This window comes from Streptomyces scabiei 87.22 (assembly GCF_000091305.1).
GTDB lineage: Bacteria > Actinomycetota > Actinomycetes > Streptomycetales > Streptomycetaceae > Streptomyces > Streptomyces scabiei.
In genome coordinates this window covers 2,937,183-3,052,031 of the sequence record NC_013929.1, presented here as the reverse complement: position 1 = coordinate 3,052,031, position 114,849 = coordinate 2,937,183, and the positions used below count along the sequence as shown (strand labels likewise).

General features: G+C 71.2%; 104 protein-coding genes, 5 tRNA genes and 2 pseudogenes (2 of these 111 running past the window's edge). 77 read left to right on the top strand and 34 right to left on the bottom strand.

The window, feature by feature from the left end; all coding sequences use genetic code 11:
* From SCAB_RS12715 to SCAB_RS12705, 3 genes are all read left to right on the top strand, one after another.
* On the top strand, positions 1-2,267 hold the 3' portion of the coding sequence (locus SCAB_RS12715; RefSeq protein ID WP_013000466.1) for a polysaccharide lyase 8 family protein. The gene continues 109 nt to the left of window position 1, outside the view; 2,267 of the gene's 2,376 nt are visible here — the last part of the coding sequence; its start codon lies beyond the left edge, outside the window; it ends in the stop codon at positions 2,265-2,267.
* A gap of 165 nt (positions 2,268-2,432) precedes the next feature.
* The gene (locus SCAB_RS12710; RefSeq protein WP_013000465.1) at positions 2,433-4,016 is read left to right on the top strand and encodes an acyl-CoA carboxylase subunit beta; all 1,584 of its coding nucleotides are present in this window, start codon (positions 2,433-2,435) and stop codon (positions 4,014-4,016) included.
* Between the two features lie 57 nt (positions 4,017-4,073).
* On the top strand, positions 4,074-4,268 hold the full coding sequence (locus tag SCAB_RS12705; protein ID WP_013000464.1) for an acyl-CoA carboxylase epsilon subunit: 195 nt from the start codon (positions 4,074-4,076) through the stop codon (positions 4,266-4,268).
* Positions 4,269-4,517: 249 nt separating this feature from the next.
* Here SCAB_RS12705 and SCAB_RS12700 read toward each other — a convergent pair whose 3' ends face one another.
* The 8 genes from SCAB_RS12700 to SCAB_RS12665 form a co-directional block, all read right to left on the bottom strand.
* Entirely contained in the window at positions 4,518-5,099 is a 582-nt protein-coding gene (locus SCAB_RS12700) for a GTP-binding protein (protein WP_013000463.1), read from the bottom strand.
* Positions 5,080-5,649 (bottom strand): DUF742 domain-containing protein, encoded by a 570-nt coding sequence (locus SCAB_RS12695; RefSeq protein WP_013000462.1) that lies wholly within the window; start codon positions 5,647-5,649, stop codon positions 5,080-5,082. Before SCAB_RS12695 ends, SCAB_RS12700 begins: the two co-directional genes overlap by 20 nt.
* A 98-nt stretch (positions 5,650-5,747) precedes the next feature.
* Positions 5,748-6,161, bottom strand: a complete 414-nt coding sequence (locus SCAB_RS12690; protein ID WP_005479603.1) for a roadblock/LC7 domain-containing protein — start codon at positions 6,159-6,161, stop codon at positions 5,748-5,750.
* Positions 6,162-6,171: 10 nt separating this feature from the next.
* Positions 6,172-9,417 carry a sensor histidine kinase gene (locus tag SCAB_RS12685; RefSeq protein ID WP_173402869.1) on the bottom strand — a complete coding sequence of 1,082 codons (3,246 nt, stop codon included), beginning with the start codon at positions 9,415-9,417 and terminating at the stop codon, positions 6,172-6,174.
* Positions 9,418-9,815: 398 nt separating this feature from the next.
* Positions 9,816-10,391, bottom strand: a complete 576-nt coding sequence (locus SCAB_RS12680) for a GTP-binding protein (protein WP_013000460.1) — start codon at positions 10,389-10,391, stop codon at positions 9,816-9,818.
* On the bottom strand, positions 10,372-10,770 hold the full coding sequence (locus tag SCAB_RS12675; protein ID WP_013000459.1) for a DUF742 domain-containing protein: 399 nt from the start codon (positions 10,768-10,770) through the stop codon (positions 10,372-10,374). The genes SCAB_RS12680 and SCAB_RS12675 overlap by 20 nt, the downstream gene beginning before the upstream one ends.
* A gap of 111 nt (positions 10,771-10,881) precedes the next feature.
* Complete coding sequence (locus SCAB_RS12670; RefSeq protein ID WP_005479910.1) at positions 10,882-11,295, bottom strand: roadblock/LC7 domain-containing protein; 414 nt, start codon at positions 11,293-11,295, stop codon at positions 10,882-10,884.
* Positions 11,296-11,304: 9 nt separating this feature from the next.
* Positions 11,305-15,219 carry a sensor histidine kinase gene (locus SCAB_RS12665; RefSeq protein WP_013000458.1) on the bottom strand — a complete coding sequence of 1,305 codons (3,915 nt, stop codon included), beginning with the start codon at positions 15,217-15,219 and terminating at the stop codon, positions 11,305-11,307.
* A gap of 607 nt (positions 15,220-15,826) precedes the next feature.
* On the opposite strand from SCAB_RS12665, the gene SCAB_RS12660 reads away from it, so the two are divergent.
* The 9 genes from SCAB_RS12660 (at position 15,827) to SCAB_RS12620 (ending at position 19,948) form a co-directional block, all read left to right on the top strand.
* On the top strand, positions 15,827-16,006 hold the full coding sequence (locus SCAB_RS12660) for a hypothetical protein (RefSeq protein WP_005479907.1): 180 nt from the start codon (positions 15,827-15,829) through the stop codon (positions 16,004-16,006).
* A 245-nt stretch (positions 16,007-16,251) separates the two neighbouring features.
* Positions 16,252-17,028, top strand: coding sequence for a fumarylacetoacetate hydrolase family protein (locus SCAB_RS12655; RefSeq protein ID WP_013000457.1), 777 nt, complete (start codon positions 16,252-16,254; stop codon positions 17,026-17,028).
* Positions 17,021-18,496 (top strand): glutamate--tRNA ligase, encoded by a 1,476-nt coding sequence (gene gltX, locus SCAB_RS12650; protein ID WP_060878230.1) that lies wholly within the window; start codon positions 17,021-17,023, stop codon positions 18,494-18,496. Before SCAB_RS12655 ends, gltX begins: the two co-directional genes overlap by 8 nt.
* Before the next feature lie 96 nt (positions 18,497-18,592).
* Complete coding sequence (locus SCAB_RS12645) at positions 18,593-19,324, top strand: HAD family hydrolase (RefSeq protein WP_037724725.1); 732 nt, start codon at positions 18,593-18,595, stop codon at positions 19,322-19,324.
* 90 nt (positions 19,325-19,414) lie between these two features.
* A tRNA-Gln gene (locus tag SCAB_RS12640) sits at positions 19,415-19,486 on the top strand.
* Between the two features lie 42 nt (positions 19,487-19,528).
* A tRNA-Glu gene (locus tag SCAB_RS12635) sits at positions 19,529-19,601 on the top strand.
* A 62-nt stretch (positions 19,602-19,663) separates the two neighbouring features.
* A tRNA-Glu gene (locus SCAB_RS12630) sits at positions 19,664-19,736 on the top strand.
* A gap of 21 nt (positions 19,737-19,757) precedes the next feature.
* Positions 19,758-19,829: transfer RNA gene (locus SCAB_RS12625), tRNA-Gln, on the top strand.
* A 46-nt stretch (positions 19,830-19,875) separates the two neighbouring features.
* Positions 19,876-19,948 (top strand) — tRNA-Glu (locus SCAB_RS12620).
* Positions 19,949-20,000: 52 nt separating this feature from the next.
* Here SCAB_RS12620 and SCAB_RS12615 read toward each other — a convergent pair.
* Positions 20,001-20,645 (bottom strand): MerR family transcriptional regulator, encoded by a 645-nt coding sequence (locus SCAB_RS12615; protein WP_013000454.1) that lies wholly within the window; start codon positions 20,643-20,645, stop codon positions 20,001-20,003.
* An 81-nt stretch (positions 20,646-20,726) separates the two neighbouring features.
* Between SCAB_RS12615 and SCAB_RS12610 the strand changes: the two genes are divergently transcribed.
* The gene (locus SCAB_RS12610) at positions 20,727-21,236 is read left to right on the top strand and encodes a DUF4188 domain-containing protein (RefSeq protein WP_013000453.1); all 510 of its coding nucleotides are present in this window, start codon (positions 20,727-20,729) and stop codon (positions 21,234-21,236) included.
* Between the two features lie 83 nt (positions 21,237-21,319).
* Here SCAB_RS12610 and ndgR read toward each other — a convergent pair whose 3' ends face one another.
* Positions 21,320-22,036, bottom strand: coding sequence for an IclR family transcriptional regulator NdgR (gene ndgR, locus SCAB_RS12605; RefSeq protein WP_003993203.1), 717 nt, complete (start codon positions 22,034-22,036; stop codon positions 21,320-21,322).
* A gap of 198 nt (positions 22,037-22,234) precedes the next feature.
* On the opposite strand from ndgR, the gene leuC reads away from it, so the two are divergent.
* The 4 genes from leuC (at position 22,235) to SCAB_RS12585 (ending at position 25,563) form a co-directional block, all read left to right on the top strand.
* Positions 22,235-23,653: a 3-isopropylmalate dehydratase large subunit gene (gene leuC, locus SCAB_RS12600; protein ID WP_013000451.1), complete on the top strand. Its 1,419-nt coding sequence runs from the start codon at positions 22,235-22,237 to the stop codon at positions 23,651-23,653.
* Positions 23,654-23,659: 6 nt separating this feature from the next.
* A complete protein-coding gene (gene leuD / locus SCAB_RS12595; protein WP_013000450.1) occupies positions 23,660-24,253 on the top strand; it encodes a 3-isopropylmalate dehydratase small subunit in 594 nt (197 codons plus the stop codon).
* A 287-nt stretch (positions 24,254-24,540) separates the two neighbouring features.
* A complete protein-coding gene (locus SCAB_RS12590) occupies positions 24,541-24,771 on the top strand; it encodes an SCO5555 family protein (RefSeq protein WP_037724724.1) in 231 nt (76 codons plus the stop codon).
* A gap of 138 nt (positions 24,772-24,909) precedes the next feature.
* Positions 24,910-25,563, top strand: coding sequence for an HU family DNA-binding protein (locus SCAB_RS12585; RefSeq protein WP_013000448.1), 654 nt, complete (start codon positions 24,910-24,912; stop codon positions 25,561-25,563).
* 86 nt (positions 25,564-25,649) lie between these two features.
* On the opposite strand, the gene SCAB_RS12580 is transcribed toward SCAB_RS12585, so the two are convergent.
* Positions 25,650-25,853 carry a hypothetical protein gene (locus tag SCAB_RS12580; protein WP_013000447.1) on the bottom strand — a complete coding sequence of 68 codons (204 nt, stop codon included), beginning with the start codon at positions 25,851-25,853 and terminating at the stop codon, positions 25,650-25,652.
* 9 nt (positions 25,854-25,862) lie between these two features.
* Positions 25,863-26,513, bottom strand: coding sequence for a 2-phospho-L-lactate guanylyltransferase (gene cofC, locus SCAB_RS12575; RefSeq protein ID WP_013000446.1), 651 nt, complete (start codon positions 26,511-26,513; stop codon positions 25,863-25,865).
* Between the two features lie 165 nt (positions 26,514-26,678).
* Between cofC and SCAB_RS12570 the strand changes: the two genes are divergently transcribed.
* The 3 genes from SCAB_RS12570 to SCAB_RS12560 are packed head-to-tail and all read left to right on the top strand — an operon-like array spanning position 26,679 to position 29,715.
* Positions 26,679-27,491, top strand: a complete 813-nt coding sequence (locus SCAB_RS12570; protein ID WP_013000445.1) for a lysophospholipid acyltransferase family protein — start codon at positions 26,679-26,681, stop codon at positions 27,489-27,491.
* Entirely contained in the window at positions 27,488-28,498 is a 1,011-nt protein-coding gene (locus tag SCAB_RS12565) for an NAD(P)H-dependent glycerol-3-phosphate dehydrogenase (protein ID WP_013000444.1), read from the top strand. Before SCAB_RS12570 ends, SCAB_RS12565 begins: the two co-directional genes overlap by 4 nt.
* A 59-nt stretch (positions 28,499-28,557) precedes the next feature.
* A complete protein-coding gene (locus SCAB_RS12560) occupies positions 28,558-29,715 on the top strand; it encodes a D-alanine--D-alanine ligase family protein (RefSeq protein WP_013000443.1) in 1,158 nt (385 codons plus the stop codon).
* 90 nt (positions 29,716-29,805) lie between these two features.
* On the opposite strand, the gene SCAB_RS12555 is transcribed toward SCAB_RS12560, so the two are convergent.
* Both SCAB_RS12555 and SCAB_RS12550 read right to left on the bottom strand, forming a co-directional pair.
* Positions 29,806-30,327 carry a DUF3515 domain-containing protein gene (locus tag SCAB_RS12555; protein WP_013000442.1) on the bottom strand — a complete coding sequence of 174 codons (522 nt, stop codon included), beginning with the start codon at positions 30,325-30,327 and terminating at the stop codon, positions 29,806-29,808.
* A gap of 20 nt (positions 30,328-30,347) precedes the next feature.
* Entirely contained in the window at positions 30,348-30,581 is a 234-nt protein-coding gene (locus SCAB_RS12550; RefSeq protein WP_013000441.1) for an Lrp/AsnC family transcriptional regulator, read from the bottom strand.
* A 227-nt stretch (positions 30,582-30,808) separates the two neighbouring features.
* On the opposite strand from SCAB_RS12550, the gene SCAB_RS12545 reads away from it, so the two are divergent.
* Together SCAB_RS12545 and thiD are read left to right on the top strand one after the other, a co-directional pair.
* Positions 30,809-31,774: a thiamine-phosphate kinase gene (locus SCAB_RS12545; protein WP_013000440.1), complete on the top strand. Its 966-nt coding sequence runs from the start codon at positions 30,809-30,811 to the stop codon at positions 31,772-31,774.
* The gene (thiD, locus tag SCAB_RS12540; protein WP_013000439.1) at positions 31,771-32,592 is read left to right on the top strand and encodes a bifunctional hydroxymethylpyrimidine kinase/phosphomethylpyrimidine kinase; all 822 of its coding nucleotides are present in this window, start codon (positions 31,771-31,773) and stop codon (positions 32,590-32,592) included. Before SCAB_RS12545 ends, thiD begins: the two co-directional genes overlap by 4 nt.
* 164 nt (positions 32,593-32,756) lie before the next feature.
* Here the strand turns inward: thiD and rpmB are convergent, their stop codons facing one another.
* Positions 32,757-32,942: a 50S ribosomal protein L28 gene (rpmB, locus tag SCAB_RS12535; protein ID WP_013000438.1), complete on the bottom strand. Its 186-nt coding sequence runs from the start codon at positions 32,940-32,942 to the stop codon at positions 32,757-32,759.
* 299 nt (positions 32,943-33,241) lie between these two features.
* Between rpmB and SCAB_RS12530 the strand changes: the two genes are divergently transcribed.
* A complete protein-coding gene (locus tag SCAB_RS12530; protein WP_037724721.1) occupies positions 33,242-34,924 on the top strand; it encodes a DAK2 domain-containing protein in 1,683 nt (560 codons plus the stop codon).
* 57 nt (positions 34,925-34,981) lie between these two features.
* Here the strand turns inward: SCAB_RS12530 and SCAB_RS12525 are convergent, their stop codons facing one another.
* Together SCAB_RS12525 and SCAB_RS12520 are read right to left on the bottom strand one after the other, a co-directional pair.
* A complete protein-coding gene (locus SCAB_RS12525) occupies positions 34,982-37,918 on the bottom strand; it encodes a tetratricopeptide repeat protein (RefSeq protein WP_037724720.1) in 2,937 nt (978 codons plus the stop codon).
* A gap of 8 nt (positions 37,919-37,926) precedes the next feature.
* Entirely contained in the window at positions 37,927-39,771 is a 1,845-nt protein-coding gene (locus SCAB_RS12520) for an HSP90 family protein (RefSeq protein WP_013000435.1), read from the bottom strand.
* A 204-nt stretch (positions 39,772-39,975) separates the two neighbouring features.
* On the opposite strand from SCAB_RS12520, the gene recG reads away from it, so the two are divergent.
* The 8 genes from recG to mutM all read left to right on the top strand — a co-directional run bounded on the left by recG (position 39,976) and on the right by mutM (position 47,597).
* Positions 39,976-42,216, top strand: a complete 2,241-nt coding sequence (gene recG, locus SCAB_RS12515) for an ATP-dependent DNA helicase RecG (RefSeq protein WP_041669129.1) — start codon at positions 39,976-39,978, stop codon at positions 42,214-42,216.
* Between the two features lie 194 nt (positions 42,217-42,410).
* Positions 42,411-42,998, top strand: coding sequence for a 16S rRNA (guanine(966)-N(2))-methyltransferase RsmD (gene rsmD, locus SCAB_RS12510; protein ID WP_037724716.1), 588 nt, complete (start codon positions 42,411-42,413; stop codon positions 42,996-42,998).
* Between the two features lie 26 nt (positions 42,999-43,024).
* The gene (gene coaD, locus SCAB_RS12505; RefSeq protein WP_013000432.1) at positions 43,025-43,504 is read left to right on the top strand and encodes a pantetheine-phosphate adenylyltransferase; all 480 of its coding nucleotides are present in this window, start codon (positions 43,025-43,027) and stop codon (positions 43,502-43,504) included.
* Positions 43,505-43,581: 77 nt separating this feature from the next.
* Positions 43,582-44,667 carry a hypothetical protein gene (locus SCAB_RS12500; protein ID WP_013000431.1) on the top strand — a complete coding sequence of 362 codons (1,086 nt, stop codon included), beginning with the start codon at positions 43,582-43,584 and terminating at the stop codon, positions 44,665-44,667.
* A gap of 154 nt (positions 44,668-44,821) precedes the next feature.
* A complete protein-coding gene (locus tag SCAB_RS12495) occupies positions 44,822-45,466 on the top strand; it encodes a YceD family protein (RefSeq protein WP_037724713.1) in 645 nt (214 codons plus the stop codon).
* A gap of 2 nt (positions 45,467-45,468) precedes the next feature.
* Positions 45,469-45,642, top strand: coding sequence for a 50S ribosomal protein L32 (gene rpmF / locus SCAB_RS12490; protein ID WP_007493396.1), 174 nt, complete (start codon positions 45,469-45,471; stop codon positions 45,640-45,642).
* Positions 45,643-45,661: 19 nt separating this feature from the next.
* Positions 45,662-46,480, top strand: coding sequence for a ribonuclease III (gene rnc / locus SCAB_RS12485; protein ID WP_013000429.1), 819 nt, complete (start codon positions 45,662-45,664; stop codon positions 46,478-46,480).
* A gap of 256 nt (positions 46,481-46,736) precedes the next feature.
* Entirely contained in the window at positions 46,737-47,597 is an 861-nt protein-coding gene (mutM, locus tag SCAB_RS12480) for a bifunctional DNA-formamidopyrimidine glycosylase/DNA-(apurinic or apyrimidinic site) lyase (RefSeq protein WP_013000428.1), read from the top strand.
* Here mutM and SCAB_RS12475 read toward each other — a convergent pair.
* Positions 47,570-48,010 (bottom strand): winged helix-turn-helix transcriptional regulator, encoded by a 441-nt coding sequence (locus tag SCAB_RS12475; protein ID WP_013000427.1) that lies wholly within the window; start codon positions 48,008-48,010, stop codon positions 47,570-47,572. The two genes, mutM and SCAB_RS12475, sit on opposite strands and share 28 nt — an antisense overlap.
* A gap of 143 nt (positions 48,011-48,153) precedes the next feature.
* Positions 48,154-49,155, bottom strand: a complete 1,002-nt coding sequence (locus tag SCAB_RS12470; RefSeq protein WP_013000426.1) for a CAP domain-containing protein — start codon at positions 49,153-49,155, stop codon at positions 48,154-48,156.
* Between the two features lie 189 nt (positions 49,156-49,344).
* Here SCAB_RS12470 and SCAB_RS12465 point away from each other — a divergent pair, with 189 nt between their 5' ends.
* The 4 genes from SCAB_RS12465 (at position 49,345) to SCAB_RS12450 (ending at position 55,736) form a co-directional block, all read left to right on the top strand.
* A complete protein-coding gene (locus SCAB_RS12465; RefSeq protein WP_013000425.1) occupies positions 49,345-49,626 on the top strand; it encodes an acylphosphatase in 282 nt (93 codons plus the stop codon).
* Between the two features lie 401 nt (positions 49,627-50,027).
* Positions 50,028-50,228 (top strand): hypothetical protein, encoded by a 201-nt coding sequence (locus SCAB_RS12460; protein WP_005479841.1) that lies wholly within the window; start codon positions 50,028-50,030, stop codon positions 50,226-50,228.
* 253 nt (positions 50,229-50,481) lie between these two features.
* Positions 50,482-54,105, top strand: coding sequence for a chromosome segregation protein SMC (gene smc / locus SCAB_RS12455; protein ID WP_013000424.1), 3,624 nt, complete (start codon positions 50,482-50,484; stop codon positions 54,103-54,105).
* A 212-nt stretch (positions 54,106-54,317) separates the two neighbouring features.
* Positions 54,318-55,736: a sugar porter family MFS transporter gene (locus SCAB_RS12450; RefSeq protein ID WP_013000423.1), complete on the top strand. Its 1,419-nt coding sequence runs from the start codon at positions 54,318-54,320 to the stop codon at positions 55,734-55,736.
* 189 nt (positions 55,737-55,925) lie between these two features.
* On the opposite strand, the gene SCAB_RS12445 is transcribed toward SCAB_RS12450, so the two are convergent.
* Positions 55,926-56,147, bottom strand: a complete 222-nt coding sequence (locus SCAB_RS12445; RefSeq protein WP_013000422.1) for a hypothetical protein — start codon at positions 56,145-56,147, stop codon at positions 55,926-55,928.
* Positions 56,148-56,199: 52 nt separating this feature from the next.
* On the bottom strand, positions 56,200-57,171 hold the full coding sequence (locus SCAB_RS12440; RefSeq protein ID WP_013000421.1) for an LLM class flavin-dependent oxidoreductase: 972 nt from the start codon (positions 57,169-57,171) through the stop codon (positions 56,200-56,202).
* A gap of 136 nt (positions 57,172-57,307) precedes the next feature.
* Between SCAB_RS12440 and ftsY the strand changes: the two genes are divergently transcribed.
* Positions 57,308-58,507, top strand: coding sequence for a signal recognition particle-docking protein FtsY (gene ftsY / locus SCAB_RS12435; protein ID WP_013000420.1), 1,200 nt, complete (start codon positions 57,308-57,310; stop codon positions 58,505-58,507).
* Positions 58,508-58,612: 105 nt separating this feature from the next.
* Here the strand turns inward: ftsY and SCAB_RS12430 are convergent, their stop codons facing one another.
* Positions 58,613-59,269 carry a bifunctional DNA primase/polymerase gene (locus tag SCAB_RS12430; protein ID WP_013000419.1) on the bottom strand — a complete coding sequence of 219 codons (657 nt, stop codon included), beginning with the start codon at positions 59,267-59,269 and terminating at the stop codon, positions 58,613-58,615.
* A gap of 426 nt (positions 59,270-59,695) precedes the next feature.
* On the opposite strand from SCAB_RS12430, the gene nsdA reads away from it, so the two are divergent.
* The 5 genes from nsdA (at position 59,696) to ffh (ending at position 67,368) form a co-directional block, all read left to right on the top strand.
* A complete protein-coding gene (nsdA, locus tag SCAB_RS12425) occupies positions 59,696-61,171 on the top strand; it encodes a transcriptional repressor NsdA (protein WP_013000418.1) in 1,476 nt (491 codons plus the stop codon).
* A gap of 385 nt (positions 61,172-61,556) precedes the next feature.
* Positions 61,557-62,849: an ammonium transporter gene (locus tag SCAB_RS12420; RefSeq protein ID WP_013000417.1), complete on the top strand. Its 1,293-nt coding sequence runs from the start codon at positions 61,557-61,559 to the stop codon at positions 62,847-62,849.
* The gene (locus SCAB_RS12415; protein ID WP_003997576.1) at positions 62,846-63,184 is read left to right on the top strand and encodes a P-II family nitrogen regulator; all 339 of its coding nucleotides are present in this window, start codon (positions 62,846-62,848) and stop codon (positions 63,182-63,184) included. The genes SCAB_RS12420 and SCAB_RS12415 overlap by 4 nt, the downstream gene beginning before the upstream one ends.
* Positions 63,185-63,210: 26 nt before the next feature.
* Positions 63,211-65,661: a [protein-PII] uridylyltransferase gene (locus SCAB_RS12410; RefSeq protein WP_013000416.1), complete on the top strand. Its 2,451-nt coding sequence runs from the start codon at positions 63,211-63,213 to the stop codon at positions 65,659-65,661.
* Positions 65,662-65,817: 156 nt separating this feature from the next.
* Positions 65,818-67,368 (top strand): signal recognition particle protein, encoded by a 1,551-nt coding sequence (gene ffh / locus SCAB_RS12405; protein ID WP_013000415.1) that lies wholly within the window; start codon positions 65,818-65,820, stop codon positions 67,366-67,368.
* A 278-nt stretch (positions 67,369-67,646) separates the two neighbouring features.
* Here the strand turns inward: ffh and SCAB_RS12400 are convergent, their stop codons facing one another.
* A complete protein-coding gene (locus SCAB_RS12400) occupies positions 67,647-68,402 on the bottom strand; it encodes a methyltransferase type 11 (RefSeq protein WP_041669124.1) in 756 nt (251 codons plus the stop codon).
* 303 nt (positions 68,403-68,705) lie between these two features.
* Between SCAB_RS12400 and proS the strand changes: the two genes are divergently transcribed.
* The 18 genes and pseudogenes from proS (at position 68,706) to SCAB_RS12310 (ending at position 83,563) form a co-directional block, all read left to right on the top strand.
* Positions 68,706-70,121: a proline--tRNA ligase gene (proS, locus tag SCAB_RS12395; protein WP_013000413.1), complete on the top strand. Its 1,416-nt coding sequence runs from the start codon at positions 68,706-68,708 to the stop codon at positions 70,119-70,121.
* A gap of 260 nt (positions 70,122-70,381) precedes the next feature.
* Complete coding sequence (locus tag SCAB_RS12390) at positions 70,382-70,978, top strand: hypothetical protein (RefSeq protein WP_013000412.1); 597 nt, start codon at positions 70,382-70,384, stop codon at positions 70,976-70,978.
* A gap of 378 nt (positions 70,979-71,356) precedes the next feature.
* Positions 71,357-71,776 (top strand): 30S ribosomal protein S16, encoded by a 420-nt coding sequence (gene rpsP / locus SCAB_RS12385; RefSeq protein WP_013000411.1) that lies wholly within the window; start codon positions 71,357-71,359, stop codon positions 71,774-71,776.
* A gap of 2 nt (positions 71,777-71,778) precedes the next feature.
* Positions 71,779-72,018: an RNA-binding protein gene (locus SCAB_RS12380; protein ID WP_013000410.1), complete on the top strand. Its 240-nt coding sequence runs from the start codon at positions 71,779-71,781 to the stop codon at positions 72,016-72,018.
* 83 nt (positions 72,019-72,101) lie between these two features.
* Positions 72,102-72,689 (top strand): ribosome maturation factor RimM, encoded by a 588-nt coding sequence (gene rimM / locus SCAB_RS12375; RefSeq protein ID WP_013000409.1) that lies wholly within the window; start codon positions 72,102-72,104, stop codon positions 72,687-72,689.
* The gene (gene trmD / locus SCAB_RS12370; RefSeq protein ID WP_013000408.1) at positions 72,689-73,522 is read left to right on the top strand and encodes a tRNA (guanosine(37)-N1)-methyltransferase TrmD; all 834 of its coding nucleotides are present in this window, start codon (positions 72,689-72,691) and stop codon (positions 73,520-73,522) included. Before rimM ends, trmD begins: the two co-directional genes overlap by 1 nt.
* A 133-nt stretch (positions 73,523-73,655) precedes the next feature.
* Entirely contained in the window at positions 73,656-74,006 is a 351-nt protein-coding gene (rplS, locus tag SCAB_RS12365) for a 50S ribosomal protein L19 (protein WP_013000407.1), read from the top strand.
* 57 nt (positions 74,007-74,063) lie between these two features.
* Positions 74,064-74,792, top strand: coding sequence for a signal peptidase I (gene lepB / locus SCAB_RS12360; RefSeq protein ID WP_013000406.1), 729 nt, complete (start codon positions 74,064-74,066; stop codon positions 74,790-74,792).
* Positions 74,785-75,885: pseudogene (gene lepB / locus SCAB_RS12355) on the top strand (signal peptidase I); the annotation flags it as partial. The gene lepB (SCAB_RS12360) and the pseudogene lepB (SCAB_RS12355), both read left to right, overlap by 8 nt.
* The gene (gene lepB, locus SCAB_RS12350; RefSeq protein WP_374194893.1) at positions 75,773-76,771 is read left to right on the top strand and encodes a signal peptidase I; all 999 of its coding nucleotides are present in this window, start codon (positions 75,773-75,775) and stop codon (positions 76,769-76,771) included. The pseudogene lepB (SCAB_RS12355) and the gene lepB (SCAB_RS12350), both read left to right, overlap by 113 nt.
* Before the next feature lie 78 nt (positions 76,772-76,849).
* Positions 76,850-77,596, top strand: a complete 747-nt coding sequence (lepB, locus tag SCAB_RS12345) for a signal peptidase I (protein WP_013000403.1) — start codon at positions 76,850-76,852, stop codon at positions 77,594-77,596.
* Positions 77,586-78,101: an NUDIX hydrolase gene (locus tag SCAB_RS12340; protein ID WP_013000402.1), complete on the top strand. Its 516-nt coding sequence runs from the start codon at positions 77,586-77,588 to the stop codon at positions 78,099-78,101. Before lepB (SCAB_RS12345) ends, SCAB_RS12340 begins: the two co-directional genes overlap by 11 nt.
* A 56-nt stretch (positions 78,102-78,157) precedes the next feature.
* Complete coding sequence (locus tag SCAB_RS12335; protein WP_005311352.1) at positions 78,158-78,466, top strand: DUF2469 domain-containing protein; 309 nt, start codon at positions 78,158-78,160, stop codon at positions 78,464-78,466.
* 161 nt (positions 78,467-78,627) lie between these two features.
* Positions 78,628-78,993 carry a YraN family protein gene (locus tag SCAB_RS12330; protein ID WP_013000400.1) on the top strand — a complete coding sequence of 122 codons (366 nt, stop codon included), beginning with the start codon at positions 78,628-78,630 and terminating at the stop codon, positions 78,991-78,993.
* Entirely contained in the window at positions 78,993-80,615 is a 1,623-nt protein-coding gene (locus SCAB_RS12325; RefSeq protein ID WP_041669120.1) for a YifB family Mg chelatase-like AAA ATPase, read from the top strand. The genes SCAB_RS12330 and SCAB_RS12325 overlap by 1 nt, the downstream gene beginning before the upstream one ends.
* Before the next feature lie 34 nt (positions 80,616-80,649).
* Positions 80,650-81,807 carry a DNA-processing protein DprA gene (gene dprA / locus SCAB_RS12320; protein ID WP_041669117.1) on the top strand — a complete coding sequence of 386 codons (1,158 nt, stop codon included), beginning with the start codon at positions 80,650-80,652 and terminating at the stop codon, positions 81,805-81,807.
* 273 nt (positions 81,808-82,080) lie between these two features.
* Positions 82,081-82,917 (top strand): RNA polymerase sigma factor WhiG, encoded by an 837-nt coding sequence (whiG, locus tag SCAB_RS12315; protein ID WP_037724696.1) that lies wholly within the window; start codon positions 82,081-82,083, stop codon positions 82,915-82,917.
* 88 nt (positions 82,918-83,005) lie between these two features.
* Positions 83,006-83,563 carry a TetR/AcrR family transcriptional regulator gene (locus SCAB_RS12310; protein WP_041669114.1) on the top strand — a complete coding sequence of 186 codons (558 nt, stop codon included), beginning with the start codon at positions 83,006-83,008 and terminating at the stop codon, positions 83,561-83,563.
* 239 nt (positions 83,564-83,802) lie between these two features.
* Here the strand turns inward: SCAB_RS12310 and SCAB_RS12305 are convergent, their stop codons facing one another.
* Positions 83,803-84,477, bottom strand: coding sequence for a murein hydrolase activator EnvC family protein (locus tag SCAB_RS12305; RefSeq protein ID WP_013000395.1), 675 nt, complete (start codon positions 84,475-84,477; stop codon positions 83,803-83,805).
* A 273-nt stretch (positions 84,478-84,750) separates the two neighbouring features.
* Here SCAB_RS12305 and rpsB point away from each other — a divergent pair, with 273 nt between their 5' ends.
* The 11 genes from rpsB (at position 84,751) to SCAB_RS12250 (ending at position 95,877) form a co-directional block, all read left to right on the top strand.
* Positions 84,751-85,677, top strand: a complete 927-nt coding sequence (gene rpsB / locus SCAB_RS12300) for a 30S ribosomal protein S2 (RefSeq protein ID WP_013000394.1) — start codon at positions 84,751-84,753, stop codon at positions 85,675-85,677.
* Positions 85,678-85,836: 159 nt separating this feature from the next.
* Positions 85,837-86,673 (top strand): translation elongation factor Ts, encoded by an 837-nt coding sequence (tsf, locus tag SCAB_RS12295; RefSeq protein ID WP_013000393.1) that lies wholly within the window; start codon positions 85,837-85,839, stop codon positions 86,671-86,673.
* Positions 86,674-86,868: 195 nt separating this feature from the next.
* The gene (gene pyrH / locus SCAB_RS12290) at positions 86,869-87,630 is read left to right on the top strand and encodes a UMP kinase (RefSeq protein ID WP_013000392.1); all 762 of its coding nucleotides are present in this window, start codon (positions 86,869-86,871) and stop codon (positions 87,628-87,630) included.
* Between the two features lie 155 nt (positions 87,631-87,785).
* Complete coding sequence (gene frr, locus SCAB_RS12285) at positions 87,786-88,343, top strand: ribosome recycling factor (RefSeq protein WP_037696051.1); 558 nt, start codon at positions 87,786-87,788, stop codon at positions 88,341-88,343.
* Positions 88,343-89,470: a phosphatidate cytidylyltransferase gene (locus tag SCAB_RS12280; protein ID WP_086022858.1), complete on the top strand. Its 1,128-nt coding sequence runs from the start codon at positions 88,343-88,345 to the stop codon at positions 89,468-89,470. Before frr ends, SCAB_RS12280 begins: the two co-directional genes overlap by 1 nt.
* 196 nt (positions 89,471-89,666) lie before the next feature.
* Positions 89,667-90,110: a hypothetical protein gene (locus SCAB_RS12275; RefSeq protein ID WP_037724687.1), complete on the top strand. Its 444-nt coding sequence runs from the start codon at positions 89,667-89,669 to the stop codon at positions 90,108-90,110.
* A gap of 2 nt (positions 90,111-90,112) precedes the next feature.
* Entirely contained in the window at positions 90,113-90,553 is a 441-nt protein-coding gene (locus tag SCAB_RS12270) for a hypothetical protein (RefSeq protein WP_013000388.1), read from the top strand.
* Positions 90,554-90,680: 127 nt separating this feature from the next.
* Entirely contained in the window at positions 90,681-91,787 is a 1,107-nt protein-coding gene (gene rlmN, locus SCAB_RS12265) for a 23S rRNA (adenine(2503)-C(2))-methyltransferase RlmN (protein WP_013000387.1), read from the top strand.
* Between the two features lie 279 nt (positions 91,788-92,066).
* Entirely contained in the window at positions 92,067-93,149 is a 1,083-nt protein-coding gene (locus tag SCAB_RS12260) for a thiamine ABC transporter substrate-binding protein (protein ID WP_013000386.1), read from the top strand.
* Positions 93,125-94,843: an ABC transporter permease gene (locus SCAB_RS12255; RefSeq protein WP_374195340.1), complete on the top strand. Its 1,719-nt coding sequence runs from the start codon at positions 93,125-93,127 to the stop codon at positions 94,841-94,843. Before SCAB_RS12260 ends, SCAB_RS12255 begins: the two co-directional genes overlap by 25 nt.
* Complete coding sequence (locus SCAB_RS12250; protein WP_013000384.1) at positions 94,843-95,877, top strand: ABC transporter ATP-binding protein; 1,035 nt, start codon at positions 94,843-94,845, stop codon at positions 95,875-95,877. Before SCAB_RS12255 ends, SCAB_RS12250 begins: the two co-directional genes overlap by 1 nt.
* An 87-nt stretch (positions 95,878-95,964) precedes the next feature.
* Here the strand turns inward: SCAB_RS12250 and SCAB_RS12245 are convergent, their stop codons facing one another.
* The 7 genes and pseudogenes from SCAB_RS12245 to SCAB_RS12215 form a co-directional block, all read right to left on the bottom strand.
* The gene (locus tag SCAB_RS12245; protein ID WP_013000383.1) at positions 95,965-96,729 is read right to left on the bottom strand and encodes an LAETG motif-containing sortase-dependent surface protein; all 765 of its coding nucleotides are present in this window, start codon (positions 96,727-96,729) and stop codon (positions 95,965-95,967) included.
* Positions 96,730-96,926: 197 nt separating this feature from the next.
* Complete coding sequence (locus SCAB_RS12240; RefSeq protein WP_013000382.1) at positions 96,927-98,051, bottom strand: LOG family protein; 1,125 nt, start codon at positions 98,049-98,051, stop codon at positions 96,927-96,929.
* Positions 98,052-98,125: 74 nt separating this feature from the next.
* On the bottom strand, positions 98,126-98,533 hold the full coding sequence (locus tag SCAB_RS12235) for a VOC family protein (RefSeq protein WP_013000381.1): 408 nt from the start codon (positions 98,531-98,533) through the stop codon (positions 98,126-98,128).
* 98 nt (positions 98,534-98,631) lie between these two features.
* A complete protein-coding gene (locus SCAB_RS12230) occupies positions 98,632-99,918 on the bottom strand; it encodes a hypothetical protein (protein WP_013000380.1) in 1,287 nt (428 codons plus the stop codon).
* Positions 99,919-100,601: 683 nt separating this feature from the next.
* Positions 100,602-101,312: pseudogene (locus SCAB_RS12225) on the bottom strand (ABC transporter ATP-binding protein); the annotation flags it as partial.
* 227 nt (positions 101,313-101,539) lie between these two features.
* On the bottom strand, positions 101,540-102,904 hold the full coding sequence (locus tag SCAB_RS12220) for an aspartate aminotransferase family protein (protein WP_013000378.1): 1,365 nt from the start codon (positions 102,902-102,904) through the stop codon (positions 101,540-101,542).
* Positions 102,905-102,923: 19 nt separating this feature from the next.
* Positions 102,924-103,439 carry an Lrp/AsnC family transcriptional regulator gene (locus SCAB_RS12215; RefSeq protein ID WP_013000377.1) on the bottom strand — a complete coding sequence of 172 codons (516 nt, stop codon included), beginning with the start codon at positions 103,437-103,439 and terminating at the stop codon, positions 102,924-102,926.
* Between the two features lie 164 nt (positions 103,440-103,603).
* Here SCAB_RS12215 and SCAB_RS12210 point away from each other — a divergent pair, with 164 nt between their 5' ends.
* The 3 genes from SCAB_RS12210 (at position 103,604) to SCAB_RS12200 (ending at position 106,982) form a co-directional block, all read left to right on the top strand.
* Complete coding sequence (locus tag SCAB_RS12210; RefSeq protein ID WP_013000376.1) at positions 103,604-105,049, top strand: gamma-aminobutyraldehyde dehydrogenase; 1,446 nt, start codon at positions 103,604-103,606, stop codon at positions 105,047-105,049.
* 607 nt (positions 105,050-105,656) lie between these two features.
* Positions 105,657-106,316, top strand: a complete 660-nt coding sequence (locus SCAB_RS12205; RefSeq protein ID WP_037728251.1) for a YceI family protein — start codon at positions 105,657-105,659, stop codon at positions 106,314-106,316.
* Between the two features lie 87 nt (positions 106,317-106,403).
* Positions 106,404-106,982, top strand: coding sequence for a hypothetical protein (locus tag SCAB_RS12200; protein WP_046774242.1), 579 nt, complete (start codon positions 106,404-106,406; stop codon positions 106,980-106,982).
* Positions 106,983-107,066: 84 nt separating this feature from the next.
* On the opposite strand, the gene SCAB_RS12195 is transcribed toward SCAB_RS12200, so the two are convergent.
* Together SCAB_RS12195 and SCAB_RS12190 are read right to left on the bottom strand one after the other, a co-directional pair.
* Positions 107,067-107,804, bottom strand: a complete 738-nt coding sequence (locus SCAB_RS12195) for a glycerophosphodiester phosphodiesterase (RefSeq protein ID WP_013000373.1) — start codon at positions 107,802-107,804, stop codon at positions 107,067-107,069.
* Positions 107,805-107,829: 25 nt separating this feature from the next.
* A complete protein-coding gene (locus SCAB_RS12190; protein ID WP_013000372.1) occupies positions 107,830-108,924 on the bottom strand; it encodes an adenosine deaminase in 1,095 nt (364 codons plus the stop codon).
* Between the two features lie 486 nt (positions 108,925-109,410).
* Here SCAB_RS12190 and SCAB_RS12185 point away from each other — a divergent pair, with 486 nt between their 5' ends.
* On the top strand, positions 109,411-110,118 hold the full coding sequence (locus tag SCAB_RS12185) for a DUF4190 domain-containing protein (RefSeq protein WP_231884984.1): 708 nt from the start codon (positions 109,411-109,413) through the stop codon (positions 110,116-110,118).
* Positions 110,119-110,238: 120 nt separating this feature from the next.
* Here SCAB_RS12185 and SCAB_RS12180 read toward each other — a convergent pair whose 3' ends face one another.
* Positions 110,239-110,835, bottom strand: a complete 597-nt coding sequence (locus SCAB_RS12180) for an NADAR family protein (RefSeq protein ID WP_013000370.1) — start codon at positions 110,833-110,835, stop codon at positions 110,239-110,241.
* 182 nt (positions 110,836-111,017) lie between these two features.
* Here SCAB_RS12180 and SCAB_RS12175 point away from each other — a divergent pair, with 182 nt between their 5' ends.
* The 3 genes in view from SCAB_RS12175 to SCAB_RS12165 are tightly spaced (at most 57 nt apart) and all read left to right on the top strand, a layout consistent with a single transcriptional unit that may run on beyond the window.
* Positions 111,018-112,553 (top strand): gamma-aminobutyraldehyde dehydrogenase, encoded by a 1,536-nt coding sequence (locus SCAB_RS12175; protein WP_013000369.1) that lies wholly within the window; start codon positions 111,018-111,020, stop codon positions 112,551-112,553.
* A gap of 57 nt (positions 112,554-112,610) precedes the next feature.
* Positions 112,611-113,858: an ABC transporter substrate-binding protein gene (locus tag SCAB_RS12170; RefSeq protein ID WP_013000368.1), complete on the top strand. Its 1,248-nt coding sequence runs from the start codon at positions 112,611-112,613 to the stop codon at positions 113,856-113,858.
* Positions 113,855-114,849, top strand: the 5' portion of a protein-coding gene (locus tag SCAB_RS12165; RefSeq protein ID WP_013000367.1) for an ABC transporter ATP-binding protein. 190 nt of this gene lie beyond the right edge of the window; 995 of the gene's 1,185 nt are visible here — the first part of the coding sequence; it begins with the start codon at positions 113,855-113,857; its stop codon lies beyond the right edge, outside the window. Before SCAB_RS12170 ends, SCAB_RS12165 begins: the two co-directional genes overlap by 4 nt.

Below are 114,849 nucleotides of genomic sequence, written 5' to 3'. Positions count from 1 at the left end.
CGTACGACACCCTCCGCCGGCGCTGGCTCGGGCTCGCACTCGGCGAGGGTTACGACCCCGCCGCCGAGCCCTACGCCACCCGACTGCGCGAGACCGGCGACCTCGCCCACGCCTTCCGCGCGGCCATGGAGCCGTCCGCGGACTCCCTCTGGCCCGGCCACCGTTTCGACCCGCCCGCGGGCATCACCCAGAGCTACAGCCGCCTGTGGACGATGGCCCAGGCGTACGCACAGCCGGGCACCGGCCGCACGGGCGACGCCGGCCTCCTCGCCGACATCCTGCGCGGCCTCGACCACCTCACCGCGACGGTGTACCACCCCGCCACCACCCGCTACGGCAACTGGTGGGAGTGGCAGATCGGCAGCCCCCGCCTCCTGATGGACATCGTGGCCGCCCTGTACGACGAACTGACTCCCGCCCGACGGGCCGCGGCCTGCGCGGCGATCGACCACTTCGTCCCCGACGCGCTGCTCCGCGACTACGCCGGCACCTCCACCGGGGCCAACCGTGTCGACCTCTGCCGCTCCGTGGCCCTGCGCGGCATCCTCGGCCGCGCCCCCGAGAAGATCGCCCTGGCCCGGGACGCCCTCTCGCCGGTCTTCCCGTACGTCACCCGTGGGGACGGGCTGTACGCCGACGGTTCGTTCGTGCAGCACACCTGGGTGGCCTACTCGGGGACGTACGGACAGGTGATGCTCGACGGACTGGGCAGGCTCTTCGCCCTGCTGGCCGGGTCCGCGTGGGAGGTGACCGACCCGAACCGCCAGATCGTCCTCGACAGCGTCGAACGGGCGTACGCGCCGCTGATCCATGACGGGCTGGTGATGGACAGCGTCAACGGCCGTGCCGTCAGCCGCGGTTACCTCAAGGCCGACGACCGTCACATCCTGCGGAGCGACCACTTCCACGGTCAGGGGATCATCGCCGCCCTCGCCCTGCTCGCGCTCGGCGCCACCGCCGCCGAGCGCGAACGGTGGCACGGGCTGATCAAGGGATGGATCGCCCGGGACACGGTCACACCGATCCTCACCGCGCGGCAGTTCGGTGTCGCGGACCTGGCCCGGCTGCACGCCGTCGCCGCGTCCCCGGTCGCCGCCGCGCCCGAACCCGTCGGTCACCGTCTCTTCCCCGCCATGGACCGGGCCGTCCACCGCCGTCCGGGCTTCGTGGTGAACATCGCCATGGCCTCCGACCGCATCGCCCACTACGAATGCGGCAACGGCGAGAACCCGCGCGGCTGGCACACGGGCGCGGGTGCCACCCTCTGGTGGGCCCCCGGGCGCGGCGACCAGTACACGGACTGGTTCTGGCCCACCGTCGACTGGTACCGCCTCCCCGGCACCACCGTCTCCACCAAGCGGCTGGCCGACCGGGAGGGCGGCGAATGGGGCGCTCCGAAACCCGCCGTGCGCTGGGTCGGCGGCACCACGGACGGCGAGTACGCGGCGATCGGCCAGCACCTCAAGGGGCTCGGCTCGACGCTGGAGGCCCGCAAGGCGTGGTTCTGCCTCGCGGACTCCGTGCTCTGCCTCGGGGCGGGCGTCACCTGCGCGGACGGGGTGCCGGTGGAGACGGTGGTCGACAACCGGAACCTGGGGGCGAGCGGCGGCACGGTGCACCCGCCGCTCGTACGCGGCCGGCTCTGGGCGCACCTGGAGGGCCACGGCGGCTGGGTCTTCTCGGACTTCCCGGCGGGCACCCGGGGCAGCCTGGTCCCCGCGCCCGCCCTGCGCACCCTCCGCGAGGACCGCACGGGCGCCTGGTCCGACATCAACACCGGCGGGACGACCGAGCGCCGCACCCGGCGCTGGCAGACCCTCTGGCTGGACCACGGCACCGATCCGGTGAACGCCGGCTACGCCTATCTGCTCATGCCCGGGGCGTCCCGCCACGCCGTCGAGGCCCGTGCAGCCGATCGGCGCTGGTTGTCGATCCCCGCCAACGACAGCGCCTGCCAGGCCGTCCACGTCCCCTCGCTCGGGCTGTTCGGCGCGGTCTTCTGGCAGCCCGGTACGGTGGGCCCGCTGACGGCCTCCGCCGGGGCCTGCGTGCTGGTACGCCGACGGGGGAGGGCCGCCACCCTCCGCGTGAGCGAACCGCCACGCACGGGCGAGCCGATGGAGATCATCTGGAACGGCCCGTTCCGCGAGGTGATCCGGGCCGACGCCTCCGTCGAGGTGCTGGAGTCGGCGCGCGGTCGGCTGCGGCTGCGGATCAGCCCCGGCACGGCGTGCGCCACCCACACCTGTGACCTGACTCTCCCCTGAGCCGCTCGCCGCGCCTTTGTGTGACCTCTACAAGCCCCACACCCCCTGAGCAGTCGGTTCGCCTGCATGCCGACGACGTTCTGTTCAGGGGTACCAGGAAAACACGCCGGAGACTGTACGGAGTCGACGGACCGCTTTGCTCGCTCGGCTTCGTATGGTCGCTACATGACCGTTTTGGATGAGGCACCGGGTGAGCCGACGGACGCACGCGGGCGAGTGGCCGAACTGCACGAGATCCGTGCCCAGGCTCTGGCCGGCCCGAGCGAGAAGGCGACCGAGGCGCAGCACGCCAAGGGCAAGCTGACCTCCCGGGAGCGCATCGAGCTGCTGCTGGACCCGGACTCCTTCAACGAGGTCGAGCAGCTGCGCCGGCACCGGGCCACCGGCTTCGGTCTGGAGGCCAAGAAGCCGTACACCGACGGTGTCGTCACCGGCTGGGGCACGGTGGAGGGCCGCACGGTCTTCGTCTACGCCCACGACTTCCGCATCTTCGGCGGCGCGCTGGGCGAGGCCCACGCCGCGAAGATCCACAAGATCATGGACATGGCCATCGCGGCCGGTGCCCCGCTGGTCTCGCTGAACGACGGCGCGGGCGCCCGTATCCAGGAGGGCGTCTCCGCGCTCGCCGGGTACGGCGGCATCTTCCAGCGCAACACCCGCGCGTCGGGCGTCATCCCGCAGATCTCGGTCATGCTGGGCCCCTGCGCGGGCGGCGCGGCCTACTCGCCCGCCCTCACGGACTTCGTCTTCATGGTCCGTGAGACGTCCCAGATGTTCATCACCGGCCCGGACGTCGTCAAGGCGGTCACCGGCGAGGAGATCACGCAGAACGGCCTCGGCGGCGCCGACGTGCACGCCGAGACGTCCGGCGTGGCCCACTTCGCCTACGACGACGAGGAGACGTGCATCGCCGAGGTGCGCTACCTCCTGTCGATGCTCCCCCAGAACAACCGCGAGAACCCGCCGCGTGTGGAGCCCTCCGACCCGGTCGACCGCCGCAGCGACGTCCTGCTCGACCTGGTCCCGGCCGACGGCAACCGGCCGTACGACATGACCAAGGTCATCGAGGAGATCGTCGACGACGGCGACTACCTGGAGGTCCACGAGCGCTGGGCCCGCAACATCATCTGCGCGCTGGGCCGGCTCGACGGCCAGGTCGTCGGCATCGTCGCCAACCAGCCGCAGTCCCTCGCGGGCGTCCTGGACATCGAGGCATCGGAAAAAGCTGCGCGCTTTGTCCAGATGTGTGATGCTTTTAACATCCCGATCATCACGCTGCTGGATGTCCCCGGGTTCCTCCCGGGCGTCGACCAGGAGCACGGCGGAATCATCCGCCACGGCGCCAAGCTGTTGTACGCGTACTGCAACGCGACCGTGCCCCGGATCTCCCTGATCCTGCGCAAGGCGTACGGAGGCGCCTACATCGTCATGGACAGCCAGTCCATCGGCGCCGACCTCACGTACGCGTGGCCGACCAACGAGATCGCCGTCATGGGCGCCGAAGGTGCCGCCAACGTCATCTTCCGGCGGCAGATCGCCGAGGCCGAGGACCCCGAGGCGATGCGGGTCCGGATGGTCAAGGAGTACAAGGCCGAGCTGATGCACCCGTACTACGCGGCCGAGCGTGGCCTCGTCGACGACGTGATCGACCCCGCGGACACCCGCGCGATCCTCATCCGTTCCCTCGCGATGCTCCACAGCAAGCACGCGGACCTGCCGTCCCGCAAGCACGGCAACCCGCCCCAGTAACCCGTCGGTTCCCTCCCGGTACCCCAGCGGAAACCTCATCCACGGAGACTGACTTCCATGAAGCTGCCTGATATTCGCGTCGAGAAGGGTCACGCCGAGCCCGAGGAAGTGGCCGCGATCACCGCGCTGCTCCTGGCCCGTGCCGCCGCCCAGCCCGCCGAGACCCTCCCGGCCCACCGAGGCCGCCTGCGCGCGGGGTGGCGCCGCCTGGAGCGCGAGCCGGGGTTCCGGGCGCCGCACAGCTGGCGCTGAGCCTTGTTCGTCGAAGGGGCCTCCTCCGAATGGAGGGGGCCCCTTCGCGTGTGGGTCGGGTGCGGGCCGGTGGGGCTTCTCGCGCAGTTCCCCGCGCCCCTAAAGGATCAGGCTCCCGCAGCCCTTGCTTTTCAGGGGCGCGGGGAACTGCGCGACCGGCCCCCACCGGGCCGCAGCCGGCATACGACGAAGGGGACCCCTTCCCGCTGGGAAGGGGTCCCCTTTCGTGTTCGGCTGAGCGCCGCGGGCCTACCGCAGGCGGGCCATCAGCGCGTGCTCGACCAGCGTGATCAGCGCCGACTTGGCATCCGACCGGTGCCGCGCGTCCGTCGTGATGATCGGCGTGTCCGGACCGATCTGCAGCGCCTCCCGGACCTCGTCCGGGTTGTACGGCTGCTGTCCGTCGAAGCCGTTGAGGGCGATGACGAAGGGGAGGCCGCTGTTCTCGAAGTAGTCGACGGCGGGGAAGCAGTCGGCGAGGCGGCGGGTGTCGACGAGGACGATGGCGCCGATGGCGCCGCGGACGAGGTCGTCCCACATGAACCAGAAGCGGTCCTGTCCGGGGGTGCCGAACAGGTACAGGATGAGGTCCTGGTCGAGGGTGATGCGGCCGAAGTCCATGGCGACCGTGGTGGTCGTCTTGTCTCCGGTGTGGGTGAGGTCGTCGATGCCCGCGGACGCGGACGTCATCACGGCCTCGGTACGCAGCGGGTTGATCTCCGAGACGGCCCCGACGAACGTGGTCTTGCCCACGCCGAAGCCACCCGCCACCACGATCTTCGCCGAGGTGGTGGAGCGGGAAGGACCGCCGCTAGAGCTTGCGAAGTCCACTGAGCACCCTTTCGAGCAGTGTCACGTCTGGCTGGCCGCCGGCGCTCTCGTCGCCGCCGGGCTGATGAATGGCGACCAGACCCGCCTCCGCCAAGTCGGCGACGAGGATTCTGGCCACGCCGAGAGGGATCGTCAGCAGGGCCGAGATCTCGGCCACCGACTTGATCTCCCGGCAGAGGTTGCAGATCCGCTGATGCTCGGGCAGCTGGCCCTGCATCTGGTGCGGCTGCGCGGTGGTGTGCACCAGCGCCTCGATGGCGAGCTGGTAGCGGGGCCTGGTGCGGCCGCCCGTCATGGCGTACGGACGCACCAGAGGGTTGGTCGCCGCCCCTGCGGGCGACGGCTCGGGGGTGCGGCGCTGCGGCTGCACGGGCTGGATACGCGGCGCCGGCGGCTGGTCGTACGGCGAAGGGCCGGGGCCCTGCGGTACGTACGGCTGCTGGCGGCTCGGTGCGGAGGGGAAGTTGTACCGGTTCTGGTCACCCTGGCCCGGCCCCTGGCCAGGGTAGGACCAGTTGCCCGACGATGAACCGCCTGGGGGTGTTGCCACGTTCTCTCCTCCTCCGACTGTGCTGGCATCCATGGCTCATTGGAAGCCGCGTCCCGAAACCTTACGGCCCCGGGACGCCAAAACGCACCGTCTGACTGTTAGTTGAGCAGGCTGCCCTGGAGCTCCGCACGCAGATCGGGCGTCAGGACCGTACCGGCACGGTCCACCAGAAGGGCCATCTCGTACCCGATGAGACCGATGTCGGCTTCCGGATGTGCGAGAACGGCGAGGGAGGAACCGTCGGAAACGGACATGATGAAGAGGAATCCCCGCTCCATCTCCACAACCGTCTGATTGACGCTGCCACCCTCGAAGATGCGGGAGGCACCCGCGGTCAGAGAGGTCAGACCCGACGCGACGGCCGCCAGCTGGTCGGCACGGTCACGGGGAAACCCTTCGGACATCGCCAGAAGGAGTCCGTCGGCGGAGACCACCACCGTGTGCGACACCCCGGGGGTGTTGTCCACGAAATTGGTGATCAACCAGTTCAGGTTCTGCGCCGCCTGGCTCATCGGGCTCACACTAACGCTCCTGGTTGTAGGTGCTGTCAGGACCACTGTGGTGATTCCTAGTGGCCTGGCCGTTCGTTTCACTGCTTGCGTTGCGCCCCCGCTGGACACCCCGGCGCAGGTTGCTCAGCCTGCCCCGGACGTCCTCGGGAGCGCGGGAGATCTGTGGACCTCCCTGCGGGGTCGTCTGGGCGGCGCCTTCGACCAGGTTGGCCTTGGGCACCCGCCGCGGCAGGCCGGAGGAGGTGACCCCGCCCGCCTTGGGCTTCTTCAGCTGGGAGGCCTGCTGCCAGCGCGCGTCGTTGTCCGAGCGCCAGTCGCCGTTCGGTCCCCCGGCCGTCGGCTGGTCCTGGGTCACTTCCTGCCGTCCGTTCACGGCGCCCGCGCTCGTGCCGCCCATGCCCGCGGTGGATCCGCGGCGGGGCAGGCCGGCGTCGGTCAGCGCGTGGCCGGCGGAAGGGGTGGGACCCGGACGGTCGAAGCCTACGCGTTCCGGCTCCTTCACGTCAGCGGCCTGCGAAGATTCCGGTTCCGGAGCGTACTCGGAGCGGTAGGAGCTCTGGTAGTCCGGCTGCTGCGGCTGCTGCGGCCAGTCGTCCTGATAGGGCTGCTCGTCGAAGCCGGCGTACGTCTCCGGGGCGCTCGCGGCGGCTGCCGTGTGCTCCTCCTGGACGGGCTCCGCATAGGCGGGCTCGGGGTAACCCCCGGTAGCGGTGAACGTGTCGTTCCCGCCCGGCAGGTGCCCGTTGCCGTTCACCATGCCGTTGGTGCCCTGGCCGAAGTATGCCTCGTCGTACGACGGCTGCTGCGGCTCCTCGTACGCCGTCTGCTGGTCGAACGACTGCTGCTGGTCCACGTAGGCCGTCGCGCCGTTGTCGTAGGACGGCTCGGGCGACTGGAAGTCGTCGCCGTAGCGCGGCGTCTGGCCCGGGGGCAGCTGCGGGTTCTGGTGCGCCTGGGACTCCAGGGCCGCACGGCGCTCCTCGCGCATCAGCGAGCGGCCCACGGGGTCCAGGTCGCGGATGTCGTCCGGCACCTCGTAGCGGCTGTCGTCGAAGCCCAGCTCGGCGGCGGTCCGCATCGGGGCCACGGCCGGCTGCTGGAAGGCGTGCTGCTGCTCCGGGATGATCTGGGAGACCGTGAACTGGTCGGCCGCCGGCTGCTGCTCGCCACCGCCACCGTGGGTGATGACGTCGGGGAGCATGACCAGCGAGGTCGTACCGGCCTGCTCGCCCGAGGGGCGGAGCTGGACACGGATGCCGTGCCGGTCGGACAGCCGGCCGACCACGAACAGACCCATGCGCTGCGAGATCGCGGCGTCCACGGTCGGCGGGTTGGCCAGCTTGTGGTTGATGTCCGCGAAGTCCTCGGCGGTGAGGCCGATGCCCTTGTCGTGGATCTCGATCATCACGCGGCCGTCGGGGAGACGGGTGGCGGTGACGCGGACCTTGGTCTGGGGCGAGGAGAACGTGGTGGCGTTCTCGAGGAGCTCGGCCAGCAGGTGCACGAGGTCGGTCACGGCACGGCCGTGGATCTCGGCCTCCGGGACGCCGGACAGCTCGATGCGCTCGTACTGCTCCACCTCGGAGGAGGCGGCGCGCAGCACGTCGATCAGCGGGACCGGCTGGTCCCAGCGGCGGCCGGGCTCCTCGCCGGCGAGGACCAGGAGGTTCTCGCCGTTGCGGCGCATACGGGTCGCCAGGTGGTCCAGCTTGAAGAGGTTCTCCAGCTGGTCCGGGTCGGCCTCGTTGTTCTCCAGGTCGGTGATCAGGGTCAGCTGGCCCTCGATCAGCGACTGGTTGCGGCGCGAGAGGTTGGTGAAGATCGCGTTGATGTTGCCCCGCAGCAGGGCCTGCTCGGCGGCGAGCCGGACGGCCTCACGGTGGACCTGGTCGAAGGCGCGGGCGACTTCGCCGATCTCGTCCGTGGTGTTGATGGGGATCGGCGCGACCCGGGTGTCGACGCGGCCGGGGTCGGTGCGCGAGAGCTGGTCGACCAGCATCGGCAGACGCTGCTCGGCGATGCCGAAGGCGGCGTTGCGCAGCTGGCGCATCGAGCGGCTCATCTGGCGGGCCATGATCCCGGCGATGATGAAGGCGGCGAGCAGGGCCACGATGACGATCGCGCCGTTGACGTAGGCGTCGCGCTGGGCGTCGGAGGCGATCTGGCCGGCCTCGGACACCGCGCGGTCGATCAGGTCGGTCTCGACCTCGCTGTAACCCTCGAACTTCAGCGTCGAGGCCGCCATCCAGTTCTGGTAGGTGACGCCCTGCTTCGCCAGGTCCTCGGTGGAGGCACCGCTGCCGATCGCCTGGACCATCTTCAGCATGGTGTCCGGCGGCGGGACGTAGTTCTTGTCCTTGGCCGCGGCCTCGGCGGCCTGCTTCTTGCCCTCGTCGGTCTTCTGCGCCATGACCGACTGCAGACGCGCGGCGTCAGCCTCGGTACCACCGGAGACGTACTCCTGTACGGCGATGTTCTCCAGGTAGGCGTACGAGGTGAACGCGGTGACCTGCTGGCGGAAGATCTTCGGGTCCTCGCTGCGCCTGACCAGCAGGTGGGTACCGATCGAACGCTGCAGCGAGGCGGCGCCCTTGGCGAGCGTGACCGCGTAGACCGTGCGGCCGTACGCGGTGATGTTGCCGGTACCGAGGCCGAGCTCGTTGGAGAACTCCGCCAGGAGGTGCTCGACGGTGACGTAGCCCTCTTCGGTCTGCACCGGGTCGGCTGCGCGGGTGAACGCCGTCTGCCGGATCTTGTCGATCTGCGGCTCGGCCTCGTCGACCAGGCGCAGCCGGCGCTCCAGACCCTGTCCGGAGGGCATTCCGACGACCTCCGCGTGGAAGGCGTCGGCCTTCTCGTCGGTGAAGGCGCGGGCGTCCTTGACGACCTCGCTGTCCCGGTCGCCGTCGAGCAGCGGCTGGGCGGAGATGTCGCGCTCGTTGAGCAGAGCCTCGCCGTACTCACCGGCGGCGGATACGATCTTGGCCACCTTCTCGGCGTCCCGCGCGTCCTGCCAGGTGTCGATCGAGCTCTTCACCTGGAAGCCGCCCATGACCAGGCCGACCAGCACGGGTATGAGGAGGATCGCGTTCAGGCGAGTGGGTACCCGCCAGTTACGGGGGGAGAGACGGCTTCCGCTGGATGCGGGAGCTGCCGTCGGCTCCGGTCCGGTCACTTGTGCGGGTGCCGCTCCGCGCGGCGGCGGGGTGAAGTTGCCCCGCGCCGACGGCTCGGGACCTTTCTTGCTTCGCCTCACTCGACCAACAACCTCTCGGCGCCGGCACCTACGTCGTGCCGCGGGTGACTCCACGCCCTAGTACGTCTTTGACTAATGGGCAGTTCAGGCATTCCAGCACGTCATGTTGAGGACTTCCAAACACTGGGAGGCAACGATTCCGCGTGATGTAAGTCCCAGATAAAACGGTCATAAAGAGCGAGCCCCGCCAAAAAGCGGAGACAAAGTGAGCGCAGCGGTACTGATCGACCGCGACGCGTGGTCGTACCACCCTATTTCTCTGTCGAAACGTTATGAACACCGAGGCCGACCGTGTCAAAGGACACAGCCGGCTCCGGTGTAACTACGACAACTGGCGTATGCGGTTATGGACTTGGGTCCTGTTTTGGGCCCAGCCGTGGTGCTTCGGCCGTGCGGAACTACCGCAGCCGTGCCATGAGCGCGTGCTCGACCAGGGTGATCAGCGCCGACTTCGCGTCCGCGCGGTGGCGGGCGTCCGTGGTGATGATCGGGGTGTCGGGTCCGATCTGGAGCGCCTCGCGGACCTCGTCGGGCGTGTAGGGCTGGTGCCCCTCGAAGCCGTTGAGGGCGATGACGAAGGGGAGGCCGCTGTTCTCGAAGTAGTCGACGGCGGGGAAGCAGTCGGCGAGGCGGCGGGTGTCGACGAGGACGATGGCGCCGATGGCGCCGCGGACGAGGTCGTCCCACATGAACCAGAAGCGGTCCTGTCCGGGGGTGCCGAACAGGTACAGGATGAGGTCCTGGTCGAGGGTGATGCGGCCGAAGTCCATGGCGACCGTGGTGGTCGTCTTGTCTCCGGTGTGGGTGAGGTCGTCGATGCCCGCGGACGCGGACGTCATCACGGCCTCGGTACGCAGCGGGTTGATCTCCGAGACGGCCCCGACGAACGTGGTCTTGCCCACGCCGAAGCCACCCGCCACCACGATCTTCGCCGAGGTGGTGGCCCGCCCCGATTCAGAGCTTCCGAAGTCCACTGAGAACCCTTTCCAGCAGAGTCACGTCCGGGGCGCCACCGGCGTTCTCGTCGCCACCGGGCTGGTGGATCGCGACGAGTCCGGCCTCGGCGAGGTCCGCCACAAGGATCCGCGCCACACCGAGCGGCATGGACAGCAGGGCCGACACCTCGGCCACCGACTTCACCTCGCGGCACAGGTGGCAGATCCGCTGGTGCTCGGGGAGCAGGCCCGACAGGTGCGCGGGGTCTGCCGTCGTGCTGATCAGCGCCTCGAGGGCGAGCTGGTAACGCGGCCGCGTCCGGCCACCGGTCATGGCGTACGGCCGAACCAGAGGCTGGTCGCCCTCGTCTCCGTACGGCTCTGCGTACGGATCGTGAGGAGCGGTGGGCGGGGTCATTGATCCTCCGAGCGGGACAGCAGGTCGGTCAGTCGTGCCGTCTGACGGGGGCCGGTGGGGGGACTGTGTCGGCCGGACGGTGATTTGGTGAGGTCTGTGGATCCGCAGGCGTCAGTGGAGCAGACTGCCTTGGAGTTCGGCGCGCAGATCGGGCGTGAGCACGGCGCCCGCGCGGTCGACCAGCAGTGCCATCTCGTAACCGACCAGGCCGATGTCGCACTCGGGGTGGGCGAGCACGGCCAGGGACGATCCGTCGGAGACGGACATCAGGAACAGGAAGCCGCGTTCCATCTCGACCACGGTCTGGGCCACGTCCCCGCCCTCGAAGATCCGGGACGCCCCGGCCGTGAGTGAGGTGAGACCGGAGGCGACGGCCGCGAGCTGATCGGCACGGTCGCGCGGAAAGCCTTCCGACATCGCCAGAAGAAGACCGTCGGCGGACACGACGACGGTGTGGGACACCCCGGGGGTGTTGTCCACGAAGTTGGTGATCAACCAGTTGAGGTTCTGTGCCGCTTGGCTCATCTGGCTCAACTAACGCTCCTGCTGGTGAGTGGGGCTCGGGAAGCTGCCGGTCTGGCCGTTGCCGGCCTGTCGACCCTGCGCGATGCCCCGACGGAGATTGGTCAGTCGGCCGCGTACGTCGTCAGGCGAACGCGAGACCTGCGGACCGGTTTGGTGCTGTTGCTGCTGAGCCGTGCCCGGCACGAGGTTCGCGCGCGGGACCCGGCGCGGCAGGCCGGAGGTGGTGACCCCGCCCGCCGAAGGCTGCCGGGCACGTTCGGCCTGGCGGACCAGGTCGTCGTTGGGCGTGCTGCGCCACGTGGTGGACGCGGGCGCGGCGGGTGCCGCCGGCCGCTGAGGAGCGGCCGGAGTCTGGGGAGCGGGCGCGGCGGCCTGCTGGGGCGCGGAACCGTTGCCCGGCCGGCCGTTCTGGCCGCCCTGACCGTGGAACCAGTTGGTCTCCAGCGTGTCGTAGAGCGGCGTACGGCCGTCCATCGGACCCGTCGCCGGGGGCAGGGCCTCCGGCTCCTGCGGGCGGGCGGGACGCTGCGGGGGCACCGGCGGACGCTGCGGCGGAACCGGCTGACGAGGAGCGTCGAAGCTCCCGTTCACCTGCGGCCGCTCGAACTGACCGGTGTCCTGGGAGTTCTGCCGGCCCGGAGTGTCGTACCGCCCGGGACCCTGGCCGTTCTGCCCGCCGGGCACGCCGTACTGTCCCGGGTCCTGCGGACCGGGGCGGCCGGGAGCACCGTACTGACCGGCGCCCTGCGGGTTCGGCCGGCCCGGCGCCGGGAACTGGCCCGTGCCGGAGGCGTCGTAGCCGGTCGCGGCGAACTGGCCGGTGGACGAGGGGTCCTGCGAGGCGCCGCGGGACGGACCGGTGGGTGCCGGCGGAGCACCGGTCCCGCCGTACACGTCGGAGCGGACGTAGGAGCCGGTGCCGTCCGGTGCGGGCGTGCCCGCACCGGGGCGACGGCTGTCGAAGTCGGCACCCGTGGAGTGCGGGAAGTCCGCGGGCGAGCCCGGGGTCTGGCCGGGGGCGACGCGCGGCATGGGCGCGGTGACGTCCGGCTGCTCCTCGTGGCCGCGCGGGGCGTCCAGCGAGGCACGCGGCACCGGGGGCTGCGCGTTGTCGTCGCTCCAGCTGGGCGTCCGCGACGAGGTGTTGCCACCGGGCAGCTCGGCGCGCGGACCACCGCGGCCGGGCAGTTGCGGACGGCGCCTGCCGGAACGTTCCTTGCCCTGCTTGGGCGGGACGGCACCGGGGCCGCCGTCGGCCCCGCCGGGCCGGGACGCACCCGCGTCACCGGGACCGCCGGCCGGGCGCAGGCCCGAGCCGGTCGGGAAGCCGCCCTGGCGCCCGGAGTCGTCGAAGCTCTCGAAGCCGTTCGGGCCACCGGTCCCGGCGGCCTGCAGGCCCTGCGGGGCACCGGGTGCCTGACCGCCGCCGAACGCACCGCCGTTGCCGAAACCGCCGGCTCCGGCGCCGGCCGGAGGCCGGCCGCCCTGCGGGGGCACCGGCGGACCGCCCTGCGGGCCACGCGGGCCGCCGGGGTTGCCGAGACCGCCCGGACCACTGGGGTTGCCGGGCAGCGCGGCCCGCGGACCCTGGCCCGCGCCCACCTGCCCGCGCTGCGGAGGACCGCCGAGCAGACCGCCGCCGGCGGAGGGGCCGCCGAGCGGGGCACCCGACGGGTTGCCGGCCTGGCGGCGCGCGGCGGCGGCACCGGCCGAGGCCTGTGCGGCGGCCGGACCACCGGTGGAGGGGCCGCCCTGACCGGGCTTGCCGGGGGTGGGCTTCTTGTTGCCCTGGGCCACGTCGACGGGGAGCATGACGAGCGCGGTCGTACCGCCCGAGTCGGACGGGCGCAGCTGGATACGGATGCCGTGGCGCTGCGACAGCCGGCCGACCACGAACAGACCCATGCGGCGGGAGACCGAGACGTCCACGGTGGGCGGCGAGGCGAGCCGCTCGTTGATCGCCGCGAGGTCCTCGGGGGAGAGGCCGATACCGGTGTCGTGGATCTCGATCAGCACCCGGCCGTCGGGCAGGGCGTGACCGGTGACCTTGACCTTGGTCTGCGGCGAGGAGAAGGAGGTGGCGTTCTCCAGCAGCTCGGCGAGGAGGTGCACGAGGTCGTTGACCACGCGGCCGGCGACCTCGGTCGTCGGCACGGAGGCCAGTTCGATGCGCTCGTACTGCTCCACCTCGGACGCGGCGGCGCGGAGCACGTCGACCAGCGGGACCGGACGGGTCCAGCGGCGGCCGGGCTCCTCACCCGCGAGGACGAGGAGGTTCTCACCGTTACGGCGCATGCGGGTGGCGAGGTGGTCGAGCTTGAACAGCGAGGACAGCTGGTCCGGGTCGGCCTCGCGCGACTCCAGTTCGGAGATGAGCGACAGCTGACGCTGGATGAGGCCCTGGGAGCGGCGCGAGAGGTTGGTGAACATCGCGTTGACGTTGCCCCGCAGAAGGGCCTGCTCGGCGGCGAGGCGGACGGCCTCGCGGTGCACGTCGTCGAAGGCCGCGGCCACCTGGCCGATCTCGTCCCGGGAGTGCACACCGACCGACTCGACGGAGGTGTCGACGTCCTGCGGGTCCGACTCCGACAGCTGCTTGACCAGCTCGGGCAGCCGGTCCTGGGCGACCTTGGTCGCGGTGTCCTGCAGCCGGCGCAGCGAGCGGATCATGGACCGGGCCACGACGAACGCGCCGACGAGGGAGACACCGAGGACGAGCAGGATCAGCGCACCGGAGATGATCGCCTCTTGCTCCGCGTCGGCGCGGAGGTTGCGGGCGGTCTGTTCCATCTCCTCGAGGAGCGAGCCCTCGATCTTCTTCATCCGCTCGATCTTGGCACCGGAGTCGTCGATCCAGTCCCTGTACGAGCGCTTGTCCTGTCCGCCCAGACCGCTGGCGCTGCCGAGGACCCGGTCCGCGTAGACGTCGGAGGCCTCGACGGTGGGGCTCGCGTCGTCGATCGGCTTGGTCACGTCCTCGGCGCCGCCGCCATAGATGTCGGAGAAGGTGCTGCGGTCCGACTCCTCGTTCGCCAGCGCCGCGTTCGCGTACAGCCGGTCGTTCTCGGAGAGCTTGCCGGCCTTGTCGTCGGAGTCGGGCAGGGCCGCGGCGATGACCGCGCGCTGCACGGAGGCGTACTCCTTGGCGGAGGAGAACGCCGCCAGGGCACGGGTCCGCTTGATCATGTCCGGGTTGCTGGTGGCCTCGGCCATGTCCGTGGACAGCTCCAGCAGCTGGTCGATCAGGCGGTGGTAGGCCTCGACCGTCTGCGTGGAGTTCTTGGGGTCCACGTAGGCGTTCTTGCGGATGCTGCTCAGGTTGTAGAGCTCGCGCACGACCCGGACGAGGCTGTCGCGCACACCGGGCATCTTCTCGGTGGTGGTCGCGGTCTCGGCGGCCTGGGTCGCGTCGGTGAACTGGGTCCGCGCCAGGTCCGTCTTCTCGCGGACGCCCTTGATCGTGTAGTCGCCGGCGTTCACGCCGTGCGCGAGGGGACCGGCCGACTCGTCGCGCTCGTTCTGGAGCGCGGTGGCGAGCTCGGTCGCCTGCTTGGTCATGTCGGTGAGCAGCCGCATGTTGTCGAGCTGCTGGATGTCGTCCACGTTGTCGCCGATGCGCAGGGCACCGAGCGAGGTCGCCGCCACCACGGGGAGCGCGAGCAGCGAGACCAGACGGGTCGAGATGCGCCAGTTGCGCAGGGCTACGCGGGAGCCGCTCGTGCCCCCGCCGGTGGTGCCGCCCTTGGGCTTCCCGGACTGCTGGGGAGCAGCTGAAGCGCCGGGGCGCCCGGAGCGCTCACCGCCGTCGCCGATCTCCGCCGGACCCGGGTTCTGGGCGTGCTGGGGGGAGGAACCGTTACCGGTTCCGTTGTGTGGCTCCGGCTCCGCCGAAGCGCTGCCATCCCTCTTGAAACGTCCCTGCACTAGCGTCGCAACCTCTGGACCAGGCGCCCCACCGTGTGAACGGCGGGACGGTGTCGGCGTCTTCGGGGGCGCCCTGAATACGTCCCCAATTGGGTGGTCGTGAGTGACCGGCGCTGGCTCCCCCTCCCACCGCCGCCAGGCGCTGTTTCCACTGCGCCTCTGCGCGCCGGCACGATCCTGCGGCGGTCCGTGGAATTCCAGCACAGTGCCGGATCTGCAACAAGGCCAACGGATAACGGTCTGTTCACTGTGACGGCATGTGAGGGCGACGTCACCGGGTGTGTAAGGTGTTTCCGTTTATTACGGACATACCTGTGCGATCCCCTGGCGTGAGCGGGGTGTCCCAGTCGCCATGATCAGGAGCGGAATGGGAGGTTCAGGTGCTTTATGTCTGTTTCGTGAAGGTGCATTGTTGGCCTGGATTGCCCGTTTTGCCCATGACTGAGTGAGCAAACTCACACGCCGATCATGCCTTCTTCACGACTTGACCCGGGAATCGGATGTTTAGCCTGACGCTTTACAGGGATGGCGAATCCGACAACCCGCGCTTGTGGGACGGCCCTTGCGGTCCGCCCGGCGCCCGCACACGACGAGGTCCAGGACAACAGTGAAGACGACGACGATGTTCCGCAACATAGCCAACCCCCGGCGCACGACGCTGGCCCACCTCGCCGACGCCGAGGACCTGCGCACGCCGGAGCAGGAGCACTCCGTCGACCTCCCCTCCCAGACCGCCAACCCCCGCCGGACGGTCCTGATGACGGTTCCGGTCCAGGCGGCGGAGTAGTTGCACGCTCAAGTACGCGCACGGGCCGCCCGGCATTCAACGTGGATCCGGTGAAGTTCCCCGAGATCCGGCGGACTCCCGCGTAGGTGTGCGAAGGGCGCCCGGCATCTGCCGGGCGCCCTTCGCACACCTACGCGGTTGTTCGGCGTGCCTGCGCGGTTCAAATACGCGAAGCGGCCGGCCCGCCCCGCGTTAGCCTGGACCGTCAGACTCCAGCCAGCTCAGTTAAGGGGCGCAAGCATCCCGTGCGCATCGCCAGGTTCTCCATCGACGGGAACGTAGCCTTCGGCGCGGTCGAGGGCGACAAGCCGGACGAGCTCGTCCTCGACATCATCAAGGGCATCCCGTTCGCGGACTTCCAGCTCTCCGGTACGAAGGTCCCGCTCAGCAAGGTCAGGCTGCTGCCGCCGGTGCTCCCCAACAAGGTCGTGGCCTTCGGCCGCAACTACGCCGAGCACGCCCGCGAGCTGGGCAACGAGGTCCCGGACGCCCCGTTCGCCTTCTTCAAGCCGGCCACCTCGGTGATCGGCTCCGGCGACGACATCCAGTACCCGTCCTTCTCCGAGGACCTCCACCACGAGGCCGAGCTGGCCGTGGTCATCGGCCGGCTGTGCCGCGAGGTCCCCCGCGAACGCGTCAAGGACGTGATCTTCGGCTACACCTGCGCCAACGACGTCACCGCCCGGGACGTCCAGAAGCGCGAGAAGCAGTGGGCCAGGGCCAAGGGCTTCGACACCTCCTGCCCGCTGGGCCCCTGGGTGGAGACCGACCTCGACCCGGCCGACCTGACCATCCAGCTCACCGTCAACGGCGGGCAGCGCCAGCTCGGCCGCACCAGCGAGATGATCCACTCCATCGAGGACCTGATCGTCAACATCACCGAGGCCATGACGCTGCTCCCCGGCGACGTGATCCTCACGGGCACCCCGGCAGGGGTCGGCCCCCTCAACGTCGGCGACGAGGTCGCCGTCACCATCGAAGGCATCGGCACTCTCACCAACAAGGTGATCAAGCGTGGCTAACGGCTCCGTCCGCGTACGTTTCTGTCCGTCCCCGACCGGCAACCCCCATGTGGGTCTGGTCCGCACGGCCCTGTTCAACTGGGCGTTCGCCCGCCACACCGGCGGCACGTTCGTCTTCCGCATCGAGGACACCGACGCGGCCCGCGACTCCGAGGAGTCCTACGAGCAGCTCCTGGACTCCCTGCGCTGGCTGGGCTTCACCTGGGACGAGGGCCCCGAGGTCGGCGGCCCGCACGCGCCGTACCGCCAGTCGCAGCGCATGGAGACGTACCTGGAGGTGGCCGAGCGGCTCAAGGAGGCCGGCCACGCCTACTCCTGCTACTGCACCGCCTCCGAGCTGGAGGAGCGCCGCGACGCCGCCCGCGCCGCCGGCCGGCCCTCCGGCTACGACGGCAAGTGCCGCGAGGTCACGCCGGAGCAGAAGGCGCGGTACGAGGCCGAGGGCCGCGAGCCGATCGTCCGCTTCCGGATGCCCGACGAGACGATCACCTTCACGGACCTGGTCCGCGGCGAGCTGACCTTCACCCCGGAGAACGTCCCGGACTACGGCATCGTCCGCGCGAACGGCGCTCCGCTCTACACCCTCGTCAACCCCGTCGACGACGCCCTGATGGAGATCACCCACGTCCTGCGCGGCGAGGACCTGCTCTCCTCCACGCCCCGCCAGGTCGCCCTGTACAAGGCACTGATCGAGCTGGGCATCGCCAAGGAGGTCCCGTCCTTCGGGCACCTGCCGTACGTGATGGGCGAGGGCAACAAGAAGCTCTCCAAGCGCGACCCGCAGGCGAGCCTCAACCTCTACCGGGAGCGCGGTTTCCTCCCCGAGGGCCTGCTCAACTACCTCTCCCTGCTCGGCTGGTCGCTCTCCGCCGACCAGGACATCTTCACGATCGAGGAGATGGTCGCCGCCTTCGACATCGCCGACGTGAACCCCAACCCGGCCCGCTTCGACCTGAAGAAGGCCGAGGCGATCAACGCCGACCACATCCGGCTGCTGGACGTGGCGGACTTCACCGCGCGCTGCGCCCCCTGGCTGAAGGCCCCGTTCGCCCCCTGGGCGCCGGAGGACTTCGACGAGGCCAGGTGGGAGGCGATCGCCCCGCACGCGCAGACCCGCCTGAAGGTCCTGTCCGAGATCACGGAGAACGTCGACTTCCTCTTCCTGTCGGAGCCGGTGGAGGACGAGGCGAGCTGGGCGAAGGCCATGAAGGAGGGCTCCGACGACCTGCTGCGCACGGCCCGCGCGAAGCTGGACGCGGCCGACTGGGCCTCGGCCGAGTCCCTGAAGGAGGCCGTCCTGGCCGCCGGCGAGGCCCACGGTCTCAAGCTCGGCAAGGCGCAGGCCCCCGTCCGTGTCGCCGTCACCGGCCGCACGGTCGGTCTCCCGCTCTTCGAGTCCCTGGAGATCCTGGGCCGGGAGAAGACCCTGGCGCGGATCGACGCGGCCCTGGCGAAGCTGACCGCGTAACGGCGTGACGAAGGGGCGGCACCCGGACCCCGGGTGCCGCCCCTTCGTCGTTCCGTCCCGGGGACAGGACGGCCGGCCTGCGGCTACCGTCGGATCATGGAAATCAAGGCGGTGCTCTGGGACGTCGACGACACCCTTTTCGACTACACCGCGGCCGACCGGGCCGGCATGCGGGACCATCTCGCCGCCGAGGGCCTGACGCTCGGCCACGGCTCCGTCGAGGAGGCCCTGACCCGCTGGCGCGAACTGACCAGCCTGCACTGGCGGCGGTACGCGGCGGGCGAGGGCGACTGGGAGTCCACCCGCCGGGACCGGGTACGGGACTTCCACGGGCAGCCGCTCAGCGACGCCGAGGCCGACGCCTGGTTCGAGCGCTACATCGCCCACTACGAGCGGGCCTGGTCCCTCTTCCCGGACGTCGTGCCCGTCCTGGACGCGCTCGCCGCCAGCCACCGGCACGCGGTGCTGTCCAACTCCAGCCTCCCCGTCCAGGAGCGCAAGCTGCGCGCGCTCGGGGTGTGGGACCGCTTCGAGACGGTGCTCTGCGCCGAGCAGCTGGGCGTCCACAAACCGGCCGCCGAGGCGTTCCACGTGGCCTGCGAGGCCCTGGAGCTGCCTCCGCACGAGGTCGCCTACGTCGGCGACCACCCCGAGATCGACGGCAGGGGCGCGGCCGACGCCGGTCTGCTGTCGGTCTGGATCGACCGCGGCGGTCTGTACGCGACCGTCGACCCGCCCGTCGGGCCCCACCGGATCGCCACCCTCGCCGAACTCCCCGCGATCCTCGGCTCGGATACCCGTTTTGGAGCGCCGTCCACCTTCGGGTAATGTTCTTCCTGCGCCGCCGGGGAGCGGGCCGAAAGGCCGGAACCGACGGAGCGAACTAGAACAAGATCCCCACAGGGGCTCGCGTTCCAGTGGCCTATGGTGTAATTGGCAGCACGACTGATTCTGGTTCAGTTAGTCTTGGTTCGAGTCCAGGTAGGCCAGCTCGCAGAGCTCATCTGCGGACGCGGAGATCAGATCCGCAAAGCCCCCGTTGTGTAGCGGCCTAGCACGCTGCCCTCTCAAGGCAGTAGCGCCGGTTCGAATCCGGTCGGGGGTACAGATCCTTCCCGCGAAGGTGGTCAGGGTAGCTCCCGCCACTGTCGATGCAGGATCGCTAGGGCCCCCGTTGTGTAGCGGCCTAGCACGCCGCCCTCTCAAGGCGGTAGCGCCGGTTCGAATCCGGTCGGGGGTACGCAAAAGGTCTCAACCTTATTGGTCTATGGTGTAATTGGCAACACTACGGTTTCTGGTACCGTCATTCTTGGTTCGAGTCCAGGTAGACCAGCTCGGACCTGCGGCGTTGTAATGTGAACGCCTGCAGGATCGCTAGGGCCCCCGTTGTGTAGCGGCCTAGCACGCCGCCCTCTCAAGGCGGTAGCGCCGGTTCGAATCCGGTCGGGGGTACGTTCCATGAAGGCCCTCCACTCCGGTGGAGGGCCTTCGTCGTGTGCCCCGGCTACTCGAAGCCGTATCGCCGGGCCGACTCCTCCTCCTGGGCGAGGCGGTGCAGGAAACGCAGCACCGGCTCGAAGAGCACCGCCGACGACACCGCCACCTCCACCATCTCGGTGTCGGACGCGTAGCTCTCCATGTGATCCAGGTCCCTGACGGCCGCCTGATGCATCAACTCCGCGTACGGGGCCATCTGTTCGGCGCCGCAGGGAAGGCCGAGCCGCAGCAGCGTCGCCACCAGTGCCACCAGCGAACGGTGGGCGGGGGAGAGGGAGCCGGTCTCCCGCGCCGACTCCCAGCCCAGCGTCCGCAGCAGCCGGTCCACCTCGGCCCTCGCGGCGACGGTGACCGGGTCCTCCTCGTCCGGGCCGGGGGTCTGCGGCAGCGCCCACAGGGCCGCGCCGAGGCGGATCGTGCGGCCGAGCGACTCGTCGTCCACGTGCCGGAGCACCTCCCGGGCGTTGGCCACCGGCACCTTGCCCACCTGGATCAGGGCCCGCACCAGCCGCAGCCGGCGCACATGCTCCTCGTCGTACTCCGCCGTCGTCGCGTTGACCTGGCGGCCCGGCGGCAACAGCCCCTCACGCAGGTAGTACTTGATCGTCGCCGGGGACACCCCGCTGCGCTCGCTCAGCTCCGCCAGCCGCATCTCTCTTGCGCCTCTCCTTGGGAAGTGTCACTATCCAAGCACGAGAGTTCGGATAGTGCCGCTCACCAACCAGGGGGAGTCATGTTCGGAAAGCGGGTCGTGCCCGGCCGTACCACCGCGGCGGCCGAGGGCGAGGTGGTGGTCCTGCTGATCGGCACGCGGATCAACCACTTCTGGGCCGTGCACCACTGGATGCCCGTGCTGACCGCGATGCCGCGGATGCTGCGCGAGCTGCGGAAGGACCCCGAGCGGGGGCTGCTGAACGCCGTGCTGCTGACGGCCTCGCCGCGGACGTACTACGTCGTCCAGTACTGGGAGTCCAAGGAGAAGCTCTACGCCTACGCGCACGCGCCCGACGCGTTCCACCGGGTGGCGTGGGCGGCGCTGAACCGCAAGGAGCGCAAGGGGAAGGCCCGGCAGCACGTGGGCCTGTGGCACGAGACGTACGTGGTGTCGGCGGGCTCGTACGAGTCGATCTACGCCGACATGCCCGCGTTCGGCCTGGCGGCGGCCACGGGGGTGCTGCCGATCGAGGCGCGGGGGCGGTCCGCGAAGGAGCGGTTCGCCCACCGGCGGGGGGCCAGTGCCTAGGGGGCGGTTGCTGTCGCCCCATGCGAAAAGGCCTGCCGCGGCGTTGAGGCAGGCCTTTTCCCATGGTCGGACGGGCGGGTGGATCAGCCGGTGCGGCGCAGGGCCTCCGAGAGGCGGCCCGCGGCGTCGATCACCGCCTGGGCGTGCATACGGCCGGGGTGGCGGGTGAGGCGCTCGATGGGGCCGGAGACGGAGACGGCCGCCACCACGCGGTTCGACGGGCCCCGCACGGGCGCGGAGACCGAGGCGACGCCCGGCTCGCGCTCGCCGATGGACTGGGCCCAGCCCCGGCGCCGTACGCCAGAGAGGGCGGTGGCCGTGAAACGGGCGCCCTGCAGCCCGCGGTGCAGCCGCTCCGGCTCCTCCCAGGCCATCAGGATCTGCGCCGACGAACCGGCCTTCATCGTGAGGGTCGAGCCCACCGGGACCGTGTCCCGCAGGCCGGAGAGCCGCTCCGCGGCGGCGACACAGATACGCATGTCGCCCTGCCGGCGATAGAGCTGCGCGCTCTCGCCCGTGATGTCGCGCAGGTGCGTGAGCACCGGGCCCGCCGTCGCGAGGAGGCGGTCCTCGCCGGCGGCCGCGGCCAGCTCGGCCAGCCGGGGGCCGAGGATGAAACGGCCCTGCATGTCGCGTGCCACCATGCGGTGGTGTTCCAGAGCCACGGCCAGGCGGTGGGCCGTGGGCCGTGCGAGTCCCGTGGCGCCGACCAGACCCGCGAGGGTGGCCGGACCGGACTCCAGAGCGCTCAGGACCAGGGCCGCCTTGTCCAGAACGCCGACGCCGCTACTGTTGTCCATGCAACGATACTCGCGTCTCACTCTGTGAAACGCAAGTTCAATTTCGCGTGGACCTTGCCACTCTGGAAGCAGAACAACAACGGCTCGCGGACCGACGAGCCCGGCGGCCGGCGCGCGCCACGAGGGGATTCGCGCGCTCGCCACCTCCGATATCTCTAGTTGGGCCGACGCGCTGCCGCGCCGGCCGGAGGGAAAGCGATGGGTAGGACACTCGCGGAGAAGGTCTGGGACGACCACGTCGTCCGGCGCGCCGAGGGCGAGCCCGACCTCCTCTTCATCGACTTGCACCTGCTGCACGAGGTGACCAGCCCCCAGGCCTTCGACGGTCTCCGCAAGAGCGGGCGGAAGGTTCGCCGGCTCGACCTGACCATCGCGACCGAGGACCACAACACCCCCACCCTCGACATCGACAAGCCCATCGCGGACCCGGTCTCCCGCGTCCAGCTGGAGACGCTGCGCGCGAACGCCGCCGAGTTCGGTGTGCGTCTGCACCCGCTGGGCGACGTCGAGCAGGGTGTCGTGCATGTCGTCGGCCCGCAGCTGGGTCTGACCCAGCCCGGCATGACGGTCGTCTGCGGCGACTCCCACACCTCCACGCACGGTGCCTTCGGCGGTCTGGCGTTCGGCATCGGCACCTCCCAGGTGGAGCACGTGCTGGCCACGCAGACGCTGCCGCTGGTGCGCCCCAAGACCATGGCGATCACGGTCGAGGGCGAGCTGGCCGAGGGCGTCACCGCCAAGGACCTGATCCTGGCGATCATCGCCAAGATCGGTACGGGCGGCGGCCAGGGCTACGTCCTGGAGTACCGGGGCCCCGCCATCGAGAAGCTCTCGATGGAGGCCCGCATGACCATCTGCAACATGTCGATCGAGGCCGGCGCCCGCGCGGGCATGATCGCCCCCGACCAGACCACCTTCGACTACCTCAAGGGCCGTCCGCACGCCCCCGAGGGCGAGGACTGGGACGCGGCCGTCGCGTACTGGAAGACGCTGAGGACGGACGAGGACGCCGAGTTCGACGCCGAGGTGGTCATCGACGGCGCCTCCCTGTCGCCGTTCGTCACCTGGGGCACCAACCCCGGCCAGGGCGCGCCGCTTTCGGCGTCGGTCCCCGACCCGGCCTCGTACGAGGACGCATCGGAGCGCCTCGCCGCCGAAAAGGCCCTGGAGTACATGGGGTTGGAGGCCGGCCAGCCGCTGAAGTCCATCAACGTGGACACTGTCTTCGTAGGTTCGTGCACCAACGGCCGCATCGAGGACCTGCGCGCCGCCGCCGAGCTGGTCAAGGGCCGCAAAGTCGCCGACGGCGTACGGATGCTGGTCGTCCCCGGCTCCGCGCGGGTCGGTCTGCAGGCCGTCTCCGAGGGGCTGGACGTGGTCTTCAAGGAGGCCGGTGCCGAGTGGCGGCACGCGGGCTGCTCGATGTGTCTGGGCATGAACCCGGACCAGCTGGCCCCCGGTGAGCGCTCCGCGTCCACCTCCAACCGCAACTTCGAGGGCCGGCAGGGCAAGGGCGGCCGTACGCACCTGGTGTCGCCGCAGGTCGCGGCCGCCACCGCCGTACTGGGCCACCTGGCCTCGCCCGCCGACCTGACCGACGCCCCCGCTGGAGTCTGAACAGCCATGGAAGCATTCACCACCCACACCGGCCGGGCCGTCCCGCTGCGCCGCAGCAACGTCGACACCGACCAGATCATCCCCGCCCACTGGCTCAAGAAGGTCACCAGGGACGGTTTCGAGGACGGACTGTTCGAGGCGTGGCGCAAGGACGAGAACTTCGTCCTCAACCGCCCCGAGCGCGAGGGGGCGACCGTCCTGGTCGCCGGCCCCGACTTCGGCACCGGCTCCTCCCGTGAGCACGCCGTCTGGGCGCTGCAGAACTACGGCTTCAAGGCCGTGATCTCCTCCCGCTTCGCCGACATCTTCCGCGGCAACTCGCTCAAGAACGGCCTGCTCACGGTGGTTCTCGACCAGAAGACCGTGGAAGCGCTGCAGGAGCTGAGCGAGAACGACCCCGAGGCCGAGATCACGGTCGACCTGGAGGCCCGCGAGGTGCGCGCCGAAGGGATCACCGCCGCCTTCGAGCTGGACGAGAACTCCCGTTGGCGGCTGCTGAACGGGCTGGACGACATCTCCATCACCCTCCAGAACGAGGCCGACATCTCCGCCTACGAGGCCAAGCGGCCGTCGTACAAGCCGAGGACGCTGAAGGTCTGATCCACCGGCGCGGGCCGCCCCCGAGGGCGCCCGCGCACGGCTGATTCCAGCCACCGCGACACCCCCAGGTACCCCCAATCGGGCACGGTTGGGGGTACCTGCATGTGCGGGTTCGGAGACCTTCGAAGTCATGTGCAGAAAGGTTTCAACTCCCCTAGTTACAAAGGTGATTGCCGGGGTACGCGCACCATCGTGCGGCATCGGCCGGAGGTGCTCCGCGGGCCTCCGGGAGACGGCAGTTGCCCCCTGCGCAGGCGACAACTCGCCCCAGATGGCACAATCTGTGCATGGAACACGACGGCCAACTCGAGCTCTATACGGCGGTCGCGGGCCAACTCAAGGAAGCGCACGCAAGAGTGCGCGCACTGCAAGTCCCGGAGGGCGTACGCATGGCGCTGACCCGGAAGCTGCTGGTCATTACGGCCGTGGCCAAGCACGATCTCGCCGACGCGGCAAGGCGGCTGGAGGGCTTCACGACGGACCTCGACGAGGGGCGAATGCCCGCAGAGGAACGCTGAGAGAAGTCCGTGGCTGCCGAGTTCGTTGCGGCACAAGGGTGATAAGCCCGTTTCGTGTTTGATTTGCGGTATATATCTGCCTAACGTGCGAAAAGGCTTGAACACTTTCGTTCTGGCGATGTCTCCGAAGGGGAAGACGTGAACAAGGCGCAGCTCGTAGAAGCGATTGCGGACAAGGTCGGCGGGCGTCAGCAGGCCGCCGACGCGGTCGACGCCGTTCTGGACGCCATCGTCCGCGCGGTCGTCGCCGGCGACCGGGTCTCGGTCACCGGCTTCGGTTCGTTCGAGAAGGTGGACCGGCCGGCCCGTTACGCCCGCAACCCGCAGACGGGTGAGCGGGTTCGGGTCAAGAAGACCTCCGTGCCGCGGTTCCGCGCGGGCCAGGGCTTCAAGGACCTGGTCAGCGGCTCGAAGAAGCTGCCCCGCGGTGGCGAGGTCGCGGTCAAGAAGGCGCCCAAGGGCAGCCTGAGCGGCGGGGCCTCGGCGACGGTCAAGAAGGCGGCGGCGAAGAAGACCGCGGCCAAGAAGACGACCGCCCGCAAGACCACCACGGCCGCCGCCAAGAAGACGACGGCCGCCGCGAAGAAGACCACGGCGAAGAAGACGACCGCGAAGAAGACCACCGCGAAGTCGACCGCCGCGAAGAAGACCACGGCGTCGAAGACGACGGCCGCCAAGAAGACCGCCGCGAAGAAGGCGCCGGCGAAGAAGGCCACGGCCAAGAAGGCCCCGGCCAAGAAGTCGACGGCTCGCAAGACGACCGCCAAGAAGACCGCCGCACGCCAGGCATAGGGCGCCTGGTACTCACACGCGCCGGGCCGGGCTCCTGACCGATGGAGCCCGGCCCGCGGCGTGTTCCGGGGCGGACTCCGCGGGGCTCAGAACGTTTGCAGGGTGATCAGGGTGATGCGCAGGGCCTCGCCCTCGCCCTCCGTCTCGATCCTGACCCGCTGCCCCGGCCGCAGCAGCCGCAGCGCGCCCGCGTCGAAGGCCGGGGCGCCGAACGGGACCGGGGTGCCGTCGTCCAGGAGCACCTGGCCGGTGCGGGTGGCGGGGTCGTACGTGTACGCGGTGGCCTGCATGGCCGCAGCCTACTGGCCAGGGATCAGCAGCCGCGCGGCCGCCGCGGCCGTACGGGGGCCGACGCCGAGGCCGAGCGCGGCGCGCAGGTCGTCGCCGGTGTCGACGTCCTGGCGTACGGAGTCCACGGCGGTGAGGTCGAGTTCCACGGCGCCGGAGCGGCGGTGGCGGGTGCGGGACCCGGGGCCGAAGGCGGGGGAGAGGCCGTGGCCCGGAGCCGCGGCGAGCAGGGTGGTGCCGGTGCCGGCCGCGTCGGCGAGGAAGGCGCGGGGGAACGCGGCGGCCGCGCCCAGGACGCGGGTCAGTTCCCCGGGGCGCAGGGCTGGCAGATCGGCGTTCAGGGCCGCCACCGGACTTTGCGGGCGTACATCGCGCACGAGGGCCGCTCCGTGCCGCAGAGCGGCGTTCAGGCCGTCCCCGGGGCCGCCGCCGGGATCCTCCGGCACGGCGCGGGCGCCGAGGGCCGTCAGTTCGCGCGCGGCGAGGGGATCGTCCGTGACCACCACCACACCGCGCACCGCCGTGGCGGCCAGGGCCGCGGCCACGGTGTCCTGGGCGAAGGCGAGGGCCAGCCCGGGGCGCACCGCGTCGGCGGCGGTGTCCGAGAGCCTGCTCTTGGCCCGTGCCAGGGGCTTCACGGGCACGACCAGGGTCCACTGCACGGGCGTTCCGTCCCTCTCTTGTCGCCGCCATTGTCACCTGGGCGCAATGGACGGCCACAGGGCGGGGCGTACGGTGTTCTCGACAGACCGGCAGCCCGGGGCGACACTTGTGCGGCTCCGGGCCCCGGAAGCAGGCCCTGGGAAGTCCTAGAGGAAGGTGTCCGCGTGCCCCGCCGGAGAATCGGCTTCTGGTACCGCCTCGCCGCGGTGATCGCCAAACCACCCCTGGTGGTGCTGATCAAGCGGGACTGGCGTGGAATGGAGAACATTCCGGCCGAGGGCGGATTTATCACCGCCGTGAACCACAATTCGCATGTCGATCCCTTTGCGTACGCCCATTATCAGTACAACACCGGCCGGGTTCCGCGCTTTCTCGCGAAGAGCGGCCTCTTCGGCAAGGGATTCATCGGGGCCGTGATGCGTGGCACCGGTCAGATTCCCGTGTATCGCGAGAGCACCGACGCGCTGAGCGCCTTCCGGGCCGCCATCGACGCCGTGGAGCGCGGCGAGTGCGTCGCCTTCTACCCCGAGGGCACCCTCACCCGCGACCCGGACGGCTGGCCCATGACCGGCAAGACCGGCGCCGCGCGGGTCGCCCTGCAGACGCGGTGCCCGGTGATCCCGGTCGCGCAGTGGGGTGCCAACGAACTGCTGCCGCCGTACGCGAAGAAGCCGCACCTCCTGCCGCGCAAGACGCACCACGTGCTCGCGGGCCCGCCCGTCGACCTCACGCGCTTCTACGGCCGGGAGATGAGCCCGGACCTGCTGAAGGACGCCACCGCGGTCATCATGGCCGCCGTCACCCGCCACCTGGAGGAGATCCGCGGCGAGCGGGCGCCGAAGACCCCGTACGACCCCAAGGTGGAGCGGATCGAGCAGCGGCGCAGGAACGCCGCCGCGGTCGAGCACCGGCAGCCCGAGCAGCACAATGGGGCCTTGCGGGGACAGCAACGTCAGGAAGAGGGGCAGGGCAAGTGAGCAAGCCGGTCAAGGCGGCGGTGTTCGGCACCGGTTCGTGGGGTACGGCCTTCGGCATGGTGCTCGCCGACGCGGGGTGCGACACCGTCCTGTGGGGGCGGCGTCCGGAGCTCGCGGACGCGGTCAACTCCACCCGAACCAACCCGGACTATCTCCCCGGAGTGCGGCTCCCGGAGAACCTGCGGGCCACCACCGACGCCGCCGAGGCCGCCGCGGGCGCCGACTTCACCGTCCTCGCGGTCCCCTCCCAGACGCTGCGGGCCAACCTCGCCGACTGGACCGGGCTGCTGGCGCCCGACACCGTCCTCGTCTCGCTCATGAAAGGCGTCGAACTCGGTTCCGCCATGCGGATGAGCGAGGTGATCGAGGACGTCGCCAAGGTCGGACAGGACCGTGTCGCCGTCGTCACCGGACCCAACCTGGCGCGGGAGATCGCCTCCCGGATGCCGGCCGCCTCCGTGGTCGCCTGCACCGACGAGGGCGTCGCCCGGCGGCTCCAGGCCGCCTGCCACACCCCGTACTTCCGCCCCTACACCAACACCGACGTCGTCGGCTGCGAACTGGGCGGCGCGGTGAAGAACGTCATCGGTCTCGCCGTCGGCATCGCGGACGGCATGGGCCTCGGCGACAACGCCAAGGGTTCGCTCATCACCCGCGGCCTCGCGGAGACCACCCGGCTCGGCCTCGCGATGGGCGCCGACCCGCTCACCTTCGCCGGACTCGCGGGACTCGGCGACCTGGTGGCGACCTGTTCCTCGCCGCTCTCCCGCAACCACACCTTCGGCACCAACCTCGGCAGGGGCATGACCCTCCAGGAGACCATCGCGGTCACCAAGCAGACCGCCGAGGGCGTCAAGTCCTGTGAGTCGGTACTGGACTTGGGGCGCCGGCACGGCGTCGACATGCCCGTCACGGAGACGGTCGTCGACATCGTCCACGACGGCAAGCCGCCGGTCGTCGCCCTCAAGGAGATGATGTCGCGCAGCGCCAAGCCGGAGCGGCGCTGAGCGAAAGCGGCCGTATGGGCACTGACTGGCCCACTACCACCGGGTACTCTCGACGCGATATGAGCACCGAGAACCTCCCCCAGAGTCCTGAGCAGCCGTCCCGCAAGCCGCGCGTGGCCGTCGTCTTCGGCGGCCGCAGCTCGGAACACGGGATCTCCGTGGTCACGGCCGGCGCCGTCCTGCGGGCCATCGACCGGACCAAGTACGACGTCCTGCCGATCGGCATCACCCGGGAGGGCCGCTGGTTCCTCACCGCCGACGAGCCGGAACGCATGGCGATCACCGACCGCCGTACGCCGAGCGTCGAGGAACTCGCCGAGTCGCGGGAGGGCGGCGTGGTGCTCCCCGTCGACCCCGCCAACCGGGAAGTCGTCTACAGCGAGCCGGGGTCGGTGCCCAAGGCGCTCGGCGAGGTCGACGTGGTCTTCCCCGTCCTGCACGGCCCCTACGGCGAGGACGGCACCCTGCAGGGCATGCTGGAGCTCTCCGGGGTCCCCTACGTCGGCTCGGGCGTGCTCGCCTCGGCGGTCGGCCAGGACAAGGAGTACATGAAGCGGGTGTTCACCTCCTTCGGGCTGAAGGTCGGTCCGTACGTGGTGATCCGGCCGCGCGAGTGGCAGCTCGACGAGGCCGCCGCCCGCAAGAAGATCATCGACCTCGCCGGTGAGCACGGCTGGCCCCTCTTCGTGAAGCCAGCCCGCGCGGGGTCCTCCATCGGCATCACCAAGGTCGACGACCTCGCCGGTCTCGACGAGGCGATCGCCGAGGCCCAGCGGCACGACCCGAAGATCCTGGTCGAGGCGGCCCTGCGCGGCCGGGAGATCGAGTGCGGCGTCCTGGAGTTCGAGGACGGCCCCCGCGCGTCCGTGCCCGCCGAGATCCCGCCGCCCGAGACCCACGCGTACTACGACTTCGACGCCAAGTACATCGACTCCACGCCCGGCATCGTCCCGGCCCCGCTGACGCCCGAGGAGACCGCCGAGGTCCGGCGGCTCGCCGTCGACGCCTTCGACGCGGCCTCCTGCGAGGGTCTGGTCCGCGCGGACTTCTTCCTCACGGAGGACGGCGAGTTCGTCATCAACGAGATCAACACGCTGCCCGGCTTCACGCCGATCTCGATGTACCCGGCGATGTGGCAGGCGAGCGGCATCGAGTACCCGGAGCTGGTGGACCGCCTGATCCAGGCGGCGCTGCACCGCCCGACGGGTCTGAGGTAGACCCGACGGGTCCGAGGCAGAGGTGCACCCCGTGGGCGCGACCGGCCACGATCCGGCCCGCAGCCTCCCTACGGCCTCCTGAGGCATCCCTCAGGAGGCGACCCCCTCAGGAACCGCCTTCTTGATGGCGGGCGCCAGCCCCACCAGGATCGGCGAGGTGTCCTCCCCGGCCCGATCCGCGGTCACCGACACCTCCACATACGCCGCACGATTCGCCGTGGTGAAGCGGTACGACCCGTCGTCCCGCTTCTCCATCAGCCAGTCCACCCCGTCGACGGCCCCGGCCACCGCGTCGTCGTCCCGCCCCTCCGCCACCGCGGGATCGGCCATCTTGGGCGGCCGCGGCACACCACAGCGCAGTATGATCACCGCGTCGCCCCAGCCCGCCGTCAGCGCGGAGGCGGGCCGAGGATCCCGGCGACCGAGACCGTCCACCGTCCGCGGCAGCACCCCGTCCAGCTTCCGGCACAGCGTCGTGGCGGCGGCCCCCGGGCTGGGAACCGCCGCCGAGCCGCCGTCGTCTGCTGAGGAGCAGCCCGCGACGGCGATCAACGACACGGCGAGGACGGGCAGCCCGAGGCGAGCGGTCGGCCGGTGACGCAACGAATTCACCGGCCCAGGGTAGACGGGGGCTACAGGTGCACGACCGGGCAGGTCAGGGTGCGGGTGATCCCGTCCACTTGCTGGACTTTGGCGACCACCAGCCGACCGAGGTCGTCGACGGTGTCGGCCTGGGCGCGCACGATGACGTCATAGGGACCCGTCACGTCCTCGGCCTGGACGACGCCAGGGATCTTGCTGATCGTCTCGGCGACGGTCGACGCTTTGCCGACCTCCGTCTGGATCAGGATGTACGCCTGTACCACGGAACCTCCAGGGCGGCCACGAGGATCATGTGGATCATGTCGGGAAAAGGAACGCCACGGTATCGCGTCGTCAGGCGCCGGGGGGAGACCCCTGGAGGCCGCGCCGCACGCACCGGGGGACGGGGACGACGCGAGTTGACGGTCCATTCGACCGTACCGAGGACGACAACGGCCCGCGACCGGGCGGGAGCGACACTGGAAACGGCACGAGAAGGGGCGATACGACGATGAAGGGCACCGTGGGAGAGCTGGGGGAGTTCGGGCTCATCAGGGAGCTCACCTCCCGGCTCACCACCACCCCGGCGGTCCGGGTCGGCCCCGGCGACGACGCCGCCGTGGTGGCGGCGCCGGACCGCAGGGTCGTGGCGAGCACCGACCTGCTCCTGGAGGGGCGGCACTTCCGGCGCGACTGGTCCACGGCCTACGACGTGGGGCGCAAGGCCGCCGCGCAGAACCTGGCGGACATCGCCGCCATGGGCGCCGTGCCCACCGCCCTGCTGCTCGGTCTGGTCGCGCCCGCCGATCTCCCGGTGACCTGGGCCACCGAGCTGATGGACGGCCTGCGCGACGAGTGCCAGGTCGCCGGGGCGGCCGTGGTGGGCGGGGACGTCGTCCGCGGCGACACCATCATGATCTCCATCACCGCACTCGGTGACCTGCGCAACCACGAGCCCGTGACCAGGGGCGGAGCCCGGCCCGGCGACGTCGTCGCCGTCACCGGCTGGCTCGGCTGGTCCGCCGCCGGGCACACGGTGCTCTCCCGCGGCTTCCGCTCGCCGCGCGCCTTCGTGGAGGCCCATCGGCGCCCCGAACCGCCGTACCACGCGGGCCCGGCCGCCGCCTCCCTCGGCGCGACCGCGATGTGCGACGTCAGCGACGGGCTGATCGCGGACCTGGGGCACATCGCGGAGGCCAGCAAGTGCCGGATCGACATCCGCTCCGGCGCGATCGACATCCCGACCCAGATGCACGACATCGGTCAGGCCGTGGGCGTCGACCCCCTCCAGTGGGTGCTCACCGGCGGCGAGGACCACGCGATCGTGGCCACCTTCCCGCAGGACGTGAAGCTGCCCGCGCGCTGGAAGGTGATCGGCGAGGTCCTCAACCCCTCGGCGCTGCCCCAGGTGACCGTGGACGGGGCGCCCTGGACCAGCAAGGGCGGCTGGGACCACTTCGGGGACATCGAGTCATGACCGCCGCCCCGAGCCCCGCGCCCCCGAGGGTCCTCACCGTGGCGGGGTCCGACTCCGGCGGCGGGGCCGGGATCCAGGCCGACCTGAAGACCATGCTCGCGCTCGGCGTGCACGGGATGAGCGTCGTCACGGCCGTCACCGCGCAGAACTCCCGCGGCGTACAGGGCGCCTGGGAGCTTCCCGTCGAGGCCGTGCGCGCCCAGTACCGCAGTGTCGTCGACGACATCGGTGTCCAGGCCGTCAAGACCGGCATGCTCGCCTCCGCCGAACTCGTCGAGGCCGTCGCCGCGTTGCTGGCGGCCACGGACGCGCCGGTCGTCGTCGACCCGGTCGGCGTCTCCAAGCACGGCGACCCGCTCCTCGCCGCCTCCGCCCTGGACTCCGTACGGACACGGCTGCTGCCGGTGGCCACCGTCGCGACCCCGAACCTCGACGAGGTGACCCGGCTCACCGGCGTGCGGGTCCGGTCGGAGGCCGGGATGCGGGAGGCGGCCGAGGCCCTGCTGGCCCACGGGCCCCGGTGGGCGCTGATCAAGGGCGGCCATCTCCCGGGGGACGCCGTCGACCTGCTGACCGACGGCGCCGAGGAGCACTGGCTGCGGGCCCCCCGGTACGACAACCGGCACACGCACGGCACGGGCTGCACCCTCGCCTCCGCGATCGCCGCGCACCTCGCCCGCGGACGGACCGTGCCGGAGGCCGTGACGGCGGCCAAGGCGTATGTGACCGGGGCGATCTCCGGCGGCTTCGCCCTCGGCGGCGGGATCGGGCCCGTGGACCACGGCTGGGCCCTCACACGGGGTGCTCCGACCGCCTGACGTCCCGCGCGGGCGGGCCGTGGCGGCGTACCGGCTCGGCCGCCGTCCACGGATCCGCGTACGGGCACGGCAGAACCCCTGGCGCGTACGGGGACCGCAAAAAGCCGGCCCACCTCACGGTGGACCGGCTCTGAGCAGCGAACCAGCAGTGGCCGCGCGCTGCGTCAGCGCGAGACCTTGCCGGCCTTGATGCACGAGGTGCAAGCGTTCACGCGCTTCGGCGTCCCGCCGACCACGGTACGGACGCGCTGGATGTTCGGGTTCCAGCGACGGGACGTACGGCGGTGCGAGTGCGAGATGTTGTTGCCGAAGCTCGGCCCCTTGCCACAGACGTCGCAGTTGGCAGCCACGGGTCACTCCAAAGACTTCAGATGCACTTACGGTTGATCCCGGCATGCCGGGATCACGATCCCATCGACTGGGACCCGAGTGGCGTTGCCAGGGGGAGAGTCCGGTCTGGATCATGGATCCGAATCGGACAACCGGAGCAGCATACAACGACTGCGTCCGCACAACGAAACTACCATGGCTGGTCGGGGCCTCGTCCCGGCCCTCTTACCGGCGGTCACCACCGCGGGTCTACGCTGCGTGCGGCGTGCGGCGTCCCCCGGTCCCACGTCCAGCAGCCACGCAGCTCAAGGAGGCGCAGGTGCCGCAGGTGCCGCAGACATTCTTCGATGCTCTCGCGGTACGCACCTGGTGCGGACTCGCGCTGGCCGCGCTGGGACGCGCGCGCGAGGAGATCGACGCCATCAACGTGTACCCGGTGGCCGACGGCGACACCGGCACCAACCTCTACCTGACGATGGAGTCGGCGGCGGCGGCCGTGGAGGCCGTCTTCGCGGGCCACGAGACCGGCGCCGCGGCGGGCGCGGACCGGCCCACCCTCGCCGAGGCGGCGCGGGCCATGGCGCACGGGGCCCTGATCGGGGCCCGGGGCAACTCCGGGACGATCCTCGCCCAGCTCCTGCGGGGTATGGCCCAGGTGCTCTCCGACGACGGTGACGCGGTTCACACCGACGGCCGGGGCCTGCGGCTCGCGCTGCGGCACGCCGCCGACTCCGCCCGGGACGCGGTCGCCCACCCCGTCGAGGGCACCGTTCTCACGGTCGCCTCCGCGGCGGCCGACGCGGCCACCGCCGTCGAGGGCGACTGCGGCACGGTCGCCCGCGCCGCCTACGAGGGCGCCGGGACGGCCCTGGCGGGGACCCCGGGCCAGCTGGCGGCCCTGGCCCGCGCCGGGGTCGTGGACGCGGGCGGACGGGGCCTGGTCGCGGTGCTGGCGGCACTGGTGGAGACGTTCACGGGCGAGGCGCCGAGGGCGGTGGCCGGCACCGGGGGGCGGACGCCCTCGGCCCAGGCTGCGCAGACCGCGGAGGTGTGTGCGGACGACAAGCCCGGCGCGGGCGGCCCCGCGTTCGAGGTGATCTACCTCCTGGAGGCGCAGGACGCGGCCGTGGCCCGTCTGCGGAGCCGGCTGGACGCCCTCGGCGACTCGCTGGTGGTGGTCGGCGGCGACGGGCTGTGGAACGTGCACGTGCACGTCGACGACGCCGGAGCCGCCGTGGAGGCGGGTGTCGAGGCCGGGCGCCCGTACCGCATCCGGATCACGCACTTCGGGGCCGGGGACGCCCATGTGACCGGTGAGACCGGGCGGCCGCCGCGCGAGCGCGCCCAGCGGGCCGTCGTGGCCGTCGTCCCCGGTGAGGGGCTGGCCGGGCTGTACGCCGAGGCGGGCGCGACCACGGTCCTGGCCCGCCCCGGGGAGCCGCCCGCCAGCGGGGAGCTGGTGGAGGCCGTACGGCGTGCGCACGCGCGCGAGGTGGTGCTGCTGCCCAACGACGCGGACCTGCGGCACACGGCGGCGGCCGCCGCCGAGCAGGCCCGCACGGAGGGCGTCCGCGTCGCCCTCATCCCCACCCGCTCGGCGGTGCAGGGCATCGCCGCCCTCGCCGTCCACGAACCGGGCCGCCGCTTCGACGAGGACGTCGTCTCCATGACGTCCGCCGCCGGCGCCACCCGCTACGCCGAGGTCGTCATCGCCGAACGCCAGTCCTGGACCATGGCCGGCATCTGCCAGGCCGGCGACGTCCTCGGCCTCATCGACGGCGATGTCGCCGTCATCGGCTCCGACGTCACCCTGACCGCGGCCGCGGTGGTCGACCGGATGCTGGCCGCGGGCGGCGAGATGGTCACCCTGGTCCTGGGGGACGAGGCCCCCGCCGAGGTCGTCGAGCACGTGGAGACCCGGGTACGGGAGCACCTGGCGGTGGACACGGTGGTGTACCGGGGCGGCCGGCAGGGCGCCCTGCTGCTGATCGGCGTGGAGTAGCCCGGCGCCTTCGGGGGCGGCGGGGCCCGGAGTCCCGGGGCACCCCACCCGCCCCGCTCAGTCCAGCGCCTCCGCCGACGCGGCCAACCGCTCCGCCTCCGCCCGCCGCGCGTCCGCCGTCTCGTCCGCACGGTCACCGACCGCCGCCAGCACCCTCCGCGCCCGGACCCCGGCCGCCCCCGCCCGCCGCAGATCGACCTCCAGCCACCCCGCGGCCAGCTCGGCCGCGGTCCGCGCGTCGAGGAACTCCTCGCCCAGGGACGTGTACACCGCCACCGCCCGCTCGACGAACCCCAGCGCCTCCTCGAACACCGGCCCGCAGGAGACGGGTTCCGCGTCCTCGGCCACGGACCGGGCCAGCAGATCACCGAACTGCCCGTAGGTCTCACCCAGTTCCGCGACGATCCGCCGCCGGTTCTCCTCACCGCTCACGTCCGACAGGGCCGCCTCGCAGCCCGCCACCGCGTCGCCCATCAGCTCCCGCGCCCCGTCCGGGGCGGCGGAGCCCTCGGCCCCCTCGCGGGCCTCCCGCGCCGCGTACCAGGCACGCGCGCGCAGCGCCCGCACGTACCCGTGGACGTTCCCCAGCTCGCCCCAGAGGTCGACGGCACGGGCGTACGCCCGGTCGGCCTCGGCGGACAGTCCCGCGCGGGCGAGCGCCTCCGCGGTGAGATGGGCCAGCACGGCGTGGTCGTGCTGCTCGGGCCAGTGCCGGGCGATGTCGGCGGCCCGCAGCCACCGTTCGGCGGCCTCGCGGTGCTCACCCAGCTCGGTGTGGCAGTCGCCCAGCCACCACAGGGTCTGGGCGAGGGCCCCGTCCCCGTGCGTCTCGGCGGTGAGATCGGCGAGGGCGGACTCCAGCACCTCGGCCGCCTCCGCCCACCGCCCCAGCCGCAGCAGGAACCCGCCGAGCAGATGCCGGGCCCAGGCGCCGAGCGTCGGCCCCTCGCCCGCCTCGTCCGCCCAGTGCGCCGCCTCCAGGGCGTGCGCGAGGGCCGCCTCCACCCGGTCGTCGGCGCCGAGGAGTTCGGCCAGCTGCAGACGCAGCTGGGCGTGGCCCACCGGCTCCAGCTCCGGCCCGCCGTGCTCCAGCGCGGCCAGCGCCGCCCGCTCGGCCCTCGCCAGGTCCCCGAGGTGCTGGGCGACCCCGGCGAGCCGCGCCTCGTACTGCACCGCGAACCACGGCAGGCCGGCCGCCACGTACCGCTCGGCGGCCTCCGCGAACAGGTCGGCGGCGGCCGCCGCGTCCCCGCCCCGCGCGGCCAGCTCACCGAGCATCGCCCGCGCCTCCGCGGCCCGCGAGGCCAGCCGTACGTCCTCCCCGCGGCGCGGCTCGACGAAGGCCGCCAGCTCGCGCACGGCGGCCTCGGCGGCGGGGACCGCGTCGGCGTCCTCGGTCTCGTGCATCCGCTGCACGAGTATCCGGGCCCGCCCCACCAGCACGGACGCCGTCTGCCGCGGACCCGTACCGCCGTCCGCCCAGAGGGCGAGGATCCTCTCGTACGGCTCGGACACCAGGTCCAGTGCCGTGTCCGACCCGCCCGCCAGGGCGTGCACGTGCGCCCCGCGCGCGCGTGCCGCCAGCGCCTCGCCCGGGTCTCCGGCCTCCTCGTACAGCTCGGCCGCCCGCTCGAAGCGCGTGCGGCCCTCCGGTCCGAGGCCGATCGCCTCGTGGTCGACCAGGTCCGCGCGGTCCCGGGCGTCCAGTTCCGCGCCCTCGGCCTCGGCGGCCCGCGCCACGGCCGCCCAGGCCGCGACGGAACCGGGATGCAGGCCCGCGGAGAGCCGCCGCGCCTCCACGAGGAGAGCGGGCAGGCCCTCCGGCGCCGCGGAGTCCTCCGTCCGCTCCACGGCGGCAGGCGGCCGGGGCGCCGGCACCGCGACCGCGGGCCGGGCCGCGCGCACGCCCAGCGGCAGCCGGTCCAGCAGCGGTTCCTGGTCCATCCGCTCGCGGACGAGGCCGCCGACGTACGCCGTGCCGTTGCGCTCGTCGAAGCGGGCGGCCAGCGCCAGGGCCTCCTCGCGCGCGTGGGCGGCCAGTTCGCGGGCGGTCCAGGTGCGCCCGGCGGGGCCGGGAACCGTCCGGCCGGCGAACCCGCGTGCGGTGAGCCGGTCCATGAGCAGTGCCACCACGCTCAGGTAGTCCAGCTTGCTGCGCGGGTCGCCGGAGTCGGTGAAGTACGCCGGACGCTCCGCCAGCAGCTCCAGACCGCGTGCCTCGTTGCCGGTCAGGGCGCAGAACTCCACATGGTCCGCGTACGCGTCCCGCATGCTCTCCATCGCCCGCACCAGCCGGAAACCGCGCAGATGGTGGGCCCGGGCCTCCTCGGGACGCCCCAGCCGCAGCAGCGGCAGCAGGGAGGACGCCAGGACGGTGTGCGGCTCATGGGCGCACGTGTAGGCGCCCTCCAGGACCGGCGCCCACAGCTCCAGCGCCTCGGCGTCCTCGCGCCGCAGGGCCCGCCACCAGCCCTGGCCGTGCAGCTCGCACGCGTGACAGTCGGCCATCGCGTCCCGGTCGGCGGCCAGCCACGCGTCGTACGCCCGCCCGGCCCGTCCCAGGTCGCCCACGTGCGCGGCCACGCTGAACTCGGCGTCGCGCACGGCCCGTTCCGAGTGCCCGGCGAGCCGGTAGCGGTGCTCCATCTCGGCGAGCCACTTCTCGATGGAGGCGAGCGGGACGTGCGGCTGGTTCAGCATGCCGGCCGACACCCACTTGAACACCCAGTGCAGGGAGTGGATCTCGTACTCGTCGAAGTCCTCCGGGTGCTCGTCCCACATGCGCAGCAGGCGCGCGAAGGGGACGAACATCTTGTCCTTCTCGGAGCTGTAGTTGTAGACCTTCAGCTGGTGCCCGAGCGCCTCGATCACGGCGAGCGGCTCGTTCAGCCGCTCCGCCTCCGCGAGCAGCAGCTCCGCGCGCGCGTTGCGCGCGGGACCCTCCGGCTGCCCGTGGTTCTCCGCCATCGCCCGGCGCAGCTCGTCGAAGTCCATGACGTCTCTCACGGGCGGCCGTCCCCCTCGGCGTGCGTGGCCCACTCCAGCAGGCCGATGAAGGCGCGGTTCAGCAGCGCCGAGTCCGCGGCTCCGAGCGGCCGCTGCGCCCTCAACAGGGCCTGCCCGTACAGGGCCTCCGTGGCGGTGCCGATCAGCTCCCGGTCGGACAGCGCACCGATCCGCCGGACCAGCGGGTTGAGGTGGTTGAGCACCAGCTTCGCGCGCGGGGCACTGCTCCGCAGCGAGCCGAGGATGCCCGCCCACAGGTCGTCCGCCCGCTCCTCCGCCTCCGCGCGCGCCTGCTCGTGCCGGGCGGCGCGGTCGTCCAGGTGCAGCGCGGGCACCGACAGCGGATGGAAGGCCCGCAGCACCACATCGCAGCCCAGGGGGTCGAGCCCCGCCCGCGCCGCCGACAGGAAGTCCGCCAGCGCCAGTTCCTCGTCCGGGTCGAGCGTGTCCAGGTGCGCCGTCACCGTGTCGGCGTCCAGCTCGGCGACCACCGTCCCCGGCCGCACCGACGGCAGCGCCTCGACCAGCTCGCTGTCGTACGTGTAGCCGCCGTTGACGACCCCGACGCCCTGCGCGGACGCGATCGGCGCCACTTGGCGGTACTCCTCGACCGTCCGCGTGAAGTGCACCACCGGGTGCCGCCGGGCGAACTCCTCCAGGGACAGCCGCCCGTCGGTCGTCTCGAACGGGAGCCACGGCAGCATCGTGCGCAGCATCTCCCGGTCGTGCCGCGCCAGCGACTTCACACCCAGGTGGTGCACCGACAGGAAGGCCGTCAGCCGCTCCGGATCACCGGCGGCGAGCCCCGTGAGCCAGCCGCGTATCCGCTCGCCCAGCGCCTCCCGCACGGCCGCCAGGGTCTCGTCCTCGTACAGCGACTCCCGCGACGCCGTCGGCCGCAGACTGTCCGTGTCGAGCACGCACCGCACGAAGAACGCCCAGTCGGGCAGGAGCTGTTCGGCCCGCTCGGTGAGCAGCATGCCCTTCAGGTGCACCCGGTGACCGGCCCGCTGGGCCGGGCTGACGGCGGCCGGCAGCACGTACGCCACGCCCCGGATGCCGGCCAGCGGCACGTTCAGCTCGACGGAGTCCAGCGGGGTGAACCCGAACAGGTCGTGGCAGTGCCGGGCGAGGGCCACCCGCCGGCCGGCGGGGGAGGGATACGCGCGGTCCCAGGGGGCCGGCAGGTCGGTGACCGCCTCGTCGCCCACCCGGACGTCGTACGGCAGCAGCGACCCGAAGTCCCGCGCCAGAGTGAGCACGCGCGCGGGGGCGAGCCACTCGGCGGCTCCGGGCCGCGCGACCAGGTGCACGGTCGTGCCCGGCTCGGGCCGCGCCTCGTCCGGCAGCGTCCGTACGGTGTACGAGCCGTCGTCGGCGGCCGTCCACTCCACCGGCGGGGCGTCCGGCGTACGGGCGCTGCGGCTGACCACGCGGATGCGCTCGGCGACCACGAAGCAGGCCAGCAGCCCGATGCCGAACTGCCCCAGGAAGTCCGAGCGGACCTCCTGGATGCCGCCGTCGCCGCGTTTGGAGCTGCGCCCGATCGTGGCGAGCAGGTCGTGCACATCGGCCTCGGTGAGCCCGATGCCCGAGTCCTCCACGCGCAGCGCGCCGCCCTCGGCGAACAGTCGCACCCGGGCGGGCGCGTCGGGCTGCTCGGCGCGGCGGGCGGTGATCGCGTCCACGGCGTTCTGCAGCAGTTCGCGCAGGTAGACCTTGGGACTGGAATAGAGGTGGTGCGAGAGCAGATCCACCAGGCCACGCAGATCGACCTGGAACGTACGAGGAGACGGGGACGCCTCGGGAGTCTGGGGTGCCTGGGATGACTGTGAGGTCATTGAATCCAACGTCGCAGCGCCGGTGGAGGGGATTCTGGCGACGGCGGCGGGGTCGGGCGGTCCCGGGAGAAGGTGACCGCGGACGGGAGGCGGTACGGGCCCTGACACGGCTGGGTCCAAGAGAGCGTCATCCTAGGCGCGAACGACCCGCCTGACCAGCGGATTTCAAGGACGTCTACGGGATTGTCAGTGCCGTGGTGTGCAATGGATCCCGTGCCCGCGCTCGAAGAACCGCTCAAGAACTCGCTCGGCGCCGCCACCGCGAAGGTGATGGCCGAGCACCTCGGCCTGCACACCGTCGGGGACCTGCTGCACCACTACCCCCGCAGGTACGAGGAGCGCGGCCGGCTCACCCGTCTCGCCGACCTGCCCATGGACGAGCACGTCACGGTGGTCGCCCAGGTAGCCGACGCCCGCCTGCACACCTTCGCCTCCGCCAAGGCCCCCCGGGGCAAGGGCCAGCGCCTCGAAGTGACCATCACCGACGGCAGCGGCCGCCTCCAGCTCGTCTTCTTCGGTCACGGCGTCCACAAACCCCACAAGGACCTCCTCCCCGGCACCCGCGCGCTGTTCGCCGGCAAGGTCTCCGTCTTCAACCGCCGCCTGCAGCTCGCCCACCCGGCCTACGAGCTGCTGCGCGGGGAGGGCGACAGCGAGGACACCGAGACCGTCGGCACCTGGGCCGGCGCCCTCATCCCGATCTACCCGGCCACCGCCAAACTGGAGTCCTGGAAGATCGCCAAGGCCGTCCAGACGGTCCTGCCGAGCGCCCAGGAGGCCGTGGACCCGCTGCCCGATTCCCTGCGGGAGGGCCGGGGCCTGGTCTCACTGCCCGATGCCCTCGTGAAGATCCACCGCCCCCACACCAAGGCGGACCGGGACAGCGCTCGCGACCGCCTCAAGTGGGACGAGGCCTTCGTCCTCCAGGTCGCCCTCGCCCGCCGTCGCCACGCCGACTCCCAGCTCCCCGCCGTCGCCCGCCGTCCCGCCTCCGACGGCCTCCTCACCGCCTTCGACGCCCGCCTCCCCTTCACTCTCACCGACGGGCAGCGGAAGGTCTCCCGGGAGATCTTCGACGACCTGGCCACCGAGCACCCGATGCACCGGCTGCTCCAGGGCGAGGTCGGTTCCGGCAAGACGCTGGTGGCCCTGCGCGCCATGCTCGCCGTCGTCGACGCGGGCGGCCAGGCGGCCATGCTCGCGCCCACCGAGGTGCTCGCCCAGCAGCATCACCGGTCGGTGACCGAGATGATGGGCGAGCTGGCCGAGGGCGGCATGCTCGGCGGATCGGAGCACGCCACCAAGGTGGTGCTCCTCACCGGCTCGATGGGCGCCGCGGGCCGTCGGCAGGCCCTGCTGGACCTGGTCACCGGCGAGGCCGGGATCGTCATCGGCACCCATGCGCTGATCGAGGACAAGGTGCAGTTCCACGACCTGGGCCTGGTCGTCGTGGACGAGCAGCACCGCTTCGGCGTCGAGCAGCGCGACGCCCTGCGCGGCAAGGGTAAACAGCCGCCCCACCTGCTGGTCATGACGGCCACCCCCATCCCGCGTACGGTCGCGATGACCGTCTTCGGCGACCTGGACACCTCGGTCCTCGACCAGCTGCCCGCCGGCCGCTCGCCCATCGCCAGCCATGTCGTCCCCGCCGCCGACAAGCCGCACTTCCTCGCCCGCGCGTGGGAGCGCGTGCGCGAGGAGGTGGAGAACGGCCACCAGGCGTACGTCGTCTGCCCCCGCATCGGGGACGACGTCGACGAACCTGCCGACCCGAACAGGACCGGCGCGAAGAAGAGCGGCGGGAAGTCCCCCGAGGACGAGGCCGAGAAGCGCCCGCCCCTCGCCGTCCTCGATGTCGCGGACCAGCTCGCCAAGGGCCCCCTCCAGGGTCTGCGGGTCGAGGTCCTGCACGGCAGGATGCACCCCGACGACAAGGACGCGGTCATGCGCCGCTTCGCCGCCGGCGAGACGCATGTCCTGGTCGCCACCACGGTCATCGAGGTAGGGGTGAACGTCCCGAACGCCACCGCCATGGTGATCATGGACGCCGACCGCTTCGGCGTCTCCCAGCTCCACCAGCTGCGCGGCCGGGTGGGCCGGGGATCCGCCGCCGGACTCTGCCTTCTGGTCACCGAGATGCCCGAGGCGAGTCCGGCCCGCCAACGCCTCGGCGCCGTCGCCGCCACCCTCGACGGCTTCGAACTCTCCCGCATCGACCTCGAACAGCGCCGCGAGGGCGACGTCCTCGGCCAGGCCCAGTCCGGCGCCCGCACCAGCCTGCGCATGCTGACCGTCATCGACGACGAGGAGATCATCGCGGAGGCGAGGCAGGAGGCGGCCGCGGTGGTGGCGGCCGACCCGGACCTGGACCACCTCCCGGCGCTGCGGACAGCCCTGGACGCCCTGCTGGACGAGGAGCGGGAGCAGTACCTCGACAAGGGCTGAGCTGCGGCGCCCCCGAAGGGGAGCGGGGAACCGCGCGAGCGACCACGACGGACCCGCGGTCGCCCGCGTCGGTCGAGAGGCGCCCCACCGGGCGATCCCGCCGCCGTCCCGCAGCCGCCCACGGTGGAACGCGCCTCTCACCTCCGACTGCCAGACTGGACCCACAGTCGCCTCCTCCTCCCCAAGGACCCAAGATGACCCGCGTGATCGCCGGCGCAGCCGGCGGACGCCGCCTCGCCGTCCCGCCGGGCAACGGCACCCGCCCCACCTCCGACCGCGCCCGCGAGGGCCTCTTCTCCACCTGGGAGTCCCTCCTCGGCGGCCCCCTCGACGGCGAACGGGTCCTGGACCTGTACGCCGGCTCGGGCGCCGTCGGCCTGGAGGCCCTCTCCCGGGGCGCCGGCCACACCCTCCTCGTCGAGGCCGACGCGCGAGCGGCCCGCACGATCCGGGACAACGTCCGCTCGCTCGGCCTCCCCGGCGCGGAGGTGAGACCGGGCAAAGCCGAGCAGATCATCCAGGCCCCGGCGCCGGACGAGCCGTACGACCTCGTCTTCCTGGACCCTCCGTACGCCGTCCCGGACGACGATCTTCGGGAGATCCTGCTCACACTCCGCACGGAGGGCTGGCTAGCCGACGAAGCCCTCGTCACCGTGGAGCGCAGCACCAGAGGCGGCGCGTTCGCCTGGCCGACCGGTTTCGACGCCCTCAGGGCCCGTCGCTACGGCGAGGGAACGTTTTGGTACGGTCGCGCCGCCGCTACGTGCGAAGACGCACCATGACCGGACCGGAGAGCGAGGAATCCCAAGTGCGCCGTGCCGTCTGTCCGGGGTCGTTCGACCCCATCACCAACGGGCACCTCGACATCATTGGCCGCGCCTCCAAGTTGTACGACGAGGTCTATGTCGCGGTGATGATCAACAAGTCCAAGAAGGGCCTCTTCGAGGTCGAGGAGCGGATGGAACTGATCCGCGAGGTCACCGCCGAGTACGCGAACGTACGGGTGGAGGCCTTCCACGGCCTGCTCGTGGACTTCTGCAAGCAGCGCGACATCCCGGCCATCGTCAAGGGCCTGCGCGCCGTCAGCGACTTCGACTACGAGCTGCAGATGGCCCAGATGAACATCGGCCTGTCGGGCGTGGAGACCCTCTTCGTCCCCACCAACCCCACCTACAGCTTCCTGTCGTCCTCCCTGGTCAAGGAGGTCGCGACCTGGGGCGGCGACGTCTCCCACCTGGTCCCCCCGCTCGTCCTCGAAGCCCTCGGCGAACGCCTGAAGCGGGACTGAGCGGACGAACCTCCCCCGCTGGCCGTACAGTCGACCCGACCGTCTCCAACACAGTCGTAGAGAGTGGCGAGCACACGGTGGACGTGCAGAAGAAGCTCGACGAGATCGTCTCGGTGGTCTCCGGCGCCCGATCCATGCCCATGTCGGCCTCGTGCGTGGTCAACCGCGCCGAACTGCTCTCCCTGCTCGACGAACTGCGCGCGGCCCTGCCCGACTCCCTCGCCCAGGCGCGGGAGCTGATCGGCGACCGTGACCACATGGTCGAGCGGGCCCGCCAGGAGGCCGAGCGGATCGTGGCGAACGCGCACGCCGAGCGCGGCTCGCTGATCTCCGACACCGAGGTCGCCCGCCGCTCCCAGAACGAGGCCGACCGCATCCTGGGCGAGGCCCGCCAGGAGGCCGATGACGTCCGCGCCGAGGCCGACGACTACGTCGACTCCAAGCTCGCCAACTTCGAGGTCGTCCTCACCAAGACCCTCGGCTCCGTCGGCCGCGGCCGCGAGAAGCTGCTCGGCACGGGCCCCGGCCTCGACGAGCAGGGCTACGCGGACGAGGACGCCCCCGAACGCAGCCAGGACCCCGAGACCCTGCGCAAGGACGCCGACGCCTACGTGGACGCCAAGCTCGGCGCCTTCGAGGCGGTGCTCGCCAAGACCCTGGAGGCCGTGGGCCGGGGCCGGCAGAAACTCCACGGCCGGATCGCCACCGACGACCTCGGCGCCCTCGCCCTCGGCGACGACGGCACCTCCCCGCGGCCCACGAGCGACGCCGACTACCTGGCCGAGCTGGCCGCCCTCTCCGACACCCCGGCCCTGCAGTCCGCCCAGCAGTCCGCGCAGCTGCCGGAGCAGCAGCCCTACGGCGGCCCGCAGGACGCGTACCGGGCGACGGCCTACCAGCAGGATCCGTACGGCGGTTATCAGCAGCAGTACGCCCAGCCCCAGCAGGCCGCGGACCCCTACGGCTACCAGCAGGCCGACCCGTACGCGGCCGGTTACGCGCAGCAGCCCGCGTACGACCCGCACCAGGGGCACCAGGAGCAGCTGCCGCAGGACCAGCAGGGGTACGCGCCACAGCAGGCGAACGTGCTCGACGAGACCAGCCTCTTCGACACGACCATGATCACGGCGGAACAGTTGCGCCGGTACGAGCAGGGCCGCTGACCGCGGATTGGGCCGAGAGCGAAAGGTCCAGTATCCTGTCTCTTCGGTCGCGAGTGCGTTCATGCTGTCCGCAACTGACGCCCGCGATCGAACGCTGCCCGGAACACCAGGGGTGGCGCCCTCCTCCGAAGTTCCCCGAAGACCGAAAGCAGAAATGGCTCTGAACGCCCGCCTCGACCACCGCAACCCCCTCGTGTTCGACACGCACGAGCTGGGCCGGCGGCCCGGTGCGCAACAGCGCCTGACGCGTTCGGTCGACGCTCCCAGGGACCTCGGGATCAAGGGGGTCGTCGGAGTGCCGGAAGGCGCCCCGGTGGAGCTCGGACTCCGTCTGGAGTCGGTCATGGAAGGGGTGCTCGTCACAGGCACCGCCCGTGCCGACGCCAAGGGGGAGTGCGTAAGGTGTCTGGAGCCGGTCGAGCTGGAGCTCGAAGCGGACTTCCAGGAGATGTTCTCGTACCCCGACGCCGATGAGCGGGGCCGCGTGATCGCGGAACCCGACAGCGACGCCGAGGACGACGAGGACAGGCTCTACCTCGAGGACGGCCTGTTCGACCTCGAACCCGTGCTGCGCGACGCGGTGGTGCTCGCACTGCCGATGCAGCCGGTGTGCCAGGACGACTGCCCCGGCCTGTGCTCCGAGTGCGGAGCCCGGCTGGCGGACGACCCGGACCACCACCATGACGCCGTCGACATCCGTTGGGCGGCACTGCAGGGACTCGCCGGTTCACTCGAAGACGGCGAGAAGGACGAGATGAGCGGCGCCGAACCCGGTGTCGACGAGAAGCAGGAGAAGTAGCCGTGGCTGTTCCGAAGCGGAAGATGTCGCGCAGCAACACGCGCCACCGCCGGTCGCAGTGGAAGGCTGCGGTCCCCACCCTGGTTGCGTGCGAGCGCTGCCACGAGCCCAAGCTGCAGCACATCGCGTGCCCGTCTTGCGGCACCTACAACAAGCGCCAGGTCCTCGAGGTCTGAGCGGCTGGTGAGAGGCTCTATGTCTGACGCCAAGGCGGAGACCAACGCCAAGAAAAAGGCGGAGAACACAGCCTCGTCCCACACGCTTCTGGAAGGGCGGCTCGGCTACAAGCTCGAGTCCGCCCTTCTGGTGCGTGCGCTGACCCACCGTTCGTACGCGTACGAGAACGGCGGTCTGCCCACCAACGAGCGCCTGGAGTTCCTCGGGGACTCCGTGCTCGGTCTGGTGGTCACGGACACGCTGTACCGCACCCACCCCGACCTGCCCGAAGGCCAACTGGCCAAGCTGCGGGCCGCGGTGGTCAACTCTCGTGCGCTGGCGGAGGTGGGCCGCGGGCTCGATCTCGGCTCCTTCATCCGGCTCGGCCGCGGTGAAGAGGGCACGGGCGGCCGGGACAAGGCATCCATCCTCGCCGACACCCTCGAAGCGGTGATCGGCGCCGTCTATCTCGACCAGGGGCTCGACTCGGCGGCGGAGCTGGTGCATCGCCTGTTCGACCCGCTGATCGAGAAGTCTTCGAACCTCGGAGCCGGCCTGGACTGGAAGACCAGTCTCCAGGAGCTCACCGCGACCGAGGGGCTCGGTGTGCCCGAGTACCTGGTCACGGAGACCGGCCCCGACCACGAGAAGACCTTCACAGCTGCCGCCCGCGTCGGAGGCGTCTCGTACGGCACCGGCACCGGCCGCAGCAAGAAGGAAGCGGAGCAGCAGGCGGCCGAGTCCGCCTGGCGTGCGATCCGCTCCGCGGCGGACGAGCGGGCGAAGGCGGCGGCCGAGGCCGCGGCGCTCGTCCCCGACGACTCCGCCGAGACTCCTTCGGACGCCGCCCCGGCCTAGAACCGGGGTTACCGCCCCCGTGCCCCCGCGAGGGGGTGCGGGGGCGGTTTCGGTGCGCTGCCGGGTGCGGGCGAGCGGGGCTTCTCGCGCAGTTCCCCGCGACCCTGGAAACCCAGGCCGTGCGGGCCTGAAAGCAGTGGGCGCAGCCCCTGCTTCTCAGGGGCGCGGGGAACTGCGCGACCAGCCCCCACCGAACCCGCACCCGACCCCCGACCTCACCCACCCCCCACCCCCCGTTCAACCTCCGGAGGACCCCGTGCCAGAACTCCCCGAGGTCGAGGTGGTCCGCCGCGGCCTGGCGCGCTGGGTGGCGCACCGCACCGTCGCGGACGTCGAGGTGCTCCACCCCCGGGCGATCCGCCGGCACCTGGCCGGCCCCGAGGACTTCGCGCACCGGCTGAAGGGCCACCGCATCGGTGAGCCCGGCCGACGCGGCAAATACCTGTGGCTGCCCGTCGAGGACACCGGCATCGCCGTCCTCGCGCACCTCGGCATGAGTGGCCAACTGCTCGTGCAGCCCCACGAGGCGGCTGACGAGAAGCACCTCAGGATCCGCGTCCGCTTCGCCGACGACCTGCTCACCGAACTCCGCTTCGTCGACCAACGCACCTTCGGCGGACTGTCGTTGCACGACACCACCCCCGACGGCCTGCCGGACGTCATCGCGCACATCGCCCGCGACCCGCTCGACCCGCTGTTCGACGCGGAGGCGTTCCACCAGGCGCTGCGCAGGAAGAGGACGACCATCAAACGGGCCCTGCTCGACCAGTCGTTGATCAGCGGGGTTGGCAACATCTACGCCGACGAGGCGTTGTGGCGGTCCCGGCTGCACTACGAGCGCCCCACCGCGGGCTTCACCCGTCCCCGCACCACCGAACTCCTGGGCCACGTACGGGACGTCATGAACGCGGCGCTGGCGGTGGGCGGCACCAGTTTCGACAGCCTCTACGTCAACGTGAACGGTCAGTCCGGATACTTCGACCGGTCACTGGACGCGTACGGCCGGGAGGGACTGCCCTGCCGGCGCTGTGCCACGCCGATGCGGCGACGGCCGTGGATGAACCGGTCCAGCTACTTCTGCCCGACGTGTCAGCGGGCCCCGCGCGTCTCGTCGTAACGCGCCCTGGCCCTGAGCACGTCCTCCATACGGCCCTCCACGAACGTGATGAGGGACAGCAGCCGCTCGGAGACCTCACGGCCGAGCGGGGTGAGGGTGTAGTCGACGCGCGGCGGGTTGGTGGGCTGGGCCTCGCGGTGCACCAGACCGTCGCGCTCCAGGGCGTGCAGGGTCTGGGAGAGCATCTTCTCGCTGACGCCGTCGACCCGGCGCCGCAGCTCGTTGAAGCGGAGCGAGCTGTCGTGCAGGGCGCCCAGCGTGAGCCCGCCCCAGCGGCCCGTGACGTGCTCCAGGGTGCCCCGCGAGGGGCAGTTCCTGGCGAACACGTCGAAGGCCAGCTCGTCGAGGTTCGAGAAGTCCGCGCCCGCGGCGGCCTGCGCGGGCGTGACGGCGCTCTGCGCGGCTGATTCCATACGCCGAGCATACTCCGGCACAGCGCTCACCAGAAGAATGCACTAACTCACGGTTAGCGAATGCCGTCCCGGGTGACGCATCAGGCGTCCCCTACGTCTCAGACGTCCCACACATCCCGGATGCCTCAGGCGTTCCAGACGGCTCAGTAGCCGAAGTCCTGGGTCCACCACGGTCCGCCGTCGCCCAGGTGGACGCCGACGCCGAGGGTCTTGAAGTCGCAGTTCAGGATGTTCGCCCGGTGGCCGGGGCTGTTCATCCATGCCTCCATGACCGCCTCGGCGGTGGCCTGGCCGCGGGCGATGTTCTCGCCGCCCAGTCCGGTGATCCCGAGGGAGGCCGCACGGTCCCAGGGGTCGGCGCCGTCGGGGTCCGTGTGGTCGAAGAAGCTGCGCAGCGCCATGTCCTCGCTGAACGTCTCGGCCAGACGGGACAGGTCGCTGTCGGCCGCGACCGGGCTGCAGCCGGCCTTGGCCCGCTCCTCGTTGACGAGCAGGAGGACCGCCGCCTCGGCCTGGGTCTCGGTGGAGATCTCCCCGGGAGAGGTCTTGTCCTTGCCGTTGTTGCCCTTGTCCTTCTCCTTGCCCCGCTCCTTGGTGGGCTTGCCGGACGGCTTCTCGGTCTTCTGGGAGCCCGAGCCCTTGTCCGCCTCGTCGGACGGCGTCTCCTCGGAGGGGGTCGTCGAGGGTGCCGGGGCGTCGGAGGGAGAGGCCTCACGCTCGGCGTCGCGGCTGGTGGACTCGTCCTCGCGCTGCTCCGGCGCGGCGCCGTCCAGGCCGCCCTGCTGGGTCGCCGCACCCGTCGGCGAACCGGCGGGCACCACGGTCGCGTTGCCGGCGCCCTCGCTGACCGCGTACTTGTCGCCCCCCGGGAGCACCCCGGTGGCCACCGCGACGGTACCGAGGGCCACGGCGGCGGACACACCGAGCAGGCTGGACTTCACGGGGGTCACGGTCCGCTTCTTGCGGCGGCGCGAGCCTCCGGAGCGCGAGGCGGCCTGGGCGTCGGCCTCCAGGACCGCGGCGAACCCGTACAGGTTCTCCGGACCGTAGTGGGGCTCTTCGGAAGCGAAGCCCATGTCGGTGACCCCGGCGGCGCGGCCCCCCGTGGCGGCGCGGCCGGCGGCGGAGCGTCGGTGGCGTCCCATGTCTTGGCCTTCCTCGTCCTTGCTGTGTCCTGCGTCAACGTTGGGGATGTTGTCAACGTTGTGTTCGTCGCCTTCACGAATCCCACACGAAGGAGTGAGTTTCATATGAGATTCATTGGGTGGGGACGGTACAGCATGGCGCCGGGGGAGGGAGAGACCCGTGGGACATTGGCCCGTTAGCGTGCAGGCATGAGCGAGGATGTACGACTGGTCGCCTGGGTGCGTGGACGGGTGCAAGGGGTGGGTTTCCGCTGGTTCACGCGGGCTCGGGCGCTGGAGATCGGCGGCCTGAGTGGTTTTGCTCTCAATTTGGCGGACGGACGGGTCCAGGTCGTCGCGGAGGGGCCCCGCGAGGCGTGCGAGGGGCTTCTGGGATGGCTTCTGGGTGACGACACGCCCGGGCGCGTGGACGGCGTCACCGAGATCTGGGACACACCGCGCGGGGGCTACGACGGCTTCGCCATCCGCTGACCCTCTCGCGTGAGGCCGGTGAACCGCGGGCGAGATGCACGCCAACGGCATATGCCAGGAGCATGCACAAAACAGAAATGTGCAGGTGATTGCCAAGGCGACATTGTCATGGCAGTCTCCGAAGAGACGATGATCCCCTCGCTCCGCCGGCCAGGAGAGGTCCCCGAACCGCCGCAGCGTCGCCCGCTCAGGGCCGCGCGGCGCAGGGATGCCCGCCATTGCGGGGCGTGATCGTGTTGACCGTCAAACTTTTTGGTGAGACGCTAAAAGCAACCCCGCGCACCTTAGCTGTTTGGCATGAAGACGGCAGCAAAAACTCAACAGTGCCAAGCATCGCGGGTGCGATTCCCTCACGACCCACACCGCTTCGGTCGGTCACTCAGTGTGGAGGACCATCCATCATGGCAAAGGCGCTTCTCGGTTACGTCGGCGGCTCCGACCCGCGACTCCTCGCCGAGATGCGACGGCTCCAGCAGCGTGTCCAGGACCTGGAATCCGAGCTCGGACGCATCCAGGCGGAGAACGACGCGCTGACGGCTGCCGCTTCTCACGATTCGCTCATGGAGCTCGACGCACGCCAGGCGGAGCCTGCGCTCACCTGATCACTGCATCGCACCACGACAGACAGCAGTGGTTGGGCTGCCCGTATCAGCCGCTAAGTTGTCAGATCTGCAAGGGACGCCTTCTCTTCGAGGCGTCCCTTCTTTCTTTCCCCCGTCCCCCGAACGTCTCCCCGAACCCCCGAGAACCCCCGTACTTCCTCATACTCCTTAACGTCTGATGTGCCCTGCACGTTCATGTGTGAAACCGCGCGTTCATGGAGTGGGACAAGGGCGGAAGGTAGAGTCCGGCGGCGTGCACCTCAAGGCCCTGACCCTCCGCGGGTTCAAGTCGTTCGCGTCGGCGACCACGCTCCGGTTCGAGCCGGGCATCACGTGCGTCGTCGGACCGAACGGCTCGGGCAAGTCCAACGTCGTCGACGCGCTCAGCTGGGTCATGGGAGAACAGGGCGCGAAGTCCCTGCGCGGCGGCAAGATGGAGGACGTCATCTTCGCCGGCACCACCGGGCGCCCTCCGCTCGGCCGCGCCGAGGTGTCCCTGACCATCGACAACTCCGACGGGGCCCTCCCCATCGAGTACTCCGAGGTCACGATCACGCGGATCATGTTCCGCAACGGCGGCAGCGAGTACCAGATCAACGGTGACACCTGCCGCCTCCTCGACATCCAGGACCTGCTCTCCGACTCCGGCATCGGCCGGGAGATGCACGTCATCGTCGGCCAGGGCCGGCTGGACTCCGTCCTGCACGCCGACCCCATGGGCCGCCGCGCCTTCATCGAGGAGGCCGCCGGTGTCCTCAAGCACCGCAAGCGCAAGGAGAAGGCGCTGCGGAAACTGGACGCCATGCAGGCCAACCTGGCCCGCGTCCAGGACCTCACCGACGAACTCCGCCGCCAGCTCAAGCCCCTCGGCCGCCAGGCCGCCGTGGCCCGCCGGGCCGCCGTCATCCAGGCGGACCTGCGCGACGCGCGGCTACGGCTGCTGGCCGACGACCTCGTACGGCTCCGGGCGGCACTGCGCACCGAGGTCGCCGACGAGGCCGCGCTCAAACAGCGCAAGGAGGCCGCCGAGACCGAGCTGAAGAAGGCGCTCCAGCGGGAGGCGCACCTGGAGGGCGAGGTGCGCCGGCTGGCCCCGCGCCTCCAACGGGCCCAGGAGACCTGGTACGAGCTGTCGCAGCTCGCCGAACGGGTGCGCGGCACGGTCTCCCTGGCCGACGCCCGGGTCAAGAGCGCCACCTCCGTGCCGGTCGAGGAGCGACGCGGCCGCGACCCCGAGGACATGGAACGCGAGGCCGCCCGCGTCCGCGAACAGGAGGCCGAACTCGAAGCGGCCCTGGAGGCCGCCGAACGCGCCCTGGAGGACACGGTCGAGCACCGTGCCGAGCTGGAGCGTGAACTGACGGTCGAGGAACGCCGGCTGAAGGACGTCGCCCGGTCCATCGCCGACCGCCGCGAGAGCCTCGCCCGGCTGAACGGCCAGGTCAACGCGGCCCGTTCCCGCGCGGCCTCCGCCCAGGCCGAGATCGACCGGCTCGCCGCGGCCCGCGACGAGGCACAGGAGCGTGCCGTCACCGCCCAGGAGGAGTACGAGGCGCTCAAGGCCGAGGTCGACGGCCTCGACGCCGACGACTCCGAACTGGCCGGGCGGCACGAGGCCGCGAAGCGCGCCCTGGCCGAGTCCGAGTCCGCCCTCACCGCCGCCCGGGAGGCCACCACCGCCGCCGAACGACGCCGCGCCGCCACCCAGGCCCGCCACGAGGCCCTCGCGCTGGGCCTGCGCCGCAAGGACGGCACGGGCGCGCTGCTCGCCGCGAAGGACCGGTTGGCAGGGGTGCTGGGTCCGGCGGCCGAACTGCTCACGGTCGCCACCGGTCACGAGGTCGCCCTGGCGGCGGCCTTCGGCGCGGCGGCCGACGCGATCGCCGTGACCAGTCCGGCCTCGGCCGCCGAGGCGATCCGTCTGCTGCGCAAACAGGACGCGGGCCGTGCGGCCCTGCTGCTGGCGGGAGCACCCGACGACCCGGCCGAGACGCCCCGAAGGGAGGACGCGGGGGACGGCGTGACCGGCCACGACGGATCCGCGGACGGACGACGGCCCCTTCCGGCCTCCCCTCCCGCACGCTTCGCCGCCGACCTGGTCCGCACCCCCTCCGACCTCACCCCCGCCGTCCGCCGCCTCCTTCACCGCATCGTCGTCGTGGACACCCTCGACGACGCGGAAGCCCTCGTCTACGCGCGCCCGGACCTCACGGCGGTCACCGCCGAAGGCGACCTGCTCGGGGCCCACTTCGCCCACGGCGGCTCGGCCGGGGCGCCGAGCCTGCTGGAGGTGCAGGCCGCCGTCGACGAGGCGGCGGCCGAGCTGGAGGAACTGGCCGTGCGGTGCGAGGAGCTGGCCGAGGTCCAGCGCGGCGCGGTCGAGGCGCGGCGGGACCGGGCCGCGCTCGTGGAGGAGCTGGGCGAGCGCCGCCGGGCCGCCGAGCGGGAGAAGTCCGCGGTCGCCCAGCAGCTCGGACGGCTGGCCGGGCAGGCGAGGGGCGCCGCCGGGGAGGCCGAACGGTCGGCGGCCGCCGCCGCACGCGCCCAGGACGCGCTCGACAGGGCCGTGGAGGACGCGGAGGAGCTGGCCGAACGGCTCGCGGTGGCCGAGGAGATGCCCGTCGAGGAGGAGCCGGACACCTCCGTACGGGACCGGCTCGCGGCGGACGGGGCCAACGCCCGGCAGACGGAGATGGAGGCCCGGCTCCAGGTGCGGACGCACGAGGAGCGGGTCAAGGGGCTCGCGGGGCGCGCGGACTCGCTCGACCGGGCCGCGCGCGCCGAGCGCGAGGCGCGGGCGCGCGCCGAACAGCGCAGGGCGCGGCTGCGGCACGAGGCCGCCGTCGCCGAGGCCGTCGCGTCCGGTGCCCGCCAACTGCTGGGCCATGTCGAGGTCTCCCAGGCCCGGGCGGAGGAGGAACGCACCGCCGCCGACGCCGCCAAGGCGCGCCGGGAGCAGGAGCTCGCGCAGGCCCGTGCCGAGGGGCGCGATCTCAAGGCCGAGATGGACAAGCTGACGGACTCCGTCCACCGGGGCGAGGTGCTCGGCGCCGAGAAGCGGATGCGGATCGAGCAGCTGGAGACCAGGGCGCTGGAGGAGCTGGGCGTCGAACCGGAGGGGCTGATCGCGGAGTACGGGCCCGACCAGCTCGTACCGCCGTCGCCACCCGCCGAGGGGGAGGAGCTGCCGGAGGACCCGGAGCACCCCCGCAACCAGCCGAAGACGTTCCACCGGGCCGAGCAGGAGAAGCGGCTCAGGGCGGCCGAGCGCGCGTACCAGCAGCTGGGCAAGGTCAATCCGCTGGCGCTGGAGGAGTTCGCGGCGCTGGAGGAGCGGCACAAGTTCCTCAGCGAGCAGCTGGAGGACCTGAAGAAGACCCGGGCCGATCTGCTCCAGGTGGTGAAGGACGTCGACGAACGGGTCGAGCAGGTCTTCACCGAGGCGTTCTGGGACACCGCACGGGAGTTCGAGGGCGTCTTCTCGCGGCTCTTCCCCGGCGGGGAGGGGCGGCTGATCCTCACCGACCCGGACAACATGCTCACCACCGGGGTGGACGTCGAGGCCAGGCCGCCGGGCAAGAAGGTCAAGCGGCTGTCGCTGCTCTCCGGCGGTGAGCGGTCGCTGACCGCCGTCGCGATGCTCGTGTCGATCTTCAAGGCCCGCCCCAGCCCGTTCTACGTGATGGACGAGGTCGAAGCGGCACTCGACGACACCAATCTGCAGCGGCTGATCCGGCTCATGCAGGAGCTGCAGGAGGCGTCGCAGCTGATCGTGATCACCCACCAGAAGCGGACGATGGAGGTCGCCGACGCGCTCTACGGCGTGTCGATGCAGGGCGACGGCGTCTCGAAGGTCATCAGCCAGCGGCTGCGTTAGCCGTTCCGGTCGGAGGGTAGACGAGGGCGGTCGCGAGGTTCCCCACGCCTGCGGTGACACGGACCCCATCATCTTCAATACTTGAACTCAATCTCCCCACTCCTCGCCCAGGAGCACGATAGACGCTTACCCGATCCCCCTTTTGACTTAGAAACTTGAAGGCATAGTCTCTGGAACGTTGCCTTTACCTTCAAAGTGGAAGGTCCCCCCACGTGACCAGTACAGCGCAGGCGTCCCAGTCAGGAGCGCGCGAAGGCCAGCCCGACCATCTCTCACACGTGATCTTCATCGCGGCGGCGGCCGCGATGGGCGGTTTCCTCTTCGGCTACGACAGCGCCGTGATCAACGGCGCCGTCGAAGCCATCCGGCACCGCTACGACATCGGCTCCACGGCCCTGGCCCAGGTCATCGCCGTCGCGCTCATCGGCTGCGCCGTCGGCGCGGCCACGGCCGGCCGGATAGCCGACCGCATCGGCCGCATCCGGTGCATGCAGATAGCGGCCGCCCTGTTCACGGTCAGCGCCGTCGGCTCGGCGCTCCCCTTCGCGCTGTACGACCTCGCCTTCTGGCGGATCGTCGGCGGCTTCGCCATCGGCATGGCGTCCGTCATCGGCCCCGCCTACATCGCCGAGGTCGCCCCGCCCGCCTACCGGGGACGCCTCGGCTCGTTCCAGCAGGCCGCGATCGTCGTCGGCATCGCCATCTCCCAGCTGGTCAACTGGGGCATCCTGAACGCCGCCGACGGCGACCAGCGCGGTGAACTGCTCGGCCTGGAGGCCTGGCAGATCATGCTCGGTGTCATGGTCGTCCCGGCCGTCCTGTACGGCCTGCTCTCCTTCGCGATCCCCGAGTCCCCGCGCTTCCTGATCTCCGTCGGCAGGGACGAGCGCGCCCGCGAGGTGCTCGCCGAGGTCGAGGGCAAGGACGTCGACCTGGACGCCCGGGTCGCCGAGATCGAGACGGCCATGCGCCGCGAGCACAAGTCGACCTTCAAGGACCTGCTGGGCGGCAGCTTCCTCTTCCGGCCGATCGTCTGGATCGGCATCGGACTGTCGGTCTTCCAGCAGTTCGTCGGCATCAACGTCGCCTTCTACTACTCCGCGACCCTGTGGCAGTCCGTCGGCGTCGACCCGAGCGAGTCGTTCTTCTACTCCTTCACGACCTCGATCATCAACATCGTCGGCACCGTCGTCGCGATGATCTTCGTGGACCGGATCGGCCGCAAGCCGCTCGCGCTCATCGGCTCCGTCGGCATGGTCGTCGGCCTCGCGCTGGAGGCATGGGCCTTCTCCTTCGACCTCGTCGACGGCAGGCTCCCCGCCACCCAGGGCTGGGTCGCCCTGATCGCCGCCCATGTCTTCGTCCTCTTCTTCGCCCTCTCCTGGGGTGTCGTGGTCTGGGTCATGCTCGGCGAGATGTTCCCGAACCGGCTCCGCGCCGCCGCCCTGGGCGTGGCCGCCTCTGCGCAGTGGATCGCCAACTGGGCCATCACCGCCAGCTTCCCGTCCCTGGCCGACTGGAACCTCTCGGTGACCTACGTGATCTACACGGTCTTCGCCGCGCTCTCCATCCCCTTCGTCCTCAGGTTCGTGAAGGAGACGAAGGGCAAGTCGCTGGAGGAGATGGGCTGACGCCCCCTCCCACGAGCCCGGGGGAGGGGCCACCACCCCGCAGCCCCTCTTCCCGAACCGTCCGCCGCCCCGGCAGGGCAACCGCCCCGCCGGGGCGGCGGCGCGGTGTGCGGGCTCACCGGACGAGGACACCGCCGCCGATCTCCAGGGCCTTGCGGATGACCTCGTCCAGCCGGGAGCGCGGCAGCGTCACCTCGCGCCGGAACTCCGGTACGTCCTCGGCCTCGACGGAGAGGCCCCCCGCGCCGGCACGGGCAGGAAGCGCGCGCCGAGCGAGCGCACGAACTCCGATCCCCGCACCGTCGTACGCCACGACTCGAAGCCGCCGGAGCGGTAGCCGTCGTCGGGCACGTCGAGGATCCGCCGCCTGCCGTCGGGCTCCCGGACGAAGACCTCCACCAGCAGGCTCATGGGCTCAGTGGATCACCGCCCGGGCGGCCCCGGCGAGCGGATGTCGCCCGGCTCAGCCGCCCAGTGCCGGAAGAACCCGCTCCGCGAACAGCCGAAGACTTCGCCAGCCCTCCGCCACCGGCATCCCGCCCGCCAGGGGATGCAGGACGAGGTTGTCGAGTCCCAGGTCCACGCACTCGTCCGGCGTGACGATCCGGTACACGCCCTCCGCCCGCAGCTCCGTCACCGTCGTGGCCCCCGACCGCACCGCCGACCGGATGCCGGCCGACTGCCAGGAGGCGTAGGTGCGCGCCTCGTGCAGGAAGTGCGTGCCGTACTCGGCCCACGCCCGGTCCGGATCCTCCGCCACGTGCAGCAACGGGGTCTCGGCGGCGGGCATCATCGTCCACCCCTCGGTGCCGTACTCCACGAGCCGCTCCTTGTAGTACGCCTCCAGCTCCGGCAGGTGGGCGCTCGGGAAGAAGGGGAGCCCGAGCCGGGCCGCCCTGCGGGCCGCCGCCTTCGACGAGCCGCCGACCAGGAGCAGCGGATGCGGCTCGGTCCCCGGACGCGGGGTGACCCGGACCGTGCGCCCCCGGTACTCGAACGGCTCACCGGTCCACGCCCGGAGCAGGGTCTCCAGCACCTCGTCCTGGAGCTTTCCGCGGCTCTTCCAGTCGACGTCGAACTGCGTGTACTCCTCCGGCCGGTACCCGATGCCCGCGACCGTCACCAGCCGTCCGCCGCTCACCAGATCCAGTACGGCGATGTCCTCGGCCAGCCGCAGCGGGTCGTGCAGCGGGCCGATCATCGCCGAGACCGTGACCGCGATCCGCCGGGTTGCCCCGAACACGGCTCCCGCGAAGACGAAGGGTGACGGCAGCCAGTTGTTCACCACCCCGTGGTGCTCCTCCGTCTGCACGGTGGAGACGCCCTGCTCATCGGCGTACGCGGCCATCTCCACGGCCGCCCGGTAGCGGGCCCGCAGCGAGGCGGGTGTGGCGCCGGGCTCGACCAGATTGAAACGGACGACCGTGACGGGCATGGGAGACCCCCTTCGGGCGGCTGTGGAGGGGGACGTTAGCTGACGGTTCGTCAGGTATCCAGAGATGCGGAAGGGCCGCCTGTCCCCGTACGGCGACCGAACGCCGCGCGGGGTGGTCCCGCATACTGGTCCCGTTATGGAACTCATCCTTGCTGTAGTCATCGCCGTGGTCGTGCTCGGCGTGCTGGGCGGGCTCGTCGTAGGCGGCCGCAAGAGGAAATCGCTGCCCCCGGCGCCCCCCACGACACCCGACATCACCGCCCCTCCGGCCGAGCCGCACGTCGGCGACGAGGCCGAGACACCGCGCGACGAACCGCGCCGGACGATCGAGGAGGTGGACCTCCCGGACGGCTCGGCGTCGGCGCCCGTGGCCGTCGAGGAACCGCCCGCCGCCCCCGAGATCGAGATCCCCGCACCGACGGCGGGCCGGCTGGTACGGCTGCGCGCCCGGCTCTCCCGCTCGCAGAACGCGCTCGGCAAGGGGCTGCTCACGCTGCTCTCGCGCGAGCACCTCGACGACGACACCTGGGAGGAGATCGAGGACACCCTCCTCACGGCCGACGTGGGCGTCCAGCCCACCCAGGAGCTGGTCGAACGGCTGCGCGAGCGGGTGAGGGTGCTCGGCACCCGCACCCCGGCCGAGCTGCGCACCCTGCTGCGCGAGGAACTGCTGACGATCCTCGTCCCCGAGTTCGACCGGGCGGTCAACACCGACTCGCCCCTCGACACCCCGGGCATCGTGATGGTCGTCGGCGTCAACGGCACCGGCAAGACCACCACCACCGGCAAGCTCGCGCGCGTCCTCGTCGCCGACGGCAAGAACGTCGTCCTCGGCGCCGCCGACACCTTCCGCGCCGCCGCCGCCGACCAGCTGCAGACCTGGGGCGAGCGCGTCGGCGCCCGTACCGTGCGCGGCCCCGAGGGCGGCGACCCGGCGTCCATCGCCTTCGACGCCGTCAAGGAGGGCATCGAGGAGGGCGCCGACGTCGTCCTCATCGACACCGCCGGCCGGCTGCACACCAAGACCGGCCTCATGGACGAGCTGGGCAAGGTCAAGCGCGTCGTCGAGAAGCACGCTCCGCTGGACGAGATCCTGCTCGTCCTCGACGCCACCACCGGTCAGAACGGTCTCGTCCAGGCCCGCGTCTTCGCCGAGGTAGTCGACATCACCGGCATCGTCCTCACCAAGCTCGACGGCACCGCCAAGGGCGGCATCGTGATCGCGGTCCAGCGCGAGCTGGGCGTGCCCGTCAAGCTCATCGGTCTGGGAGAGGGCGCGGACGACCTGGCGCCGTTCGAGCCGGAGGCGTTCGTGGACGCGCTCATCGGCGAATGATCCCGTGGACCACTTACGGCATCGCCTAGGTGCGCGAAGAAGCGCCCGCCCCCGAGCCACGGCCGGGGACGGGCGCTTCGCCGTGTGGGCGGGGGCCGGTCGGGGTCAGGCCCGTGACCGGTGGGCCACGTACGCCAGGGTCCCCAGCAGCAGGCGCGCGGCCGGCGGCCTGGTCGCCGAGTCGAGGTCGGGGGAGCGGAGCCAGCTGACCGGGCCCAGTCCGCCGCGGTCGGAGGGCGGAGCGGTGACATGGCTGCCGGGGCCGAGGCCGCGCAGGTCCAGGGCGGACGGGTCGTCCCAGCCCATGCGGTAGAGCAGGGTGGGCAGCTCGGCGGCGGCACCCGGGGCGACGAGGAAGTGGGCGCGGCCCTCGGGCGTGGCGATCACGGGGCCGACCGGCAGGCCCATGCGTTCGAGCCGGACGAGCGCGTGCCGTCCGGCCGTCTCGGCGACCTCGATCACGTCGAAGGAGCGGCCCACCGGCAGCATCACGGCGGCGCCGGGGAACTCGGCCCAGGTCTCGGTGACCTCGTCGAGCGTCGCTCCGGCGCGCACGGGAGGCGCGAAGTCGAGGGGATGCGCGCCCGGCGCGGAGCAGGTGGTCCTGCCGCACGAGCACGCGCCGGAGGCCGTCCGCGCGCCGGGGACGACGTCCCACCCCCAGAGGCCGGTGAACTCGGCCACCGCCGTGCAGTCCGAGGAACGGCCGCGCCGACGTGTGCCGGATCGCATCTCCCGAATGCCGCCGATCGTGAAGCCCATGCCCCCTCCAACGGGTCCAGCGCGCCGGTGGTTACGCGACGGAGTCGGAAGGCGACGCTCTGCTTCCGGTTGGGTGGCGCACGTCGGCGCTCCCGGTGGCGCGTCCGACGACACGCGCCCCTGAATGCTTCGCTCCGCCCACTCCTGGCCGTCTGATGTCAAGTCAATCGCGTGCGGGCGACCGTAGGTTCATTCGAAGGGGTGGCGAATGGTGGCGTTTCTGGAATCGCCGTGGCCGGACGCGTGATCGTAGGATTACTTTGAGTGCACGGCGACCGAGGGCATCTGCGCTCGTGGGTATGCCGGAGGCAAGTCGTCTTTCCGTTCGATGGGTGACGGGGGTCGGACGTACGGCGTGGTAACCGGCATTCTGGTAGGGCTTGGCGCACACAGCGCGCAGGTGGTTTCAGGGATGGGGGCGTTCCAGTGGGCGGCAACGGCGGAAGCGGCACGAACGCTGAGAAGCGCCCGAACGAACTCCTGGGCTCGTGGTTCGTGCGCAGCGGCTGGTCCAAGGGCGAGCTGGCCCGGCAGGTGAACCGACGGGCGCGCCAGCTCGGCGCCAACCACATCTCCACCGACACCTCGCGCGTACGGCGCTGGCTCGACGGGGAGAACCCGCGCGAGCCGATCCCGCGGATCCTGTCCGAGCTGTTCTCCGAGCGGTTCGGCTGCGTGGTCGCCGTGGAGGACCTGGGACTGCGCGCGGCGCACCGGTCCCCTTCCGTCTCCGGGGTAGACCTGCCCTGGACGGGCCCGCAGACCGTGGCGCTGATCAGCGAGTTCTCGCGCAGCGACCTGATGCTGGCGCGGCGCGGCTTCCTCGGCAGCTCGCTCGCCCTCTCCGCGGGCCCGGCCCTCATCGAGCCGATGCAGCGCTGGCTCGTCCCCGCCCCCGCCGCCGCGCGCGCCGAACCGGAGCCGTCGCCCGCCGCGCGCCGCGCCGGCCGGCTCTCCCGGCCGGAGCTGGACCTCCTCGAATCCACCACCGTGATGTTCCGGCAGTGGGACGCCCAGTGCGGCGGCGGTCTGCGCCGCAAGGCGGTCGTCGGCCAGCTGCACGAGGTGACCGACCTCCTCCAGGAGCCCCAGCCCGAGGCCACCACCCGGCGGCTGTTCAAGGTCGCCGCCGAGCTGGCCGAGCTGGCCGGCTGGATGAGCTACGACATCGGCCTCCAGCCCACCGCGCAGAAGTACTTCGTCCTCGCCCTCCACGCGGCCAAGGAGGCGGGCGACAAGCCGCTCGGCTCGTACATCCTGTCCAGCATGAGCCGGCAGATGATCCACCTCGGCCGCCCCGACGACGCCCTCGAACTGATCCACCTCGCCCAGTACGGCAGCCGTGACTGCGCGAGCCCGCGGACCCAGTCGATGCTGTATGCGATGGAGGCCCGCGCCTACGCCAACATGGGCCAGCCCGGCAAGTGCAAGCGGGCCGTGCGGATGGCCGAGGACGTCTTCGCCGACGCCGAGGAGTGGGACGACCCGGATCCCGACTGGATCCGCTTCTTCAACGAGGCCGAGCTGCACGGCGAGAACTCCCACTCCTACCGCGACCTCGCCTATGTCGCCGGCCGCAGCCCCGCCTACGCCTCCCTCGCCGAGCCCGTGATGCGCCGGGCCGTCGAGCTGTTCTCCACGGACAGCGAGCACCAGCGTTCGTACGCGCTGAACCTCATCGGCATGGCCACGGTGCATCTGCTGCAGCGCGAGCCCGAGCAGGGCGCGGACATGGCCAAGCAGGCCATGGAGACGGCGAAGAAGGTGCGCTCCGAGCGCGTCAACACGCGTATCCGCAAGACCGTGGACACGGCCGTCCGTGATTTCGGCGGTCTCGCCGAGGTCGTCGACCTCACCGACCAGCTAGCCGTCCACCTCCCCGAGACCGCCGAGGCGGTCTGACCGGCCCCGTCCTCCGCGGGCCCGCGCGTACTCCGGCCGCGGCCGGCCATCCCTACTGCCCGACTCGGCTCCCCCATGCCAGGTCATCGGATGGCCTGCCGCGGCCGGTCCGTTTCGGGGCGGGTCCACCCGTAGTTCCATCGGATACGAAACCGTTATCCACCGAGGGGCCCGCAGGGGCTGGGCCCCAGACGGGATGCATCCTCCGGGATTCACGTTTCACCTGTCTGTAACGTGATGGGTGCCTTCGTCACCTCCGGGAAACATTTCCAAACTCCCGGCGAAACGGTGCTGCGTCAGTCTCCTCAGCACAGTCGGCCCTCCCCGATAGCTCCCCAGCTTCCGCATCCGCACGGGCCGTTCCGACCACGAGGAGATACCGGCATTGAACGGCACAGATACCGGATTCGTATTGATCAGTGCGGCGCTCGTCATGGTGATGACGCCGGGCCTGGCGCTCTTCTACGGCGGCATGGTCCGCGCCAAGAGCGTGCTGAACATGCTGATGATGTCCTTCATCTCGCTGGGCGTGGTCAGCATCCTGTGGGTGCTGTACGGCTACTCGCTCGCCTTCAGCGGTGACCAGGGCGGCTTCATCGGCAACCTGGACGCGATCGGCCTCAAGGGCATCGACGTCACCAGCACGGTCGACAGCTTCGTCACCGGCGCCGGCGACAAGCCGCACCAGATCGCGGCGTTCGCCTTCATCCTCTTCCAGATGCTGTTCGCCGTCATCACCCCGGCCCTGATGAGCGGCGCGCTCGCCGACCGCGTCAAGTTCAGCGCCTGGATGATCTTCGTGGCGCTCTGGGTCACCCTGGCGTACTTCCCGGTCGCGCACTGGGTCTGGGCGCCGGGCGGCTGGCTCTTCGAGCTGGGGGTCATCGACTTCGCCGGTGGTACCGCGGTCCACATCAACGCCGGTATCGGCGCGCTCGCCGCGGTCCTCGTCGTCGGCAAGCGGATCGGCTTCAAGAAGGACCCGATGCGGCCGCACAGCCTGCCGCTGGTCCTGATCGGCACCGCCCTGCTGTGGTTCGGCTGGTTCGGCTTCAACGCCGGCTCCTGGCTCGGTGTCGACGGCACCACCGCCCGCATGGCCATCAACACCCAGATCGCCACCGCCGCGGCCATCATCGGCTGGCTGATCTACGAGCGCATCCGCCACGGCGCGTTCACCACCCTCGGTGCCTGCTCCGGCGCCGTCGCCGGCCTCGTCGCGATCACCCCGTCCGGCGGTCACGTCAACGCCTTCGGCGCCATCCTGATCGGCATCGTCGCCGGCGCGGTCTGCTCCTGGGCCGTCAGCCTCAAGTACAAGCTCGGCTACGACGACTCCCTCGACGTCGTCGGCGTCCACCTGGTCGGCGGTGTCCTCGGCACCCTGATGGTCGGCTTCCTCGCCACCGACGGGATCGGCGGTCTCGACCAGTTCGGCAAGCAGGCCACCGGCGCCTTCTCGGTCATGGCCTACACCTTCGTGGTGACCTGGCTCATCGCCTTCGCCATCCAGAAGACGATCGGCTTCCGGGCGTCCGAGGAGGACGAGATCACCGGTGTCGACCAGGCCCTGCACGCCGAGACCGCGTACGACTTCTCCTCGGCCTCCGGTTCGCACATCTCCGCCAGCACCACGAGCAGCGTCGCTGCCCCTCAGAGCAAGAAGGTCGAGGCATGAAGCTGATCACCGCCGTCGTCAAGCCGCACCGGCTCGACGAGATCAAGGAAGCCCTGCAGGCCTTCGGGGTGCACGGCCTTACGGTGACCGAGGCCAGTGGGTACGGTCGGCAGCGGGGACACACCGAGGTGTACCGCGGCGCCGAGTACACGGTGGATCTGGTTCCCAAGATCCGTATCGAGGTGCTCGCCGAGGACGACGACGCCGAGCAGCTGATCGACGTCATCGTCAAGGCCGCCCGCACCGGCAAGATCGGTGACGGCAAGGTCTGGTCCCTCCCGGTCGAGACGGCCGTTCGGGTCCGGACCGGCGAGCGCGGCCCGGACGCGCTCTGACCGAAGAGAAGAACAGGAGTCGCTGGGTGACGAGTACGGACGTACGTACGGATGCAGAGGACTCGGGACCCAGCGGCTACGCGGCGGCCCGGCTGCGCCTCCTCCAGGAGGAGGCGCAGTCCGGGCCGCCGCGCCGTTCGGCGCTCGCCGAGCTGACCGACGACTGGCTCGCGGGCCTCTTCGGAGCGGGCGCCGCCGAGTCGCGCGGGGTCTCCCTCGTGGCCGTCGGCGGATACGGGCGCGGTGAGCTGTCGCCCCGCAGCGATCTCGATCTGCTGCTCCTGCACGACGGGACCGACGAACGGGCGGTGGCCGCGCTGGCCGACCGCATCTGGTATCCCGTCTGGGACCTGGGGCTGGCCCTCGACCACTCCGTGCGCACCCCCGCCGAGGCCCGCAGGACCGCCGGCGAGGACCTCAAGGTGCAGCTCGGGCTGCTGGACGCCCGCCACATCGCCGGTGACCTGGGCCTGACCGCCGGGCTGCGGACCACCGTCCTGGCCGACTGGCGCAACCAGGCCCCCAAACGCCTCCCGGAACTCCAGGAGCTGTGCGTCGAGCGGGCCGAGCGGCAGGGGGAGCTGCAGTACCTGCTGGAACCCGACCTCAAGGAGGCGCGCGGCGGGTTGCGCGACGCCACCGCCCTCCGCGCCGTCGCCGCCTCCTGGCTCGCCGACGCCCCGCGCGAGGGCCTCGCGGACGCCCGGCGCCGCCTCCTCGACGTGCGGGACGCGCTGCACCTCACCACCGGGCGCGCGACCGACCGGCTCGCGCTCCAGGAGCAGGACCAGGTCGCCGCCGAGCTGGGACTGCTGGACGCCGACACCCTGCTGCGCCAGGTGTACGAGGCCGCCCGTGTGATCTCGTACGCCAGTGATGTGACCTGGCGTGAAGTGGGGCGCGTGCTGCGGTCGCGCGCCGTGCGGCCCCGGCTGCGCGCCATGCTGGGCGGCGGCAAGCCCGCCCCCGAGCGGTCGCCGCTGGCCGAGGGCGTCGTCGAGCAGGACGGCGAGGTCGTCCTCGCCCGGGCCGCCAAGCCCGACCGGGACCCCGTACTGCCGCTGCGCGCGGCCGCCGCGGCCGCGCAGGCCGGACTGCCCCTCTCCCTGCACGCCGTACGACGCCTGGCGGCCGCCGCCAAGCCGCTGCCGACGCCCTGGCCCGCCGAGGCACGCGAACAACTCGTCACGCTGCTGGGCTCCGGGCGCTCGACCGTCGACGTCTGGGAGGCGCTGGAGGCCGAGGGCCTCATCACGCACCTGCTGCCCGACTGGGAGCGGGTGCGCTGCCGGCCGCAGCGCAACGCCGTGCACATCTGGACCGTCGACCGGCACCTCATCGAGACCGCGGTCCAGGCGTCCGAGATGACCCGCCGGGTCCACCGGCCCGACCTCCTGCTGGTCGCCGCGCTGCTGCACGACATCGGCAAGGGCTGGCCCGGCGACCACTCCGTCGCCGGCGAGATCATCGCCAAGGACGTGGCGGCCAGGATCGGTTTCGACCGGGAGGACGTGGCGGTGCTCGCCACCCTCGTCCGCCACCATCTGCTGCTCGTCGACACCGCCACCCGGCGCGACCTGGAGGATCCGGCCACCGTCCGGTCCGTGGCCGACGCCGTCGGATCGCCCGGCACGCTCGAACTGCTGCACGCGCTGACCGAGTCGGACGCGCTGGCCACCGGGCCCGCCGCCTGGTCGTCGTGGCGAGCCTCGCTCGTGTCCGAGCTGGTGCAGCGGGTCGACGCGTTGTTCGCCGGGGACGCCCCGCAGGAGCCGGAGCCCGGCGAGACCAGCGCCGAGCAGGAGCGGCTCGCCATCGAGGCGTTCCGCACCGGCGGGCCGGTGCTGTCGCTGCGCGCGCAGACGGAGGCCCCCGCCGGCGACAAGGACGAGAAGGCCGACCCCGAGCCGCTCGGTGTGGAGCTCCTCATCGCCGTCCCCGACCAGGCGGGCGTCCTGCCCGCGGTCGCCGGCGTGCTCGCCATGCACCGGCTGACCGTGCGCACGGCCGAACTCGGGACCTTCGGCCTGCCCGACGGTGTCGAGGGCTCGGTGCTGCTGCTGAACTGGCGGGTGGCCGCCGAGTACGGCTCCCTGCCCCAGGCCGCCCGGCTCCGCGCGGACCTCGTGCGCGCCCTGGACGGGTCGCTGGACATCGCCGGGCGGCTCGCCGAGCGGGACGCGGCCTACCCCCGGCGGCGGGGCGTGGTGGCACCGCCGCCGCGCGTCACGGTGGCCGCGGCGGCCTCCCGGCACGCCACGGTCATCGAGGTCCGCGCCCAGGACGCGCCGGGGCTGCTGCACCGGATCGGGCGCGCCCTGGAGGACGCGCACCTGCGGGTGCGCAGCGCGCACGTCAGCACGCTGGGCGCCAACGCCGTGGACGCCTTCTACGTGACCGGGACGGACGGGGCGCCGCTGCCGGGAGACGAGGCGGCTTCGGTGGCCCGCAAACTGGAGGAGACGCTGCGCGGCTGAGAGCGGCGGGTACGGGGCCCCCGCGGCCCCGTACCCGTGCCGGGCCGCCGCGCCCGACCGTCCACGACTGTCCACAGGGGTGGAGACCCGACCACACCCGGCCGGATACCCTGGAGGGCAGCCCACCCGCCCCCGACTCCGAGGACCGACGCCACCGTGTTCGATACCCTCTCCGACCGCCTCAGCGCGACTTTCAAAAACCTCCGCGGCAAGGGCAGGTTGTCCGAGGCGGACATCGACGCCACGGCCCGCGAAATCCGTATCGCGCTCCTCGAAGCGGACGTCGCCCTGCCCGTCGTCCGGGCGTTCATCAAGAACGTCAAGGAGAGGGCACTCGGTTCCGACGTCTCCAAGGCGCTCAACCCGGCCCAGCAGGTCCTCAAGATCGTCAACGAGGAACTGGTCGGGATCCTCGGCGGCGAGACCCGCCGTCTGCGGTTCGCCAAGAACCCGCCGACCGTGATCATGCTCGCGGGTCTGCAGGGTGCCGGTAAGACGACCCTCGCGGGCAAGCTGGGCCACTGGCTGAAGGAGCAGGGCCACTCGCCGCTGCTCGTCGCCTGCGACCTCCAGCGCCCGAACGCGGTGAACCAGCTCAGTGTCGTCGCCGAGCGCGCCGGTGTGGCGGTCTACGCCCCCGAGCCGGGCAACGGCGTGGGCGACCCGGTCAAGGTCGCCAAGGACTCCATCGAGTTCGCGAAGTCGAAGGTCCACGACATCGTGGTCGTCGACACCGCGGGCCGCCTGGGCATCGACCAGGAGATGATGCAGCAGGCCGCCGACATCCGCGACGCGGTCTCCCCGGACGAGATCCTCTTCGTCGTCGACGCGATGATCGGTCAGGACGCCGTCAACACGGCGGAGGCGTTCCGGGACGGCGTCGGCTTCGACGGCGTGGTCCTCTCCAAGCTCGACGGTGACGCCCGCGGTGGTGCCGCCCTGTCGATCGCCTCGGTCACCGGCAAGCCGATCATGTTCGCGTCGAACGGCGAGAAGCTCGACGAGTTCGACGCGTTCCACCCCGACCGGATGGCCTCCCGCATCCTCGACATGGGTGACCTGCTCACCCTGATCGAGCAGGCGGAGAAGACCTTCAGCCAGGAAGAGGCCGCCAAGATGGCCTCCAAGCTGGCGTCCAAGAAGGGGCAGGACTTCACGCTCGACGACTTCCTGGCCCAGATGGAGCAGGTCAGGAAGATGGGCAGCATCAGCAAGCTGCTCGGCATGCTGCCCGGCATGGGCCAGATCAAGGACCAGATCAACAACATCGACGAGCGGGACGTCGACCGCACGGCGGCGATCATCAAGTCGATGACCCCGGCCGAGCGCCAGGAGCCGACGATCATCAACGGCTCGCGTCGCGCCCGTATCGCCAAGGGTTCCGGCGTCGAGGTCAGCGCGGTGAAGAACCTCGTGGAGCGGTTCTTCGAGGCCCGCAAGATGATGTCCCGCATGGCCCAGGGCGGCGGCATGCCCGGGATGCCGGGCATGCCGGGCATGGGTGGCGGCCCCGGCCGGACCAAGAAGCAGCCCAGGCAGGCCAAGGGCAAGCAGCGCTCCGGCAACCCGATGAAGCGCAAGCAGCAGGAGCAGGAGGAGGCCGCCCGCCGGGCCGCCGCCGCGCAGGGCGGTGCCCTCGGGCTGCCGGGCCAGCAGGCTCCTCAGGACTTCGAGCTGCCGGACGAGTTCAAGAAGTTCATGGGCTGACCCACCGCATGGCGGACGCCGCGTGCCGGCCGGGGGGTGTGGCCGGGCGCGCGGCGCCGGATGCCGTGCGTGAACGGCGTGGTGTGGTGTCGCTCGCGGTGCTTCTCGGTGGCAACCCCCGTACGCGGATGTGTTGTTCCCCTGGACGATGCGTCAGGCTATGGGTGCGGTGCGGCACTTGGCCAAGGCCGATGCGCTACCGACCCGCTTTCTTCACACCCTTCACACCCATGCCGGTGGATGGCCCGAAGACCTTCCCAGGTCTTCCCCCCCCCGGCTCAGGGTGTCCGTGCGATCAGGTAGCGGAACACGTTCGGCATCCACACCGTGCCGTCCCGGCGGCGGTGCGGGTGCAGGGCCTCGGTGAGTTCCTTGTCCACCTGCACCTGGTCGGTCGCCCGGATCGCCGCGTCGAACAGTCCGGTCGACAGCAGCCCCCGGACCGCGTTGTCCACGTTGGCGTACCCGAAGGGGCAGGCCACGCGGCCGGAGCCGTCCGGCCGGAGCCCGGCGCTCTGGGCCACGTCCTCCAGGTCGTCCCTCAGCGACGGGCGCCAGCTGCCCGCTCCGCGCAGGGGATCGGCCAGCTTCGCGGCCACGCGGAGCACGGCGGACGTGGCGCAGCGCTCGGGCGGGCCCCAGCCGACGAGGACCACGGGGGCGCCGCGTTCCGCGAGCGGGGTCGCCGCGGCGAGCAGGTCGCCGAGGCCCTCGGAGTCCCCGTCCAGACAGCCGATCGGCTCGAAGGCGGTCACCAGGTTGTACAGCGGGTCGCCGGGGGCGCGCGCCTCCGCGGGAGCCCCTTCGACGATACGGGCGCGGGCGCGTGTGGGCGTGCCCCACGCCTCCGGCCGCAGCCGCTCCCGCGCGAGTGCCGTCCTCTCGCGCTCCCCGGGGTCCACGCCGGTGACCGTGGCGCCCCGCGAGGCCGCCATCAGCAGCGCGAGCCCCGAGCCGCAGCCGAGCCCGAGCAGTCGCGTGCCGGTGCCGACGTCGAGCCGCCGGTGGACGGCCTCGTACAGCGGTACCAGCATCCGTTCCTGGATCTCGGCCCAGTCACGCGCGCGTGCACACCGGTCCACGCGGGATAAGGCCCCCGCGCGAGGCAGTTGCTGCCGCACGAGCGTAGGTGTCATATCGAAAGCGCCCCAATCCGCCGTGAGTTGCCGTTGCCGGATTTCCTGGCCCCCGTGGCGGTGCGCGCCGGCACAGCCCCGTATGCCAGGTAACTCCGCGTCCGGCGCGTCGTCCAGGGGTCTCGGACATCGGTTTTGCGGACTGTCACGCCCGGAGAAAAGAATTCACATCGCCGCAATATGCCCCCGTACTATCGCGCCATGGCAAAGGCACCCGTACTCACCCCCCGGGCGGACGACTTCCCCCGCTGGTACCAGGACGTGATCAGCAAGGCCGAGCTGGCCGACAACGGCCCGGTGCGCGGCACCATGGTGATCCGACCGTACGGGTACGGGCTGTGGGAGCGGATGCAGCAGGAGATGGACGCCCGGATCAAGGAGACGGGCACGCAGAACGCGTACTTCCCCCTCCTGATCCCGCAGTCCTACCTGGCGCGCGAGGCCGAGCACGTCGAGGGCTTCGCGCCCGAGCTGGCCGTGGTGACGCACGGTGGCGGCAAGGATCTGGAGGAGCCCGCCGTCGTCCGCCCCACCTCCGAGATGATCATCAACGCCTCCTTCTCGAAGTGGGTGCAGAGCTACCGCGATCTGCCGCTGCTGATCAACCAGTGGGCGAACGTGGTCCGCTGGGAACTGCGCCCCCGGCTGTTCCTGCGCACCTCCGAGTTCCTGTGGCAGGAGGGCCACACGGCGCATGCCACCTACGACGAGGCGCGCGACTTCGCCGCGCACATCCACCGGCAGGTCTACGAGGACTTCATGGTGAACGTCCTCGCGATGGACGTCGTCCCCGGCCGCAAGACCGTGAAGGAGCGCTTCGCGGGCGCCCTCAACACGCTCACCCTCGAAGGCATGATGGGCGACGGCAAGGCCCTCCAGATGGCCACCAGCCACGAACTGGGGCAGAACTTCGCGAGGGCCTTCAACACCCGGTACCTGTCGAAGGACGGCAGCCAGGAACTCGTCTGGCAGACCTCCTGGGGCTCCACCACCCGCATGATCGGGGCCCTGGTGATGATGCACGGCGACGACCACGGGCTGAGGGTCCCGCCCCGGCTGGCCCAGACCCAGGTGGTCGTGCTCGCGATCAAGGATGACGAGGCGGTTCTGGCCAAGGTCCGCGAACTGGGCGACCGGCTGAAGGCCGCGGGCGTCCGGGTCCGGGTGGACGACCGCACGGACGTCCCGTTCGGCCGCCGGGCCGTCGACTGGGAACTCAAGGGCGTCCCGGTACGTGTCGAGGTCGGCCCCCGTGACCTGGAGAACGGCACCGCGATGCTGGTCCGGCGCATCTCCGGCGGCAAGGAACCCGTCGCGTTCGACGCGCTCGTGGCCCGGCTGCCCGCGCTGCTGGAGGAGGACCAGGCGCTCCTGCTGAGGCAGTCCCGCGAGCGCCGTGAGTCCCGGACGAGCGAGGTGTCGACGGCCGAGGAGGCGATCGAGGCCGCCGCGGCCGGCGGCTGGGCGCGTATCCCCTGGTCGACGCTGGGGGAGGAGGGCGAGGCCCGGCTCGGAGAGCACGCGGTGACCGTACGGTGTCTGGTCGGCGAGGACGGGTCGGTGCCCGACTCCTACGACGCACCCGGTAACGTCGCGGTCGTGGCGCGCGCTTACTAGAGCACCCCGTTCCGCCGGGAGCGCGACCGAAAGGTCCCTTGCGCATCCGAGGATCACAGTTGCCCCGGCGCGCGGACCTTGTCTACGCGCCGGGGCGTACGTGTTACTACGTACCGCCTTGTGGCGGGCTGCGAGGCTTCTCCGCAGATCAGCGCACCCGCCCTCGTCAGGACGCACTAGTGGCAACTGACGGGTACGTGCAAATTATTTGGGATGGCCCGGAATCGGAACACACGGGCACTCAGGCTCGTTCTCATTACGTGAGCACGACACAGACACCACCCGTTCTCGCCGCAGAGCTGGCACAGGCGTGGGCCGACATCCAACGGCACCACCCCGAACTGCCGGATCTTGCCGCTCCCGAGTCCCTGATCGGGGAGTCGTCGTCCGCCTGCGGGCACGAACTCTCCTTCGAGCGACTGCTCCATGAGGCAGTCCATGGCATCGCCGCCGCCCGCGGAGTCCGCGACACCTCCCGGGCCGGCCGGTACCACAACCGCAGATTCCTCGCGATCGCCGAGGAACTCGGCCTCGATCACCCGGAGGAACCTCACCCCAGCAGCGGTTTCTCGCTGGTCACGCTCAATCCCGAGGCCAAGCGTCGCTACCGGCCGACCATCGAGAGACTGCAGCGCGCTCTCAAGGCGCACACCGCGGCGACCTCCGCGGACACGGCCCGCAGCTTCCGGGGCCCGGCGGCCCGTCACGGCTCCTCCGGCGGCGGCGTCCGCGTCAAGGCCGTCTGCGACTGCGGCCGCAACGTCCGGGTCGTCCCGTCCGTCCTCGCCCAGGCTCCCATCGTCTGCGGCGGCTGCGGCAAGCCCTTCCGGATCCCGGAGGTCATGGGCGCCGCGTGAGACGAGGGCGAGCCGAGAAGACGGCGAGCCGGCACGGACGGCTGCTCGTGGCAGCCGTAACCGGTTCGTGGTCGACGGGTTCGTCCTCGCCGAGGGCAGTCGTGCCGCCGGGGCGACGGGGAACGGCGGGCGGAGGCGGCACTCGGTGAGCACCGGTGGGCGAAAGCCCCCGGCGCCGGGTGCCGCCTCGGCATGGGTTCACGCAGGCCGGGTCGGAGGCGAGCCACAGCGTGTGGCACAATGGCTAGCTGTACTCGACAGTCGCACAGGACCCCTCTCTCCTCCGGCTGACGCGTCCATCGGGCACTCGGGTACCGCAACCCCACGCGGCTCTCTCGCCGTGCCCAATTCACGTCAAATCCAGGAGAACCCACTCCCGTGGCAGTCAAGATCAAGCTGAAGCGTCTGGGCAAGATCCGTTCGCCTCACTACCGCATCGTCGTCGCCGACTCCCGCACCCGCCGTGACGGCCGTGCGATCGAGGAGATCGGCAAGTACCACCCGACGTACAACCCGTCGGTCATGGAGGTCGACGAGGACCGCGTCGCGTACTGGCTGAGCGTCGGCGCGCAGCCGACCGAGCCCGTGCTCGCCATCCTCAAGAAGACCGGCGACTGGCAGAAGTTCAAGGGCGAGCCCGCTCCGGCGCCGCTCCTCGTGGCTCAGCCGAAGTCCTCGCGCCCGTCGTTCGAGGCCCTGGGCGGCGACGACGAGGGCAAGGGTGAGGCGATCACCCAGAAGAAGAAGGCCGACAAGAAGGACGAGGCCGCGGCCGAGTCCGAGTCGACCGAGGCCTGAGCATGCTCGAGGAGGCTCTCGAGCACCTCGTCAAGGGCATCGTCGACTACCCCGACGACGTGCAGGTCGCTTCCCGCGACCTGCGCCGCGGGCGCGTACTCGAGGTCCGGGTCCATCCCGACGACCTCGGCAAGGTGATCGGCCGTAACGGCCGTACCGCCCGCGCCCTGCGTACCGTCGTGGGTGCCATCGGCGGCCGCGGTGTCCGTGTCGACCTGGTCGACGTGGATCACGTCCGCTGACGTCATTCGCAGCACCGGCTCGGGCCGGGGAAGGCCACTGGGCCGTCCCCGGCCCGTAGTCGTATGACAGGAGATCAAGCACAGTGCAGCTCGTAGTCGCACGGATCGGCCGCGCCCACGGCATCAAGGGCGAGGTCACCGTCGAGGTCCGCACCGACGAGCCGGAACTCCGGCTCGGCCCCGGCGCCGTCCTGCTCACGGACCCCGCCTCGACGGGCCCGCTCACCATCGAGACCGGCCGGGTCCACAGCGGCCGGCTGCTCCTGCGCTTCGAGGGCGTCCGCGACCGCAACGGTGCCGAGGCCCTCCGCAACACCCTGCTGATCGCGGAGGTGGACCCGGAGGAGCTGCCCGAGGAAGAGGACGAGTACTACGACCACCAGCTGATGGACCTGGACGTGGTCACCCGGGACGGGCTCGAGGTCGGCCGGATCACGGAGATCTCGCACCTGCCCTCCCAGGACCTCTTCATCGTCGAGCGGCCGGACGGCAGCGAGGTCATGATCCCCTTCGTGGAGAGCATCGTCACCGAGATCGACCTGACCGAACAGCGGGCGGTCATCGACCCGCCGCCGGGACTGATCGACGACCGTGCCGAGATCGCGTCGGCCCGGGACGCCGCCGAGGAGTCCACCACGGACTCCGCCGGACCGGCCGGGGACGAGGTCTGATGCGTCTCGACGTCGTCACGATCTTCCCCGGGTACCTCGAACCGCTGAACGTCTCCCTCGTCGGCAAGGCACGCGCGCGCGGACAGCTCGATGTGCACATCCACGACCTGCGGGAATGGACGTACGACCGGCACAACACGGTCGACGACACCCCCTACGGCGGCGGGCCCGGCATGGTCATGAAGACCGACCCCTGGGGCGAGGCGCTGGATGCGGTCCTCGCCGACGGCTACGAGGCCGGGGCCCGTCAGCCCGCGCTTGTCGTCCCCACCCCCAGCGGACGCCCGTTCGACCAGACGCTCGCCGTCGAACTCTCCGAGCGCCCCTGGCTGGTCTTCACGCCGGCGCGCTACGAGGGCATCGACCGGCGCGTGATCGACGAGTACGCGACCCGGATGCCCGTGTACGAGGTGTCCATCGGCGACTACGTGCTCGCCGGCGGCGAAGCGGCCGTGCTTGTCGTCACCGAGGCCGTGGCGCGGCTGCTGCCCGGCGTCCTCGGCAACGCCGAGTCCCACCGGGACGACTCCTTCGCGCCCGGCGCCATGGCCAACCTGCTGGAGGGGCCGGTCTACACCAAGCCCCCCGAGTGGCGCGGCCGCGACATCCCCGAGGTGCTGCTCAGCGGTCACCACGGCAAGATCGCGCGCTGGCGGCGCGACGAGGCACTGAAGCGCACGGCGGCCAACCGGCCCGACCTGATCGAGCGTTGTGACCCCAAGGCCTTCGACAAGAAGGACCGCGAGATGCTCTCCATCCTGGGCTGGGCGCCGGACCCGGCGGGGGAGCCGTACGGCCGATTTTGGCGGCGGCCCGACGACGTGGAACAATAGGCCCCTGTTGTGCGTCGTCCGGCGCGCGCCCCTGCCGCAGGGGGACACGACGCCCGCCCCGACACGGACAGCATCCTCACGAAAACCTAGCTCCCGCCTATGACCTGTGGCATGGGCGAAGAAAGCAGACGAAATGTCTCACCTGCTCGACTCCGTCGACTCCGCGTCGCTGCGCAGCGACATCCCGGCCTTCCGCCCGGGTGACACCGTCAACGTCCACGTGCGCGTCATCGAGGGCAACCGCTCCCGTGTGCAGCAGTTCAAGGGCGTGGTGATCCGTCGCCAGGGCGCCGGTGTCCGTGAGACCTTCACGGTCCGCAAGGTCTCGTTCTCCGTCGGCGTCGAGCGCACCTTCCCGGTGCACACCCCGATCGTCGAGAAGATCGAGCTCGTCACCCGCGGTGACGTGCGTCGCGCGAAGCTGTACTACCTGCGCGAGCTGCGCGGCAAGGCCGCGAAGATCAAGGAGAAGCGCGACAACTGATCGCGCGCACGAGTCACACAAGGTCGTCACAGCGGGGCCGGATACGATCTGGCCCCGATGGACACCGAAGCACGGCAGCACATGGAGCGCGACCGTTCCCCTCGCCCTTCCGGCGACGAGGTCTCCCAGGAGATCTCCGGCACAGGAGGGCGTGCGGAGCGGTCGCGTTTCGCGTGGGTGGACCGGGCCACCGCGTGGGTACCCGGTGGTGGATACACCCTGACCGTGCTGATCTGCCTGCTTTTTCTGGTGCTGTTCAGCAACTTCGTGATGCAGCCGTTCCAGATTCCCAGCAGCTCCATGGCCGACTCATTGAGGATCGGGGACCGCGTTCTCGTAAATAAGTTGGCGTACCGTTTCGGATCTGATCCGCAGCGCGGTGACGTCGTCGTGTTCGACGGCACCGGCTATTTCGGGAACGCCGACTACGTCAAGCGCGTTGTCGGCGTGGGGGGAGACCGGGTGGTCTGCTGCGACCAGGAGGGGAGGCTTGAGGTGAACGGCCGGTGGGTCGACGAGTCGTCGTTTCTGTACCCGGGCGACAGTCCGTCGAATGTGCCCTTCGACGTGGTCGTCCCCGAGGGCAGACTGTTCCTCCTCGGCGACCACCGCAGTGACTCCAGTGATTCCCGCGACCGGCTGGGGGCGCCCGGCGGCGGCATGGTCCCCCTCGACTCCGTGATCGGCAGGGCCGACTGGATCGCCTGGCCCGCGGGCCACTGGGCGCGTCTGCACCGTCCGGACGCCTACGCCCGGGTCCCGGCCGCCGGCGGTGCGCATGGGTAACCGCGGCAGGCCGCGCGGTGCCGCTCCCAGCACCCCCGCCGAGAACCTGCTGCCCACCGGCCTGCGGCGGTCCGGCGGGGCCGCCCGGCCGAGCCGGGTCGAGCGGCGCAGGCTCGCCCGCAAGATCAAGCGGCGCAGGCGCCGTTCCGCCGCCAAGGAGATCCCGCTCCTCGTCGGAGTCGCCGTCCTCATAGCCCTGGTCCTCAAGACTTTCCTCGTCCAGGCGTTCGTGATCCCGTCCGGGTCCATGGAGCAGACGATCCAGATCGGCGACCGCGTCCTGGTCGACAAGCTCACGCCCTGGTTCGGCTCCGAGCCCACCCGCGGAGACGTCGTCGTCTTCAAGGACCCCGGCGGCTGGCTGGAGGGCGAGCAGACGACGGCCGCCGGCGAGGACCCCGTCGTCATCAAACAGATAAAGGAGGGCCTGCAGTTCATCGGCCTCCTTCCGTCCGACGACGAGCAGGACCTGATCAAGCGGGTCGTCGCGGTCGGCGGCGACACCGTCAAGTGCTGCGACACCCAGGGGCGCGTCACCGTCAACGGCATGCCGCTGGACGAGACGGCGTACATCCACCCCGGCAACCAGCCCTCGACGCAGCAGTTCCAGGTCACCGTGCCCCAGGGCCGCCTGTGGGTGATGGGAGACCACCGGGAGAACTCCGCGGACTCGCGCGCCCATCAGAACGACAATTCGAAAACGGCCCAGTTCGGCGGTACGGTCCCCCAGGACGCCGTCGTGGGCCGTGCCGTGGTCATCGCCTGGCCGGTGGGCCACTGGGGCCAGTTGGAGGAGCCGGACACGTTCTCGGCCGTGCCGGGCGCATCGACCACCGCCCTCGGCGCTTCGCATAGGGTGGCGTCCGCGGATCGAAACGGATCGATCCCTCTCCCGACCCCTGCGGAACTCCCGCTCGTTATGGGAGTGGTGGGCCTGCACCGGCTGTGGCGCGGGCGGCGGTACGGAGTGAGGAGTGGATGTGGGGGATTTGGCGGTCGGCGCACGGTCCGGACACGGTGGTTCCGAAGATCGGCCGGAGCGATCCGACGAGGCGGCTTCCCCGGCCGCGGAGAACGTGGAGGGCACCGTGAATTCCGAGGGTTCCGCCGACTCCGGGAATGACTCCCCGGGCGCGGCGGACGGCGGCGAGGACGCCCGCACCTCGGCCGACGACGGGGACCAGCAGACGAGGCCCAGGAAGAAGCAGCGTTCCTTCTGGAAGGAACTGCCCATCCTGGTCGGCATCGCCCTGGTGCTCGCCCTGCTGATCAAGACCTTCCTGGTGCAGGCGTTCTCCATCCCGTCCGACTCGATGCAGAACACGCTGCAGGAGGGCGACCGGGTCCTGGTCGACAAGCTCACCCCGTGGTTCGGCTCCGAGCCCGAGCGGGGCGAGGTCGTCGTCTTCCACGACCCGGACGGCTGGCTGAAGGGCGAGCCCACCCTGGAGCCCAACGCCGTGCAGCGCGTCCTCGGCTGGATCGGCCTGATGCCGTCCGCCGAGGAGAAGGACCTCATCAAGCGGGTCATCGGCGTCGCCGGCGACACGATCGAGTGCAACGGCACGGGCCCGCTCAAGGTCAACGGCAAGGCGCTCAACGAGCCGTACGTGTACCCGGGCAACACCCCGTGCACCGTCGACGACACCGGCGGCCAGTTCAAGGTGAAGGTACCCGAGGGCAAAATCTGGGTCATGGGTGACCACCGGCAGAACTCGCTGGACTCCCGTTACCACCAGAACGACAGCAACAAGGGCATGGTCCCCGTGAGCCAGGTCGTGGGTCGCGCCATCGTGGTCGCCTGGCCGCCCACCCGCTGGTCCACGCTGCCGATCCCCGACACCTTCGACCAGAACCTGAGCGCCGCCGCTCCCGGCGCGCTCGGCCTCGCGGGCGCGGTGCCGCTGGTGCTGTGGCGCCGGCGCCGCCTGCTGGCCGCCGAAAGCCCGAGGGTTACCGGCAGGGGTACCGCCGGGTAGGGTGCCGTCCCAGATCGCCGATCTTCCACGGCCCGCGAGGGGCCCGGACGGTCGATTCTCCGACCTGGGAGCACTGGGATGAGCGGGACGGCACATCGTACGGACGAGGGCCACGGACGGCTCGGCAGCAAGCTGTCGGGACTGGCCGTGGCCCTCGGCTGTGTGCTCTTCATGGGCGGCTTCGTCTGGGGAGCGATCCTCTACGCGCCCTACACCGTGCCCACCGACTCCATGTCCCCCACCATCACCTCCGGGGACCGGATCCTCGCCGAGCGGGTCGACGGTGCCGAGATCAAGCGCGGTGACGTGGTCGTCTTCCGGCAGGAGACCTGGGGCAACACCCCCATGGTAAAGCGGGTCGTCGCGGTCGGCGGGGACACGGTCGCCTGCTGCACCGAGGGCAGGCTGACCGTCAACGGCAAGAAGATCGACGAGGGCTATCTGCCTCCGGGCGAGGACGCCGAGCTGACCGGCATCCCCGAGATCACCGTTCCCAAGGGCCGGCTGTTCCTCCTCGGCGACGAGCGCAGCGGCTCGCTGGACTCCACCGCCCACCTCACGGAGGCCGGCAACGGCACTGTGCCGCGCACTCATGTGGACGCGCGCGTGGACGCCGTCGTGTGGCCCATGGACGGCATGCTGGCCCGCCCCACGGGCTTCGAGAAGCTCGGCGCGCTCTCGTCTCCCGGCCCCCTGCGGCTGATCACCGCCGCGCTGGTGGTGGGCATGGTGCTGGTCCTGGGCGGCGGGGCCTACGGGCCCATCGCCAAGCGGCTCGGCGGCCGCCGCCGCGGGGCGCAGTCGGAGCCGGCCGTTGTCGGCTGAGGACACCTACGAGGGCGGGCTGCGCCGGGTGGCCCGGGTGATCCTGCTGGACCCCGCCGAGCGCATCCTGCTGCTGCACGGGCACGAGCCGGACGATCCGGCCGACGACTGGTGGTTCACGCCCGGCGGCGGCGTGGAGGGCACGGAGACCCGCGAGGAGGCCGCCCTGCGGGAACTCGTGGAGGAGACCGGGATCACGGACGTGGAGCTGGGACCCGTGCTCTGGCGGCGCCGGTGCTCCTTCCCCTTCGCCGGACGGCGCTGGGACCAGGACGAGTGGTACTACCTGGCCAGGACCACCGATACCCGCCCCGTGGTGCCCCTCGACGCGGGCCTCACGGAGCTGGAACGACGCAGTGTCGCGGGAGCGCGCTGGTGGACGTGCGGGGAACTGGCCCGGGCGCATGAGACGGTGTACCCGACCAGACTCGCCGAACTGCTTCGCACACTGCTCGACGAGGGTCCCCCGGCCAGACCCGTGGTCCTCGACACCGAAATCGTCTAGGGGCTCGCGGGACTGGCGCACAATGGTGGGATCGCACGGCTGAAGGGGAACATGCCATGAGCGCCGAGGACCTCGAGAAGTACGAGACCGAGATGGAGCTGAAGCTCTACCGGGAGTACCGCGATGTCGTCGGTCTGTTCAAATACGTGATCGAGACCGAGCGGCGTTTCTACCTGACCAACGACTACGAGATGCAGGTGCACTCGGTCCAGGGTGAGGTGTTCTTCGAGGTGTCGATGGCGGACGCCTGGGTGTGGGACATGTACCGGCCGGCCCGGTTCGTGAAGCAGGTGCGCGTGCTCACGTTCAAGGACGTGAACATCGAGGAGCTGAACAAGAGCGATCTGGAGCTGCCGGGCAGCTGAGTGCTCAGCTGACGGGTGCGCGCGGCGCGATGTGAAGGGCGACGGGGGCCGGGGGTGTCAATCGTGTGGGTGACGGAGTTATCCACAATCGGCCGCCTGTCCACCAAGATCAACTAGCGGGCTGAGCTGCCCTCACTGTTGGCGCCGGAGGTGGTGCCGACATGAACAGGGCACGAGGTGCACTCGGCAGGTACGGCGAGGAGCTGGCCGCGCGGCGGCTGGCCGAGGCCGGGATGACGGTCCTGGAGCGCAACTGGCGCTGCGGCAGGACCGGTGAGATCGACATCGTGGCCCGCGACGGGGACGCGCTGGTCGTCTGTGAGGTGAAGACCCGCAGGGCGGGCTCCTTCGAACATCCGATGGCGGCCGTCACGGCCACCAAGGCGCGGCGGCTGCGCGGCCTTGCCGAACGCTGGCTCCAGGAACACGGAGGGAGCCCACCGGGCGGCGTCCGCATCGACGTCGTCGGTGTCGTCCTCCCCGACCGCGGTGCCGCCGTCGTGGACCACGTGCGGGGGGTGGCCTGATGGGATTCGCCCGCACATGCTCCGTGGCCCTTGTGGGGGTCGAGGGCGTCGTCGTCGAGGTGCAGGCCGACCTGGAACCGGGCGTGGCAGCCTTCACCCTGGTGGGGCTGCCGGACAAGAGCCTCACGGAGAGCAGGGACCGGGTCAGGGCCGCGGTGGTCAACTCGGGTGCCGAGTGGCCGCAGAAGAAGCTGACGGTGGGACTCAGCCCCGCCTCGGTCCCGAAGGCCGGCAGCGGGTTCGACCTGGCCGTCGCCTGTGCGGTCCTCGGCGCCTCCGAGCGGATCGACCCGAAGGTGCTCTCCGACATCGTGATGATCGGAGAACTGGGACTCGACGGCCGGGTCCGGCCGGTCCGGGGCATCCTGCCCGCCGTGCTGGCCGCCGCCCAGGCCGGATACGAGCAGGTGGTGGTACCGGAGTGCGCCGCCCCGGAAGCCTCGCTCGTGCCCGGCGTCTCGGTCCTGGGCGTGCGCACCCTGCGGCAGCTGATCGCCGTGCTGGCGGACGAACCGGTGCCGGACGAGGAACCCGACGAGGGCCGGCCGGACCCCCTCCTGGCGGGCCTCCGGCTGCCCGGCGCGGGGGCCGCCACCGGGATGCACACGACGGGAGCGGCGCAGCAGGACCTGGGCCACGACCTCGCCGACGTCGTCGGCCAGCTCGCCGCGCGGACCGCCGTGGAGGTGGCCGCTGCGGGCGGGCACCATCTCTTCCTGGAGGGCCCGCCGGGCGCGGGCAAGACGATGCTCGCCGAGCGCCTGCCGGCGATCCTTCCCGCGCTGACCAGGGCGGAGTCGCTGGAGGTCACGGCCGTCCACTCGATCGCCGGTCTGCTGCCCGTGGGGAAGCCGCTGGTGGACGTGGCACCCTACTGCGCCCCGCACCACTCGGCCACGATGCAGGCCCTCATGGGCGGCGGTCAGGGCGTCGCCCGGCCGGGTGCGGTCTCCCTGGCGCACCGCGGGGTCCTCTTCCTCGACGAGACCCCCGAGTTTGGCAGCCAGGCCCTGGACGCCCTGCGCCAGCCCCTGGAGGCGGGGCACGTGGTGATCGCGCGCAGTGCCGGAGTGGTCCGCTTCCCGGCGAAGTTCCTGATGGTGCTGGCCGCCAACCCCTGTCCCTGCGGTCGCTTCTCGCGGACGGACGACCTGTGCGAGTGTCCGCCCGCCGCGGTCCGCCGCTACCAGGCACGGCTCTCCGGTCCGCTGCTGGACCGGGTCGACCTGCGGGTCGAGATCGACCGGGTCACCCGGTCCGAACTGTCCCGGCGCGGGGCCCGGGGCGAGTCGACGGCGACCGTGGCCGATCGCGTGCGCAGGGCCAGGGAACGGACGGCCGCACGTCTGCTCGGGACGCCCTGGGGCACGAACAGCGAGGTACCGGGGCGCGAACTGCGCAGCCGGTGGCACGCGATGCCGGGCGCCATGGACGAGGCCGAGCGCTGCCTGGAGCGGGGGGTGCTGACCGCTCGGGGCCTGGACCGTGTGCTCCGTGTCGCCTGGACCGTCGCCGACCTCGTCGGCCACGACCGCCCGGACGCGACGGACGTCAACCTGGCCCTGCAACTGCGCACCGGAGTCCCGCGCGGCGTGCCGATGACGATCGGAGCGCTGGCATGAGGGCCGTGCACCGGGTCTCGTGGACGGGGGAGTCATGAGCGCCGACGCGTCGGACGCCGAGCGGCGGGACCGGGCCTTCCTGGCCCGTGTCCTCGAACCCGGGGACGAACTCGGTGGGCGGTGGCTGCGGGAGTTCGGCGCGGGTGAGGTGGCCCGCAGGATCTCGTCCGGCCGACGACCGCTGCCGGACGCCTCGGAGAAGCGGTGGGCGGGACTGTGCGGCCGCGCCGGCCGCGCCGACCCCGAGGGGGACCTGGCCACCGCGCGGGAGTGCGGAGTCCGGTTCCTCGTGCCCGGGGACGCCGAGTGGCCCGGCCCGCTCGACGACCTCGGGGACGGGCGGCCCGTGGGGCTCTGGGTGCGGGGCAGGGCGCATGTGCGGATGTGGGCGCTGCGGTCGGTGGCCGTCGTCGGGGCGCGAGCCTGCACGGAGTACGGGGCCCATATGGCGGCCGCACTGGGGGCCGGGCTGGCCGAACGCGGATGGGTGGTGGTGTCCGGCGGCGCGTACGGCGTGGACGGTGCCGCGCACCGGGGCGCGCTCGGGGCCGGCGGGGCGACGGTCGCCGTGCTGGCCTGCGGGGTGGACCGGCCCTACCCCAGGGGGCATGCGCAGTTGATCAGCCGGATCGCGGAACAGGGGCTGGTGGTGGGGGAGTTGCCGCCGGGGGCGCATCCGACGCCGAGCCGCTTCATCCTGCGCAACCGCGTCATCGCAGCTCTCACCAGGGGGACCGTGGTGGTGGAGGCTGCCTACCGCAGCGGCGCCCTGGTCACGGCGCGGGCGGCGCAGCGGTTGGGCCGGTTCGCGATGGGGGTGCCGGGCCCCGCGACCTCGGCCCTGTCGGCAGGAGTGCACGAACTGCTGCGCAGCGACGCGGTGCTCGTGTCCGACGCCGCCGAAGTCGTCGAGCTGGTCGGTGACATGGGAGAGCTCGCGCCCGACCGGCGGGGGCCCGTGCTCCCCCGAGACCTGCTGGAACCCGGCGCGCGGCAGGTGCTCGCCGCGCTGCCGGGGCGGGGGCCCGCGGCCGCCGACGAGATCGCCCGGGAGGCGGGCACGGCCCTGGACGACGCGGTCGGGAGACTGTACGAACTGCGCGCACTCGGATACGTCGAACGACACGGCGACGGCTGGAAGTTGACACGCCAGGCGATGATCTCGGTGTCACCGGATCGGGGGCGGAGTTGACGGAGCGGGTTCGGCCGTCCGGGGGAACGCCGAAAGCCTTGCGATTCCCGGCAGTTGACGGACCGCTCCGGTCACACAGCGCGATCGCCCGGGCTCGGCACACCGTCCAGCAAAACGTATCTGCGCACCGGTGATCAGCCGCCCTTCGCGCACTGCGACTCCCCAGTCACGCTACGCTCACGAGGATTCCCCCTCAGGACGGGCAATCTCGACATCGGACCGACAGCTCACCCAGACATCCCCAGTTCACGGCAGAACGGCACAAGGCGACGAATGCCCCAGCACACCTCCGGGTCTGACCGGGCGGCGGTACCCGCCGCCGCTCGCGGCACCGTGCGCCCGCCCGCCCCCTCGACACTCGACGAGCTGTGGCGGACGTACAAGACGAGCGGCGACGAGCGGCTGCGCGAGCAGTTGATCCTGCACTATTCGCCGCTGGTGAAGTACGTCGCGGGACGGGTGAGCGTCGGGCTGCCGGCCAACGTCGAGCAGGCCGACTTCGTCTCCTCGGGGGTCTTCGGGCTCATCGACGCGATCGAGAAGTTCGACATCGACCGGGAGATCAAGTTCGAGACGTACGCGATCACCCGGATCCGGGGCGCCATGATCGACGAGCTGCGTGCGCTGGACTGGATCCCCCGGTCGGTACGGCAGAAGGCGCGCAACGTCGAGCGGGCCTACGCCACGCTGGAGTCCCGGCTCAGACGCACCCCGAGCGAGGGGGAGGTCGCCGCCGAGATGGGGATCGCGGTCGACGAACTGCACGCGGTGTTCAGCCAGTTGTCGCTGGCCAACGTGGTGGCGCTGGAGGAGCTGCTGCATGCCGGGGGCGAGGGCGGTGACCGGCTGAGCCTGATGGACACGCTGGAGGACACCGCCGCGGACGACCCGGTCGAGGTCGCCGAGGACCGCGAGCTGCGCCGCTTCCTGGCACGGGCCATCAACACGCTGCCTGAGCGGGAGAAGACCGTCGTCACGCTGTACTACTACGAGGGCCTCACCCTCGCCGAGATCGGCAACGTACTGGGGGTCACCGAGAGCCGGGTGAGCCAGATCCACACGAAGTCGGTGCTGCAGCTGAGGGCGAAGCTGGCGAGTTTCGGCCGTTGAGCCGCCGGGCCGGGCCGGGGGCAGGCCCTCCCGTGGGGGGCGGTCCGTCCGTAGAGTGGTCGATGTGCCAAGGATTCGAGCGGCCTCCGTGGCCGAGCACCGGTCGATGCAGCGAGCCGCCCTGCTGGACGCGGCACGCAGCCTGCTGTCCGAGGGCGGCACGGAGGCGCTGACGTTCCCTGCGCTCGCCGAGCGCACGGGACTGGCGCGGTCCTCCGTGTACGAGTACTTCCGGTCACGGGCCGCCGTGGTCGAGGAACTGTGTGCGGCCGACTTTCCCGTCTGGGCGGCGGAGGTCGAGGCGGCGATGGCCCGTGCCGAGCGGCCCGAGGGCAAGGTCGAGGCGTACGTCCGCAAGCAGTTGGAGCTGGTCGGGGACCGGCGGCACCGCGCGGTCGTGGCGATCTCGGCGAGCGAGCTGGACGCCGGGGCGCGGGAGAAGATCCGGGCCGCGCACGGCGGGCTCGTTGCGATGATCGTGGAGGCGCTCGCGGCGCTCGGGCAGCAGGAGCCCCGGCTGGCCGCGATGCTGTTGCAGGGGGTCGTGGACGCGGCTGTGCGGCGTATCGAACTGGGGGCCGCCGAGGACCCCTCCGCGATCACCGAGGCGGCCGTGGGGATGGCTCTGCGGGGTGTGCGGGGCTGAACCCCGCGATGCGGCGCGCTCTCCGGCGCCCCCTGTGCGCAGGCCTGGGCGGCCGTGACCGCCGGGCAGCCGGGCGGGGTGCATCGCTTCCCGCAGCCGAGGGCGCTTAATGGCCCGCCGCCCCGCCGCCCCGCCGCCCCGCCGCCCCGCCGCCCCGCCGCCCCGCCGCCCCGCCGCCCCGTCGCCCCGTCGCCACCGATCGCGGGCCGCAGGCCGCGGGTGCAGGCTGCAGGGCGGCCCTACCGGGGTACCGGCAGGAGGCGGGACGGGCCCCGGTGCAGCAGCCACGGGGGCATCAGCGACAAGGGGTCCAAGTAGGTCTCGGCTCTGCGCAGGCCCCAGTGGAGGCAGGCCGTCGGGCAGTGGGAGGGAGCCGGTTCCAGGGTTCCGAGGAGGGCGCCCGCGCTCACCTCGGCGCCCTTCCTCACCGAGGCCCGGACCGGTTCGTAGGTCGTGCGCAGGGGCGGGTCGCCGGTGCCCGTCAGTTCGACCGTGACGACGCCCCGGCCCGCCACCCGCCCCGCGAAGGCGACCCGGCCCGCCGCCACCGTCCGTACCGGGGAGCCCGCCGGGGCGGACAGATCGACGCCTCGGTGGCCCCGCGCGTAGGGGGTGGGCGGCGGTTCCCAGGCCCGGACCACCGGGGGACGCAGGCCCACCGGCCAGGCGCGGCCGATCACGGGCACGGGCTCCCCGGGGACCGGCGGCGCCGGGGCGGCACGTGGCGACAGGGCGGCACGCGGCGCCGTCGTCCAGGCCGTGGCCAGGAGGGCCGTCGTCAGGCAGAGCAGCAGGGCGGGCCACACCCGCGTGGGCCCGCGGACCGACCGCGCCCGGCTCGTCTCGCAGCTCGAACTGTCGTTCGTCCTGCCGCTCATCCTGCCGTTCGTCTCGTGCGTCATCTCGTCGGACATGGAGGAAGCGTCCCGTGCGACGGGCGATCATGGCCGGGATCTGTGGACCACCGGCCGGTTGTGGATATCGGCGTCACCCGGGGCCTCGCGGGTCCCGTACACTTCTGGTGGCGATCCGGGTCACCGGGTCGACTTCGCACGCCCCGGTACGAGGCCCGTCTGTGGTCCGTATCAGCGCCCCTCGGTCCTTCGTGGCAACGGCGCAACGCGGGCGTCAGGCGCGGGAGCCGTCCGGTTCCCGCGGCACAACCGAGCAAATCAAGGAGAACGGCCATGGCCGTCGTCACGATGCGGGAGCTGCTGGAGAGCGGCGTCCACTTCGGTCACCAGACCCGTCGCTGGAACCCGAAGATGAAGCGCTTCATCTTCACCGAGCGCAACGGCATCTACATCATCGACCTGCTCCAGTCGCTGTCGTACATCGACCGCGCCTACGAGTTCGTCAAGGAGACCGTCGCCCACGGCGGCACGGTCATGTTCGTCGGCACGAAGAAGCAGGCGCAGGAGGCGATCGCCGAGCAGGCGACCCGCGTCGGCATGCCCTACGTCAACCAGCGCTGGCTGGGCGGCATGCTCACCAACTTCTCGACCGTCTACAAGCGTCTGCAGCGCCTCAAGGAGCTCGAGCAGATCGACTTCGAGGACGTCGCCGCGTCGGGTCTCACCAAGAAGGAGCTTCTCGTGCTCTCGCGCGAGAAGGCCAAGCTGGAGAAGACCCTCGGTGGTATCCGCGAGATGCAGAAGGTGCCCAGCGCCGTCTGGATCGTGGACACCAAGAAGGAGCACATCGCGGTCGGCGAGGCCCGGAAGCTCAACATCCCGGTCGTCGCCATCCTCGACACCAACTGCGACCCCGACGAGGTCGACTACAAGATCCCCGGCAACGACGACGCGATCCGCTCCGTCACGCTGCTCACCCGTGTGATCGCCGACGCGGTCGCCGAGGGCCTCATCTCCCGCTCCCGTGTCGCCACCGAGGGCAAGGGCGACAAGGCCGCCGGCGAGCCGCTGGCCGCGTGGGAGCGCGACCTGCTCGAGGGCGAGAAGAAGGCCGACGAGGCTCCGACCGCCGAGGCTCCGGCTGCCGCCGAGGCCCCTGCCGAGGCTGAGGCTCCGGCCGAGACCGCCGCCGAGGCTCCCGCCGCCGAGGAGGCCCCGGCCGCCGCCGAGGCTCCGGCCGCGGACGCCGAGCAGGCCTGACCTTCACGGTCGTAGCGCTGCAGGGACGACGGCGGGTGGCGCCGAGCGCGCCACCCGCCGTTCACCCACAGCCCGTAGATCTTCGGCGGGCGCCCGCCCTACGAGCGGCGGCGGACGCCGACTTCGAGACTTCGAACTCCGAGAAGAGATTCACAGATCATGGCGAACTACACCGCCGCCGACGTCAAGAAGCTCCGTGAGCTCACCGGCGCCGGCATGATGGACTGCAAGAAGGCCCTGGACGAGGCCGAGGGCAGCGTCGACAAGGCCGTCGAGGCCCTGCGCATCAAGGGCCAGAAGGGCGTCGCCAAGCGCGAGGGCCGCTCCGCCGAGAACGGCGCCGTGGTCTCCCTCATCGCCGACGACAACACCTCCGGTGTCCTGGTCGAGCTGAAGTGCGAGACGGACTTCGTCGCCAAGGGCGAGAAGTTCCAGGCCGCCGCCTCCGCGATCGCCGAGCACGTCGCCAAGACCTCCCCGGCCGACCTGGAGACCCTGCTCGCCTCCGAGATCGAGGCCGGCAAGACCGTCCAGGCGTACGTCGACGAGGCCAACGCCAACCTCGGCGAGAAGATCGTCCTCGACCGCTTCGCGCAGTACGCCGACGGTTTCGTCTTCGCCTACATGCACCGCACCATGCCCGACCTGCCCCCGCAGATCGGTGTCCTGGTCGAGCTGGACAAGGCCGACGCCGCCGTCGCCAAGGGCGTCGCCCAGCACATCGCCGCCTTCGCGCCGAAGTACCTCTCCAAGGAGGACGTGCCGGCCGAGGTCGTCGAGTCCGAGCGCCGCGTCGCCGAGGAGACCACCCGCGCCGAGGGCAAGCCCGAGGCCGCCCTGCCGAAGATCGTCGAGGGTCGCCTCAACGGCTTCTTCAAGGACGCCACGCTGCTCGGCCAGCCGTACGCGCTGGACAACAAGAAGTCGGTCCAGAAGGTCCTGGACGAGGCCGGTGTCACCCTGAAGCGCTTCACGCGCATCAAGGTCGGCATCTGAGTCCGTTGCGCGACGGGCACCCGGCCCCGATAGGGTCGAGTGCAGTCGTTCGCGTACGCCGCCCCGTGCGCGCGTGACGCGATACGGACGACAGCAGATCTGACGAGGAGGCCATTGCCGAGCATGGGATGCGAACACCACCCCACCGGCAGTGGCCTTCTTCGTATGTGCGACACGTGAAGAGGCGAGATCTCCATGACCACCAAGCCCGAGAAGAGCGACGTACGCAAAGCGGACCGCGGACGGTTCATGCTGAAACTGTCCGGAGAGGCGTTCTCCGGGGGCGGTGGCCTCGGCGTCGACCCCGACGTGGTGCACGCGATCGCCCGTGAGATCGCGGCCGTCGTCCGTGACGGCGCGGAGATCGCGGTCGTCATCGGCGGCGGAAACTTCTTCCGCGGCGCCGAACTGCAGCAGCGCGGCATGGACCGGGCCCGCTCCGACTACATGGGCATGCTCGGCACGGTCATGAACTGCCTCGCCCTCCAGGACTTCCTGGAGAAGGAGGGCATCGACAGCCGCGTCCAGACCGCCATCACCATGGGCCAGGTCGCCGAGCCGTACATCCCGCTGCGCGCCGTGCGCCACCTGGAGAAGGGCCGTGTGGTGATCTTCGGCGCCGGTATGGGCATGCCCTACTTCTCCACCGACACCACCGCCGCCCAGCGCGCCCTGGAGATCGACGCCGAGGCGCTGCTGATGGGCAAGAACGGCGTGGACGGGGTCTACGACTCCGACCCCAAGACCAACCCGGACGCGGTCAAGTTCGACTCCCTCGGCTACGGCGAGGTCATCACCCGCGAACTGAAGGTCGCCGACGCCACCGCGATCACGCTCTGCCGCGACAACAAGCTCCCGATCCTCGTGTTCGAGCTTCTCAAGGAGGGCAATATCGCGCGGGCCGTCAAGGGTGAGAAGATCGGCACTCTCGTGGGTGATCAGGGAAGCCGGGCCTGACCGGGGCCTTCCCCTGCCCGGGGGACGGAGCCTGACCGGGGGATGGACAATGTCCTGCCGGTCGGGAACCGTGCAGGAACAAGACGCGACGCAGCCGGCCGCCGACCCGACCAAGTGCGGCTGCCGGGCCTACTCAAGACACGCAGGAGCAAGTGGTGATCGAAGAGACCCTCCTCGAGGCCGAGGAGAAGATGGAGAAGGCCGTCGTCGTCGCCAAGGACGACTTCGCCGCGATCCGCACCGGTCGTGCGCACCCGGCGATGTTCAACAAGATCGTGGCCGACTACTACGGTGCGCTGACGCCGATCAACCAGCTGGCCTCGTTCTCGGTGCCGGAGCCGCGCATGGCCGTGGTGACCCCGTTCGACAAGACCGCTCTGCGCAACATCGAGCAGGCGATCCGTGACTCGGACCTCGGCGTCAACCCGAGCAACGACGGCAACATCATCCGGGTGGTGTTCCCCGAGCTGACCGAGGAGCGCCGGCGCGACTACATCAAGGTCGCCAGGAGCAAGGCGGAGGACTCCAAGGTGTCCATCCGCGCGGTCCGCCGCAAGGCCAAGGACGCGATCGACAAGCTCGTCAAGGACGGCGAGGTCGGCGAGGACGAGGGCCGTCGTGCGGAGAAGGAGCTCGACGACACCACGGCGAAGTACGTCGCCCAGGTGGACGAGCTGCTCAAGCACAAGGAAGCGGAGCTCCTCGAGGTCTGATGAACGACTCTTCCTGGGGAGCGCCGCCACCAGCCGGGTACTGGGCGCCGACCGACCGGGGACCTGTCCAGGGGCATGCCCCGGCGGGTCCCCCGTACGATGCGGCCGAGAGCCGGCATCCGATGCAGACTCAGCCCATGCCCATCGTGCCCGACGTACCCGCGCAGGGCGGGAACCAGGACGACGACCGGGGGGCGGCTCGGCAGGTCGGCCCCCTGTTCCGTGACGAGACGCCGTCGGCGCACCCCTATGGGGAGGCGCCGCAGAAGCCGGAGCCCATGCCCGACGCCCCGCAGCCCGCCCCGCCGAAGAAGAGCGCGGGCCGAGACCTGGGCGCCGCCATAGGAGTCGGCGTCGGCCTCGGCGTGGTCATCGTCGCGTCGCTGTTCATCGTCAAGGCGGCCTTCGTCGGCGTGATAGCGGTCGCCGTCGTGGTGGGGCTGTGGGAGCTCACCTCACGCCTGCAGGAACGCAAGGGCATCAAGGCGCCCCTCGTCCCGCTCGCGGTCGGCGGGGCCGCCATGGTCGTCGCCGGGTACGTCCGCGGTCCCGAGGGCGCCTGGGTGGCCATGGCGCTCACCGCGCTGGCCGTCCTCGTCTGGCGGATGACGGAACCGCCGGAGAACTACCTCAAGGACGTCACGGCGGGGGTCTTCGCGGCCTTCTACGTGCCGTTCCTGGCCACGTTCGTCGCGCTGATGCTCACCGCCGACGACGGGGCGCAGCGGGTCATGGTGTTCCTGCTGCTGACCGTCGTCAGCGACACGGGCGCGTACGCCGTCGGCTGGCGCTTCGGCACGCACAAGCTGGCGCCGCGCATCAGCCCCGGCAAGACCCGCGAGGGGCTGCTCGGCGCGATCGCCTTCGCCATGGTGGCGGGCGCGCTGCTCATGGAGTTCGTCATCGACGGCGGAGCCTGGTGGCAGGGTCTGCTGCTCGGCCTCGCCGTCGCGGCCAGCGCCACGCTGGGCGACCTCGGCGAGTCCATGATCAAGCGGGACCTCGGCATCAAGGACATGGGCACGCTGCTGCCGGGCCACGGCGGCATCATGGACCGCCTGGACTCCCTCCTGCCGACGGCTCCGGTGGTCTGGCTGCTGCTGGTGCTGTTCGTGGGGTCCGGCTGACCCTGCCGTTCGCGATCTCGTACGTCGCCGATGTGAGTCGCCCGACGAGGCCCGCTGTCCGAGAGACAGCGGGCCTCGTCCGTGTCCGGACGCTTCTCGCCGCAGGTGACTGAAAATGCCCTCAAAGTTCTGGCCTGAGCATTGCAGGATGTGCGAGTCCCAAGATCAAGTGCAGCAACACAACGGGAGGGCACAGATGCGGACACGTATGCAGGCCAGGGCCGGAGCGTTCGCGGGAGCGCTGGCCGTGGTGGCCACCACGATGGTGGCCGGGGCGGGCCCGGCGGCCGCAGAGGACAGCTTCAGCTTCGGCTACGCCGACATCAGCGGTTCCAAGGACTACGTCATCACCGTCAACAACAACACGTGGCACGAGACCGCGGGGCACGGCATCTGGCGGGCCGACCCCAGCGGGGGCTCCACCGGTGACACCCTGATCGCCGACGACATCCTGCCGGACGGGTACGGCATCGAGGCCCACCTCAGCGACGGCCGCATCGCGACCACGCGCGGGCACAGCGCCAACTACTCCGACGAGACCTCCGGCAACCTCACCGAGAACACCACCTGGCAGATGTGGGTGTGCGTGGTGAAGGGCTCCTTCTCGAAGTGCTCCTCGAAGATCGGCGTCAAGGCCTGATCATGAGCACCTCTACGAAAGCGCGGCTCGGCGCGCTCGCCGCGTCGCTGGCCGTCGCGACCGCGACGGTGCTCGGCGGGGCGGGCACGGCGGCGGCCGCCGACAGCTTCAGCTTCGGCTACTCGACGAACTCCTCGGGTGACGCCGTCATCTCGGTCAGGAACAACAGCTGGGGTGAGTCGGCGGGGAACGCCACCTGGCAGAAGGACCCCCGCGGCGGTGAGCCGGGTGACGCCCTGGGCGCCTACGACGTCCTCGCGGACGGCTACGGCATCGAGGCCCACCTCAGCACCGGCCGCGTCGCGACCACACGCGGCCACGCCTCCCCCTACGCGGTGACCGTCACGGGCGACCTGCCCGAGGACACCGGGTACACGATGTGGGTGTGTGTGGTGAAGGGCGACTTCTCGAAGTGCTCGGAGAGGTACGCGGTCAGCTCCTGACCGCACCCTCGTGCCTGCGGCCCACCCCGGGCCGCAGGCACGCCTGCTGCCCGCAGCCGGGCGCCGCTCCGCGGACCGTACCCGGCGCGCCGGGTCACTCCTGTGGATCTGCGACACTGGGTGGGTTATGCCGAAGCCCGGAGAACTCACATTCGTCGCCCCCCGCGGAGCCAAGAAGCCGCCGCGGCATCTTGCCGATCTTTCGCCTGCCGAGCGGAAGGAGGCTGTCGCCGCGATCGGGGAGAAGCCGTTTCGCGCCAAGCAGCTCTCTCAGCACTACTTCGCGCGGTACGCGCACGACCCGGAGCAGTGGACCGACATCCCCGCGGGCGCGCGCGCGAAGCTGCGGGAGGCGCTGCTTCCCGAGCTGATGACGGTCGTGCGGCATCTGTCGACCGACCAGGACACCACGCGCAAGACGCTGTGGCGGCTGTTCGACGGGACGCTCGTCGAGTCGGTCCTGATGCGGTACCCGGACCGGGTGACGATGTGCATCAGCTCGCAGGCCGGGTGCGGGATGAACTGCCCGTTCTGCGCGACCGGACAGGCCGGGCTCGACCGGAATCTGTCCACCGCCGAGATCGTCCACCAGATCGTGGACGGGATGAGGGCGCTCAGGGACGGTGAGATCCCCGGCGGGCCCGCCCGGCTGTCCAACATCGTCTTCATGGGGATGGGCGAGCCGCTCGCCAACTACAACCGGGTCGTCGGCGCCATCCGCCGGCTCACCGATCCGGAGCCGGACGGGCTGGGGCTGTCGCAGCGCGGGATCACCGTGTCGACCGTGGGGCTGGTGCCCGCCATCCACCGGTTCGCCGACGAGGGGTTCAAGTGCCGGCTCGCCATCTCCCTGCACGCGCCGGACGACGAACTGCGCGACACCCTCGTCCCCGTGAACACGCGGTGGAAGGTGCGTGAGGTCCTCGACGCCGGGTGGGAGTACACGGCCAGGTCCGGACGCCGGCTGTCGATCGAGTACGCGCTGATCCGGGACATCAACGACCAGGCGTGGCGCGGTGACCGGCTGGGCCGGCTGCTCAAGGGCAAGCCGGTGCACGTGAACCTGATCCCGCTGAACCCCACTCCGGGGTCCAAGTGGACCGCCTCCCGGCCCGAGGACGAGAAGGCGTTCGTCGAGGCCATCGCCGGCCACGGGGTGCCGGTGACCGTCCGGGACACCCGGGGGCAGGAGATCGACGGTGCGTGCGGGCAGCTGGCGGCCACCGAGCGGTAGACCGGTGAGGGAGCCGGGGGCCAGGGCGGTTCGTGGCCACCGGCAGGAGTCGTGAACCGGCCACGGGGTAGTCTGACCACGTACACATCTTCATATTCCGACAGGGGAGCGCCACAGCGCTGAGAGTGCGGCAAGCGGGCCGCAGACCCTCTGAACCTCGCCCAGGTCATTCTGGGTAGGAAGTTCGGTCTTCACTCGAGCTGTTGCGCCCTGCCCGGGATCCGCCGTGGATCCCGGGCAGGGCCGCGTCTCTTCCTGGTCACTTCCAGGAGGACATCAGTGCACATCAGAACAGTTGTCGCCGCGGCCGTCGGCCTCGGGCTCGTCACGCTGTCCGCGTGCGGGTCGTCGTCCTCCGACGACGCCGGGTCGGGGGCCGGCTCCAAGACCGTCACGCTCGTCAGCCACGGCTCCTTCACCTACTCCAAGGACGTGCTGAAGGCGTTCGAGAAGGAGTCCGGCTACAAGGTCAAGGTCCTCAAGAGCGGGGACGCGGGCCAGGCCGTCAACCAGGCCATCCTGACCAAGGACAACCCGCAGGGCGACGTCTTCTTCGGCGTCGACAACACCCTGCTGTCCCGCGCGCTCGACAACGGCCTCTTCCAGCCGTACGAGGCCAAGGGGCTCGGCAAGGTCGGTGCCGAGTACCAGCTGGACAAGGCCGAGCACCGGGTCACGCCCATCGATACCGGTGACATCTGCGTCAACTACGACAAGGCGTACTTCAGCAAGAAGAAGATCGAGCCGCCGCAGACGTTCGACGACCTGATCAAGCCCCAGTACAAGAACCTCCTCGTCACCGAGAACGCCTCCACCTCCTCGCCGGGCCTCGGGTTCGTCCTCGGCACGGCCGCGAAGTACGGCGACGGGGGATGGGAGGGCTACTGGAAGAAGCTCAAGGCCAACGGCGTCAAGGTCGTGGACGGCTGGGAGCAGGCGTACTACCAGGAGTTCTCCGGGTCGACGGACGGCAGGAAGGCGGGGGGCGACCGGCCCCTCGTCGTGTCCTACGCCTCCTCGCCGCCCGCCGAGGTCATCTACGCCGAGCCGCGTCCCGAGACCGCGCCCACCGGGGTCGCCACCGGCACCTGCTTCCGGCAGACCGAGTTCGCGGGACTGCTGAGCAACGCGCGGAACGCCGAGGGCGGCAAGGCGCTCATCGACTTCCTGATCTCCAAGAGGTTCCAGGAGGACATGCCGCTCAACATGTTCGTGTACCCGGTCGTCGAGGGTGCCTCCGTGCCCGCGGAGTTCACCGAGTACGGACCGGCCGCGAAGGACCCGGAGACCATGGCGCCGGCGAAGATCGCCGAGAAGCGTGACGAGTGGGTCAAGTCATGGACCTCGCTCGTACTGAAGTAGGGAAGGAGCCTCCCGGGCCGGCGGCGGCCGAGCCCCGGCGGGAGGCGCGCAGGGGGAGCGCGAGGAGTGGGGGGAGCGCGGCGCGGCTCGGGCTGATGGCCCTGCCCGTCGCGTTCTTCGGGCTGTTCTTCGCCTACCCCGTCGCCGCGATCGTCGCCCGGGGGCTGAAGACCGGCGGCGGCTGGGACCTCGGGCGGATCGGGGAGGTGCTGGGGGACTCCGGGATCCGGCACGTGCTGTGGTTCACCACCTGGCAGGCGCTCGTCTCGACCGCGCTCACCCTGCTGATCGCGCTGCCCGGCGCGTATGTGTTCGCACGCTTCGACTTCCGGGGCAAGGACGTGCTGCGGGCGGTCGTGACCGTGCCGTTCGTGCTGCCGACCGTGGTCGTCGGCACGGCGTTCCTGGCCCTGGTCGGGCGGGGCGGGCTGCTCGACGAGCTGTGGGGCGTACGGCTGGACACCACGGTCTGGGCGATCCTGCTCGCGCACGTCTTCTTCAACTACGCGGTCGTCGTCAGGACCGTGGGCGGTCTGTGGTCGCAGCTGGACCCGCGGCAGGAGGAGGCCGCGCGGATGCTCGGAGCGTCCCCCCTGGCGGCCTGGCGCAGGGTGACGCTCCCGGCGCTCGGGCCCGCCGTGGCCGCCGCCGCGCTGATGGTCTTCCTCTTCACGTTCACCTCCTTCGGGGTCGTGCAGATCCTCGGCGGGCCGACCTTCTCGACGCTCGAAGTGGAGATCTACCGGCAGACCTCGGAGATCTTCGACCTGTCGGCGGCCGCCGTGCTGACCCTCGTGCAGTTCGTCGCCGTGGGGCTGATCCTCGCCGTGCACGCGTGGACCGTACGGCGGCGGGAGAGCGCGCTGCGGCTGGTCGACCCCTCGCTCACGGCCCGGCATCCGCGCGGAGCAGGGCAGTGGGCGCTGCTCGGCGGGGTGCTCGGCACCGTCGTCGTGCTGATCCTGCTGCCGCTGGGCGTGCTGGTGGCAAGGTCCCTCGACGCGCCCGGATTCGGCTACTACAAGGCCCTGACCAGGGACGACAGCGGGATCTTCCTGGTCGCTCCGATCGAGGCGATCGGCAACTCGCTCCAGTACGCGCTCGCCGCGACCGGAATCGCCCTGCTGGTCGGCGGCCTCGCCGCCGCCGCGCTCACCAGGCGGGCGGGCCGACTCGTCCGGGGCTTCGACGCGCTGCTCATGCTGCCGCTCGGGGTGTCCGCGGTGACCGTCGGCTTCGGATTCCTGATCGCGCTGGACGAGCCGCCGCTGGACCTGAGGTCGTCCTGGATCCTGGTGCCGCTGGCCCAGGCCCTGGTGGGCGTTCCGTTCGTCGTGCGGATCATGCTCCCCGTGCTGCGGGCGGTGGACGAACGGCTGCGGGAGGCGGCGGCCGTGCTCGGTGCCTCGCCGTGGCGGGTGTGGCGCGAGGTCGACCTGCCGATGGTGCGGCGGGCCCTGCTGATCGCGGCCGGGTTCGCCTTCGCCGTCTCGCTCGGGGAGTTCGGGGCGACCGTGTTCATCGCACGCGCCGACAATCCCACGCTCCCGGTCGCCGTGGCCCGGCTGCTCGGCCGCCCCGGTGACCTCAACTACGGCCAGGCGATGGCCCTTTCGACGATTCTGATGGTGGTGTGCGCGGTGGCCCTGCTGGTGCTGGAACGCCTGCGCACCGATCGCACGGGGGAGTTCTGATGCTGCTCGGGCTGGAGAAGACGACCGTACGGTTCGACGGGCGGCCCGTGCTCGACGCCGTCGATCTGGAGGTCGCCGAGCACGAGATCGTGTGCGTGCTCGGGCCCAGCGGCAGCGGCAAGTCGACGCTGCTGCGGGTGGTCGCCGGTCTCCAGCCGCTCGACGGCGGGCGGGTGCTGCTCGCCGGGAACGACCAGGCGGGCGTGCCCGCGCACAAGCGCGGTGTCGGTCTGATGTTCCAGGACCATCAGCTCTTCCCGCAACGGGACGTGGCCGGAAACGTCGCCTTCGGCCCCCGGATGCATGGTGCGGCCAAGGCCGAACGGGCGGAACGGGTAAGGGAGTTGCTGGAGCTGGTCGGACTGCCCGGAGCGGCCCGGCGGCCGGTCGGGGAGCTGTCCGGCGGCGAGCAGCAGCGCGTCGCGCTGGCCCGGGCCCTCGCCCCGCGCCCCCGGCTGCTGATGCTCGACGAGCCCCTCGGCCAGTTGGACCGGTCGTTGCGGGAACGGCTGGTCGTCGAACTGCGGGAGCTGTTTGCGGAGTTGGGGACGACCGTGCTGGCGGTCACCCATGACCAGGGTGAGGCGTTCGCGCTGGCCGACCGGGTCGTGGTGATGCGGGACGGGCGGATCGCCCAGTCCGGGACGCCGCTCGACGTGTGGCAGCGGCCGGTGGACGAGTTCGTGGCCCGTTTCCTCGGCTTCGACAACGTGGTGGAGGCCACCGTGACCGGGGCGGCCGCCGACACGGCATGGGGCAAGGTGCCGGTGCCGGAGGGATCGCCGCAGGGGGCGTGCGCGCTGCTCGTGAGGCCCGCGGGGGTGCGCCTGGTCGGCGCGGCCGACGGCTTGCCCTGCACGGTCGCCGCGCGCACCTTCCGGGGCACCCATGTCACCGTGCACCTCCAGCCCGAGGGCGCGCCGCGCCTGGAGGCGGCGTGCGCGCTGCGGGACGCGCCGGAGCCCGGGGCCCGGGTGGGCGTGGGCTTCGACGCGGCCGAGATCGTCGTGCTGGGGGCCGGCCCGACCGCGTAGCTGCGCGAGTTGAGGAGCCGCCCCGGACGAGCGTGTGGCCCGTGTCCCTCGCGGAGGGACACGGGCCACAGCCCCGACAAGCGGTGATCAGCGTGTGGAGGCCCCACGCCGCCGCATGCTGTAGTACACGGCCCCGGCGCCGAGGGCGACCAGGGCCGCCGCGGCACCGGCGATCGGGCCGGTGTTCGAGTCGGCCCCGGTCTCGGCGAGGTTGGCGCCGCCGCCGGTCTCGGTGAGGCTGGAGTCGCCCTCCGGGGAGGGGACGTTGTTGTCGTTCGAGCCGGCAGGGGTGATGCCCTCGGACGCGGACGGCGTGGGGGACGTCCTGGTCTCGGAGGGCTCGTCCTCGTCCCCGTTCCTGCCGTTGCCCTTGCCGTTGCCCTTGTTCTCGCCCTTGTCCTCCGCGGGCTTGCCCCGGTCCTTCGAGGCGGCCGGCGGGGTGTCCGCCCCGGCCCCGCAGGCCTTGGCGGGGGCGATCAGGTTCGGCTTGATGTCCGCGTCGACGTAGTTCTCCGCCGTGATGTGGATGCGGTACTCGGCCTTGGGCTCCCAGTTCTCCTCGAAGGTGATGGTGACACCGTCGGCGGTGGAGTCCTCGATCGTCCTGCTGCCCACCTGGCGCAGGTCGGCCCCGTTGTTCTCCAGATAGACGGTGACCTCGGCATCGACGCCCAGGGGGTCCACGTCGGTCACGCGGATGACGCCCTTGTCACCTTCGCACTCGGCGACGGCGGAGAAGTCCTTGATGCTGCAGGCCATGGCGTTGCCCGCGGCGCCGAACACCAGCGCGGCGGACGCGAAAGCAACACCGACATAGCGCGAAGTTCGCGCGGTACGGAGAGATATGGACACTTTTGCCCTTCACGGGAAGCACAGGGGAGTGGGGGTGACGGAGGGCCGCCGGAGGGGCGGCTTCCCCATGTGCCTCACAGGTTTATAAGCGCGCCGTAAGTACTGTCAATCCGAAGAACTGTTTGAGCGGCCGGCTTCGGCCGCGATGAAGCGCCGTACGTCCTCGCGCCACGCCCTCATGCCGTTCCCTCACACCGTCACGCGCCGAGACGCGCCAGCGCGTCCGGGGCCTCCTCGATCGTGTCCACCAACGCGATCCGGTCCTCCATCGAGCGCCCTCGGGCCAGTGACCGGAGCAACGGCCAGGCCGGCAGCCGCTCCGTCCAGTGGGCACGGTCGACGAGGACCATGGGGGTCGGTTCGCCGCGCGACTCGTAGTAGTTGGGGGTCGCGTTGTCGAAGACCTCCTGGACGGTTCCGGCTGCGCCGGGCAGGAAGACTATGCCGGCGGTGGAGCGGGCCAGGAGACCGTCCTCGCGGGTGGCGTTGGCGAAGTACTTGGCGATGTGCGACGCGAAGGGGTTCGGCGGCTCGTGGCCGTAGAACCAGGTGGGGATGCCGACGGAGGTGCCGCCCCTCGGCCAGTGGGCCCGTACCTCGAACGCGGCGCCCGCCCACGCGGTGACGGAGGGCGTGAACTTCGGTGCCTTCGCCAGGAGTCGCAGGGACTCGGCGAGCATCTCGTCGTCGTACGGGGCCGCGTAGGCGCCCAGGTTCGCGGCCTCCATCGCGCCCGGACCGCCGCCGGTGGCGACGGTGAGACCCGAGCGGGCCAGGGTGCGGCCGAGCCGGGCGGCGCCCTCGTACGCCTCCGTGCCGCGCGCCATCGCGTGGCCGCCCATCACACCCACCACCCGGGCGCCGGACAGGAGTTCGTCGAGGGCGTCCGAGACGGAGTCGTCGTGGACGGCGCGCAGCAGGGAGGCGTAGACGTCCCGGTCCGCCTTGGTGCGCTGGAACCAGGCGTACGCGAGCGCGTCGGGCGTGGCCTCGTAGCCGTCGTCCGCCAGGGACGCGAACAACTCGTCGGGGGAGTAGAGCAGGCCCCGGTACGGGTCGAACGGCAGGCCGGGGACGGGCGGGAAGACCAGGGCACCGTCGGTGCGGACCTTCGCCGCGGCCTCCTCGCGCATCGGGCAGCCTAGGAAGACGGCTCCGGCCGTGCCGGTGTGGAGCAGCTCGCGCGTACGGTCCGTCAGGTCGACGGCCTGGACGCGGAATCCGGAGAGGGTGCCACGTGCCGAGACGATCGCGTCGAACTCCTCGATCGTCTCGATCTCGTGGTCGTCGTGGTGGGCCGCGTGGGCGGGCATCGTCTGCACGCGCCCATGCTAGGCCGCCGCGCCGGGGCGGGCCGGGGCCTGTGGACAGTGTCCAGGACGGTGGCGAGGCGTGGTCAGCCCTGGACCGCGGCCGGGTCCATCCAGACGACCTCCCAGGTGTGGCCGTCGAGGTCGTCGAAGGCGCGGCCGTACATGAAGTCCATCTCCTGGACCTTCTCCGACGCGGTGCCGCCGGCGGCGACCGCCTTCTCGACCAGCTCGTCCACCTTCTCGCGGCTCTCGGCGCTCAGACAGAGCATCACCTCGCTGGTGCGGGTGGCGTCCGCGATCTCCTTCTTGGTGAAGGACGAGTAGAACGGCTTGGTGAGCAGCATCGCCACGATGGTGTCGCTGATCACGACCGAGGCCGCGTTCTCGTCGCTGAACTGGGGGTTGAGCGTGTACCCCAGCTCCGTGAAGAACTTCTTCGAGGCGTCGAGGTCGTTCACGGGGAGGTTGATGAAGATCATCTGCTGGTACATGGCTCGTTCTCTTCCGTCGGTGTCGGTCCGTTCGCAGGGGTAGACCGGGGACCCCCGCGGAATTCATCGGCGCGTGGGGACTTTTTTCGTACGAGTTTTCAGGCGGCCAGCGGGAGCGCGGCCAGCTGGGCGACCGTCCAGGTCAGGGGGCCGAACACGGTGAGCAGGGCCCCCGCGCGGAGCAGGGCCGCCTGCCGGGGCAGGGCGCTCGGCGCCCCCAGCCGGACCAGCGCGGCCGTGGTGTCCGCGCGCGCCCTGCGGGCCTCCACGGCGGCCGTCGCGAGGGTGAGCACGGCACAGCCGGCCACCACGAGCGCGCCCAGCGTGGTGAGCGGCCCGACCGCGGGGCGTACGCCGGAGGACAGCGTCACCATGGCGTACGCCCCGGATGCCACCGCGCACACCACTCCGAGCGGGCGCCCGATGCGGCGCGCCTCTTCCTGGAGCACGCGCCCGGACAGGAGGCGCAGTGCGCCGGGGCGGATCGACTGGAGGAGGCGCCCGGTGAGGTGGGTGAGCCCGGGCCCGGTGAGGACCAGCCCCACCGCGGTGAGCATCCAGCCCCCGAGCACACCGGCGGGGCTGTCCGCGAAGCCGCCGGGGAGGGAGAGTCCGGAGCCGTCGCCGGACCGCCCCGCGTACATCTCGACGGCGAGGCCGACGGCGAGCACGGTGATGCCCCAGGGGAGGCCGCCGGGGGCGGGGCGCGGGGCGGTCGGTTCGGCCGGTCGCCGGGGGGCCGTGGGCGCGTCCTCCGCGTCGCCGGGCTCCTCCTCGTACCGGGTTGCGCCCGCCGGGGAGGCGGCGCGCCGGCCGATGGCGAAGGTGTCGTACGCCATGAAACGCGTCCGGAGGCCGGTGGGGCGGGCGCCGGTGTACGCCGGGCGCAGGACGAGGGCGGTCGCGACGGAGGCGGCGGCCGGTACCAGGGCGAGGAGGGTGAGGGCCGCCGGGAGGGGCAGGGGGTGCCCGGCGGCGAGGACGTCGGCGGCGGCGCCGTCGAAGGGCATGCCGGTGAGGTCGCCGCGCAGGTGGAGGAAGAACAGCAGGGCGAGGAGCGAGCCGAGCACGGTGGACAGGGCCGTGGTGACCGCCGAGACGGCCATCAGCCGGCCCGGGCCGAGGCCGATCGCGGACAGCCCTGGGCGGGGCCGGGTGCCGGGGTCGGTGCGGGCCACCGTCACGGCGAAGTACACGGTCGCCGCGGCGGGTGCGAGGCACCAGGCCAGCCGCAGCACCGAACCGGCCTGGGCGTGCGGGTGGGTCATGGCGTGCCCGAGGGCGCAGAGCAGCAGGAATCCCGTGCCGCCGGCGGCCGCGGCGACCAGGAGCCGGCGGAGCTGGACGACGGGGTGGGCCCGGCGGGCTAGGCGGAGAGCGAGCACGCGGCCCGGCCTTCCCCGTCGGCCGCGGCCCGCTCCTTCGCGTCCGGGCCGCCTGGCGGGGCCCCTTCGGCCGAGGGCGCCGAGGGCCCGCCTGCCTGCTGGCCGACGGCTTCGCCCGTCTGTCGGGTGACGGCCTCGCTTCCCTGCCGGGCCGCCGTCTCGTCCGCTTGTCGTGCCCCGGCGTCGCCGGCCTGTCGGGTGGTGGCCTCGCCCGTCTGTCGGGTGACGGCCTCGCTTCCCTGCCGGGCCGCCGTCTCGTCCGCTTGTCGTGCCCCGGCGTCGCCGGCCTGTCGGGTGGTGGCCTCGCCCGTCTGTCGGGTGACGGCCTCGCTTCCCTGCCGGGCCGCCGTCTCGTCCGCTTGTCGTGCCCCGGCATCGTCGGCCCGTCGGGCGGTGGCTCCGCCCGCCTGTCGGGTCATGGCCTTGCCTCCTCGTCGGGCCGTCGTCTCGTCCGCCTGCGGGACCACAGCTTCACCTGCCTGTCCGGCCGCGGCCCCGCCTTCCTGCCGGGCCACGGCGCTACCTGCCTGCAGAGTTTCCGCCACCCCGACCTCCTGAGCATCGGCCTCACCCGCCACTTCGACGGCGGCCCGGTGGTCCCGTTCGACCGCCGGGGCCGGGGCCGGGGCCCGACCGGCGTCGGCATCGGGCCGGGGTGTCCGTCGGGCCGGTCGGCGGCGGCTGCCCTCGGCCTTCGGGGTCGGGGGCAGATGGACGGTGTTCACCCGGCGGCCGTCCAGCAGGGTCAGCGTGCGGTCCGCGAGGGCGGCCGTCCCGGGGTCGTGGGTGGCCAGGACGACCGTGATGTCGTGCGAGCGGGCGGCCGTGGTGAGGGTGCGCAGGACGTGACCGTGTTCGGCGCGGTGCAGCGCGGCGGTCGGCTCGTCGGCGAAGAGCACTGTGGGGCCGGAGACCAGGGCCCGGGCCACGACCACCCGCTGACGCTCGGACTGGAGGAGGGCGTGCGGCCGTTTGCGGGCCGCGTCGCGGATGTCGAGGCGCTCCAGCCACTCCAGGGCCGCGGCCTTGGCGGCCCGGCGGCCGGTGCCGCGCAGCATCAGCGGCAGGGCGGTGTTCTCCCAGGCGTTCAGCTCGGGGACCAGGACCGGCTCGGGGTCGATCCAGGCGAAGCGGTCCAGACGCAGCCGCTCCCGGGCGAGCGGACCCATGGTGTGCACGGGGACGCTGTTGAACCAGACCTCCCCGCGCTGCACCCGCAGCTGGCCGGACAGGCACCGCAGGAGCGTGGTCTTCCCGCTGCCGCGCGGGCCGGTGACGGCGAGGATCTCGCCCTCCCGGACACCCAGCGACACGCTGTGCAGGGCGGGCGAGCCGTCGTGCGCGTGGGTCAGACCGCGTGCCCAGAGCACGTCGTTGTCCGGCGGGGCCACCATGGGCGTACACCTCGGTTCGGATCAGGATTGCCGGGGGAGCCCCCCGTCCGGGGAACGAAGGCAGGGCCGATCGGTTACAGGGGCACGCTAGGGAGTCGGGGCGGCACAGGCCGGACAGCACACGGCCCGGGACACCCCCATCTCACTCGTACGGGGGTGTCCCGGGCCGTTCGGCGGGCGCGTGACGTCGGTGGGCCGTGCGCCCGTCGGCGCCGGCCCGCCGGGGCCTACAGCAGCGTCCACGCCTCCGTGAGCGTCGCGCGCAGGATCTGCTCGATCTCGTCGAAGGTCGACTGGTCGGAGATCAGCGGCGGCGCGAGCTGGATGACCGGGTCGCCGCGGTCGTCGGCCCGGCAGTAGAGGCCGTTCTCGAACAGCTTCTTCGACAGGAAGCCGTAGAGGATCCGCTCGGTCTCGTCCTCGTCGAAGCTCTCCTTCGTCGCCTTGTCCTTGACCAGCTCGATCCCGTAGAAGAAGCCGTTGCCGCGGACGTCGCCGACGATCGGCAGGTCGTGGAGCTTCTCCAGCGTGGAGCGGAACGCCCCCTCGTTGTCGAGGACGTGCTGGTTGAGGCCCTCGCGCTCGAACAGGTCGAGGTTGGCGACGCCGACGGCCGCGGAGACCGGGTGGCCGCCGAAGGTGTAGCCGTGCAGGAAGGTGTTGTCACCCTTGTAGAACGGCTCGGCTATCCGGTCCGAGACGACGCAGGCGCCGATCGGCGAGTAGCCCGAGGTCATGCCCTTGGCGCAGGTGATCATGTCCGGGACGTAGCCGAACTTGTCGCAGGCGAACATCGTGCCGAGCCGGCCGAAGGCGCAGATGACCTCGTCCGACACCAGCAGCACGTCGTACTGGTCGCAGATCTCGCGGACCCGCTGGAAGTAGCCGGGCGGCGGCGGGAAACAGCCGCCCGCGTTCTGCACCGGCTCCAGGAAGACGGCCGCGACCGTCTCGGGGCCCTCGAAGAGGATCTGCTGCTCGATCTGGTCGGCGGCCCAGCGGCCGAAGGCCTCGGGGTCGTCGCCGAAGATCGGGGCGCGGTAGATGTTGGTGTTGGGGACCTTGTGCGCGCCCGGCACCAGCGGCTCGAAGGGGGCCTTCAGGGCCGGCAGGCCGGTGATGGACAGGGCGCCCTGCGGGGTGCCGTGGTAGGCGACCGCGCGGGAGATGACCTTGTACTTGGTCGGCTTGCCCTGCAGCTTGAAGTACTGCTTGGCGAGCTTCCAGGCGGTCTCGACCGCCTCGCCGCCGCCGGTGGTGAAGAAGACCTTGTTCAGGTCGCCGGGAGCGTAGGAGGCGATGCGTTCCGCCAGCTCGACGGCCTTCGGGTGGGCGTAGGACCACACCGGGAAGAACGCCAGCTCCTGCGCCTGCTTGAACGCGGTCTCCGCCAGCTCGGTGCGGCCGTGGCCCGCCTGGACGACGAAGAGACCGGCGAGACCGTCGAGGTAGCGCCTGCCCTTGTCGTCGTAGATGTACGTGCCCTCGCCCCGGACGATGGTGGGTACCGGGGCGTTCTCGTACGAGGACATGCGGGTGAAGTGCATCCACAGGTGGTCGTACGCGGTCTGGCTGAGATCCTTGGGGCTCACGGGTATCGCGTCCTCACGGTTATCGGGTTCCCCACATGTAGGTCTGCTTCTTGAGCTTGAGGTAGACGAAGCTCTCGGTGGAACGGACGCCGGGCAGTGTCCGGATGCGCTTGTTGATGACCTCCAGCAGGTGGTCGTCGTCCTCGCAGACGACCTCCGCCATCAGGTCGAAGGACCCGGCGGTGATCACGATGTACTCGACCTCCGGCATGGCCGTCAGCGCGTCCGCCACGGGGTCCAGGTCGCCGTCGACGTTGATGCCGAGCATCGCCTGCCGCCGGAAGCCCACGGTGAGCGGGTCCGTGACGGCGACGATCTGCATCACGCCCTGGTCGAGCAGCTTCTGGACGCGCTGGCGCACGGCCGCCTCGGACAGGCCGACGGCCTTGCCGATCGCGGCGTACGGCCGTCTGCCGTCCTCCTGCAGCTGTTCGACGATGGCGAGGGAGACGGCGTCCAGTTGCGGAGTGCCGTTCCTGGGCTCCCTGGAGTCCTTCTGGTCTGAGCTTCGACTGGCCACGGGGTCACTGTGCACGACGTCTCGACAGTTCCGCAAGGCTGGATCGATGAAATTCGTTGTTTACGGGGCCGTAGCTTGCGGATTTCGCAGCAAGTGGCGGGTCGGGGGTGTTGAAAACGTGGGTCAGCCGATTAGGGTGGTGTCTCAAGGAATGGACACCCACATCTGGAGGGCCGGCAGTGAGCACCGAGCTGGGTCGACTGCGTACGCTACGAAACTACGTTGACGGGGAATTCCGTGACGCCGTCGACGGACGGACCACCGAGGTGGTCAACCCCGCGACGGGCGAGGCCTACGCGACCGCGCCCCTGTCCGGTCAGGCCGACGTCGACGCGGCGATGGCCGCCGCCGAGGCCGCGTTCCCGGCCTGGCGCGACACCACACCCGCCGAGCGCCAGAAGGCCCTGCTGAAGATCGCCGACGCGTTCGAGGAGCGGGCCGAGGAACTCATCGCGGCGGAGGTCGAGAACACGGGCAAGCCGATCGGGCTGACCCGCTCCGAGGAGATCCCGCCGATGGTGGACCAGATCCGGTTCTTCGCGGGCGCCGCGCGGATGCTGGAGGGCCGGTCGGCCGGCGAGTACATGGAGGGGATGACCTCGATCGTCCGCCGTGAGCCGGTCGGCGTCTGTGCCCAGGTCGCGCCGTGGAACTACCCGATGATGATGGCCGTGTGGAAGTTCGCGCCGGCGATCGCCGCCGGCAACACGGTCGTGCTGAAGCCGTCGGACACCACGCCGGCCTCCACCGTCCTCATGGCGGAGATCATCGGCGCGATTCTGCCGAAGGGCGTCTTCAACGTGATCACGGGCGACCGTGACACCGGCCGGCTGATGGTCGAGCACCCGGTCCCGGCGATGGCGTCCATCACCGGGTCCGTACGGGCCGGCATGTCCGTCGCCGAGTCCGCGGCCAAGGACGTCAAGCGCGTCCACCTGGAGCTGGGTGGCAAGGCGCCGGTCGTCGTCTTCTCCGACACCGACATCGCCAAGGCCGTCGAGGACATCTCCGTGGCCGGCTTCTTCAACGCCGGACAGGACTGCACGGCCGCCACCCGCGTGCTGGTGCAGGAGTCGATCCACGACGAGTTCGTGGCCGCGCTGGCGAAGGCCGCCGCCGAGACGAAGACCGGACAGCCGGACGACGAGGACGTGCTGTTCGGCCCGCTCAACAACCCCAACCAGCTCAAGCAGGTCTCCGGGTTCATCGAGCGGCTGCCGGCCCACGCCAAGGTCGAGGCCGGCGGTCAGCGGGTCGGCGACAAGGGGTACTTCTACGCGCCGACCGTCGTCTCCGGGCTGCGGCAGGACGACGAGATCATCCAGAACGAGGTCTTCGGACCGGTCATCACGGTGCAGTCGTTCTCGGACGAGGCGCAGGCCGTGACCTGGGCGAACGGTGTCGAGTACGCGCTCGCGTCGTCGGTGTGGACGAAGGACCACGCGCGTGCGATGCGGATGTCCAAGGCGCTGGACTTCGGCTGTGTGTGGATCAACACGCACATCCCGCTGGTCGCGGAGATGCCGCACGGCGGGTTCAAGAAGTCCGGGTACGGCAAGGACCTCTCGGGCTACGGGTTCGACGACTACACGCGGATCAAGCACGTCATGACGTCGCTGGGCTGACGTCGCTGGGCCGACGTGGTCGGGCTGACGCCGCCGGGCTGAGGCTCCGGCCGACGGGCCGCGCGCACGACGCGCGGCCCGTCGGGCCGTCTTCCCTGACGCGGGGGGAGTCCGGCGTAGCCCGGGGCGGGTCGGCCCGCCGTCGGGCGGGCGGTGGCTTGGCGTCCGCAGGGCTCGCCCGTGTAGCACCGGCACCCGGCCGAGCCGGCGGGGCGGCCGTCCGTATCGGCGCCGACTCCGGCCGAGAGGGCGCTTTCTGATCCTCCCCGACGGAGCCGGCAACGCCCCGCGCCGTCGCGCGGTCCGTCACCTCCGCCGAACGCCGGGAGTTCGCGCGGCGGAGTGCGGAATTGTGGGGCTTGAGGGCCTTTCCGGTGTATCCGCGCCCATGCCCGGATGCTCGGCCGGCGAAAATGATGCCGACGTCTCCCATTTCGGTCACCGCGAGGCCGGCAGGGTCGCGCATAATGCGTGACGATGGTGTGGAGATCGTGCGACCGTGCGTCGTGCGGTGGCGTTTTATCGGCCTTTCGACGCCGATGCGGACGCGACGGATCGACTGTCGAAGGGTTGCGGCGTATTCCGTCGTGCCGTAATTACGTGAACCATGAACCTGTTCACCCGTGCTGCGTCCCTGCGCCGCCCGGCATCCCCCACGGCCTCGCAACTCCCCCACGAGTCGCGGGCATTCCCTTCCACCGGCCCGTCCGACCCCGGCCTGGCCCTGCTGACCGGCGAGTGGATGATCGACGCGGCGCACAGCCGTATCGGCTTCTCCGTCCGGCACGCCCTGGTGACGACCGTGCGCGGGGCGTTCACCGAATACCAGAGCCGGCTCTACTTCGACGGTCGTGATCCGGCGCGTTCACGGGCCGAGATCGTTCTGTCCACCGCGTCCGTCGACACCGGGGTGCAACAACGCGACGCCCATCTCATGGGCCGCGACTTCCTGGATGCCGCGGCTTATCCGCGTATGCGTTTCGTGAGTACCGCGGTCCGCCCGGTGGGCAACGATGTCTACCGCATGGCCGGAGAACTCACGATCAAGAATGTCACCCGTCCCGTGGATCTCGAACTCACCTATATAGGGCACGTGCTGGACCCGTTCGGATACGAGCGGGTGGGTTTCGACGGGACGACCACCATCAACCGGTCCGAATGGGGCCTCACGTATGACCAGCGGCTCGCGGAGGGCGGGGCCATGGTGAGCGAGAAGGTGCGCCTGCAGTTCGACCTCGCCGTGATCCGCTCGATCCCCGGCGGCTGACGCCCGGTCGTGTTCCCGAGGGGCCCGGCAGTCACTGCCGGGCCCCCGCTTTTGAACACGTTCAAGGAGGGGCGTACGCTCCCCGACATGAGCGACAGAGCCGCCCTGTTGAAGGGCATCCGTGCGTGGCTGGTCTTCTTCGTCGTCTGTCTGGTGCTGAGCGGCGCCACCGCGTTCCCGTTGGTCCATGAGCTGCGGTGGACGGAGGAGTTGCTGCGGTCGCTGTCCGTCGGGGACCTGCTGCCGGCGCTCATGGAATGGATCGGGCGCGTACGGGCGGGACTCGACGAGGCCGACGCCGCGTACCCGTTCCTCCTGTACGGCACCGACTGGCTGGCCTTCGCACACCTGGTGATCGCGGTGGGCTTCTACGGCCCCTACCGTGACCCGGTCCGCAATGTCTGGGTCGTCGAGTTCGGCATGATCGCCTGCGCGGGGATCGTCCCGCTGGCCCTGATCTGCGGGCCGATCCGGGGCATCCCCTTCTGGTGGACGGTGATCGACATGTCGTTCGGCGTGCTCGGGGTGATCCCGCTGTACGTCGTCCGGCAGCGGATCAAGCGGCTGGAGGCGCTCACCGGCCGCTGGGACGGCGGCGGGGCGGCAGGCACGGACGACGGCGGTGGAGCGACTGCTGTCGTGGCCGTCTCCGCACCCTCCCCGTAGAGACCCCCGTCTCTCCCCCGTGCAGACGGCGGCGCGCCGCCGCACCACCGCCCGGCTCGACGCCCCCCGACCGCGGCGCCCCCGTTACGGCCTGGTCCGTGACGGGGGCGAGGACTCGGCCCCCGTACCGCCGTGCGTCGGCTGCCGCCGCAGCGCGCACAGCGTGTCCACCCTGTTGGTGGTGATCGAGTCGACGCCCAGTTCCATCAGGCGGCGCATGGAGCGCCGGGTGTCCGGGGTCCAGACCGACAGCAGGTGGCCGTCCCGGTGGACGCGGTCCACCAGGGGGCCGGTGACGAGGCCGAAGCGGTAGTTGAGCCACCGGGGGCGGACCGCGTCGAGCAGGGCGGGACGGGGTGGGGCGAGGGTCTTCCAGGTGAGGGCCAGCTCGGCGGTCGGGGCGGCGGCCCGGACCGCCAGCAGGGTGGGCGGGTCGGCGCTGTAGTAGACCCGCTCCTCGGCCTCGTGCTCCCGGACGACGTCCAGGACCCGGCGCACCGCCCGCCGGTTCACCGCGCCCGGCAGGTCCACCATCACCCGGCTGTCCCCGGTGGCGAGCAGCGCGTCCGCCAGCGTCGGTACCCCGCCGGCCGTCAGCCCGCTCAGTTCCGCGGCGGAGAGCGCGGACAGCGGCCGTTCCACCTTCCACAACCGGTCCAGCGTGGAGTCGTGGAGCAGGACGGGCACGCCGTCGCGGGTCGTGCGGACGTCGAACTCGACGGCGTCCGCACCCAGTCCGAGTCCGGCTCGCAGGGAGTCGAGCGTGTTCTCGCGGTGGAGGTAGGGGGCGCCGCGGTGGGCGACGGCTGTCACGGTGCGCATGGGGGTGATGGTGGTCCCGATCGGGTCAGGGGGTCAGCCAGGCCGAGGTGTAGGTGTCGATCTCGGCGGACAGCCGGGCCTTGCCGGGCGCGTCGAGGAAGGACGCCTCCACGGCGTTCCTCGCGAGCGCGGCCAGTCCCCGCTCGTCGAGGTCCAGCAAGCGCGCGGCCACCGCGTACTCGGTGTTGAGGTCGGTGCCGAACATCGGCGGGTCGTCGGAGTTGATGGTGACCTGCACCCCGGCGCGTACGAACTCCTTGACGGGGTGTTCGTCCAGCGTGCGGACCGCGCGCGTGGCGATGTTCGAGGTCGGGCAGACCTCCAGGGCGATCCGGTGCTCGGCGAGGTGGGCGAGCAGCTTCGGATCGCCCGCCGCGCTGGTGCCGTGCCCGATGCGTTCCGCGCGGAGCTCGATCAGCGCGTCCCAGACGGTCTCGGGTCCGGTCGTCTCGCCGGCGTGCGGCACGGAGTGCAGCCCGGCCGCGATCGCCCGGTCGAAGTACGGCTTGAACTGCGGCCTCGGTACGCCGATCTCGGGCCCGCCGAGCCCGAACGACACCAGCCCCTCGGGGCGCACCCGGTCCTCGGTCGCGAGCCGTGCCGTCTCCTCGGCGGCTTCGAGCCCGGCCTCGCCGGGGATGTCGAAGCACCACCGCAGTACGGTCCCGAACTCGGCCTCAGCCGCCTTGCGCGCGTCCTCGATCGCCGCCATGAAGGCCAGCTCGTCGATCCCGCGCCGCGTGGAGGAGAACGGTGTGATGGTCAGCTCGGCGTACCGGACCTGTTGCCGGGCGAGGTCCCGCGCCACCTCGAACGTCAGCAGCCGGACGTCCTCCGGGGTGCGGATGAGGTCGACGACGGAGAGGTACACCTGGATGAAGTGCGCGAAGTCCGTGAACGAGAAGTAGTCCGCGAGCGCCTCGGGGTCCGTCGGCACCCTGGAGTCGGGGTGGCGGGCGGCCAGTTCCGAGACGATACGGGGGGAGGCGGAGCCGACGTGGTGCACGTGCAGTTCGGCCTTGGGCAGACCGGCGATGAACGCGGTCAGGTCGCGGCTGCGGGAATCGCCCGGAACGGCGGGGTTCACGGGCACGCCCTGGGCGGTGCGGTGGTCGGTCAAGGTTCCTCCCCGGAACGGCGTCCGCCCCGGGCCGTGGGTCTGCGCCGGGGGACGCGGGTGATCGGCTGATCGATGACTCGGGATCATCGTAGGCGGCGATTCCCCACGCTGACCCCGGGCTTTAGCATGACCGAACGTACAGCCGATCGCGTACGAGGGAGAAGGCGACGCGGATCGGCACGAACGTGACACCAGGGGGAACCGCTCATGCCGTCAGACGAGGCACCGATCCCGAAGACACCGGCCGACGCACAGCCGGACCCGTGGGCGCCCCCACAGGACCACCTTCCGGCGCCACCACAGGACCGGATCCCGACACCATCACAGGACCCGCTTCCGGCGCCACCACAGGACCGGATTCCGGCATCGCCGCCGGATCGAGCCGAGGACGCGACGCCGGCGCCCGCGGTCGTGCTGGACAAGCCGGACACGAGGCCCGCGCCCGTCACGAGTCCCGTGCCTCCGCATGCCCAGGTGCACGACGGGATGACGGTGGCGTCCGCACCCGGTGCGGAGCCGAGCGGCGTCGGCCCGCAGACCGGTACCGGTACCGGTGGGCCGACGCCCGCCGGGTTTCCCGCGGCACCGGCGCCCTCGGCGGGTCCGGGCCCGTTCGTGCCACCGGGCGGGCCGTGGGCCGCCCCGTCCCCCGACCCGTTCGCCCCGCCGGCGCCCTCCCTCTCCTACCCGCCGCCCGCGGCGGGCGTGCCCTACGCCCCCGTACCGCCCCCGCCGCTCGCTCCGGACGGGCCCGGGCAGACGCCGTACGGCTATGCGCAGTACCCGGCGGCGTACCCCTCCGGCCACACCCACCCCGGGTTCGGCCACCCGGCTCCCGGAGCGGGGTACCCGTGGCCCGCGATGGCGCCGCCGCCGAGCAACGGGATGGGCATCACGGCGATGGTGCTCGGTATCTGCGCCGCCGCGCTGTTCTGTCTGTGGCCTCTGGCGATCCTGCTCGGGATCATGGCCGTGATCTTCGGATCCATCGGCCGGGTCAAGGCCCGCCGGGGCGAGGCGACGAACCCGGGGCACGCCCTCGCCGGGATCATCTGCGGAGCGGTCGGCATCCTGCTCGGCATCGGCATCATCGTCCTGCTCATCGTGGTCCCGGGCAGCGGCGACTTCGACCCGGGCCCCGCCCCGGTCGACGACGGCTACTCCACGTCGCTCTCCCTGTCCCAGTCGACCTGACCGCGGCCGGCCGGAGCCCCGGGCACCCCGTCCACCGCCGACGGGGCCTCGCGCCACCTGCACCAGGACGCCGTCACACGCCCGCACCCCGCGCCCGCCCGGCGCGGGGCCCGGCAGGGCTCAGGCGTCGACCCCGCTCAGCAACCGCTCACGGGCCGCCATCAGCGCGAAGCCCAGCAGATTGGGGCCCCGCCACCGCGCGGGGTCCATGGCGCGTTCGTCGTCCGCCGCGAGGCCGATGCCCCAGACACGGTCGAGGGGGCTCGCCTCGACGAGGACGCGGTTGCCCGTGCCCAGCAGGAACGCCTGCAGGTCGGGGTGGGCGGCGAACTTGTGGAAGCTGCCCTCGGCGACGATCGCGAAGCGCTCCTGCTCCCACAGTGCCTCGTCGAAGCCCCGTACGAGCCGCCCGATCTTCTTGGCCTGCGCGGGGCCCGCCGCCGCCACGGCCCTGCGCTCGGCCTCCGAGTCCCCGAACAGCCGGGCCTTCGACGCCATCATCCAGTGCTCGGCCGTCGCGTACTCCACCCCGTCCACCGTGAACGGCGAGGGCCACCACTGGCTCAGACAGCTCGCGCCGACCCGGCCGTCGGGCCGTGGCCGGTGCCCCCAGAAGTGCAGGTACCTGATCCTCGCCCCCGCGTGGACCGCCTGCTTCAGCGTGTCCCAGGAATCGATCTTCTCCATGGCGACGAGTCTGGCAGCCGCCACTGACATTCCGTCCTCGATTTTCCGCGCCGACTCGACACCTGGTCGACAGATTCCGTCGCGTAACCAAAAGGCAACAACGGAATCACTTGTTGGTGCCGCATGGCTCTGTCAGGATCGGCACTCAAATCGAGCTGGAGCTACGCCACCCATCCCCGTGGACAGAGGGGGCACAGGCGGAGGAGAGCGACATGCAGAACCCGGGCACCGCGACCCCGGACCGGTTCCCCGCAGAGGACCGCTTCGCGGTCGGCGCGCAGTACGTCGCCGGCCGCCTGACGAAGGGCACATCGGGTCACACCCAGGCGGTCGTCGACCCCGCGACCGGCGACGAGATCCTCACCTACGAGGCGGCGGGCACCGATGACGTGGACGCGGCCGTGGCCGCCGCCCGTGCCGCCTTTCCGGGCTGGGCCGCCACGACGCCCGGCGAACGGTCGGACGCGCTGCACCGCTTCGCCGCGGTGGTGGCCGACCGGGCGGAGGAGTTCGCGCGGGCCGAGTCCCTGCAGTGCGGGAAGCCGCTCAAGCTGACGCGCGAGTTCGACGTGCCCGGCACCATCGACAACATCGCGTTCTTCGCGGGCGCCGCCCGGCACCTCCAGGGCCAGTCGGCCGGCGAGTACTCGGGCGACCACACCTCCTACGTACGCCGTGAACCCATCGGGGTGGTGGGTTCCGTCGCGCCTTGGAACTATCCCCTGCAGATGGCCGCCTGGAAGATCCTCCCTGCGGTCGCGGCGGGCAACACGATCGTCCTCAAGCCCGCCGAGACCACCCCGCTCACCTCCTTGCTGTTCGCGCAGGCCGCCACGGACGCCGGTATCCCCGACGGTGTGATCAACATCGTCTGCGGGACCGGCAGGGAGGCCGGGGAGCACCTCGTCGGCCACCCCGACGTGGTCATGACCTCCTTCACCGGGTCCACGGCCGTCGGCAGGCGCGTGGCCGAGATCGCCACGGCCACGGTCAAGCGGCTGCACCTGGAACTGGGCGGCAAGGCCCCGTTCGTGGTCTTCGACGACGCCGACCTGGAGGCCGCCGCCAACGGCGCGGTCGCGGGCGCCCTCATCAACACCGGGCAGGACTGCACGGCCGCCACGCGCGCGTACGTGCAGCGGCCGCTGTACGAGGCGTTCGTGGAGCGGACCGCCGCTCTCATGGAGACCGTCCGGCTCGGTGACCCCTTCGCCCCGGGGACCGATCTCGGACCGCTGGTCTCGCACGTCCAGCGGGACCGGGTGGCCGCCTTCGTCGAGCGGGCGCGCGGGTACGCGCGCGTGGTCACCGGGGGCGAGGCGCCCGGCGGAGAGCTGGAGAACGGCGCGTACTATCGGCCCACGCTCGTGGTGGACGCCGCCCAGGACAGCGAGATCGTCCAGTCCGAGGTCTTCGGACCGGTGCTCGTGGTCCTGCCCTTCGACAGCGACGACGAGGGCATCCGGCTCGCCAACGACACTCCGTACGGCCTCGCCGCCTCCGCCTGGAGCCGGGACGTGTACCGGGCCGGCCGCGCGACCCGGGAGATCAGGGCCGGGTGCGTGTGGGTCAACGACCACATCCCGATCATCAGCGAGATGCCGCACGGCGGCTACAAGGCATCCGGCTTCGGCAAGGACATGTCCGCGTATTCGTTCGAGGAGTACACCCAGCTCAAGCACGTCATGTTCGACAATACGGCGATCGCCAGGAAGGACTGGCACCGCACGATCTTCGGGGACCGCTAGCCGATCTCAGGCCGCCCGACCCGCGGCCGCCCCACCTTCCCGAAAGGGCATCAGCGCATGGAGCAGTACGAGCCCGACCGCCTCTCGCCGGCCCAGGTGGCCGCCATCAGGCGCAGCTTCCGAAGCGGCCGGGCCGCCATGACCCGGCGGTCCCTGCTGCGTGCCTCCGCGGGCGGCGCGCTCGCGGTCGGCGGCCTCGGAGCGCTGAGCGCCTGCGGTATCCCCGCGGCCGGCGGCAACCAGGGCGGGGTCTCCGCGGAGGACCACTCGGCGAAGGAGAAGACCGTCAACTTCTCCAACTGGACCGAGTACATCGACGTGGACGACAGCGAGAAGCGCCACCCCACGCTCGACCAGTTCAAGAAGCAGACCGGTATCTCGGTCAAGTACACCGAGGACATCAACGACAACGTCGAGTTCTTCGGCAAGATCAAGCCGCAGCTGGCGGCGGGCCAGGACACCGGGCGGGACATCATCGTCCTCACCGACTGGCTGGCCGCCCGGCTCATCCGCCTCGGATGGGTCCAGAAACTGGACGCCTCCAACCTGCCGCACGCCTACGCCAACCTCTCCGCGCAGTTCCGCGACCCGGACTGGGACCCGGGGCGGGCCCACTCCTATGTCTGGCAGGGCATCTCGACCGTCATCGCCTACAACAAGAAGGCCCTCGACGGCCAGGAGGTGAAGTCGATCTCCGACCTGCTCGACAACGACAGGCTCAAGGGCCGGGTCGGCTTCCTGTCGGAGATGCGCGACAGCGTCGGCATGACCCTGCTCGACATGGGCAAGGACCCGGCGAACTTCACCGCCGACGACTACGACGCGGCGATCGCGCGGCTCCAGAAGGCTGTCGACAAGGGACAGATCCGCCGCTTCACGGGCAACGACTACACCTCCGACCTGACCAGCGGCGACTTCGCGGCCTGTGTCGCCTGGGCCGGTGACGTGGTCCAGCTGAAGGCGGACAGCCCGGACATCGACTTCGTCATCCCCGAGAGCGGATACATGACGTCGACCGACAACATGCTCATCCCCAACAAGGCCCGTCACAAGACGAACGCCGAGCGCTTGATCGACTTCTACTACCAGCCCGAGCCGGCCGCCGAGCTCGCCGCGTACATCAACTACGTGTCGCCCGTCGACGGGGTGAAGGCCGAGCTGGAGAAGCTGGACCCGGACGCGGCGAACAACCCGCTGATCATCCCCGACAAGGCCATGGCCGCGAAGTCCCACGCCTTCCGCTCGCTGAGCTCGAAGGAAGAGACGGCATTTGAAGAGAAGTTCGCAAAGCTGACGGGGGCGTGATCACCGTGACGAACAAGACCACCGACCACAGCGGGGACGTACGCCTCTCCGGCATCGGCAAGACCTACGACAACGGCTTCACCGCCGTGCACCCGCTGGACCTGACCGTGCCCCAGGGCTCCTTCTTCGCCCTGCTCGGCGCCTCCGGCTGCGGCAAGACCACCACCCTGCGCATGATCGCCGGCCTGGAGGAGCCCACCACGGGCACCGTGCACCTGGGCGACCAGGAGGTCACCCGGCTGCCGCCCTACAAGCGGCCGGTGAACACCGTCTTCCAGTCCTACGCCCTCTTCCCGCACCTCGACATCTTCGAGAACGTCGCCTTCGGACTGCGCCGGCGCGGCATAAAGTCGGTGAAGAAGCAGGTCGAGGACATGCTGGAGCTCGTCCAGCTGGGGGAGCAGGCCCGCAAGAAGCCGCACCAGCTCTCCGGCGGCCAGCAGCAGCGCGTCGCCGTTGCCCGGGCGCTGATCAACACGCCCAAGGTGCTGCTCCTGGACGAGCCGCTCGGCGCCCTCGACCTCAAGCTGCGCCGCCAGATGCAGCTGGAGCTCAAGCGCATCCAGACCGAGGTCGGCATCACCTTCGTGCACGTCACGCACGACCAGGAGGAGGCCATGACCATGGCCGACACGGTCGCCGTGATGAACGGCGGCAGGGTCGAACAGCTCGGCTCGCCGACCGACCTGTACGAGAACCCGCAGACCACCTTCGTCGCCAACTTCCTCGGCACCTCCAACCTCATCGAGGCCGAGGTCGACTCCCGCAGCGGCGGCGAGATCGTGCTGAAGGCGGGTGGCGGCAAACTGGTGCTGCCCGAGGCGCGGTACTCCGGACCGTCCGCGACCGGCGGCCGGGTGCTGGTCGGCGTCCGCCCCGAGAAGATCTCCCTCACCCACGCCGACGAGGCGGGCGAGATCCCCGTGGGCCGCAACCGGATCACCGGGAGGATCGCCGACTCCTCCTTCATCGGCGTCTCCACGCAGTACGT

Bases quoted from the DNA above. Each gene is read 5' to 3' on its own strand.
- SCAB_RS12710 (WP_013000465.1), top strand. From the start codon at position 2,433: ATGACCGTTTTGGATGAGGCACCGGGTGAGCCGACGGACGCACGCGGG.
- SCAB_RS12705 (WP_013000464.1), top strand. From the start codon at position 4,074: ATGAAGCTGCCTGATATTCGCGTCGAGAAGGGTCACGCCGAGCCCGAG.
- SCAB_RS12690 (WP_005479603.1), bottom strand. From the start codon at position 6,161: ATGAGCCAGGCGGCGCAGAACCTGAACTGGTTGATCACCAATTTCGTG.
- SCAB_RS12675 (WP_013000459.1), bottom strand. From the start codon at position 10,770: ATGACCCCGCCCACCGCTCCTCACGATCCGTACGCAGAGCCGTACGGA.
- SCAB_RS12670 (WP_005479910.1), bottom strand. From the start codon at position 11,295: ATGAGCCAAGCGGCACAGAACCTCAACTGGTTGATCACCAACTTCGTG.
- SCAB_RS12645 (WP_037724725.1), top strand. From the start codon at position 18,593: ATGGAAATCAAGGCGGTGCTCTGGGACGTCGACGACACCCTTTTCGAC.
- SCAB_RS12615 (WP_013000454.1), bottom strand. From the start codon at position 20,645: ATGCGGCTGGCGGAGCTGAGCGAGCGCAGCGGGGTGTCCCCGGCGACG.
- SCAB_RS12610 (WP_013000453.1), top strand. From the start codon at position 20,727: ATGTTCGGAAAGCGGGTCGTGCCCGGCCGTACCACCGCGGCGGCCGAG.
- ndgR (WP_003993203.1), bottom strand. From the start codon at position 22,036: ATGGACAACAGTAGCGGCGTCGGCGTTCTGGACAAGGCGGCCCTGGTC.
- leuC (WP_013000451.1), top strand. From the start codon at position 22,235: ATGGGTAGGACACTCGCGGAGAAGGTCTGGGACGACCACGTCGTCCGG.
- leuD (WP_013000450.1), top strand. From the start codon at position 23,660: ATGGAAGCATTCACCACCCACACCGGCCGGGCCGTCCCGCTGCGCCGC.
- SCAB_RS12590 (WP_037724724.1), top strand. From the start codon at position 24,541: ATGGAACACGACGGCCAACTCGAGCTCTATACGGCGGTCGCGGGCCAA.
- SCAB_RS12580 (WP_013000447.1), bottom strand. From the start codon at position 25,853: ATGCAGGCCACCGCGTACACGTACGACCCCGCCACCCGCACCGGCCAG.
- SCAB_RS12560 (WP_013000443.1), top strand. From the start codon at position 28,558: ATGAGCACCGAGAACCTCCCCCAGAGTCCTGAGCAGCCGTCCCGCAAG.
- SCAB_RS12545 (WP_013000440.1), top strand. From the start codon at position 30,809: ATGAAGGGCACCGTGGGAGAGCTGGGGGAGTTCGGGCTCATCAGGGAG.
- thiD (WP_013000439.1), top strand. From the start codon at position 31,771: ATGACCGCCGCCCCGAGCCCCGCGCCCCCGAGGGTCCTCACCGTGGCG.
- SCAB_RS12525 (WP_037724720.1), bottom strand. From the start codon at position 37,918: ATGGACTTCGACGAGCTGCGCCGGGCGATGGCGGAGAACCACGGGCAG.
- SCAB_RS12520 (WP_013000435.1), bottom strand. From the start codon at position 39,771: ATGACCTCACAGTCATCCCAGGCACCCCAGACTCCCGAGGCGTCCCCG.
- recG (WP_041669129.1), top strand. From the start codon at position 39,976: ATGGATCCCGTGCCCGCGCTCGAAGAACCGCTCAAGAACTCGCTCGGC.
- rsmD (WP_037724716.1), top strand. From the start codon at position 42,411: ATGACCCGCGTGATCGCCGGCGCAGCCGGCGGACGCCGCCTCGCCGTC.
- SCAB_RS12495 (WP_037724713.1), top strand. From the start codon at position 44,822: ATGGCTCTGAACGCCCGCCTCGACCACCGCAACCCCCTCGTGTTCGAC.
- rnc (WP_013000429.1), top strand. From the start codon at position 45,662: ATGTCTGACGCCAAGGCGGAGACCAACGCCAAGAAAAAGGCGGAGAAC.
- SCAB_RS12475 (WP_013000427.1), bottom strand. From the start codon at position 48,010: ATGGAATCAGCCGCGCAGAGCGCCGTCACGCCCGCGCAGGCCGCCGCG.
- SCAB_RS12470 (WP_013000426.1), bottom strand. From the start codon at position 49,155: ATGGGACGCCACCGACGCTCCGCCGCCGGCCGCGCCGCCACGGGGGGC.
- SCAB_RS12465 (WP_013000425.1), top strand. From the start codon at position 49,345: ATGAGCGAGGATGTACGACTGGTCGCCTGGGTGCGTGGACGGGTGCAA.
- SCAB_RS12460 (WP_005479841.1), top strand. From the start codon at position 50,028: ATGGCAAAGGCGCTTCTCGGTTACGTCGGCGGCTCCGACCCGCGACTC.
- SCAB_RS12445 (WP_013000422.1), bottom strand. From the start codon at position 56,147: ATGAGCCTGCTGGTGGAGGTCTTCGTCCGGGAGCCCGACGGCAGGCGG.
- SCAB_RS12440 (WP_013000421.1), bottom strand. From the start codon at position 57,171: ATGCCCGTCACGGTCGTCCGTTTCAATCTGGTCGAGCCCGGCGCCACA.
- ftsY (WP_013000420.1), top strand. From the start codon at position 57,308: ATGGAACTCATCCTTGCTGTAGTCATCGCCGTGGTCGTGCTCGGCGTG.
- SCAB_RS12430 (WP_013000419.1), bottom strand. From the start codon at position 59,269: ATGGGCTTCACGATCGGCGGCATTCGGGAGATGCGATCCGGCACACGT.
- SCAB_RS12415 (WP_003997576.1), top strand. From the start codon at position 62,846: ATGAAGCTGATCACCGCCGTCGTCAAGCCGCACCGGCTCGACGAGATC.
- SCAB_RS12400 (WP_041669124.1), bottom strand. From the start codon at position 68,402: ATGCTGGTACCGCTGTACGAGGCCGTCCACCGGCGGCTCGACGTCGGC.
- proS (WP_013000413.1), top strand. From the start codon at position 68,706: ATGGCAAAGGCACCCGTACTCACCCCCCGGGCGGACGACTTCCCCCGC.
- SCAB_RS12380 (WP_013000410.1), top strand. From the start codon at position 71,779: ATGCTCGAGGAGGCTCTCGAGCACCTCGTCAAGGGCATCGTCGACTAC.
- trmD (WP_013000408.1), top strand. From the start codon at position 72,689: ATGCGTCTCGACGTCGTCACGATCTTCCCCGGGTACCTCGAACCGCTG.
- rplS (WP_013000407.1), top strand. From the start codon at position 73,656: ATGTCTCACCTGCTCGACTCCGTCGACTCCGCGTCGCTGCGCAGCGAC.
- lepB (WP_013000406.1), top strand. From the start codon at position 74,064: ATGGACACCGAAGCACGGCAGCACATGGAGCGCGACCGTTCCCCTCGC.
- lepB (WP_013000403.1), top strand. From the start codon at position 76,850: ATGAGCGGGACGGCACATCGTACGGACGAGGGCCACGGACGGCTCGGC.
- SCAB_RS12335 (WP_005311352.1), top strand. From the start codon at position 78,158: ATGAGCGCCGAGGACCTCGAGAAGTACGAGACCGAGATGGAGCTGAAG.
- SCAB_RS12330 (WP_013000400.1), top strand. From the start codon at position 78,628: ATGAACAGGGCACGAGGTGCACTCGGCAGGTACGGCGAGGAGCTGGCC.
- SCAB_RS12325 (WP_041669120.1), top strand. From the start codon at position 78,993: ATGGGATTCGCCCGCACATGCTCCGTGGCCCTTGTGGGGGTCGAGGGC.
- dprA (WP_041669117.1), top strand. From the start codon at position 80,650: ATGAGCGCCGACGCGTCGGACGCCGAGCGGCGGGACCGGGCCTTCCTG.
- whiG (WP_037724696.1), top strand. From the start codon at position 82,081: ATGCCCCAGCACACCTCCGGGTCTGACCGGGCGGCGGTACCCGCCGCC.
- SCAB_RS12305 (WP_013000395.1), bottom strand. From the start codon at position 84,477: ATGTCCGACGAGATGACGCACGAGACGAACGGCAGGATGAGCGGCAGG.
- rpsB (WP_013000394.1), top strand. From the start codon at position 84,751: ATGGCCGTCGTCACGATGCGGGAGCTGCTGGAGAGCGGCGTCCACTTC.
- tsf (WP_013000393.1), top strand. From the start codon at position 85,837: ATGGCGAACTACACCGCCGCCGACGTCAAGAAGCTCCGTGAGCTCACC.
- pyrH (WP_013000392.1), top strand. From the start codon at position 86,869: ATGACCACCAAGCCCGAGAAGAGCGACGTACGCAAAGCGGACCGCGGA.
- SCAB_RS12280 (WP_086022858.1), top strand. From the start codon at position 88,343: ATGAACGACTCTTCCTGGGGAGCGCCGCCACCAGCCGGGTACTGGGCG.
- SCAB_RS12275 (WP_037724687.1), top strand. From the start codon at position 89,667: ATGCGGACACGTATGCAGGCCAGGGCCGGAGCGTTCGCGGGAGCGCTG.
- SCAB_RS12270 (WP_013000388.1), top strand. From the start codon at position 90,113: ATGAGCACCTCTACGAAAGCGCGGCTCGGCGCGCTCGCCGCGTCGCTG.
- rlmN (WP_013000387.1), top strand. From the start codon at position 90,681: ATGCCGAAGCCCGGAGAACTCACATTCGTCGCCCCCCGCGGAGCCAAG.
- SCAB_RS12255 (WP_374195340.1), top strand. From the start codon at position 93,125: ATGGACCTCGCTCGTACTGAAGTAGGGAAGGAGCCTCCCGGGCCGGCG.
- SCAB_RS12250 (WP_013000384.1), top strand. From the start codon at position 94,843: ATGCTGCTCGGGCTGGAGAAGACGACCGTACGGTTCGACGGGCGGCCC.
- SCAB_RS12235 (WP_013000381.1), bottom strand. From the start codon at position 98,533: ATGTACCAGCAGATGATCTTCATCAACCTCCCCGTGAACGACCTCGAC.
- SCAB_RS12205 (WP_037728251.1), top strand. From the start codon at position 105,657: ATGAACCTGTTCACCCGTGCTGCGTCCCTGCGCCGCCCGGCATCCCCC.
- SCAB_RS12200 (WP_046774242.1), top strand. From the start codon at position 106,404: ATGAGCGACAGAGCCGCCCTGTTGAAGGGCATCCGTGCGTGGCTGGTC.
- SCAB_RS12195 (WP_013000373.1), bottom strand. From the start codon at position 107,804: ATGCGCACCGTGACAGCCGTCGCCCACCGCGGCGCCCCCTACCTCCAC.
- SCAB_RS12185 (WP_231884984.1), top strand. From the start codon at position 109,411: ATGACGGTGGCGTCCGCACCCGGTGCGGAGCCGAGCGGCGTCGGCCCG.
- SCAB_RS12180 (WP_013000370.1), bottom strand. From the start codon at position 110,835: ATGTCAGTGGCGGCTGCCAGACTCGTCGCCATGGAGAAGATCGATTCC.
- SCAB_RS12175 (WP_013000369.1), top strand. From the start codon at position 111,018: ATGCAGAACCCGGGCACCGCGACCCCGGACCGGTTCCCCGCAGAGGAC.
- SCAB_RS12170 (WP_013000368.1), top strand. From the start codon at position 112,611: ATGGAGCAGTACGAGCCCGACCGCCTCTCGCCGGCCCAGGTGGCCGCC.